This is a genomic window from Acidovorax sp. Q11 (genome assembly GCF_054950075.1).
In genome coordinates, this window is the sequence record NZ_JBUDZG010000003.1 from 1 (window position 1) to 114,629 (window position 114,629).

Genomic DNA, 114,629 nt, shown 5'->3' on the forward strand with positions numbered 1-114,629 from the left:
CATCGCGCGCGCAGAAAGTGTCTACGACCAATGCGTGTTGGCCTTACTCCCCTGGCTTGCAGATGCAGAGCTTTGTTGCAAACTGTTCTTATTGGCAGCGGATGTTACTGGGGTTGACGCTGTAAACATGTGACAAATGGTTTCGCTCGGTCCGGACTGCTGGCGCATAAACCCTCGCGGAACACGCGATTCCCTACTCAGTAAGTCCTGGACGGCACCCATGCGAAAATTTCCGGTTGTTCCCCACTCTCACAACCATGCATTCCCTTCGCCTGCTCTGCCGTACTGCGGCTTTCCAACTGACTTTGTGCCTGGCCGCCTTGGCGCTATTGCTTTTCAGCGGATTGGCTCCTGTCCACGCGGCGCCGCCCTTGGTCTACAGCAAGGACGGCGTGAGCTTCGAGCACCCCGTGGGTTGGAAAGTGACCGAAGACGTGGTCGCTCAGGACGAAACCCGGATGCGCAGTATCGATCTGGAGGGGCCGAACGAGGCGGTTGTGACCTTGATGTTCAGCCCGTTTTTTTCGGGCCAGGACATTGAGAAGTTTGCAGCCGCAGCTGCGCGCAACCGCGCGGATACCGCCCGGGCCAACACTGCGCAGCAGGCCCGCATGGGCCCGGTGACGGCCACTCCCATTACCCGCCAGGTGGCGGGCAAAGAGAACAAAGGGGTTTCGCAGCGCTTTGTAGTCAGCATGCTGGGCCAGAACCTGCCGCATGAAGCGCGCTTCTTCAAGGCCGCTCTGGATGGAACCACTGCAATCCTCATGACTCAGGTGGCAGATGAAGATGCCAAGGCGGCCGAGCCAGGTTTTGCCATGGCGCTGAGCACCCTGCGTTACCAGGCGGGCAAGCGCTGAAGCAACCTGCGCGCAATACACGCGTACCCCATCATGCTGATGGGGCAACCTGTTTTTCGCTGCCAGGCCTCGGGGTGGAGGCGTTTTGATGCACGGACTCAAAGGCCTGGTGTGTGCTCAAGAACACCCGCCCCTGCAAGCTTTGGCCCAAAGCTGTTTTCTGCAGGCGATCCAGCACAGGACCTTTGACTTCCGAGAGCAATAGTGCAATGCCGCGCCGCGCGAGGCTGCTCTCCAGGTCAGTCAGCACCCCCAGCGCAGTGGCGTCGATCTGATTGATGGCCGAGCACACCAGCAGCACGTAGCGGGCGCGGGGCTGGGCGGCGACCAGGCTCTCTATGGTGTCCTGCAGAATCTCCGAGTTCGCAAAGTACAGGCTTTCATCCACGCGCACCGCAATCAGGTCAGGCTCGGTCGCCACAGCGTGGCGCGCGATGTTGCGGAAATGTTCGGTGCCGGGCACACGCCCTACCACCGCGATGTGCGGGTGGCTGCTGCGCCAGACCAGCGTGCCCAGCGACAGGCCCACCCCCAGCAGGATGCCCACTTCCACACCCCAGACCATCACACCGCCTGCAGTGGCCAGCAGTGACCAGGCATCGGCCTTGTCATAGCGCCACGCTTCGCGCAGGGTCTGAACATCGATCAGCGACACCACCGCCACGATGATGGTGGCAGCCAGCACTGCATGGGGCAGGTAGTAGAACAGGCCAGTGAACGCCGCAATGACAACCGCCATGAGCATGGCAGACACCACGCCCGCCAGGGGGGTGTTGGCCCCGGCCGAGAAGTTGACCACCGAGCGCGCAAAACCGCCGGTGACGGGGAAACCACCCGACAAGGCGCTGGCCACGTTGGCGGCGCCCAGGCCCAGCAGCTCGCGATTGGGCTGTATGCGCTGCTGGCGCTTGAGCGCCAGCGATTGCGCTACCGACACACTTTCAACAAACCCAACCAGGGAGATGAGCAGCGCAGGCAGCCACAGCTGGCCAATGGCCGACGCTGCAACGGGAGGGAAGGCCAGCATGGGCAACCCCTGCGGCACCGCACCCACAATGCTGACGCCAGCGGATTCGTCCCAGCGCAGCACCGCCACCAGCGCCGTGGTGACCAGCACTGCCAGCATGGGGGCAAGCTTGGAAGCAAGTTCTGCCAACTTGGCATCTACCCCCGCACGCACCATCCAAGGTGCAAGGAACTTGCGCGCCAGCAGCAAAAACAACACGCTCCCGGCGCCAACGCCTAAAGTCACGCCGTTGGTTTGAGGCACCGCATGCGCCAGCTGCAGCACCGTGTCCAGCACGTTGCCGCCCCCTGCTTTCACGCCCATCAGGTGCTTGAGCTGGCCCACCGCAATCAGGATGGCCGAGCCCGAGATAAAACCGCTGATGACCGGATGGCTGAGAAAGTGAGCGAGAAACCCCAATCTCAGCAGGCCAAACAGCAGCAACATGCCCCCCGACAAAAGGGACAGAAGCATGGCCAGTCCCACATACTGCGCAGAACCCGCTGCTGCCAACGGCTGCAACGCGCTGGCCGTCATGAGCGAGGCGACCGCCACGGGCCCCACCGCCAGCGTCATGCTCGATCCCAACAGCGCATAAGCCACGATGGGCAGGATGCTGGCGTACAGGCCAACTTCAGGGGGTAGCCCCGCCAACAGCGCGTAGGCCAGGCTCTGCGGAATGAGCATCACCGTGACGATGACACCCGCCACCAGGTCCCCCGAGAGCCAGGACCGCTGGTAGTTGCGCATCCAGCTGGGCATGAATTGCATGCAATGGCCTTTAGTTTTCTCTCGTTTTTCTGAGGTGCAGAGGCTCTCAGCCCAATTGCTGGGCTAGGCCAAACAGCTGGGCAGACCGTGCACCCGATCGGCAAAAGGCCAGCATGGGACGTGGGGCCGCAGCCAGCACGTTGTGCAGGGCCTGCACCTGCTCGGGGGTGATCGCACCGCTCACCACCGGCAGATACACATAGTGCAAACCGGCGGCGCGGGCGGCCTCCTCCAGCGCCTGGCTGGTGGGCTGGGCGTCTCCGCCCTCCCCGTCTGGCCGGTTGTTGATGAGCGTCTTGAACCCCTGGGCAGACACCCAGGCGAAGTCTTCAGCCTGCAACTGGGGTGACACCGCAAAGTCGGGTGTCAAGGCAATGATCTGCATGCCCATGTCAAAGTGCTCCTGCTTGCTGTTTGGGAGTGCGCCGCACGCGGCCTTCGGCCATTTCAAACAGCCACATGCCCGCCAGCATGGCCAGCACAAACACAATGGCCTTGGGCTGCCCGGCCCCGGCCGACACAATGGCCGGACCAGGGCAGAAGCCCGCCAAGCCCCAGCCAGCACCAAACACCAGGCTGCCGACCACCAGGCGGCGATCAATGTCGCGGGACGTGGGAAGGTGCATGGCGCCCCCCAGAAAGCTGGTCGTGCGCTTCTTGGCAAAGGCAAACGCGAACAGGCCAACGGCAATCGCACCACCCATAACAAAAGCCAGCGAAGGGTCCCACAGCCCTGCCAGGTCCAGAAAGCCCAGCACCTTGCCGGGGTCGGTCATGCCCGACACGATGAGACCCAGGCCAAACACCAGGCCCACCACAAATTCAGAAATTCGGCTTTTCACCAAGGTTTTTTTCATGTCCATGCTCCGTAGGTTTTGTGGCATCAGCCCAGCACATGCCGGACAAGAAACACGGTGACGAAGCCCGCGCCCATGAAGGCCAGAGTGGCAACGAGCGAACGGGGCGACAGGCGCGAGAGCCCACACACGCCGTGGCCGCTGGTACAGCCCGATCCATAGCGTGTGCCCAGGCCCACGAGCAGGCCGGCGGCGACCACTGCGCCCCAACCGGCGTCAATGCGCGGCGCCGCTGCACCGGCAAACAGCCAATACACGCCAGGGGCCACCAACATGCCCAGCACAAAGGCCAGGCGCCAGCCTGTATCCCCTGCCCGGGGCCGTAACAAGCCGCCCACGATGCCGCTGATGCCCAGAATGCGGCCATTGAGCAGCACAAACAGCGCCGACGCCAAGCCCAGCAGAGCACCACCGGCCAAGGCGCCCCAGGGTGTGAAATGGGTCCAGTCGATCAGCATTTCTGATCCTCCTTGGCGGTGCCTTGTGCAGGCCCGCAAAACTGTTCAAACAACACATTCATCACCGCCAGCGCCTGCGGGCTGGCGATCTGGTAGTAAATGTTCTTGCCTTCGCGGCGGGTGTTCACCAGGCCTTCCTCGCGCAGCACCCCCAGCTGTTGGGACAAGGTGGGCTGGGAGATGCCAACCAGCTCCTCCAGCTCGCCCACTCTCTTTTCGCCCTGGCTGAGCTGGCACAGCAGCAGCAGCCGGTCGGGGTTGGAGAGCACCTTCATGAGGCGGCAGGCGCTGTCGGCCGAGCGGCGCAAGGTTTCCAGTTCGATGGGTATTTCGGTGAGCATGGGCGTGCGCTCCTTTTCAATTTCGTTATCGATATTCTATTGACTAACAATCTATTAGTCAATAAACTATCTTCATCGAAATTAAAAACTGAGGAAAGAAGCGATGAAACCCCAGATACAGGCCTTCTTTGACGACGCCACCTGGACGGTGAGCTATGTCGTCTATGACCAGCCCGGCGGCCATTGCGCCCTGGTGGATTCGGTGTTGGACTACGACCCCAAGTCCGGCCGCACCCGCACGCATTCCGCCGAACGCCTCATCGAGTTCGTACAGACCCACGGCCTGACGGTGGAATGGATCCTGGAGACCCATGCGCATGCCGATCACCTGTCGGCCGCACACTACCTGCGCAACAAGCTGGGAGGACGCATCGCCATTGGCGCCGCCATCACCCAGGTGCAGGATGTGTTCAAGGCCGTGTTCCACCTGGAGCCCGAGTTCCGCCCGGATGGCCGCCAGTTCGATCACCTGCTGCACGACAACGAGGTGTTTCGCATCGGCCAGCTGGAGGCCAAGGCGCTTGCCGTGCCCGGCCACACCCCTGCCTGCATGGCTTACCAGGTGGGCGATGCAGTGTTTGTGGGCGACACCCTGTTCATGCCCGATGTGGGCACGGCACGCTGTGACTTCCCTGGGGGCGACGCGCACCACCTTTACCAGTCGGTGCGCAAACTGCTGAGCTTGCCGCCCGAGACGCGGCTCTTCATGTGCCACGACTACCCGCCTGCCGGTCGCGCCACCGCCTGGCAGACCACCGTGGCCGACCAGCGCGCCCACAACATCCACGTGCACGATGGCGTGAGCGAAGACGCCTTTGTCGCCTTGCGCACCCGGCGCGATGCCACGCTGGAGATGCCCACGCTGATCCTGCCCTCAGTGCAGGTCAATATCCGCGCCGGTGCCATGCCTCCAGCCGAAGACAACGGCGTGGCCTATCTCAAGATTCCGGTCAACGCGCTGTGACCCAACCCATGTCCCGAAACCACCACGCACCAAAGGAAGCACCATGAACACCAACGTTGGAACCCTCGATCGTGTGCTGCGCGTCGCCGCAGGCCTTGTCCTGATTGCCCTTGCAGCCACCGGCATTGTCGGATGGTGGGGCTGGCTGGGCGCTGTGCCCCTGGCCACCGGCCTGTTCCGTTTTTGCCCCGCCTACACCCTGCTGGGCATCAACACCTGCCCCATGAAGAAGTAAGCCAACCCCACGCGCGGCACAGCCGCAGGCAAGCACCCAAAGCACCACAAGGAACAAGGAATGAGCACTTTTGACCACGCTGGCCTGATCCAGGGCATCAACGAAAGCCTGGCCACCTTCCGCAAGGCCCAGCCCGATACCATGCGGGGCTTCGCACAGCTGGCGCAGGCCTCCATGGCCGAAGGTGCGCTGAGCAGCAAACACAAAGAATTGATTGCCCTGGCCATCGGCGTCACCCAGCGCTGCTCGGGCTGCATTGGTTTTCATGTCAAGGCACTGCAAAAACTGGGCACCACCCGCACCGAGCTGGAGGAAATGCTGGCCGTGTGTGTCTACATGGGCGGAGGCCCGGCGCTGATGTACACCGCAGAAGCATTGACGGCCTGGGACACCCTGGCGGCGGGCAACGCCTGATCCCTTGCCAGCGAGGGGGCTGCGCCCTCGCCTTCTCTGACAGTGGAAGACGCACCGCCCGCAACCAGTGGGCAAATAAATCTGGCACAACACAGCGTCTTCCAGTACCGTGCAGCCACAGGCTCATGGCCGGTCTTTGCGCAGGCCAACCCCGCGCCACGGCGTAGTACGTGTGCGACACACCGCCCACACCGAAACAGCGACCGGCTGTTATAAATCGGTTTACATTTTGTGCGTCTATCCATGAGACTGTTGCAAAAAAAGGGGGGATCGCCATGCATGCAGGTCTTTTGAAGACACGCCGGGGTGTTGTCAGGCTCATGGGCATTGTCTTTGGCGCAATGGCGCTGTTTGGCACTGCTGCGCAGGCCCTGGACAAAGCCACCGGTCCGGTGGTGCTGACCATCGAAGGCGCCATCACCCACACCAACCAGGGCCAGCAGGCGCAGTTCGACATGAAGATGCTGGAGAAGCTGCCCCAGCACAGCTTCTCTACCCAGACCCCCTGGTACCCCAACGCCGTCACCTTCACCGGCCCCTTGTTGCGCGACGTGCTCACCGCTGTGGGGGCCAAGGGCACAAAGATCACGGCCGTGGCCCTGAACGACTACAAGACCGAGATTCCACTTGAAGACGCCACCCGCCACGACGTGATCGTGGCCCGGCTCATGAACAACCGGCCCATGCCCGTGCGTGAAAAAGGCCCGCTGTTCATCGTCTACCCCTTCGACACCAAGGCCGAGCTGCGCAGCGAGCTGTACTACAACCGTGCGGCCTGGCAGCTCAACGCCTTGCGCATCAGGTAGCCTGCAGCCCGGCCAGGCCCCGCACACCCCACGCATGCTGCGCAGCAAACACATCCTGCGGCTCATCATTGCAGGCCTGGTGCTGGCCTATGTGGCCATTGCGGCCGTGCAGTACCACCAGTACCGCAGCGTCGAAGCCGTCATGCGGCGTGGCGATGTAAATGCGCTGTGGTCCTTTCTGCAGCTCAATGTCGAATACGAAAAGTTCGACCACGCGCTGCACCAGTTCGAACTGGACCCGAAAAGCATTTCCATGGAACGGCTGGAGCTGCGCTACGACCTGTTCCTGAGCCGCTTCAGCGCGCTGGAGAGCGGCACCGCTCGCACGCTGATGCAGGAAGAGCCTATCTACGGCCAGGCCCTGGCCGCCTTGCAGAAGTTTGTGGCGGCGGGCGACAGCCACTTTGGCGCCAGTGTGGACCCAGCCTCCAGCCAGCAACAGATGCGGCTGTTGCGCGCCGAACTGGGCACCCTGCGCGACACCGTCCAGGAACTGTCGCTGAACGCCTCGCGGGTATCGGCCCTGCTGGGCGACTCGCGCAATGCCGAAGTCAAGCGCCAGACCCTGCTGACCACCGGCCTCACGGCCTTCCAGGCAGTACTCACCTTCCTGCTGGCCTTTGCCATGGCGCGCCAATTCCTCAAGCGCGAAAAGGCCAAGTCCCTGGCCATGGCGGCGCAGGCCGAGCTGGTGGAGGCCCTGAAGCGCAACGAAGAGGCGCTGGAGGCCCGCGTGGCCCAGCGCACGGCCGAGTTGCAGAAGCTCAATGTGGCGCTGCGCGAGCATGAGGAAGAGCTGGAAATCGCCCGGGCCAAGGCCGAGGACGCCTCGCAGATGAAGTCGGACTTCCTGGCCAACATGAGCCACGAGATCCGCACGCCCATGAACGCCGTGATCGGCATGAGCCACCTGGCGCTGGGCACCGACCTCTCGCCCCGCCAGCGCGACTATGTGGAAAAGATCCAGCGCTCGGGCCAGCACCTGCTGGGCCTGATCAATGACATCCTCGATTTCAGCAAGATCGAGGCAGGCAAGCTCGAAGTGGAGGTGGTGGACTTCGAACTGCGCGGCGTGCTCGACAACGTGGCCAACCTGATCAGCAGCAAGTCGGCCAGCAAGGGCCTGGAGCTGCTGTTCGACGTAGACCCGGCCCTGCCCGACAACCTGCGCGGCGACCCCCTGCGCCTGGGGCAGATCCTTGTCAACTACGCCAACAACGCTGTCAAGTTCACCGACGCGGGCGAGATCATCGTGCGGGTCAGCGAAGCCTCGCGCGACGCCGAAGGCATCCTCATGCGGTTTGAGGTGCAGGACACCGGCATCGGCCTCACCGAAGAACAGCAGTCGCGCCTGTTCCGCTCGTTCGAGCAGGCCGACACCTCCACCACGCGCAAATACGGCGGCACCGGCCTGGGCCTGGCCATCTCCAAAAAGCTTGCAGACCTGATGGGCGGTGAGGTGGGCGTGCAAAGCGCACCGGGCCAGGGCAGCACCTTCTGGTTCACGGCCCGGCTGGGCCTGGGCACGGCCCCGCAGCGCCCGCTGTTGCCCGAGCCCGACCTGCGCGGGCGGCATGTGCTGGTGGTGGACGACAGCGAACAGGCGCGGCAGATTCTGGGCGGGTTGCTGGGCAGCATGAGTTTTGCCGTCACCACGGCCAGTTCAGGCGAAGAGGCCGTGGCCAAGGCAAGCGCCGCCGATGCAGCCGGGCACCCCTGCGAAATTGCTTTTCTGGACTGGAAAATGCCCGGCATGGACGGCTTTGCCACCCACCGCGCGCTGGCGCTGCTGCCCCACCCGCCCCATTCGGTCATCGTCACCGCCGCTGGCCGCGACGATGTGCAGAAAGAGCTGGAAAACGCGGGCATTGGGCTCATGCTGACCAAGCCCGTCAGCCCCTCGCAGCTGTTTGACACCGCCATCCGCGCCCTGGGCGGCCATTCCCTGTCGGCCGAGGCCCGCCGGGTCCATGGCCCGCGCAGCGCCCCCAACCTGGCCACCATCCAGGGGGCCCGGGTGCTGCTGGTGGACGACAACGACCTGAACCAGCAGGTGGGCGCCGAACTGCTTGCTGGCGCCGGGCTGGTCGTGGACGTGGCCGACAACGGCCAGATCGCGCTCGACATGCTGGCGCGTGCGCCCTACGACATCGTGCTCATGGACATGCAGATGCCGGTGATGGACGGGCTCACCGCCACGCGCCAGCTGCGCCAGAACCCCGCCTGGGCCCAACTGCCGGTGCTGGCCATGACCGCCAACGCCATGAGCCGCGACCGGGACCTGTGCCTTGCTGCTGGCATGAACGGCCACCTGGCCAAGCCCATCGACCCCGACGAGCTGTTTGCCAGCCTGCTGCAATGGATTGCGCCACGTGCTCCAGCATCTGCCCCCCCTGGTGAGACAGCACTATCAGCCGCACAGCCTCCTGAAGTCGCTGATGCCCATGACCCATTGCGCCGCATCGAGGGCCTGGACATGGCCGCCGGCCTGCGCCGCGTGCTCGACAAACGCCCGGCCTACGAAAGCCTGCTGCGCAAGTTTGTGGTCGGCCAGGCGGGCGCCGTGCAGGCCACGCGCGCCGCAATGGCGGCCGGGCAGCACGACGAGGCGCTGCGCGCCATGCACACCCTCAAGGGCACGGCGGGCACCATTGGCGCAGCCCCGCTGGCCAAACTGGCCGCAGCCGTGGAAGAAGCCATTGGCCAGAAAGCGCCAGCGACGACCATCGACACATTGCTGAACCCCGTGGACGCTGCCTGCCAGGCTTTGGTGGCCGCGCTGCGCGCCGCCCTGCCCCCCGAAGACGAAGCTGGTGCGGCCTCGGCCGCTGGTGTGCCCCAGGCGCCCATCGATGCCGCCGCCGCGCAGCAGTTGCTGGCCCAGCTCGATGCCCTGCTGGTAGACGACGACTCTGACGCCATCGAACTGTTCAAAGAATCCACGCCCGCCCTGAAGGCACTGCTGGGCCCGGCCTATGCCGGGGTGAAGCGGGCGCTTGACGGCTACGACTTTGTGGAAGCGCTGGCCGCACTGCGCGCCACCCGCATCCACGGCAACCACAACAAGGAGGACCCGGTTCATGAATAGCCCGATAGAGCTGAGCGGCAAATGCACGGTGCTGGTGGTGGATGACACCCCCGACATCCTCTCGCTGATGAGCGACCTGCTGCGCACGGATTACAAGGTCAAGCTGGCGCCCAGCGGTGAACGCGCGCTGCAGATCGTGGCAGGCGAGAGCAAGCCCGACCTGATCCTGCTCGACATCATGATGCCGGACATGGACGGCTACGAGGTGCTGCGCCGCCTGCAATTCAACCCCGATACCGAAGACATCCCGGTGATCTTCCTCACCGCCATGAGCGCAGCCGAAGACGAAAGCATCGGCCTTGAGCTGGGAGCGGTGGACTACATCACCAAGCCCGTCAATCCCGCCATCGTGATGGCCCGGGTGCGCAACCATCTGCAGCTCAAACGCGCCCGCGACTTTCTGGCCCGCCACAACCATGTGCTTGAAGAAGAAGTGGCCAGCCGCACCCGGGCCCTGGCCGAGCTGCAAGACGCCACCATCCGTGCCATGGCCTCGCTGGCCGAAACGCGCGACAACGAAACCGGCAACCACATCCGGCGCACTCAGCACTACGTGGAAGCGTTGGCCCGCCACCTGCAAAACCACCCGCGCTTCAAGGAAGAGCTGACCGACACCAACATCGAGACGATCTTCAAGTCCGCCCCGTTGCACGACATCGGAAAGGTGGGCATTCCGGACCGCATCCTGCTCAAGCCAGGCAAGCTCACGCCCGAAGAGTTCGAGATCATGAAGACCCACACCACGCTGGGCCGCGAAGCCATCGTGGCCGCCGAGAGCGACACCACGCAGGACAACCCCTTCTTCCGCTATGCCATGGAGATCACCTACAGCCACCAGGAAAAATGGGATGGCTCGGGCTACCCTGAAGGCCTGATGGACAACAACATTCCGCTGTCGGCACGCCTTATGGCCGTGGCCGATGTGTACGACGCGCTGATCTCCGAGCGCGTGTACAAGGCAGCTTTCTCCCATGAGAAGGCGGTAGAAATCATCCGCGACGGCAGGGGTAGCCATTTCGACCCCGACATGGTGGACGCTTTCCTCGTGTTGTCTGAAGAGTTTCGCCGCATTGCCCAGCGTTTTGCCGATGGCGAACCGGCCATGCTTGCGCAGATCGACCGCCTGGCCGCCAACGTACCTGCCGAGCGCATCGAACTCTGAGCAAACCCCAAAACGCACCCATGCAGGCCTCACAAACCACCGTCTTGCTGGCTGAAAGCGCCGGTGCCATGCGCCAGGCCCTGGCCAGCCAGCTCGAAGCAGCCGGTTTCGCCCGCGTGTTGCAGGCCAAGGATGGCCAGCGCGCACTGCAGATCCTGCGCTCCGAGCCCGTACAGGTGGTGCTGGCCGATATTGACATGCCGGTGCACAACGGCCTGGAGGTGCTCGAAGCCATGCGAGCCGAGCCACGCCTGGCCAGCCTGCCCTTTCTGCTCATGTCCGGCAGGATGGACCGCGCATCGGCCGCCAAGGCCATCCAGCTGGGCATTGACGATCTGCTGATCAAGCCCTTCACCACCCGCCGGTTGCTGGAGCGCATGCAGCGCGTGCTCACGCGCGGGGCCACCGCACTTGCCGCCGAGGCCGCCCCGGACGGCGACGGCAGCGCCGAGCGCGCCACCCTGCTGGTGGTGGACGACACGCCCGACAACCTGCAGCTTATGGCGGGCCTGTTCCGCGACCGCTTCAAGGTCAAGGTGGCGCAAAGTGGCGAGAAGGCGCTCAGCATCTGCCAGTCCGACGCGCCGCCCGATGTCATCCTGCTCGACGTGATGATGCCCGGCATGGACGGGTTTGAGGTGGCGCGCCGCCTGCGCGAGCACCACACCTCCGAGTACACGCCCATCATCTTCGTGACCGCCATCACCGATGAGATGGCCCGCCACAAGGGCCTAAGCCTGGGTGCCATCGACTACGTGTTCAAGCCCATCGACCCCGAACTGCTCAAGCTGCGCGTGGGCAACCTCATGGTCTATGTGGAGCACCGCAAGCAGCTGCAGAAGGACTTCGACCTGCTGCGCGAAAACGCCCAGCTGCGCACCGAAGTGCAGCGCCTGCGCGGCGATCTGCTGCGCCTGCAGGTGCCAGCGGGCGCATAACAGCGCCGCGCGCACAGCCGCCCTCCTCCACTACTCACCGATGGCGCCCGAAAGCGCCATCCCGATGCGGTGCGCCGTGCTTCAGGCGTGGTGGTGGGCCTGCTCTGCCTCGCTCGTGGTCGTGCGGTGGCCGTTCAGCCCCAGCTTGGCCAGCAGCTGCACGTCGGCATCCACATCGGGGTTGCCGGTCACCAGCAGCTTGTCGCCGTAGAAGATCGAATTGGCCCCGGCCATGAAGCACAGCGCCTGCACTGCCTCGCCCATTTGCTGGCGCCCGGCCGACAGGCGCACGCGCGCCTTGGGCATGGTGATGCGGGCCACGGCAATCACGCGCACAAAGTCGAACGGGTCGATGGGGTCGCTGTCGGCCAGCGGCGTGCCGGGCACGCGCACCAAGCTGTTGATGGGCACGGACTCGGGGTACGGCTGCAGGTTGGCCAGTTGCGCAATCAGGCCAGCGCGGTGGACGGGCGCCTCGCCCATGCCCACAATGCCGCCGCAGCACACGCTGATGCCCGCACTGCGCACGTTTTGCAGCGTGTCCAGCCGGTCCTGGTAGGCGCGGGTGCTCACCACATCGGTGTAGTACTCCGGGGCCGTGTCCAGGTTGTGGTTGTAGTAATCCAGGCCCGCGTCCTTCAGCGCCTGCGCCTGGTGCGATTCGAGCATGCCCAGCGTGGCGCAGGTCTGCAGGCCCAGGCCCTTCACGGCGCCGATCAGGGCGCTGACTTTCTCAATATCGCGGTCCTTGGGGGCGCGCCAGGCGGCGCCCATGCAAAAGCGGGTGGCGCCCGCATCCTTGGCGGCCTGGGCGGCACGCACCACGTCATCCACTTCCATCAGCTTTTCTGCCTTCACGCCCGTGTCGAACTCTGCCGCCTGTGGGCAATAGCCGCAGTTTTCGGGGCAGCCGCCGGTCTTGACCGACAGCAGTGTGGCCAGCTCGATGTCGCCCACAGGCCAGTGCTGGCGGTGCACGGTTTGCGCCTCAAACAGCAGGTCCATCAAGGGCTTGTCGAGCAGCGTCTGGATCGCTTCGACCGACCAGGGGCCTTGGGCCACGGGGGCTGGGGTGCGGCGGTGCAACTGAACCGGTTGCACGGAGGAAGGTGTGGGCTGCACGGTGGAGGCAGCGGTAGGAGCCAGGGTGGCGGACATCGGGTGGGTTCCTTCAATCTAGGCGTTGGCCCTGCGGCGGCGGGTTGCCAGCGATAGGCCAGGGGTTGCTTACTCGGTCATCGTTCCTTCGGCGCGCACCACCCGGTTCATGGGATTGGGGCTGTATGCGCAGCGGCTGGGACGGATTCTGGAGGAGAAAACGGCACAAACGCGCACTGCAGGGTCACAAAAAGTGCCAACAAAAAGACGCGTGCAACAGCGGGTAATTGCAATGTTTTTTGAGCGCAGAAGCCAACGTTTTGCGGCCATTTGCAAGCCGTTGTACAGGGGCGCAAAACCGGCCCGCCCCCGGCAGCGGCAACATGGGTCTATCTGCAGCCATCTGCCTTGCAACAGCCGCCGCGCCCGCTGGAAGATGAGCGACGATGAAGCAGGCTTGGGCCCCGTTGGCAGCCCGCGTCCCGGCAAAACCTCAGCGCAGCGCCGCAATCACGTCTGCAGGTGCCTGCACCAGCTCGATCAACACCCCTTCGCCCGCAATCGGAAACTCGTCGTTGCTTTTGGGGTGCAAAAAGGTGATGTCGTACCCCGCCGCGCCCTTGCGGATGCCACCGGGCGCAAAACGCACGCCTTTTGCTGTCAACCACTCCACCGCCTTGGGCAGGTCGTCGATCCACAGGCCGATGTGGTTGAGCGGCGTGGTGTGCACGGCCGGCTTTTTGTCGATGTCCAGCGGCTGCATGATGTCCACCTCGACCTTGAACGCGCCCTGGCCCATGGCCAGGATGTCTTCATCGACGTTCTCGCGCTCACTCTGGAAGGTGCCGGTCTGCGTGAGGCCCAGCATGTCCACCCACAGGGTCTTCATGCGCTGCTTGTCGGTGCCACCAATGGCGACCTGCTGGATGCCCAGGACCTTGAACGGGCGTTGGGGATGGGTCATGATTACTCCTAATTTAATAGCTATCAGCGCTTACTGGATGCGCGGAGAAGGCCAAAAAATATTCAAAAAAAGGGGCACAAGGCCCCCGGGAATGGATCGCTGACGGGATAGCCAGGCCGATCACTGGAATTCCAGAATGATCTGGTCCACCGCCAGCGACTCGCCCTTGCCCGCCGTGATCTTGCCCACCACGCCGTCCTGTGCGGCAAAGAGGATGTTCTCCATCTTCATGGCCTCGATCACCGCCAGCTTTTCACCGGCCTGCACCTTCTGGCCGGGCTGCACCGCCACATCGACCAGCAGGCCGGGCATGGGCGAGAGCAGGAACTTGGACAGGTCCGGCGGTGCCTTGAACGGCATCAGCTTGTGCAGCTTGGCGCCCAGCGGCGACAGCACCAGCGTGTCGATCTGCGTGCCGTTGTGTGCAATGCGCAGCGCCAGCGGGTTCTTGCCCACGCCCCGCTCCACCTGGGCCGTGAAGCCCTGGCCGTTGCAGGAGCCCTGCACCCGGATCTGCCCCAGCGTGGCATTGCTACTGATCTGATAGCTGTTACCGCCCACCAGGATCGCGCTGGAGCCCGATTTGTCTTCAAAGTCGGACACCGTCACCTCGTGGTGCTGGTTCTGGCCTTCGGCGCCCAGCGCGACCACCACAAACTGCTCGCCCACCTTCACCTCGTGGCCCGCCAGCTGGCCGCTGATGCCGGAGGCGCGTGCACGGTAGCGTCGATTCATGAACGCGGCCAGCGCCACCAGGAACAGCGGGTCGGCGTGCGGCACGTCTTCGGCGTGGAAGCCCTTGCCGTAGTTTTCGGCGATGAAGCCGGTGTTGAAGTCGCCCGTCACGAACTTGGGGTGCGCCAGCAGCGCGGCCTGGAACGGGATGTTGCTGCTGATACCGCGAATCACAAAGCCGTTCAGCGCCGCGCGCATCTTGGCAATGGCATCCTTGCGGTCCGTGCCGTGCACGATGAGCTTGGCGATCATCGAGTCGTAGTACATGGGGATCTCGCCGCCCTCGTACACGCCCGTGTCCACCCGCACGCCCAATTTTTTGGTCGTATCGGACTGGAACATCGACTCCTCCGGCGGCTGAAAGCGCACTAGGCGGCCGGTGGACGGCAGGAAGTTGCGGAACGGGTCCTCGGCGTTGATGCGGCACTCAATGGCCCAGCCGTCGCGCTTCACATCGGCTTGCGTGAGGGGCAGCTTCTCGCCCGCCGCCACGCGGATCATCAGCTCCACCAGGTCCAGGCCGGTGATGCATTCCGTCACCGGGTGCTCCACCTGCAGGCGGGTGTTCATCTCCAAAAAGTAGAAATCCTGGTCCTTGCCGACCACAAACTCCACCGTGCCCGCGCTTTGGTACTTGACGGCCTTGGCCAGTTGCACCGCCTGCTCGCCCATGGCCTTGCGGGTGGCGTCGCTGATGAAGGGCGACGGCGCCTCTTCGATCACCTTCTGGTGGCGGCGCTGGATGGAGCACTCGCGCTCGTTCAGGTAGATCACGTTGCCGTGGCTATCGCCCAGCACCTGGATCTCGATGTGGCGCGGCTCCTGCACAAACTTCTCGATGAAGATGCGGTCGTCACCAAAGCTGTTGCGGGCCTCGTTCTGGCAGCTGGCAAAGCCTTCAAACGCTTCCTTGTCGTTGAACGCCACGCGCAAGCCCTTGCCGCCGCCACCGGCCGAGGCCTTGATCATCACGGGGTAGCCAATGCCCTTGGCGATCTCCACCGCCTGCTCGGGGCCCGCGATGGCGTCGTTGTAGCCAGGGATGGTGTTGACCTTGGCCTCGTTGGCCAGCTTCTTGGACGCGATCTTGTCGCCCATCGCCGCAATCGAGTGCGCCTTGGGGCCGATGAACGCAATGCCCTCGTCCTCGCAGCGTTTGGCGAAGGCTTCGTTCTCGGAGAGGAAGCCATAGCCGGGGTGCACGGCCTGCGCTCCGGTCTGTTTGCAGGCGGCAATGATCTTGTCGGCCAGCAGGTACGACTCGCGGCTGGGCGCGGCGCCAATGTGCACGGCCTCGTCAGCCAGTTTCACGTGGCGAGCTTCCCTGTCAGCGTCGGAGTAGACGGCGACGGTGGCGATGCCCATTTTCTTGGCCGTTGCAATCACCCTACACGCAATCTCGCCCCGGTTCGCAATCAGGATTTTGGTGAACATTCTCTTAACTCCTTAGGCTATGGGGTTGCGTGTAGCAGCCCGCTGCGCGGTCTGAGGCAGGCAATTTGTCGAAACGTCCGCTGCGCGGCCGTATTCGCCACGGTTGGCGATCAGGATTTTGGTGAACATAACAAGTTCCTCGAAACGGAATTCAAAAACCAGTGATGTGGGCTGCGGGGCAGCGTTCGCGCAGGCAGTCCACAAACCGTTGTTTCTCACGCGGCGACACAAGCACACTGCGAGCAGTGCCGTACTGAACACGAATGCGGTCCAGCGACAGCGCGGGCGATGACAGCCAGCTGCGAGACGGCGAGACCTCCCGCACCTCGCTCAAGGCGATACGCCAGCGAAACGGGCCGCTGCGGATGCGCAGCTCCTCGCCCGTCACGGTGTAGTTCGTAGCCAGCAGCAGCCAGATCGGTAGCACCAGCGTCACCAGGACGACGCCGGCCAGCACTGCCATCTCAGCGGTGGACGTGGAGAACAGCACCATCGGGGCCGCAATGCTCAAGCACGTGAAACCCGCAGCCACGGCAATGCCCGAGATCCAGGCATCCACCTTGGACACAAAGAATGCGCGTGGCACTGGCAACACGAAAGTCATGGCGCTTTCGCTCTGCGATCAGAGAGGAATGTTCCCGTGCTTGCGCCACGGGTTTTCCAGCTTCTTATCGCGCAGCATCACCAGCGACCGGCAAATGCGCTTGCGCGTCTCATGCGGCAGGATCACATCGTCAATAAACCCCCGTGCCCCCGCCACAAACGGGTTGGCAAAGCGTTCCTTGTATTCGGCCTCACGCGCGGCCAGCTTCACCGGGTCGTTCTTGTCTTCGCGGAAGATGATTTCCACCGCGCCCTTGGCGCCCATCACCGCGATCTCGGCGTTGGGCCAGGCCAGGTTCACGTCGCCGCGCAGGTGCTTGGAGCTCATCACGTCGTACGCACCGCCGTAGGCCTTGCGGGTGATGACGGTGATCTTGGGCACGGTGCACTCGGCATATGCGTACAGCAGCTTGGCTCCGTGTTTGATGATGCCGCCGTACTCCTGGCTGGTGCCGGGCATGAAGCCGGGCACGTCCACAAACGTGACCACCGGGATGTTGAACGCGTCGCAGAAGCGCACAAAACGCGCGGCCTTGATGGAACTCTTGATGTCCAGGCAGCCCGCCAGCACCAGCGGCTGGTTGGCCACGATGCCCACGGTCTGGCCTTCCATGCGGGCAAAGCCGATGAGGATGTTCTTGGCGTATTCGGGCTGCAGCTCGAAGAAATCCCCGTCGTCCACCGTCTTGAGGATCAGCTCCTTCATGTCGTAGGGCTTGTTGGGGTTCTCGGGCACCAGGGTGTCCAGGCTCAGGTCCATGCGGTCGGCCGGGTCGTTGCTGGGACGAACAGGAGCCTTCTCACGGTTATTGAGCGGCAGGTAGTTGTACAGGCGGCGCAGCATCATCAGCGCCTCCACGTCGTTCTCAAACGCCATGTCGGCCACACCGCTCTTGGTGGTGTGGGTCACGGCGCCGCCCAGTTCCTCGGCGGTGACTTCTTCGTGCGTCACGGTCTTCACGACCTCGGGGCCGGTGACGAACATGTACGAGCTGTCTTTCACCATGAAGATGAAGTCCGTCATGGCGGGCGAGTACACGGCGCCACCGGCGCTCGGGCCCATGATCATGCTGATCTGCGGAATCACGCCGCTGGCCAGCACGTTCTTCTGGAACACATCGGCATAGCCGCCGAGGGACGCCACGCCTTCCTGGATGCGGGCGCCGCCCGAGTCGTTGAGGCCGATGACCGGTGCGCCGACCTTCATGGCCTGGTCCATCACCTTGCAGATCTTCTCGGCATGGGTTTCGCTGAGTGCGCCGCCGAACACCGTGAAGTCCTGGCTGAACACGAACACCAGGCGGCCGTTGATCATGCCGTAGCCCGTCACCACACCGTCGCCGGGGATCTTGTTGTCCTCCATGCCAAAGTCGGTGCAGCGGTGCTCGACAAACATGTCCCATTCCTCGAACGTACCGTCGTCCAGCAGCAGCTCAATGCGCTCGCGCGCCGTGAGCTTGCCCTTGGCGTGCTGCGCATCAATGCGCTTTTGCCCGCCGCCCAGGCGTGCCAGCGCACGCTTTTTCTCCAGTTGATCCAGGATGTCTTGCATGGTCGTCCTTTGGTGAATGGGTTGGTGTCTACTATTTATTTGATAGCTGCTTGCGCTGAATGGGTGTGCGCTAGCAGTAGATTTCTTGCTGCAGTCGATGCCGCAATACGCCCGGCGGCCACATCGGCCTGCATCTGAGGCAGCAGCTCGCGCACCTGCAGGTGCTGGCGAAACGCGAGCTTGAGCCCTGCGTCGATGCGCTCCCACATCCACGCCAGCGCCTGCTTCTCGCGCCGCGTGGCTAGGCGGCCGTTGGCGGTTTGCAGCTGGCGGAACTGCGTGACGGCAGCCCAGAAGCTGCCCACGCCCTGCCCCAGCAGCGCGCTGATTTGCACTACTTTCGGGTGCCACAGCGTTTCGTCGTGGTGCGCGTTTTCCGGGTTGCCGTGCTGACTCAAGAGGCGCAGGCTCGATGTGATCTGCGCCTCGGCCCGTGTTGCGGCGTTCTTGTCGATGTCGGCCTTGTTGATGACCACCAGGTCCGCTATCTCCATCACGCCCTTCTTGATGGCCTGCAGGTCGTCGCCCGCGTTGGGCAGCTGCATGAGCACAAACATGTCCGTCATGCCTGCCACCGCAATCTCGCTCTGGCCCACGCCCACGGTTTCGACGATGACCACGTCGTAACCCGCCGCCTCGCAGACCAGCATGGCCTCGCGGGTCTTCTCTGCGACTCCGCCCAGCGTGCCGCTCGACGGGCTGGGGCGGATGTAGGCTTTTTCGTGCACCGACAGGTGTTCCATGCGCGTCTTGTCGCCCAGGATGGATCCGCCCGAGACGGTGCTGGAGGGGTCGATGGTGAGCACGGCCACGCGGTGGCTCTGGCCGATCAGGTAAAGGCCCAAGGCTTCGATGAAGGTGGATTTGCCCACGCCGGGTACACCGCTGATGCCGAGGCGGAAGGACTTTCCGGTGTGGGGGAGCAGTTGGGTGAGCAGCTCATCGGCCTGCGCGCGATGGTCTGCGCGTGTCGATTCGAGCAGTGTGATGGCTTTGGACATGGCACGGCGTTGAAGGGGGCCGGGTTGGCCCACCACTCCTTGGTAGAGGTTCATGGTGCAACCTCCGCCGTGCGTGCATCGAACCCCGGGCTCCAGCGGTACTCCAGATCGAACTCCTGCTCTTCCACCAGCCGGAAGCCATGGCGCAAGTAAAAGCGGTTGGCGTCGCTGCCGCGCAGCGCACCCAGCGTGATGTCCTGGCCCGCAGCCCGACCCTGTGCCTTGACCCATTCCAGCGCCCAGGCGCCCACACCCTGCCCCTGAGAAGCCGGGTGGATGTAGAGGTGATGCAAGCGCAGGCTGTTTGATCCTGCGTGCGGAATGAGCGTGAGGTAGCCCACACGCTCGCCACTGATGAGGATGTGCCGCATGCACGCAGGCTCGAACGCGCAGCGCAAGCGCTCCCGCACGCGCACCGGGTCAAAACGGCCCAGGCGCTCCAGGCTTTCGCGCAGGGCTTCGGCGCGAAGATCGGCCATGGGCTCGAAGTCCCCGGCGGCGACGCTGCCCAAGCTCAACATGGACGACTCCACCAGACTCACGCAGCCACAGCCTTGCGAATCTGTTCCAGCACATCCTTGGCGCTGGCCGGAATCGGTGTTCCAGGGCCATACACGCCCTTCACGCCCGCTTCGTACAGGTGCTCATAGTCCTGCGCCGGGATCACCCCGCCCACAAACACGATGATGTCGTCGGCGCCCTGGTCCTTGAGCGACTGGATGATGGCGGGCACCAGCGTCTTGTGGCCTGCGGCCAGGGTGCTTACGCCCACCGCGTGCACGTCGTTTTCAATCGCCTGGCGCGCGCACTCCTCGGGGGTCTGGAACAGCGGGCCCATGTCCACGTCAAAGCCCAAGTCGGCAAATGCAGTGGCCACCACCTTGGCGCCCCGGTCGTGCCCATCCTGGCCCAGCTTGGCAATCATCACCCGCGGGCGGCGGCCTTGTTCTTCGGCAAAGGCGTTGATTTCGGTCTTGAGTTTGTCCCAGCCTTCGGCCGAGTCATAGGCTGCTGCGTACACACCGGTCACCTTTTGTGTATCGGCGCGGTGGCGCCCAAAAACCTTCTCCAGAGCGTCCGACACCTCGCCCACCGTGGCGCGCAGGCGCACGGCTTTGATCGACAGGTCCAGCAGGTTGCCTTCGCCGCTTTCTGCTGCAGAAGTGAGAGCATCCAAGGCTTGCTGGACGCGCGCAGAGTCGCGTTTTTCTCGAATATTCTTGAGGCGCTCAATCTGGCCGTCGCGCACCTTCATGTTGTCGATCTGCAGGATGTCGACCGGGTCTTCCTTGGCCAGTTTGTATTTGTTGACGCCCACGATCACATCCTTGCCGCTGTCGATGCGCGCCTGCTTTTCAGCCGCAGCGGCCTCGATCTTGAGCTTGGCCCAGCCGCTGTCCACGGCCTGGGTCATGCCGCCCATGGCCTCGACCTCTTCAATGATCTTCCAGGCGGCATCCATCATGTCTTGCGTCAGCTTCTCCATCATGTAGCTGCCGGCCCAGGGGTCAATCACGTTGGTGATGTGGGTCTCTTCCTGGATGATGAGCTGCGTGTTGCGCGCGATCCGGGCGGAAAACTCGGTGGGCAGCGCGATGGCTTCGTCCAGCGCGTTGGTGTGCAGGGATTGCGTGCCGCCAAACACGGCCGCCATGGCCTCGATGGTGGTGCGCACCACGTTGTTGTACGGGTCTTGCTCGGTGAGCGACCAGCCCGAGGTCTGGCAATGTGTGCGCAGCATCAGGCTCTTGGGGTTCTTGGCGCCAGTCTCCTTCATGATGCGACACCACAGCAGACGCGCCGCGCGCATCTTGGCGACTTCGAGGTAGAAGTTCATGCCGATGGCCCAGAAGAAGCTCAGACGTCCGGCGAACTCGTCCACGTCCAGGCCCGAGGCCATGGCGGTCTTCACGTATTCCTTGCCATCAGCCAGCGTGAAAGCGAGTTCGAGCGCCTGGTTGGCCCCGGCTTCCTGCATGTGGTACCCCGAGATCGAGATCGAGTTGAACTTGGGCATGTTCTTGGCCGTGTAGCCAATGATGTCGCCGATGATGCGCATCGAGGGCTTGGGCGGGTAGATGTAGGTGTTGCGCACCATGAACTCTTTCAGAATGTCGTTCTGAATGGTTCCGCTGAGCTTGTCTTGCGAGACGCCCTGCTCTTCAGCCGCCACCACATAGCCTGCCAGCACGGGCAGCACCGCGCCGTTCATGGTCATCGACACGCTGACCTTGTCGAGCGGGATCTGGTCGAACAGGATCTTCATGTCCTCGACCGAATCGATCGCCACCCCCGCCTTGCCTACATCGCCGGTCACGCGGGGGTGGTCGCTGTCATAACCCCGGTGGGTGGCCAGGTCAAAAGCCACCGACACACCCTGCCCACCTGCAGCCAGGGCCTTGCGGTAGAACGCGTTGGACTCTTCCGCAGTCGAAAAGCCAGCGTATTGGCGAATCGTCCAGGGCCGCACCGCGTACATCGTGGCCTGGGGGCCGCGCAGGTAGGGCTCGAAACCAGGCAAGGTGTTGGCGTACGGCAGGCTGGCCGTGTCTTCGGCTGTGTACAGCGGCTTGACGGTGATGCCGTCGGGCGTCACCCAGTTCAGCGCGCTCACATCGCCACCCGGCGCGGACTTGGCGGCAGCCTTGGCCCAGGCCTCCAGCGATGCGGCTGTGAACTCAGGGGCGTTGTTGGTGGGTTTGTCACTCATGGCGAAAGCTACTCCGAAGATGGCATGGGGGCGTCCAACACAGCGCACAGGCGGTAACCGCACGGGTGCTGTGATGTGGCGGCGAGTTTACATCATTCATAATTATTGATTCAAAATATTCCTCGCAGCTTACAATCCGCCCATGTCTGCCCTCACCCTCACGCCCCGCGCCCTGTACGAAGAAGTCGCCGAGCAATTGCGCCAGCGCATCTTCCGCCGCGAGCTGGAGCCCGGCAGCTGGATTGACGAATTGAAGATTGCCGAAGAATTCGGCATCAGCCGCACCCCCCTGCGCGAGGCGCTCAAGGTGCTGGCCGCCGAAGGCCTGGTCACGATGAAGGTGCGCCGTGGCGCCTATGTGACGGAGATGAGCGAAAAAGACCTGCGCGACGTGTACCACCTGCTCAGCCTGCTGGAGAGCGACGCCGCAGGCGTGGTGGCCGAACGCGCAACCGACACGCAGCTAAAGACGCTGCAAGACTTGCACGCCGAGCTGGAAGCCGCCGTGGCTGATCGCGAAAAATTCTTCGCCGTCAACGAACGCTTTCACATGTGCTTGCTGGAGATGGCCGACAACCGCTGGCGCAGCCAGATGGTGGCCGACCTGCGCAAGGTCATGAAGCTCAACCGGCACAACTCGTTGTTCAAGCAGGGGCGCATCGAAGATTCGCTGGGCGAACACCGCGCCATCCTGGCCGCCATGGTGGCGCGCGATGCCAAGGGCACGGTGAAGGCCATGCAGGCGCATTTTGCGCAGGGGCTGGAAGCGGCGACCTGATTCTCAGTACCGGATCAGGCCGCTAGCCCGACGCCAGATCCCGTGGAACTCGACTCCATCGCCCTCTCAGAAGCGATCTCAACCCGGTTGCGCCCGGCCGCCTTGGCCGCATAAAGCGCCTCATCCGCGCGGCGCAGCAAGCTGTCGAAGTGGGTGTCGTCGGTACGAAGCACCGCCAGGCCGATCGACACCGTCAACGGCAACACCAGGTCACCCGCCGTGAACGGCGTCTGGGCGACTGCCTGGCGCAACCGCTCGCCAGCGGCCTGAGCGTCATGCAGCTGCAGGTTGTCGAACAGCACCACAAACTCCTCCCCACCTTGCCGTGCTGGCAACTCGGCCCCCCGACAGGCCGACTGCAGCCGCCCTGCCACATGCTTGAGGGCCACATCGCCCATCTCGTGGCCATGCTCGTCGTTGATGCGTTTGAAGTGGTCAATGTCCACAATCGCCAGTCCAAAACCACCGGACGCCGCGCTGGTGCGGGCCTGCTCGAAACGCTTCAGCCCCATCTCCACCAGCGTGCGGCGGTTAGGCAGGCCGGTCAGGTAGTCGGTGGAGGCCGCGCGCTCCCACTGTCGGCGGATGCGCTCAGAGCACATCAACAAGAACGCGGTGGTGCCGATCACGGGCAAAGTGGCGGCCACCATGGGGGTGGCAATGTTCATCCAGGCGCCCGCCCCCAGCACATTAAAGGCCGGATTCACCCCGATCACCACAAAATAGCCCGCGCGAAACAGCACAAACAAGGCGACGGCTGTGAACAGGCCCGCCATCACGCGCCGACTGCGGGCACCGTCGCGGCGCTCCTGTGAAACCAGCACCACAATGCAGGCCACCATCAGCACCGACCAGACCACCGACACCGTCAGGATGCGCCCCCCGACATCGGCCGCGCCCAGGGTCAGCCAGAAGACGGCCGCTGTACCCAGCACCGCAGGCACCATGACCCACAGCTGGTCTTTGAGTCCGTAGAACTGCCGCAAAGCGCGCAGATACCCGGTAAACCCGAACATCACAAGCGCATTGGCCAGGGCCAAGGTATAGGCAGGCGGGTTGAGCCCCTGCGCGGCAAACAGGATGGAGCCCCCTGCAAACAGCAGCGTGGCAATGCGCCAGCTGGCCGCAGCAGGCCGCATGGGCAAAGGCAGATCCTTGTGCATCAGCCCAAGAACGCCACCGTTTGCCAGCATCATGAGTGTGGCAATGAAAAAGATGGTGACGGGGTCCATGGGTGTTGCAGGTGCGGCGTTCGCGTGGCTGTGGAATGGCGCCCATTGTGCCCACGGTGCCCATGGCGCCGGCAGCCTTCGGCGAGCCATGTGGCAGCCACCCGAAGTGCCCGCCTCGGCATTCCATCTTTCGGAATGCACCATTTCTCACAAAGCAGGCCACCGGATGGCGCCCCAGGCACCTGCGCTGGCTATGATCCTCGGGTTTGCCCTGATCCGGGCCACATTCTCCCGGCAACGCGCTCCAGAACGAGCGCGCGCCCGACTGAAAGCCCCGCTGCGGGCCCCTTTCGCCAGCCAGATGACCTCCGCCACGACCCCCACCCGAATTTCCGACGTTCAGACACTGCCCCAACTGCTGGCTTTCCGGGTGGGTCAGACGCCCCAGGCCGAGGCCTTCCGCGCCTACGACACGGCCAGCCAGTCCTGGCAAAGCCTGAACTGGGCGCAGGCTGCAGATCGCATCGCTACCTGGACCCAGGCTCTGGCGGCCCTGCAGCTGCCCCCGGCCGCCCGCGTGGCCATCCTGCTACCCAACGGCCTGCACGCCATGTGCGCCGACCAGGCCACACTGGCCACGGGCTGCGTGCCGGTGCCCCTGCACGCCATCGACAACCCCGGCAGCATTGCCTACATCCTGGCGGACTGCGAGGCCTCGATGCTCATCGTGGGCCAGGCCGAGCAGTGGGAAAAGATCCGCGCCGTGGGCACGCCGTTCCCGGCCCTGCGGGCGGTGGTGATCACCGATGACGACACTTCAACCTTCGCGCCCACCGCCGCTTCGGTCGATGGCCCCGCCGTGGGCTCGCTGGCGCAGTGGCTGGCGGGGGCCGGGGCAGCAGCGGCCCCCACACCTCCGGGGGCAGACGACCTGGCGGCCATCGTCTACACCTCGGGCACCACGGGCAAGCCCAAGGGCGTGATGCTCACGCACCGCAACGTGGTCAGCGATGTGAAGGCGGTGCTCGACCGCATCGCCCCCACAGTGGACGACGTGTTCCTGTCGTTCCTGCCGCTGTCGCACACGTTCGAGCGCACAGGCGGCTACTACCTGCCGATTGCGGCGGGCAGCTGCGTGGCCTATGCGCGCTCGGTGGCGCAACTGGCCGAGGACCTGAAGACCGTGCGACCCACCGTGCTGGTGTCTGTGCCCCGCATTTACGAGCGCATCCACGCCAAGCTGCTCGAAAAACTCTCGCCCACGCCCTGGAAGATGCAGCTGTATGAGGCCGCGCAAAACAAGGGGTGGGCCCGCTTTTGTGCCGCCCAAGGCCTGCCCGCCCCGGCAGCCAGCGAAGGCCAGGCCGCAGGCTGGATGGCCGCCCTGCCCTGGCCCCTGCTGCAGGCGCTGGTGGCCAAGCCTTTGCTGGCCCAGTTTGGCGGCCGTGTGCGGGTGGCGGTGAGCGGCGGCGCGCCGCTGTCGCCCACCATTGCCAAGTGTTTTCTGGGCCTGGGCCTGCCGCTCGTGCAGGGCTACGGCATGACCGAGACTGCGCCTGTGGTGTCGGTGAACTCGCTGGACGACAACGATCCTGCCTGCGTGGGCAAGGCCCTGCCCGGTGTAGAGGTGCGCATTGGCGAAAACCGCGAACTGCAGGTGCGCGGCCCCATCGTGATGAAGGGCTACTGGAAGCGGCCGGAAGACACCGCGCGCATCCTGAGCCCCGACGGCTGGCTGGGCACCGGCGACCAGGCCGAGATCGTGAACGGCCGTATCTACATCAAGGGCCGCATCAAGGAGATCATCGTCACCTCCACCGGCGAAAAGGTGCCCCCGGGCGACCTGGAACTGGCCATGCTGGCCGACCCGCTGCTGGAGCAGACTTTTGTGGTGGGCGAGAACCGCCCCTTCATCGCTTGCGTGGCCGTGCTCAAGGCCGATGAGTGGCAGCGCCTGGCGGCCGACCTGGGCCTGCCTGCGCAGGATGCGGCTAGCCTGAACCACCCCAGCGTGCACCGCGCGGTGCTGGCGCGCATCGAGAAGAACACCGCCAGCTTCGCCCGCTATGCCGTGCCACGCGCCGTGCACTGCACCCTGGGGCCGTGGACCATTGAAAACACCTTCATGACGCCCACGCTCAAACTCAAGCGCAACAACCTGATGGCGCACTTTGCGGACGCGATCGAGGGGATGTACCAGAAGCCGGGCGGGCGCTGAGCGTCTGGCAGCACCGCGTCAGGCCAGCAGCACTCCTGCAGCGGTTTTGAGACGAAAAATGCCCCATGGCCGTAGGAATTGCAGTTTTTGAATTCATATGGCTAATCGGCTTCATGCGATTTTTTCCAGCGCCTGCGCCCCCTCCCCCGCATACGCCACCCCAAACCGGTTCGCCAGAAAATCCGCCAGCCGCACCGCCTCCTGCCCCACAAAACCCTGCTGCGGCAGCTGCCCTTGGGCCACAAGGTCGAGTGCCGTGCAGATGCCCGCCGCCGTGGTGAGCTGGATCGCGCTGAGCCGGTGCCCTGCCAGCTCGGTGCCCACGATGCGGGCCGAGTACGACTCCTGCACCAGCCGCCCGCCGCGTTGGCCTGCTGCGGTGGCAAAGATCACGATCACGTCCTGGTCGGTGGTGGGGATGGCGCTCTCCAGGATGTCCTTGAGCAGGTCGCGCCGGTCGCGCAGGCGCAGGTCGTTGAGCAGCAGTTTCAGGATGGCGTTGTGCCCCGGGTAGCGGATGGACTGGTAGTCCACCTGCCGCGCCCGGCCCGCCAGCGTCTCGGTGAGCGTGCCCAGGCCGCCCGAGGTGTTGAAGGCTTCGTATTCCACACCATCGAGCGCAAAGGTCTCCAGCCCTTCCAGCGCTGGCACCGTGGTGCGCACGCGGTCCACAATGGCCTCGCAGGGGTTGCAGTATTCGTTGATGAGGCCTTCGGTGCTCCAGGTCAGGTTGTAGCGCAGGGCACCCTGGGGGTAGCGGGGCAGCGCGCCCACGCGCATGCGCAGGGTGTGCAGGGTGTCGAAACGCCGGGCCAGGTCGTTGCCCACGATGCCGATGAAACCCGGCGCCAGCCCACACTGGGGCATGAGCACGCTGCGGGCGTTGGTGGCCAGTGCGCGGATGGCCTGGGTGCTGGCCACGTCTTCTGTCAGGTCGAAGTAGTGCACGCCTGCTGCAGCACACAAGGTCGCCACGGGGACTGCGCGATGGAACGGCAGCGCATTGAGCACAGCAAAACGTCCGCCGATGGCGGCTTGCAGGCTGGTGTCGTCGCCCACCAGGCGGGTCGCCACGCCCAAAGCCGCCACCTCGGCCAGGCGGGCCGGGTCGCGGTCGGCCACCAGGATCTCGTAGTCACCGGCCTGCTGCAACAAGAGCGCCATGGCAAAGCCAATGTGGCCGGCACCCAGGATGGTGATGGCGTGGCGTGTGGAAGTGGCGGTCATGGCAGTGCTCCTGGTGTGTGCTGGCGGCCGGGCCGCAGCGGTGGTGAAAGATGCCTTGATGCTAGGCAAGGGCACTGTCAATGTGTAGCTACCAGAGCGTCGAAAAATTGCTTCAGTAACGTCATAGCGGCGAATATCATGGCCGCTATGACTTTTAAGCCCACCACCTCCACCTCCGCGCCCACGCTGGACGCCACCGACCGCCAGTTGCTGAGCCTGCTGCAGGCCAACGCGCGCGAAGGCACGGCGCAGCTCGCCCGCAAGCTGGGGCTGGCGCGCACCACCGTGGTGGCACGCATTGCGCGGCTGGAGCGTTCGGGCGTGGTGGCGGGTTACGGTGTGCGGCTGGGGGCGCGGCTTGATGCCACTACGGTGCGGGCCTGGTGCAGCATCAGCGTGCTGCCCAAGGCCGCGCCCGCTGTGCTGCGTGCGCTGGAGGCGATGGCCGAGGTCGAAGAAGTGTCGGCCGTGAGCGGGCCGTTTGACTACCTGGTGTTCTTGCGCTGCACAAGCCACGAGCAGCTCGACACCCTGCTTGACCGCGTGGGCCAGCTCGACGGGGTGCACCAGACGCAGACCAGCATCGTGCTCAGCCGCAAGATCGACCGTCGCAGCGTGGGTGCTTTACTACTATTTTGATAGCTTAAAACGCATACTGGATGAGCGAAAAATCCATTTTTTACTGGAATTTTCCGGCTCAGGCCTCAAACTGCGTCGGGTTCTTGCCCTGGATGGGCGCATAAAACGCCTTGATGGCCGCCATGTCGCGCTCCACGTCGCCCGTGGGCTCGAACACCGGGCCCAGGCCGCCGACCTTGCGGCCGTAGTCCACAAAGGCCAGCACGATGGGCACGCCCGCCTGCTGGGCGATGAAATAAAAGCCTGTCTTCCAATGCCGCGTTTTGCCGCGCGTGCCCTCGGGCGGCACGATGAGCTGCATGGGGCCTTCTGCATCCCGCATGGCCTGGGCCGAGCTGGCGACCAGGTTGTTGGCCTGGCTTCGGTCCACCGGGATGCCGCCCAGCCAGCGCATCACCCCGCCAAACGGCGCCTTGAACAGGCTGTGTTTGCCCATCCAATACACCCGCAGGCGCAGCGAGAACGCCAGCATCAATGTGTACGGCAGGTCCCAGTTGCTGGTGTGGGGCGCGGCGATCAGCACGCTTTTGGCGGCATGGGCGGGCAAGGCGCCTTCGACCTTCCAGCCGGTGATGCGCAGGGTGAAGCGGGAAAAAGCGCGCAGGAGCGTGTTGACAACCGGCGTGTCAAAAATGGTGTGGTGCATGGGAGGGCGGGTGACGAAACAAGGCCCACAGGCGGGGCCCAGGCGCTGCGCCGGGCGCCGCGCAGGCATCAAAAGCGCCGCAATTGTCGCCGATGGCCCCCATGCCCCGCCTTGATGCAAGGCAATGCGCACCCGGGGCAGTGGCCATTCAGGGGAATGAAAACTCTCATTTTGATAGCACCTTGGGCACAACAGATTTGCGGTAGAGACCGATTTGGAGCAAAGCCACACGCTGGCGCCGGACGGGAGCGCAATGGGATAATCGCGGCCAATCCGACCTCAGCGGCCTCGCTGCGGACCTCTACAGCCCCTCCCCGCCTTCCGTTTTTTTCCCGTGGAACCCACCCTGAGCCCCTGGCGCATGTCCATCGCCCCCATGATGGACTGGACCGACCGCCACTGCCGTTACTTTCACCGGCTGCTGACCCGCCAGACCCTGCTGTACACCGAGATGGTGAACGCGGGCGCCATCATCCATGGCGGCACCGAGCGGCACCTGCGCTTCAACGCCGAAGAACACCCCGTGGCCTTGCAGCTGGGCGGCAACGAGCCCGACAAGCTGGCCCAGGCCGCGCGGCTGGGTGAGCAATGGGGCTATGACGAGATCAACCTCAACTGCGGCTGCCCCAGCGACCGGGTGCAACGCGGCGCCTTTGGCGCGAGCCTCATGAAAGCGCCCCAGCTGGTGGCCGACTGCGTGAAGGCCATGAGGGACGTGGTCAGCGTGCCCGTCACCGTCAAGCACCGCATCGGCATCGACAAGGTGGAGGATTACGGCTTTGTGCGCGACTTCATCGGCACCGTGGCCGAGGCGGGCTGCACGGTCTTCATCGTGCACGCGCGCAACGCCTGGCTGCAGGGCCTCTCCCCAAAGGAAAACCGCGACGTCCCGCCCCTGCGCTACGAGGTGGTGCACCGCCTCAAGGCCGAGTTTCCGCAGTTCACGATTGCCATCAACGGCGGCATCCAGACCGATGACGTGGTGCTGGAGCAGCTCGACCACCTGGACGGCGTGATGATTGGCCGCGAGGCGTACCACAACCCCTGGTGGCTGGCCCGCTGGGACCAGCTCTACTACAGCGACGCCCCCTGCCCCCTGACCCGCGAAGAGGTCGAGCTGGCCATGGTCGAGTACATGGAGCGCGAGGCCGCACAGCATGGCACGCCCTGGCCCCACATCGCCCGCCACATGCTGGGCCTGCGCCACAGCCTGCCCGGCGCCCGCATCTGGCGCCAGGTGTGGAGCAACCATTTGCTCAAGGACAGGCCCGCACGCGCGGTGCATGCGCTGGCGATGGAGACCTATGGCACCTTTGCCTATGGGCACCCGGCCGAGCCAGGCGCCGAGGCCGGATAGAGGCAGGCGCAGCCTGCGGCGCTACACCTGCCGCGCCAGCCAAACCGCCAGCGGCTCGGGCCGGCCGAACAGGTAGCCCTGCAGGCATTCGCACTGGTTCTGTACCAGAAAATCAGCCTGAGCGCGGGTTTCCACGCCTTCGGCCACCACGCGCAGGTTCAGATGGCTGGCCACCGAGAGGATGGACTGCACGATGGCGGTGTCGCTCGGGTCGTCGGGCGTGTCCTGCACAAAACTCTTGTCGATCTTGAGTTCAAACAGCGGCAGGCGCTTGAGGTACGCCAGGCTGGAATAGCCCGTGCCGAAGTCGTCGATGGAGAACCGCACGCCCAGGCCCACGATTTCGGTCATGCGGGCGATGGTGTCGTCCAGGTCTTCGATGAGCAGGCTTTCCGTCACCTCCAGGATCAGGTTGCCGGGATGGGCCCCGGTGTGGGCCAGCACATGGCGCACGCGCTCGACAAAATCATCCTGCCGAAACTGCCGCTGGCTCACGTTGACCGACAGCGACAGCTCCCGCCCCGCCGCCTGCAGGCGCGCCAGGGTTTCGCAGGCCTGCTGGATCATCCAGTCGCCCATGCGCAGGATGAGGCCCGAGGCCTCGGCAATGGGGATGACGCGGCTGGGTGGCACGTTGCCGCGCACAGGGTGGGTCCAGCGCATCAGCAGCTCTCCGCCCACCACAGTGCCCGTGGCGTCCACCTGGCTTTGCACAAAGGCGGCCAGTTGCCCTTCGGCCTGGGCCTTTTTCAGGTCCTGCTCCAGCGCCAGACGCTCCTGCACGTCGGCCTGCATGGCGGCTTCATAAAAGCGGATGCGGTTGCGGCCCAGGTCCTTGGCGCGGTACATGGCGGTGTCGGCCTCGCGCAGCAGGTCTTCCACACCCTCGCCGCGCTTGGGGAACAGCGTGATGCCGATGCTGCCCGTGGTGCTGTAGAGGTGGGTGGCAATGGTGTAGGGCGCCTCCAGCACCGCACGGATCTCCTCGGCCACCAGCAGGGCCGCGCGCCCGGCCGAATCCATGTCGGAGGCCACGTTGTGCACCAGCACCACAAACTCGTCGCCGCCCAGCCGGGCCACGGTGTCGCCCGGGCGCAGCTGCTGCGTAATGCGCTGGGCCACCTGCATCAGCAGCGCATCGCCCACGGTGTGGCCGCGCGCGTCGTTGATTTGCTTGAAGTTGTCGAGGTCAATATAGAGCACCGCTCCCACCTGCGCGGCGTTGAGGGCGCGGTGCAGGGCATGCTCCATGCGGTCGAGCAGCATGCGTCGGTTGGGCAGGCCAGTAAGGCCGTCGAAGTACGCCAGCTGGTGCGAGCGCGCCTCGGCCCGCTTGCGCTCGGTGATGTCGCGCGACAGGGCGATGAACCGGGCTTCGTCGCCGGGCATGGCGGCGTCCTTGCGGGCGATGGACAGCTCGAACCAGTGGGTGGTGCCGCCCAGCTCCAGCCGGTACTGGTGGCCTGCCGAGTATCCCGTGTGGTGTGCGGCCTCCAGCGCGGCATGGCAGCCCGCCGCGGCTTCGGGCGGCACCACTTCGCTCATCAAACGCCCCAGAAACATCTCGGGCGGCAAGGCCAACAGGTCTGACCGCGCCGAGCGGTAGTGGTAAATACGGCCGTCCAGCCCCAGTTCGAACAGCAGGTCGGGGATGGCGTTGAGCGTGCTTTCCAGGTCATCGCGCGTGGCGCGCAGCTCGGCGGTCATGCCATGCGCCAGCGCCACGGCACGCTCGCGCCCGGTGGCCAGCAGCCAGGTCAACCAGGATAAAAGCAGGCCCAGGGTCACGCCCACCGCTGCAATCATGTAGTGGCTGTCCTCCCGATGGCGCAGGGAAAAGCTGGGCGTGGGCTGCATCTGCAGCGTCCACATGCGCCCGCCAATTTGCAGTGTGCGTAGCGCCTGACGCGCGGGCGCAACCCCCTGTCGCCCCCGGGGGCCATCGGCGCCTTATCAACCGATGGCCCGTAAAGACGCAGCCCGCCCAGTTTGGCCACGCCGTCGTAGAGGGTGATCTCAATGTCCGGGTCCAGCTCACGCCCCATTCCGGCGATGACGTCGCCCGCCCGGAACGGGGCCGAAACCCAGCCGACCAGCCCCACCCGGCGCGCCAGCTGCGTGCTTGTGTCTGCCTGCGGGGCGTAAATGGGCAGGTACATCACCACCCCGGGCTGCGCGGCCGTTGTGGAGGTGTCGTTTTGCAACAGGGTGAGCGGTGCGCTGAGCGCCAGCTCACCACTGTCCCTAGCCCGCTCCAGCGCCTCGCGCGCGGCTGGAATGGTCAGAGTGTCAAATCCCAGCGCGCGCACGTTGTCGCCCCGCAGCGGCTCGATGTGCGTGATGGGGGCATATGCAGTGCGCACCCCAGCGGGGAGGACGCTGTAGTGGGGAAACCCGCGCCGACGCATGTCGGCAATGTGCAGGTCCAGTTGTGGCTCAAACAGGTGAAGTATCAAAGACACCCCCTGCAGGCCGGGCCGGGTCTCCTGCAGCTGCAGGGCCTCCACGTAGGTCTTGAACTCCTCTCGGTCGATCCGCTCGGAGCCCTCGAAGTACCCTTTCACGCCGCGCAGCACCACTTCATACGTGGCCATCCGGTCTTTGAGGTTGTAGGCCACCTGGTCGGCCGCGACCTCAAAATTCAGAGCGTTCTTGGCCTGGACATTGTCTTCCTCGCCCTGCCAGTAGAGATAGGACAGACCCAGTGCAAACATGCCCACCAGCGGAGGCAGAACCAGGGGCACCCAGCGCCGCCTTGTGGTGGCGTTGGCGCTGGACATATCCTCCTGCACGCCTGCGGCGGTGGTATCGTCGTCGGCAGAGACTGGAGGGTGAGAGAGGGGCATGGAAAGGCACCAAGGCGTGCACCATTATGGGCCTGTGTTCAGCGCCGCCAAGTGCAGTTTGGCAGCTTGTGCAAGCGCTGCGCCGCCAGGCTTTCCCCTGTTTTTTGCCCGGTCCTGCGCCAGCAACTCGGCATTCCTCGGTGGTTTGTTTTCAATTCGGCGCGTTCTGCGCACTCCACACATGGCATCACTTGACTTTGACCTGGAAGAATCACAGTTCCGCACTTACTACGCGCAGCAGGCCACGGCGCTGCGGGACGCGTGCACGGCCATCACCAGCCTGGTGGCAGCTGCGGTGGCGCAGGCAGGGGGCATCGACATCGCCAAGGTGGAAGGCCGCGTGAAGGATGCCGATGAGTGCATCCGCAAATTTGTGCGCAAGTACCGCCCGGCGCTGGAAGAAAGCAACACGCCCTATGACATCCAGAGCTACATCTCCGACCTGATCGGGGTGCGGGTGGTGTGCCTGTATGGGGACGAGTTGGAGAAGGTGGCGCAGATCATGCGTGCCCGTTTTGCGGTGATTGACGTCACGGACAAGGTCGCGGCCGTGGAGAGCACCGAGGCATCGTTTGGCTACAAGGGCCTGCACCTGGACCTGCGCCTGGGCGCCGCAGAGCGCAACCTGCCGGAACATGCGGCCTACGCCCACTGGGCGTTCGAGCTGCAGGTGCGCACCATCATCCAGGACTCCTGGAGCGTGCTGGACCACAAGATCAAGTACAAGAAATCCATCCCGCAGCAGCTCAAGCGGCGCATCAATGTGTTGTCAGCCCTGTTCGAGCTGGCCGACCGGGAGTTCCTCCAGATCCGCGACGCCACGGCGGCCGAGCTGCTGCAAGCTCCCGACGAGACCGCGGACCCCGCGCCGGATACCCCCGCCGACGCGTTGGCCCCGCACAAGGCGGCGGGTGGCAGCAGCGAGCTGAACGCCTTCACCTTCCTCAAGATCGCCACCCATTTCTTCAAGGACTTCGAGTTCGAGCCCTCCAAGGTCGATGGGTTTGTGGACGACATCCAGGCCTGGTCGCCGCGCATGACACGCGCACGCTTCAACACCCTGATGCGCGAAACCATCGGCGTGGTCAAGCGCTACAAGCAGCACTTCGAGGAGCAGAACCCCCAGGGCAGTTTCAACCCTTATACGGTGATACGGCACTGCCTGTACCTGAGCAACAAGACCGCGTTCCGCCCGGCGCTGCGCAATTCGGCGCGCGAGGCGTTCGAGGCCTGGCTGATCGACAACGCCGACCCCCGGCCGCATTGACCAGTTTGGGGAGGCGCCACAGGCCGGGCAGCCGGAGGCCCTGCATGTCGCATAGGCGACTTGGCATTGGTGGTTTTACTCCATGCGCTTGTTACCAAGTGCTGCTATATTGCACTGCAACAAATCGGAGTTTCGCCCCATGCTGTATCACATTTACGAAACCCAGCGCTCCCTGATGGAGCCCTTTACAGACTTTGCGCAGGCGGCTTCCAAGTTGTTCAGCAACCCGGTGTCGCCCTTGAGCCAGACCTCGGCAGCCCAGCGCATGGCAGCGGGTTACGACCTGCTCTACCGCCTGGGCAAGGATTACGAGAAGCCCGCGTTCGACATCCACACCGTGGACGTGAACGGCATCGGTGTCGCCATCCATGAGCGCATCGAAGTCAACAAGCCTTTTTGCGAGCTGCGCCGCTTCAAGCGCTTTTCGGACGATCCCGCCACGCTTACCAAGCTCAAGGGCCAGCCTGTGGTGCTGATCGTGGCGCCCCTGTCGGGCCACTATGCCACCTTGCTGCGCGACACCGTGCGCACCATGCTCAAGGACCACAAGGTCTACATCACCGACTGGAAAAACGCCCGCCTGGTGCCACTGTCCGAGGGGGAATTCCACCTCGACGACTACGTGAACTATGTGCAGGAGTTCATCCGCCACCTGCAGGGCCAGTACGGCAACTGCCATGTGATCAGCGTGTGCCAGCCCACCGTGCCAGTGCTGGCTGCCGTGTCGCTGATGGCCAGCCGGGGCGAGAAGACGCCGCTGACCATGACCATGATGGGTGGCCCCATCGACGCCCGCAAGTCACCCACCTCGGTGAACAACCTGGCCACGAACCGCAGCTACGAGTGGTTCGAGAACAACGTCATCTACCGCGTGCCCGACAAGTTCCCTGGCGCTGGCCGCCGCGTGTACCCGGGCTTCCTGCAATACACGGGTTTTGTTGCGATGAACCCCGATCGTCACGCAAACAGCCACTACGACTATTTCAAGGACCTGATCAAGGGCGACGACGCCAGCGCCGAAGCCCACCGCAAGTTCTACGACGAGTACAACGCTGTGCTGGACATGGACGCGGACTACTACCTGGAAACCATCCAGACCGTGTTCCAGGACTACAAGCTGGTCAACGGCACCTGGGATGTGCGCTCGCCCACCGGCAAGATCGAGCGTGTGCGCCCGCAGGACATCACCACCACCGCCCTCTTCACTGTGGAAGGAGAGCTGGACGACATCTCCGGCTCTGGCCAGACCGAAGCGGCCCACGACCTGTGCAGCGGCATCGTGCGCAAGGAACAGCGCCACCTGGAAGCCAAGGGCGCAGGCCACTACGGCATCTTCAGCGGCCGCCGCTGGCGCGATCTGGTGTACCCCAAGGTGCGCGCGTTCATTCTGGAACACGAACTGCCCCGCGCCCAGGCGGCTCCATTGGCTGCCGCACCCGTGGCAAAGGCAGCGACGCCTGCTGCGGCGGTTGCAGCGCCCTCCGTCAAACCCAAGGCCGCCCCTCAGCCCAAGCCCGCAGCAAAGGCGGCTCAGGCAGCCAAGGCAGCCCCTTCGGCCCCGCGTGCCCGCACAGCAGCGACCGCCAAAACCACCGCGCCCGCCACCACCGTGGCCACACGCTGGGTCAAGACAGAGGGTGCTATACAGCCGACCGGTGCAGCAGAGCAGGCGCCCGCCGACCTCGGCGCGGCCAAGGCCACGGCGGTCACGGCAGCCCCTGCGCGCAGCGCCAGCCGCAGCAGCAAGGCGCGCAAGGCTTGATCCGCCAGCCGGAAGCCCTGCCCGCCTACGCTGCCCCGATGGACCTTGCAGCGCGGATTGACGCCGAGCTGCCCCAGACGCAGTGCACACGCTGCGGCTACCCCGACTGCGCCACCTATGCGCAGGCCATAGCCAGCGGCGAGGCCGCCATCAACCAGTGCCCACCCGGTGGCGCCGAGGGTGTGGCGCGCCTGGCGGCCATCACGGGCCTGGCCGCATTGCCATTGAGTACAGAACATGGGGTGGAAAGCCCACGCTCCCTGGCTCTTATTGACGAAGCCTGGTGCATCGGCTGCACGCTGTGCATCAAGGCCTGCCCCACAGACGCCATCGTCGGCTCCAACAAGCGGATGCACACCGTCATCGAGCCTTATTGCACCGGGTGCGAGCTGTGCATCCCCGCCTGCCCGGTAGACTGCATCCAGCTGGAGACTGTCAGCGGCACGGCCACCGGCTGGGCCGCATGGTCCGCCCCGCTGGCCCAGCAGGCACGGGCGCGCTACCAGCAGCATCGCCAGCGGATGCCTTTGGAAGATGCGGAAGAAGAACCTGCAGAGGCGACGGCCGAGTCTGCCCCTGACTCCGCCAGCCCCCCCACAGGTACCGCCGACGCCCGCAAGGCCGCCATTGCAGCCGCCATGGAGCGCGCGCGGCAGCGCAGGGAACAAAACCCGCGCTGAACCGGGCCCCCTCGCCCATGCCACGGGGACAAGAGAAAAATCACCCCGTCAACGGGCCGCCAGCGACTTGTAGACCCCGCAGCCCACGTACAAATCCCCCACGCGGCTCACATAGGACATCTTGGTCTGCACCGCCCCCGTGGCCGGGTTGTTGATGTCGTACTCGACCCAGCCCGGCGCCCTATCGGCCTGGGCCACGATGTCGCTCACCAGCCGGTCGCCCGCAATGCCGGGGATGTCCTGCACCCGGGTGCCCACCTTGGCGGGGTTGCCCCCAAACGCCCGGTAGGTGCCGGCGCTGTCCAGCACAAACACGTACATGTCCCGGTCATGGTACGGCTGGTTCTTGTCCGTCAGGCTGCGCAGGAACTGGTCGTGCGAAGTGGTTTTGAACAGGGCCACGGCCTTCTGTACCAAGGCCACCGCTTCATCGGCCGTGCCCTGCTGCAGCCGGAACGCCGCCACGGCCCGCGACAGGGTGGAGGCGCGCTGCTCCAGCGCCTCGGCCTGCGCCACCGCATGGCCCACCATCTGCGCGTTGTGCTGGGTGATCTGGTCCAGCTGCTGCACGGCCGAGCTCACCTCGCTCAGCCCCGTGCTCTGCTCTGCACTGGAGCCCGAAATTTCCGTCATGCTGGCGGCCACGCTGCGAATGCCACCCGCCATGTTGGCAATTCCGTCCCCGGCCGAGCGGATCAGCCCGGCACTGGCCTCGACCTGGCTCACCGAGGCGCCGATCAGCTCCCGAATCTCGCGTGCTGCATCGCCCGAGCGTTTGGCCAGGGTGCGCACCTCGCCCGCCACCACGGCAAAGCCTCTGCCTTGTTCACCCGCCCGAGCGGCCTCCACGGCCGCATTCAGCGCGAGGATGTTGGTCTGAAAGGCAATGCTGTCGATGACGCCAATGATTTCGGTCATGCGGCGGGCGCCCTGCTGGATGGCCTCCACCGACTGCACCGCCCGGGCCATGGCCTCGGCCCCCGCGTCGGCCGCCTTGCGTACATCGGCCGCCCGCGCATCGGCGCTGCGGGCGGTCTGGGCGTTGTTCTGCACGGCCGACGAGAGTTGCTCGACACTGGCGGCGGTCTGCTCCAGGTTGGCGGCCTGCTGCTCGGTGCGGTCGGCCAGCGAGCGGTTGCCTTGTGCCAGGCTCTGGCCTGCATGGGCGACCAGGGCTGCATTGCTGCGGATGTCGGCCACCATGGACGACAGGGTGAGCACCATCTGGTCCAGCGACTGCGCCATGGCCCCTATTTCGTCCTGACCGTACACACCGGCACGGGTACTGAGATCGCCTCGGGTGGTCTTCTCCATGGCGCGGGACAGGCCCTCCAGGTCGGACGACAGGCTCAGGTACAGCGCCAACAACCCATACAGCAAGGCCACCGCGCCCACGGCCCCGCCCCAACCCGGCGCAGCAGCGGTGGCTACCAGCACCACCGCCATCAACACCCCCAGCGTCACCAGTTTGCCGGGCAGGTGCCATCTGCGCATCCACCAGAGTCCGGGGCGCAGTGGTAGAAATCCAGACATCTTGTCTCCTGTTATGGTTCTTTCCAGCGGCGGATGCTATGTCCCCGCTCTTACGTCGGATTGACACAGGGGCCTTGAGGCGACAGCCGTGCATCCGATCCGGCGCCTGACGGCCCGGCCACACCTGGCGCACAGGCCTTTGCACAGTGGCCATCGCCCATAATGTCGCACCATGAATCCCCTGCTCTCCCACCTCCAGCCCTACCCGTTCGAGCGGCTGCGGCAACTCTTTGCGGGGGTCACGCCCCCGGCGGCCTACAGCCCCATCAGCCTGGGCATGGGTGAGCCGCGCCATCCTACACCGCAGTTCATCAAGGATGCACTTAGTAACAACCTGGAAGGACTGGCCAGCTACCCCGCCACGGCAGGCGAACCCCGGCTGCGCGAGGCCTTCACGCGCTGGCTGAACCAGCGCTATGCACTCAGCCTGGATGCGGGCACCCAGGTCCTGCCCGTCAACGGTTCGCGCGAAGCGCTGTTTGCATTCGCCCAGACCATCATCGATCCATCCCAAGGCCAGCCGCTGGTGGTCTGCCCCAATCCGTTCTACCAAATCTACGAAGGCGCAGCACTGCTGGCGGGCGCCCAGCCCTACTACGCGCCCAGCGACCCGGCGCGCAACTTTGCGGTGAACTGGGACACGGTGCCCGAGTCGGTATGGGAGCGCACGCAGCTGCTGTTTGTGTGCTCGCCCGGCAACCCCACCGGCGCTGTGATGCCCCTGAGCGAATGGCAAAAACTCTTCGCGCTGAGCGACCGCTACGGCTTCGTGATCGCTTCGGACGAGTGCTACAGCGAGATCTACTTCCGCGACGAACCGCCCCTCGGTGGCCTGCAGGCCGCAGAAAAACTGGGGCGGCGCGACTTCAAGAACCTGATCTCTTTCACCAGCCTGTCCAAGCGCAGCAACGTGCCCGGCCTGCGCAGCGGCTTTGTGGCGGGCGATGCTGCACTGATCAAGTCCTTCCTGCTCTACCGCACCTACCACGGCAGCGCCATGAGCCCTATCGTCCAGGCAGCCAGCATTGCCGCCTGGGGCGACGAGCAGCATGTCGTGGAAAACCGCGCGCGCTACCGCAAGAAATTTGCCCAGGTCACCCCCCTGCTGGCAGGCGTGATGGACGTAGCCCTTCCCGACGCTGGCTTTTACCTGTGGGCCAAGGTGCCTGATGCCCTGGGGATGACCGACGCCGAGTTCGCGCGGGCCCTGCTGGCTCAATACAATGTCACGGTGCTCCCCGGCAGCTACCTGGCCCGCGAGGCCCAGGGCAGCAACCCCGGCGCCCAGCGCGTGCGCATGGCCCTGGTGGCCGAAACCGAAGAGTGCGTGGAGGCCGCGCTGCGCATCGTGCAGTTCATCCAGTCCCGCACTGCCTGATTTCTGAATCCTGATCCACAGACTGACTGACAACAACATGACCCAACAACTGCAAACCATCATCGACAACGCCTGGGACAACCGCGCCAGCCTCTCGCCCGCCGCCGCCCCCAAGGAAATCCAGGACGCCGTCGAGCATGTGATCGCCGAGCTGAACAACGGCACGCTGCGCGTGGCCACGCGCGAAGGCGTGGGCCAATGGACCGTGCACCAGTGGATCAAGAAGGCCGTGCTGCTGTCCTTCCGCCTGAAGGACAACGAAGTCGTGAAGGCTGGTGACCTGGGCTTTTACGACAAGGTGCAGACCAAGTTTGCCCACCTGACGGAAGAAGAAATGAAAGCCACCGGCGTGCGCGTGGTGCCACCCGCCGTGGCCCGCCGTGGCAGCTTCATCGCCAAGGGCGCGATCCTGATGCCGTCGTACGTGAACATCGGCGCCTATGTCGGCGAAGGCACCATGGTCGATACCTGGGCCACCGTGGGCTCGTGTGCACAGATCGGCGCCAACGTGCACCTCTCGGGTGGCGTGGGCATCGGCGGCGTGCTGGAGCCGCTGCAGGCCGGCCCCACCATCATTGAAGACAACTGCTTCATCGGTGCCCGCTCCGAGGTGGTTGAAGGCGTGGTGGTCGAAGAGAACTCCGTGCTGGGCATGGGCGTGTACCTGGGCCAGAGCACCCCCATCTTCAACCGCGCCACCGGCGAGATCAGCTACGGCCGCGTGCCCTCGGGCTCGGTGGTGGTGAGCGGCAACCTGCCCAAGACGGCCGCCAACGGCACGCCCTACAGCATGTACGCCGCCATCATTGTCAAGCAGGTCGATGCGCAAACACGCTCCAAGACCAGCATCAACGACCTGCTGCGCGACTGATTGACGGGGACCTGCGGACGGCCCGGGCCGTTCGCCCCACCGACAGAGACCGACAACAAGAGGGACACACCATGAGCACAATGGAACGAATTCTTCGCCTGATGGCTGAGAAAAAGGCCTCCGACGTCTATCTGTCGGCCAACGCACCGGCGCTGATCAAGATCAACGGCGAGTGCGTGCCCATCAACAACCAGATCCTGCCGCCCGATGCGCCCCGCAACCTGCTTTCCGAAGTGGTCCCCCCGGACCGCATCGAAGAGCTGGAAGAAACCGGCGAACTGAACATGGGCGTGCCGCTCAGCGGCGTGGGGCGCTTTCGTATCAGCGCCATGCGCCAGCGGGGCAGCTATGCGGTGGTGATCCGCTTCATCTCGCAGCAGATCCCCGAGTTCGACACCCTGGGCCTGCCGCCTGTGATGCGCGAGCTCATCATGGAAAAACGCGGCCTGATCCTCATGGTGGGCGCCACCGGCTCAGGCAAGAGCACGTCGCTGGCGTCCATGATCGACACCCGCAACGAGGCCATGACCGGCCACATCCTCACCATCGAGGACCCGGTCGAATACCAGTTCAAGAACAAGAAATCCATCGTCAACCAGCGTGAGATCGGCAGCGACACGCAATCGCTGCAAACCGCGCTGAAAAATGCGCTGCGCCAGGCGCCCGATGTGATCCTGATCGGCGAAATCCGCGACCGTGAAACCATGTCCGCCGCCATTGCCTATGCCCAGTCGGGCCACCTGTGCCTGGCCACGCTGCACGGCAACAACAGCTACCACGCGCTCAACCGGATCCTGAGCTTCTACCCCGTGGAAGTGCGCCCCACCATGCTGGGTGACCTGGCCTCGGCCATGAAAGCCATCATTTCGCAGCGCCTGGTGCGCACCAGCGACGGCAGCCGTGCCCCGGCGGTGGAGGTCATGCTCAACACCAAGCTGGTGTCCGACCTGATCGAAAAAGGCGATTTCTCGGGCGTGAAGGAAGCCATGGAAAAATCCATGGCCGAGGGCTCGCAAACCTTCGAGGAAGCCCTGGCCCACCTAATCATGGACGCCAAGATCGACCGCAAGGAAGGCATGGCCTACGCCGACTCGCCCACCAACCTCATGTGGCGTCTGCAAAACGACTTTTCCCTGGCCGCCAACGCCGCCAAGGCCCAGAAGGAAGCGCGCGACACACCCGATGACGCGCCTTCGTTCACCGAAATCGTGCTGGACGTCAAACCAGCGGCATGAAATGTCTCCCCCCTGAGTCGCCTGCGGCGCCTCCCCCCTGGGGGACGACGCCCTCGATGCGGGGCGGCCCTTGCTAGGCGTCTCTCACCTAGGCCGCACTGATGCTGACGCATCGCTCTCTAATCACCGCTGACTGCACGGCCCCATCCCACCGAATCCCCAATGCCCCGTACCCTGCACCTCGCCGAACAGCTCATTGCCCTGCCCTCCATCACCCCGGAGGATGCGGGCTGCCTCGACCTGCTGGCCGCGCGGCTGGCCCCGCTCGGGTTTGAGTGCGAGCGCCTGGACAGCGGCCCGGCTGACTTCCGGGTCAGCAATTTGTGGGCAAAAAGGCCTCTACCGCGCGACCAGCTTGCCCAAACAGCTATCAAAACCGTAGTATTTGCAGGCCACACCGATGTGGTGCCCACCGGCCCGCTGGCGCAGTGGGGCAGCGACCCCTTCGTACCCACGCACAAGGACGGCAAGCTCTACGGCCGTGGCGCCAGCGACATGAAGACCTCGATCGCTGCCTTTGTGGTGGCCGTGGAGGAGTTCCTGGCCGCCACGCCCGAACCCCTGGTCCAGCTCGCCTTTTTGCTCACCAGCGATGAAGAAGGCCCCTCGGTGGACGGCACCAAGGTGGTGGTCGAACAGCTCAAGGCACGCGGCGAGCCGCTGCACTACTGCATCGTGGGCGAGCCCACCTCGGTCGAAAAGACCGGTGACATGATCAAGAACGGACGGCGCGGCACCCTGAGCGGCAAGCTCAGCGTGCGTGGCATCCAGGGCCACATCGCCTACCCGCAACTGGCGCGCAACCCCATCCACCAGGCCCTGCCCGCCCTGACCGAGCTGGCAGCCACCGTGTGGGACCACGGCAACGCCTTCTTCCCGCCCACGAGCTGGCAGATCAGCAACATGCACGGCGGCACCGGCGCCACCAACGTGATCCCGGGCGAGGTCGTGATCGACTTCAACTTCCGCTTCTCCACCGAATCCACCGCCGAAGCCCTGCAGCAGCGCGTACACGCCGTGCTGGACCGCCACGGCCTGGAATACGACCTGCGCTGGACGCTGGGCGGCCAGCCCTTCCTGACCACCCCGGGCGAGCTGGTCACCGCCGTGCAGCAGGCCATCACCGCCGAGACGGGCATCACCACCGAACTTTCCACCACCGGCGGTACCAGCGACGGCCGCTTCATTGCGCAGATCTGCCCGCAGGTCATCGAACTCGGCCCACCCAACGCCAGCATCCACAAGATCGACGAGCATGTGGTCGTGGCCGACATCGAGCCACTCAAGAACATCTACCGCCGCACACTGGAAAACCTGCACGCACAGGCCTTGGCAGCGATCGCGGTGGCCGCATGAGCACGCCCGAAACTCCACGCCCCGCCGTCACGGGCGACACCGTAGGCGCCCTGGTCGAGTCCGGAGCCGAGTGCCTGCGCGCGGCCGGAGTGTCCTTCGGCCACGGCACCACCAACGCCCATGACGAAGCCGCCTGGCTGGTGCTGTGGCGCCTGGGCCTGCCGCTGGACAGCGATCTCTCAGACGCGCTAGATTCGATAAAAAATCAGCCCGTCCCGACCGACCAGATTGCCTTGGTTGCTACACTTTTTGAAGAACGAATCAGCACCCGCAAACCTGCCGCCTACCTCACGCGCGAGGCCTGGCTGCAAGGCGTGCCCTTCTACGTGGACGAACGCGCCATCGTGCCGCGCAGCTTCATCGCCGAGCTGCTGGCCGACGGCAGCGTGGACGGATTCCTGAGCGAAAACACCCGCCAGGTGCTGGACCTGTGCACCGGCAACGGCAGCCTGGCCGTGCTGGCCGCCATGGCCTGGCCCGAAGTGCAAGTGACCGGCGCCGACATCTCGCCCGACGCCCTGGCCGTGGCCCGCATCAACGTGGAAAAACATGGCCTGCAGGACCGCATCCAGCTGCAGCTCTCCGATGGCCTGACCGCCCTGCCCGGCCCCTGGGACCTGATCCTGTGCAACCCGCCCTATGTCAACGCCGCCAGCATGGCCGCCCTGCCCAGCGAATACCGCGCCGAGCCGGAACTGGCCCTGGCCGGTGGCACCGACGGCATGGACTTCGTGCGCCAGCTGTTTGCCGCCGCACCTGCCTGCATGACAGAAGACGCCGTGATCATTCTGGAGATCGGCAACGAGCGCGCGTACTTCGAAGCGGCGTTCCCCCAACTGCCCGTTTTCTGGCTCGATACCAGTGCGGGAGAAGACCAGGTTTTGCTGGTCACTCGACAGGCCCTGGCCGCCCAAGCCCGCCTCACGGCACAATAGAGGGTTGCGCGCCGCCGCCTTGTGCATCGGTTCACCGATTTGCACTCGCGCTGGCCCCCTGATTTTTCATGCCACCCGCCTTGTGCGGGTGCGTCTTTTTCTGAGTTCCGGATGATCACCCTCAAGAACGTTACCCTGCGACGCGGCACCAAGGTCGTGCTCGGCAGCGTGTCCACCACCATCAATCCCGGCGAGAACGTCGGCCTGGTGGGCCGCAATGGCGCGGGCAAGTCCAGTCTGTTTGCCCTGCTCAGCGGCAAGCTGCACGAGGACGGGGGCGACTTCTACATCCCCACGAGCTGGCGCATGGCCGAGGTTGCGCAGAACATGCCCGAAACGGATCAGTCGGCCACCGACTTCGTGCTGGAGGGAGACACTCGCCTGACTGAAGTCCAGCAGCAGCTGGCCGAAGCCGAGGCCAGCGACGACGGCATGGCCATTGCCCATGCCTATTCGGACCTGCACGACGCAGGCGCGCACGACGCCGTGGCGCGTGCCCAGGCGCTGATTCTGGGGCTGGGCTTCCGCGTAAGCGAGCTGGATCAGCCGGTGGACAGCTTTTCGGGCGGCTGGCGCATGCGCCTGCAGCTGGCGCGCGCGCTGATGTGCCCCAGCGATCTGCTGCTGCTGGACGAGCCCACCAACCACTTGGATTTGGACGCCCTGGTCTGGCTCGAAGCATGGCTCAAGCGCTACGCGGGCACCATGATCGTGATCAGCCACGACCGCGAGTTCCTCGACGCCATCACCAACGTCACCCTGCAGATCCAGCAAGGCGAACTGAACCGCTACGGCGGCAACTACAGCAAGTTCGAAGAACTGCGCGCCCAGCAACTGGAACTGCAACAGGCCAGTTTTGCCAAGCAGCAGGAGAAGATGGCCCACCTGCAAAAGTTCATCGACCGCTTCAAGGCCAAGGCCAGCAAGGCCAAGCAGGCGCAAAGCCGGGTCAAGCAGCTCGAACGCATGGAGAAAATCGGGCCGGTGCTGGCCGAGGCCGACTTCACGTTCGAGTTCAAGGAACCGGCCAACCTGCCCAACCCGATGCTGGCCATCAGTGATGCATCGTTTGGCTATGTGGACGACGAAGGCGTGCCCACCACTATCCTCAAGGGCGTGAACCGCTCGGTGCTGGCGGGGCAGCGCATCGGCATCCTGGGCGCCAACGGTCAGGGCAAGTCCACGCTTGTCAAGACCATCGCCCGCACCATGAAGGCCCTGGGCGGCAGCATCACCGAAGGCAAGGGGCTGAACATCGGCTACTTTGCCCAGCAGGAACTGGACGTGCTGCGCCCCAGTGAGAACCCGCTGGAGCACATGATCCGCCTGGCCAAGGAGCTGGGGGCAGAGGCCAGGCAGCCCAGCCGCGAGCAGGACCTGCGCAGTTACCTGGGCAGCTTCAACTTCACGGGCGACATGGTCAAGCAGGCCGTGGGCACCATGAGCGGCGGCGAAAAAGCCCGCCTGGTGCTGGCCATGATCGTCTGGCAGCGCCCCAACCTGCTGCTGCTAGACGAACCCACCAACCACCTGGACCTGGCCACCCGCGAGGCCCTGGCCATGGCGCTCAACGACTTCGACGGCACCGTCATGCTGGTCAGCCACGACCGTGCGTTGCTGCGCTCGGTCTGCGAGGACTTCTGGATGGTGGGCCGGGGTGTGGTGGGGCCGTTCGATGGCGACCTGGACGACTACCAGCGTTACCTGCTCGAAGAGTCCAAGCGCCTGCGCGAAGAAGCACGGCTGGCCGATCAGGCACAGGTGGCGGGGGCGAACACCACAGCCGCCACACCCTCACCCGCCGCTGCTCCATCAGCCCCTGTCGCCGCCCCAGCCTCAACGCCTGCGGCCCCTGTATCCCCCGCAACCCGGGACGGCCGCGAACAGCGCAAGATCGACGCCCAGACACGCCAGCAGCTGGCCGAAAAAACGCGCCCGCTCAAAAAGGAGCTGGAGCAGATCGACAAGCGCCTTGCGGCACTGTCTGCCGAACGGGCCAGCCTGGAGCAGAAACTGACCGAACCCCTGCCCCCCGCCGAGATTGCCGAATGCGGCCGACGCCTGAAAGTGGGGAACGACGAAACGGCTCAGCTGGAAGAGCGCTGGCTGGAAATTTCTTCAGCGCTGGAGGAAATTTCGGCGGCCACCGCCACCTGAGGATGTAAATTCCTGTAAACAATCAACCGCTTTTTTGGCTTTATCCGTACTACGGCAAATCATTTATTGCTATAAAATTTGAAGCAAATTGATTGTAAACATTCGGGCACTTGCGGTTGCATTTTTTTGCGAAACGCTGTCAACGGACTGTGAATGGGCCGCGTTGTTGGTACATCACAGGAGTTTTCCAGCATGAACACCACCGCAATCTTGTCCGCTTGGCCCGAAGACGAACGCGATCGCAAGCGCGCCCCGACCCGCTTCTGAACGAAGGCGCGGCAGCCCGTTTCCCCATTCGCAGCCCACACAATGACCGCCATGTCATCAAAGCAAAAACCATGCCACAGCATGATGGACGCATTGACTTCATGGCCCATTGCTTGAGTCCACCGAAGAAAGGTCTGCAGGCAGCCCCTTCCCCTCTGCTCCTCCCAATAAAAAACCCCGCAATGCGGGGTTTTTTACTTTCCCGAGGGCCCACAGGCCCCAGAGATCAGCCCATGTGCAGGCCGCCGTTGACCGAGAAGTCGGCGCCCGTGGCATAGCCGCCTTCTTCCGAAGCCAGCCATGCAATGATCGACGCGATCTCGCTGGGTTCGCCCAGGCGCTTGACCGGCACGGTGGCGACGATCTTTTCCAGCACGTCGGGGCGGATCGCCTTGACCATGTCGGTGCCGATGTAGCCCGGGCTCACGGTGTTGACCGTCACGCCCTTGGTGGCCAGCTCCTGCGCCAGGGCCATCGAGAAGCCATGCATGCCCGCCTTGGCGGCAGAGTAATTGGTCTGGCCCGCCTGGCCCTTCTCGCCGTTCACCGAGCTGATGTTGACGATGCGGCCCCAGCCCTTTTCCACCATGTCTGCCACCACCTGCTTGGTGACGTTGAACATGCTGTTGAGGTTGGTTTCGATCACCGCATCCCAGTCTTCGCGCGACATCTTCAGGAACATGCGGTCGCGGGTGATGCCGGCGTTGTTCACCAGCACGTCGATGGTGCCATGCTCGGCCTTGGTCTTGCCGAAGGCCTCCACCGTGGAGTCCCAATCGCCCACATTGCCCACCGACGCGTAGAAGGTGAAGCCCTGGGCTTTCTGCTCTGCCAGCCACTTGGCGTGATCACGGGTAGGGCCACAGCCGGCGATGACCTTGAAGCCCTCCTTGTGCAGTCGTTGGCAGATGGCGGTTCCGATACCACCCATGCCACCGGTGACATACGCGACTTTCTGGCTCATGTGATTTCTCCTTGTTAGTGATTTGCCCAGCACCCACTCTACCGAAGAAAACAGGCCTTGCCGTGAAGGAAAACACTGAAGCCCTTTCCTTTTTGGCATATCGGCATGCGTCACACATCTGACACAACGCGGGCCCTAGTCCCAGTCACATTTTTGGTGCACGGCGCATGCTCGTGCCCGCCTGATGCACATCAAGGGGGCACAGCAACGATCAGAAACAAAAAAGCCGCGTTGCAACAACGCGGCTTGTCACTCCGGCCATGCCCAGAGCGTCCACACCGAATGGCGAGACGCCCAGCGGCGCGGCGGCGGCGACCGTCAACCCATCAGCGCTCCAGCGCCAAGGACACACCCATGCCACCGCCGATGCACAGCGCGGCCAGGCCCTTCTTGGCATCGCGGCGCTGCATCTCGTGCAGCAGCGTCACCAGGATGCGGCAGCCGGATGCGCCGATGGGATGGCCGATGGCAATGGCGCCACCGTTCACATTGACCTTGGCAGGGTCGATGGCGAGTTCCTTGTTCACGGCACAGGCTTGCGCTGCAAAGGCTTCATTCAGCTCGAACAGGTCCACATCGGCCGCGTTCCAGCCTGCACGCTGCAGGGCCTTGCGCGACGCGGGCACGGGGCCCATGCCCATGGTGGCGGGGTCCAGGCCGCTGGTGCCAAATGCAGCGATGCGGGCCAGGGGCGTGAGGCCCAGGGCCGCGGCCTTCTTGGCGCTCATCACCACCACTGCGGCGGCGCCGTCGTTCAGGCCCGAGGCGTTGCCCGCCGTCACGCTGCCCGCCTTGTCAAACGCGGGGCGAAGGCCTGCCAGCGCTTCGGCGTTGGTCTTGCGGTTGAGGTACTCGTCGGCGTTGAAGAGGATGGGGTCGCCCTTCTTCTGCGCCAGGCTCACACCCACGATTTCATCGGCAAACTTGCCCGCATCCTGCGCGGCGGCTGCCTTTTGCTGGCTGCCCAGGGCCAGGGCATCCTGCATGTCGCGGGTGATGCCATAGGCCTTGGCCACGTTCTCGGCCGTGATACCCATGTGGTACTGGTTGTACACATCCCACAGGCCATCGACGATCATGGAATCGACCATCTTCCAGTCGCCCATGCGCTGGCCGTCACGCGAGCCGTTGAGCACGTGGGGCGCTAGGCTCATGTTCTCCTGGCCGCCAGCCACCACGATGTCGCTGTCGCCCCAGGCCACGGCCTGGGCAGCAAGCATCACGGCCTTCAGGCCCGAGCCGCACACGGCGTTGATGGTGAGGGCCGGGGTTTCCTTGGCCACACCGGCCTTCATCGAGGCCTGGCGTGCGGGGTTCTGCCCCACGCCGGCCGTCAGCACCTGGCCCATGATGACTTCGCCGATCTGGTCGGACGACAGGCCCGCGCGGGCAATGGCTTCGCGGATCACGATGGCGCCCAGTTCGCTCGCGGGCGTCTTGGCCAGCGCGCCACCAAACTTGCCCACAGCGGTGCGGGCGGCCGAAACGATGACGATGTCTTCCATGGAATGTCCTTGTGGTTGGAGGTTGTTGCTGGGTAATTTTCGGGGTGCAGAAAGCCAGGGCGGGTCAGGACTTTTGCGTATCAGGATTTCTGCTTAACGTAGCGACCCGGAGCGGGCTCCAAGGCCTTGAACTTGGTGCCCTTGCCATAGCCCTTGGGCGCTGCGATCTGCTTGCCCGCATGGCCCTTGAGCCAGTCCGACCAGTCGGTCCACCAGCTGCCAGGGTGTTCAGTGGCACCTGGGAGCCATTGGTCCAGGGTGGCGGGGAACTTGCCATCGGCACGTATCCAGTGGCTGCGCTTGCCCTTGGCGGGGGGGTTGATCACGCCCGCAATGTGCCCCGAGGCGCCCATCACAAAACGCTTCTTGCCGGGCAGCACCTGGGTGGAGGCATAGGCTGCCGTGGCGGGCACGATGTGGTCTTCGCGCGAGCCGTAGATGTACACGGGCAGGTCCACCTGGCCCAGGTCCATCTTCTCGCCGCACACCGTGAGCTTGCCAGGCTTGATGAGGCTGTTTTCGAGGTAGAAGTTGCGCAGGTACCAGGCGTAGAACGGGCCCGGCAGGTTGGTGCTGTCGCTGTTCCAGTAAAGCAGGTCAAACGGAGGCGGGGTTTCGCCCTTGAGGTAGTTGCCCACCACGTAGTTCCACACCAGGTCGTTGGGACGCAGGAAGCTGAAGGTCGAGGCCAGGTCCTGCCCCTTCATCAGGCCGCCGTTGCCCATCTGCATCTCGCGGAACTTCACGAACGCCTCGTCGATGAACACATCGAGAATGCCGGTGTCGGAGAAATCAATCAGTGTGGTGAGGAAGGTGGCGCTGGCCACGGGCTCATCGCCGCGCGCTGCCAGCACGGCCAACGCATTGCTGAGGATGGTGCCCCCCACGCAGAAACCCAGAGCATTAATCTGCTCGGCCCCCGTGATGTTTTGCACCACGTCGATGGCGGCCATGGCGCCGTCTTCCACATAATCGTCCCAGGTCTTGTGGGCGAGGCTGTCGTCAGGGTTGCGCCAGCTGACCACAAAGGTCCGGTGGCCTTGCTCCACGGCGTAGCGGATCAGAGAGTTCTCGGGCTGCAGGTCGAGGATGTAGAACTTGTTGATGCACGGCGGCACGAGCAGGAAGGGCCGCTCGTACACCTTGGCGGTGAGCGGCTTGTATTCGAGCAACTGGAACAACTCGTTCTCAAACACCACCGCGCCTTCGGTAGTGGCCACGTTGCGCCCCACCTCGAACAGGCTTTCGTCGGTCATCGACACATGGCCTTGCGTGATGTCATGCAGCAGGTTCTGCATGCCCTTGGCAATGCTCTCGCCCTTGGTCTCGATGGCTTTCTTCTGGGCCTCGGCGTTGAAGGCCAGGAAGTTGCTGGGTGCCATGGCGGCCATCCACTGCTCCACACCAAAGCGGATGCGGGCCTTGGTCTTTTCGTCGGCCTCCACTGCGTCGGCCAGGCCCATGAGGGTGCGGGCATTGAGCAGGTATGCGGCGGCCGAGAACGCGGCCACCGGGTTGCTGGCCCAGCCCTCGCCAGCAAAGCGTTTGTCCTTGACTTCGGGCGCCCCCTGCAGGCCCTGGGCCCACAGCTCCTGGGCTTCTTTCAGGTATTGCTGCTGCAAGGCCTGCAGCTTGGGTTGCGAAAGCTGCAGCGCCGGGGCCGCAGGCATTTGCGCGCCCAGGTCCATCTTCTGAAACGATTGCAGCGCCTGCGACCAACTTTGCCCGAAAATCTGTTGGAACTGCTGGGCGCTCTCAGCCCAGGGTGATTCAGAATTCATGCTCTTTCCTCAATGGTTGATCGCTCGCAGCGGCAGAAGACCTTGGCGATCTCCCCCTCGGGTTCATTGTTGCCGACCCATTGGCGCATGGCAACGGATCCGGCACTTGCAGTGAACACAATTCAATGTACCTCATCGTCATCGCCTGGACCTACGTCACCCTCATGATGGCCGTGGCCGAAGCCACCAGCCCCACGGGCACGCTGCTCGGCGCCATCATCACCTTTGTGCTGTATGGCGTTCTGCCCATGGGCATTCTGGTCTACATCCTGGGCACACCGTCGCGCAAGCGGGCCATCAAGGCGCGCGAAGCCGCCGAGCAGGCCGCCTACGATGCGGAGCAGGCAGCAGCAACCGCATCAGCCACGCCAGATGCAGGCGGCGAACCGCCCGCTGGCGCCGAGCACGGCATCGTCGCGGCGGTGCGAAAAGAACCGTGAGGCGTTGGTCACAGTGCACCAGGGCACCGTGCTGTCATTGCCATAGATCTGGGTGATGCCCAGGGCCCGCAGCCGCAAGCGGGCCAAGCCTGCCAGATCGCACAGGTATTTGCCTGGGGCGTCCGCACGGGCCACAAAGCAGTCTTGCGCGGCAGCATCTGCGTCGCAGAACGCCTCGCGCACCTCGGGCCCCACTTCAAACGCCTGGGGGCCGATGCAAGGGCCCAACCAGGCCAGTGTGTCCGCAGCCACCGCAGGCGCAGCAGTGTTTGCTTCACTTTCAATAGCTACCGAGGCAATAGGGGCGCGCGCAAGGGCCTTAAAACGCTCAAAAGTGGACTCCAGTACCCCTTGCCCGCCCTCTCCCGCCAACCCGCGCCAGCCTGCATGGGCGGCAGCCACCACCTTGCCACTGCGGTGGGCCAGCAGCACCGGCAGGCAGTCGGCCACCATGATGGTGCAGACGGCACCCGGGGCCGTGGCCACGCAGGCATCGGCCTCGGTGCCATCGGGCGTGGCGGCATCCAGATGGACCACGCCGTCACCGTGCACCTGGTTCAGGAACACAACCCGGGCCATTGGAGTTTGCGTCTGCAGCGCGACTTGCAATGTCTCCCGGTTGGCTCGCACCGCAGCCGGGTCGTCGCCCACATGGGTGCCCAGGTTCAGGCTGTCGTAGGGCGGCAGACTGCTGCCCCCCGTGCGCGTGGTGCACAGCGCCCACACGCCGGGCGGCGCGGGCCAGTCGGGAACCAGCCAGTCGGCGCCCGCAGGCACTGGGGCGGCCATCAGGCCTCGAAGTCCGGGCAGGCCGAGGGCTGCGCCTGCTGAAACGCTGGCAGCGCCATGCAGGCCTCAAACGCCCCCATCGTCAGCGGCAAGCCGTCCAGATTCACATTAAAGCGCTTGCCATTGAAGATTTGCGGGACCAGGCAGCAATCGGCCAGGGTGGGCACGTCGCCCCAGCACAGCACCGACGGGGCCAGGCCCTGGGCGGCACGCTCCTGCGCCAGCAGCGCGAGCTGCCGCTCGAAGGCCTCCAGCCCGCTGCGCACCCAGTGGTGGTACCAGGCGTTCTTGGCGTCTTCGTCCACCTTCAGGTCCCGCGCCAGGTACTTGAGCACACGCAGGTTGTTGAGCGGATGGATCTCGCAGGCCACCATCTGCGCCAGTGCCCGCACATGGGCGCGGGCCATTGGTGTGGCGGGCAGCAGGGCGGGCGCGGGGTGGGTTTCGTCCAGGTATTCGATGATGGCCATCGACTGCGACAGCGCCGTGCCCCCGTCCGTTACCAGCGTGGGCACCAGCGCATCGCCAATGCGGCTGGCGTACTCCGGCGCCTTGTGCTCGCCCTTGACGAGGTGCACGGGCAGATAGTCGTAGGCCAGGCCCTTGATCTGAAGTGCGATGCGCACACGGAACGAGGCAGAGGAGCGGAAGTAGTTGTAGAGCTGCATGTGGAAACCCGTCGATGAATCGATGAACCGGTGGAGGTGCCGGGGAATGCTGCTGCGGCGGCGCCCCGGCGGCCGAGAGCAGAGGTCAGGCGCCTGAGGTGCCCGCCGGGTCCTGGTGGTTGTAGACGACCTTGGACAGGATGGACATCAGATCCACGCGCTCCTGCGCGTTGAGCGGTGCCATCAGGCGCTCCTGCACACGCTGGGCGGCATCGCGCATCTGCAGGGCGGCCACCTCGCCCTCGGGGGTGATCCACAAGAGCTTGCGGCGGCGGTCGCGAGTGTCGGGCTCGCGGCGGATCCAGCCGCGCTTTTCCAGCCGCCCGATGACCGAGCCCGAGGTCGCCGCATCAAACGCCACCCGCGCAGCCAGGGTGACCTGGTCTTCGCCCGGCTGAGCCAGCAGCTCGTGCAAGATGGCGAACTGCACCGGCGTCACGTCAAACCCGGCGGTTTCTTCCATGAAAAGCGCCACGGTCCGCTGGTGGGCGCGGCGCACAAGGTGGCCCGGCGTGTTGTGGAAATCGAAGCTCTTTGCCATGGGCGCGAGTGTAGCGCCCCACAGCAGGCGGCCCCCAGCCATGGCACACTGCCACGGGGTGCGCACCACCCCACCCGGCCAACACCCATGGCTCGCGCACAAACCGGTGACAGCGACCTGCTGCACCGCAGGTTGGCGCAGGCCCCACCCCATGAAAGACCGACAGACATGAGCTACGTGTTTACCCCCGCCCCCGTGGCCAGCGTGCCCGTGGTGGGCAGCGGCGACCGCTTTCCCGTGCACCGCATCTACTGCGTGGGCCGCAACTACGAAGAACACGCGAAGGAGATGGGTTTCACCGGCCGCGAACCACCCTTCTTCTTCATGAAGCCCGCCGATGCCATCGTGGTGGTCAACACCGGTGAAACCGGCCAGTTGCCCTACCCCAGCCTCACCGCCAACCTGCACCACGAGATCGAACTGGTGGTGGCCATTGGCAAGGGTGGCAAGAACATCAAGGCCGCCGATGCGTTCGCGCACATCTACGGCTATGCCGTGGGCCTGGACATGACACGCCGCGACCTGCAGAACGACATGAAAAAACAGGGCCGCCCCTGGTGCATCGGCAAGGGCTTTGATGCCAGCGCGCCCATTGGCCCCATCACCCCGGCTGCCCAAGCGGGCGACGTGGCCAAGGCGGCCATCTGGCTGCAGGTCAACGGAGCGGACAAGCAGCGCAGCAGTGTGGCGCAGCTGATCTGGAACATTGCCGAAACCATCGAACACCTTTCGGCCGCGTGGGAGCTGCAGCCCGGCGACCTGATCTACACCGGTACCCCCGAAGGCGTGGGCGCCGTGGTGCGCGGCGATGTGCTGGAGGGTGGTGTCGAAGGCCTGGGCACGCTGCGGCTGAGCGTGGTGTAGACCCGTCTGGAAGCAACCTGCGCTCCCGCCGGGGGCGCCTCCAGGCTCCAAACACTCATTTTTTGATAGCTATCAGCGCTTACCCAGCGGGCGCAGAGGCCATTTTTGGATCAAAATCCCCGCATGACTTTCCGTAGCCCCATCAAACACTGCCGCGCCTGCGGCACCGCCGTGGTCTACCGGCTGCCGGACGACGGCGACACCAAACAGCGTGCGGTGTGCCCCGCCTGCAACACAGTGCACTACGAAAACCCGCTGAACGTGGTGGGCACCGTGCCCGCGCTGCCCGATGGGCGCATCCTGCTGTGCAAGCGCAACATCGAGCCACGCTGGGGCAAGTGGACGTTGCCTGCGGGCTTCATGGAGCTGGACGAAACCACGGCCCAGGGCGCCGCACGCGAGACGGACGAAGAAGCGGGCGCACAGATCGAGATCGGCCCGCTGTTCAGCCTACTCAACGTGCGCCGCGTGGGCCAGGTGCATCTGTTCTACCGCGCCACACTGCTCAGCGACCAGTTCAACCCCGGGTACGAAACCATCGAGGCGCGGCTGTTTGCAGAAGACGAAGTGCCGTGGGACGAGATTGCCTTTCGCACCGTCAAGGAAACGCTGGAGGCTTACTTCGCAGACCGCAAGGCCGGGGCCTTTGGCCTCCACGTGATCGATATCGAGTAGCAGCGCGCGCCGCAGGCTTTCTGAATCCGTTGGCGCTGGCGTCCGCCGCTACCTGCCAACGTTACACGCAGTCTTCAGCCGCCCACCCGCTCCTCCGCAGGCACAGGCGGGGCCACATTGCCCGGAACACCTGGCGACCCCCCAGGCATGGACGGCTGGTTGGGATCGCTGCGGAACAGCCCCCGCAGCCAGTCGCGCATGGTGTCCAGCGAACTGTCGGGCGGCGGCGCCGTGCGGGTGTCGAACTCATCCACAAACCTTGCATTGCCATCGATCACCTTGCTGCGGATGGCCTGCTGCATGAACTCGCCCACCATGGGCAGCGCGCTGCGGGCGCCCTGCCCCCAGTGGTCGCTGCGCAGGGTGATGCGGCCGTCGTTGAAGCCTGCCCAGGCGCCCACCACCACGCGCGGGTTCATCAGGATGAACCAGCCGTCGGTGTTGTCCTGGGTGGTGCCCGTCTTGCCCGCTACATCGGCCTGGATGCCGTAGCGGCTGCGGATGGCGGTGGCTGTGCCATGGTCGATGGCGCCCCGCATGGTGTTGCGCAGGGTTTGCGCTGCGCGGGCATCGAACACCGCCTCGGGGGCGGAGGGGGCAAACGTCTCCAGCACCTTGCCGTGGCGGTCTTCGATGCGGGTGATGAGCACCGGCTCCACATAGCGCCCCAGGTTGGCGATGGAGCTGTAGGCCGACACCATCTCCTTGAGTGTGACCGGGCTGGTGCCCAGCGCGAGCGAGGGTACCTCTTCGAGCTTGGACTGGCGCACGCCCAGGGCCCGCGCCACCTCGGCCACACGGGCAGGGCCCACCTGGTGCATGACCTGGGCCGTGATGGTGTTCTTGGAGCGTGCCAGGCCATCGGCCAGCGTCATGGGTTCGTCGCTGGCCGGGCCGCCGTCGGTGGGCCGCCACACGCGGCCGCCACCCAGGGGGATCTCCACCGCTGAGTCCATGAGCGTGTCGTCGGGCGACGCGCCCTGCGCAAAGGCAGCGCCGTACACAAAGGGCTTGAAGGTAGAACCCGGCTGGCGCCGCGCCGCCTGCACATGGTCGAACGGGTCTTGCGCAAAGTCGCGGCTGCCCACCCAGGCCAGCACATGGCCGGTGACAGGGTCTTGCGCCAGAAAACCGGCCTGCACGCGTGTCTTCTCGGCGCGCAGTTTTTGCAGGAAGGCGGTGTCATCCAGCAGCGCCTGCAATGCCTCTTCGGGGGCCTGGCCCTTGTCCACGGCGTTGCGGTACTCGGCGCTTTCGCGCACCAGCGTCTGCACCAGCTCGCTCTTCGGGCCCCAGCCATTGCGCTGCGACCAGGCGGTATCGGCCACGCCCTGCAGCTGGCGCCCCTGGCGCGCCACGGCCTGGTTGGCGATGGCCTGCAGGCGCGAGTCGATGGTGGTGCGGATCACCAGGCCATCGGCATACAGGTTGTAGCCATGGCTGTCGGCCCACTCGATGAGCTGCTTGCGCAACTGCATTGCGAAGTGCGGTGCCGGGCCCATCACCTCGGTCTGGCGCTCGAAGTTGACGCGCAGCGGGCGTTTTTGCAGGGCCTCAAGCTGTTTCGCTTCCAGCTTGCCGCGCTTGACCATTTGCGACAGCACCGTGTTGCGCCGCGCCTGCGCGCGCTCGGGGTTGAGCACGGGGTTGTAGTAGGCCGTGCCCTTGAGCATGCCAATCAGCGTGGCGCTTTCAAGCACATTGAGCTTGTCGGCCGACTTGTCGAAATACGTGCGTGCGGCCATCTCGATGCCGTAGGCGTTGTACAGAAACGGCACGGTGTTGAGGTAAGTCTCCAGGATCTCGTCCTTGGTGTAGGACGCCTCGATCTTCAGGGCCGTGATCGCCTCCTTGAGCTTGCGCGTGAGCGCCTGCGGGAACACGCGCGAGCGGCCGATCTCGTCTGGAAACAGGTTGCGCGCCAGCTGCTGCGTGAGGGTGGAGCCGCCCTGCGGATCGCCGCGCAGCGTGTGCACCACCGACGATGCCGTGCGCTTCCAGTCCAGCCCGAAGTGGTCGTAAAAGCGGTGGTCTTCGGTGGCGATGAGGGCATTCACCACATTGGGCGAAATCTCGTTCAGTTCCACCCATTCGCGGTTGGCCCAGCGGTATTCGGCCAGCAGCTTGCCGTCTACCGACATGAGCTGCGCGGGCAGCTCGCTTTTGGCTTTGCGGATATCACTGATGGAGGGGGTGAACGGGATCAGCACCAGCGTGTAGGCCAGCACGGCGGCAGGCAGTGCCAACACGCCCCACAGCAGCGCGCGGCGCAGCGGGCGGGGCATCCAGGCAAACAGGCCGGCCAGCCAGCAGAACAGGCCCGCAGCGCGGGCCTGGAGAGAAAGCAGCAAGGTGCGCATCAAAAACCCAGAGAAAAAAGAGCGCAAAAAGAGCGCGTCAGGTGCCCGCACCCGACAACAAGGCCAGCATGCCCGCTTCGTCCAGCACCGGCACGCCCAGCTCTTCGGCCTTGGCCAGCTTGCTACCGGCCTCTTCGCCCGCGACCACGTAGCTGGTCTTCTTGCTGACCGAACCAGCCACCTTGGCGCCAGCGGCCTCCAGCATGTCCTTGGCCGCATCGCGGCTGAGCGTGGGCAAGGTGCCTGTCAGCACCACGGTCTTGCCCGCCAGGATCTGCGGGGCACGCTCGGCCACCGGGCCTTCGGGCCAGGTCACGCCGCAGGCGCGCAGTTGCTCGACCACCTCGCGGTTGTGCGGCTGCTGAAAGAAGGTGTGCAGGCTCTGCGCCACCACGGGGCCCACATCGTTCACCTCCAGCAACTGCTCCACGCTGGCATCCATGATGGCGTCCAGCGTGCCAAAGTGCCGCGCCAGGTCCTTGGCCGTGGCCTCGCCCACATGGCGCAGCCCCAGGCCGAACAGAAAACGTGGCAAGGTGGTCTGCTTGGATTTTTCGAGTGCAGCCAGCACGTTCTGGGCCGATTTCTCGGCCATGCGCTCCAGCGCGATGAGCGAGGTCAGGCCCAGCCGGTACAGGTCGGGCAACGTGCGGATCACGTTGGCATCCACCAGCTGGTCCACCAGCTTGTCGCCCAGGCCCTCGATGTCCATGGCGCGGCGCGCGGCAAAGTGCAGGATGGCTTCCTTGCGCTGCGCGGCGCAGAACAGACCGCCCGTGCAGCGGTGGTTGGCTTCGCCTTTTTCGCGCACCACATCGCTGCCGCACACAGGGCAGGCCGTGGGCATGCGGAAATTCTTCACATACCCCGTCCGCTGTCCGGGGATGACGCCCACCACCTCAGGAATCACATCGCCCGCACGGCGCACGATGACGGTGTCGCCCGCGCGCACGCCCTTCTTGCGGATCTCGAACAGGTTGTGCAGCGTGGCATTGGTGACGGTGACACCGCCCACAAACACCGGTGCCAGGCGCGCCACCGGCGTGATCTTGCCCGTGCGCCCCACCTGCACATCGATGCCTTCAATCTTGGTGGCCATCTCCTGCGCGGGGTACTTGTGCGCCACGGCCCAGCGCGGCTCGCGGGTCTTGAAGCCCAGGTCGCGCTGCAGCTGCAGGGAGTTGACCTTGTAGACGACGCCGTCAATGTCGTACGGCAGCGCATCGCGGCTAGCACCCACCTGCTGGTGAAATGCTACCAATTCAGTAGCGCCCACCGCAATTTTTACCTGCGTTGCGACCGGAAACCCCCAGGACTTCAGCGTCTGAAGCATCTCGTAGTGCGTGCGGAACACCGGCCCGCCATCGCCGGGCGGCGTGATGGCGCCCAGGCCGTAGGCAAAAAAGCTCAAGGGGCGCTGGGCGGTGATGTTGGAGTCCAGCTGGCGCACCGCCCCTGCGGCCGCGTTGCGCGGGTTCACAAAGGTCTTGCCGCCCTGCTCCCGCTGGCGCTCGTTCAGCGCATCGAAGTCGGCGCGGCGCATGTAGACCTCGCCACGTACTTCGAGCAGCGGCGGTACACCGCCAGGCAGCGTGAGGGGTATCTGCCGGATCGTGCGGATGTTGTGCGTCACGTCCTCGCCCACCTCACCATCACCGCGCGTAGCGGCTTGCACCAGACGGCCGTTTTCATAGCGCAGGCTCATGGCCAGGCCGTCGAACTTGGGCTCGGCCACGTATTCGATGGCGGGGTCAGCGTCAGCCAGGCCCAGCTCGCGCCGCACGCGCGCATCAAACGCCTGGGCACCCGTCGCTTCGGTGTCGGTCTCGGTGTGGATGCTGAGCATGGGCACCGTGTGGCGCACGGGCGCCAGGCCTTCCATCACCGCGCCAATCACGCGCTGCGTGGGCGAGTCGGGGGTGACCAGGTCAGGGTGCGCGGCCTCCAGCGCCTGCAACTCGCGGAACACGCGGTCGTATTCGGCGTCGGGCACGGTGGGCTCGTCCAGCACGTAGTACTGGTGTGCCCAGTGGTTGAGCTGGTCACGCAGTGCTTTCATTTTGATAGCTGTCTGCGCTTGCTCAACGGGCGCTGGGGTAGAAAAAAGGTCAAAATTCTCGGACATGGCCGCTGCGGTCTTTCTGGGATCTGCCCAACGGCTTCAAAGTTCGTCACCGGGGATCTGACCACCCACAGCGGGCGCATCTTTGATCTCAAGGCGCACACGTGCAGGCATGTGCTTGCGCACAAACTCTACAACCCGCTCATCGTGTCTCCCATACGTCGTCGTGAAGCGGATGGCATCGCCATGGCGCCGCTCGAACACGAACTTGCGCCTGATGAAATCGCCGTGCAAGGTCAGCGCCTTGACCTCGCGCAACACAATCTCTTGCTGCCGAGGCACCCACCGTGACGACAAGGAGAAGAGCGCGGTGCCGTCATGAATGCGTACCAGCGGGTGGCCTGCGGGACCGAACTTGCGCCGCTCTGCCCATTGGCGCCAGCCCAAGAAACCCGCCAGCCCCAGGTAAACCGCGCCCATTGCGTACATCTGCCCAAAAGCCACAACACCCACACCGGCGGCCGCCAGCACCGAGGACTTGAACAGCTCCAGCGTCTGCAGCCCTGGGCGATACAGCCCCTGGTCACGCTCCACCAAGGGCGGGAGAAAAAATGCACGCCAGTTCAAACGGCCTCCACCTTGCTATGGGGTGTGCTCAACTGAACAACCGCCGCGCGAGCACCGACCCCGCCGACAGATCCCGTCCATCGAGCTGGTCATACAGCAGCTCCAGGTCCGCAGCGATCGGGTCCATGGCCATGGCGGGCAGCGGCGTGCCGTTCTGGTCGCACAGCACGCCGTCCATAGCCTGGCACAGGGCGGCGGCCACGTCGCGCAGGCGGGCAAAGGGCTGTTCGGTGCGGTGGACCTGGGCAACATCCAGGCTCAGCGTGATGTCGCGAATCGCGGACTGGTCCGGGTCTTCGGCCAGGGCAGCCTGGGTGTCGTAGCCCAGGGTGAGCAAGGGCGGCAGGCCCTGGGTGCTGGCGGGCAGCACCAGGCGGCCAGGCATGGCGCCGGGCACAAAGCCCAGGCGGGCAGCGTTCTGTTGCACGTAGCCAGGGCTCCAGGCGGCCTGGCGGGCGCGCAGCATGAACATGAGCTGGGCGTCGTGGTCGCTGGCGAACTGGTCCAGCTCGCGGGCGCGGGCCACTTCCTGCAGCATGTCGGGGAAGTCGGGGGCGGCGTTGATGGTGTCGGCAAAGGCCTGGGCCTTGACCACGAACTCGGAGAACTCGATCTCGTTGAGCGCGCCCATGCGGTTGGCGAGCTGCACGCCCGCCTGGAACGACTGGTAGCGCTGGCCGGGGGCCGGGGTTTCCCACTGCTGGGTGGCTTCGTTCAGGCCTTCGATGGCAAAGGGCTTGCTGCCTGCACGGCGGGTGGGTGGCAGCGCGGCCAGGGCTGCGTCGCCGGACACGACGTGCTCAGGCTGCAGCGAGGCGATCACATCGATAAGCGGGTCCAGCCCGGGGCGGCGCTCCGAGGAGAACGGAGGTACGGGCAGTTGCAGCGCATCGCCCTCGTCCACAGCGTGGGTGGAGGGGTCTGGGCCCCGGTCCAGACCATGAAACTCGCCGCTGGGCACCGCTGCAGCGGCATCAAAACCGGGCTCCTGGCGCAGCGCAGGTTCTGCCGCGTGTTCACTGTCCTGCGGCAAGGCGCGCTTGGGCGCGTTGCGGCGCGAGGTCCAGGTGTTGTAGGCCACGATCAGGGCCAGCACCAGGCCACCGATGATGGCGAGACTCAGTTGCAATGTGCTCATGTTTGAATCAATGGGTTCAAGCGTCCACCATCGTCAGGGCCGACTCCATGTCCACCGCCACGATGCGCGACACGCCCTGCTCCTGCATGGTCACGCCGATCAGTTGCTCGGCCATTTCCATCGCAATCTTGTTGTGGCTGATGAACAGGAACTGCGTGCCCTTGCTCATGCTGGACACCAGCTTGGCATAACGTTCGGTGTTGGCGTCGTCCAGCGGCGCATCCACCTCGTCCAGCAGGCAGAACGGCGCGGGATTGAGCTGGAAGATGGCGAACACCAGCGCGATGGCCGTGAGGGCCTTTTCGCCCCCCGACAACAGGTGAATGGTCTGGTTCTTCTTGCCGGGCGGCTGCGCCATCACCTGCACGCCGGAGTCGAGAATTTCGTCGCCCGTGATGATGAGCTTGGCCTGGCCGCCCCCGAACAGCTCGGGGAACATGCGGCCAAAGTGCGCGTTCACGGTGTCGAAGGTTCCGGAGAGCAACTGGCGCGTTTCGCCGTCGATCTTGCGGATCGCGTCTTCCAGCGTGTTCATGGCCTCGGTCAGGTCGGCGGTCTGCGCATCGAGGAAGATCTTGCGCTCGCTGGCGAGCTTCAGTTCATCCAACGCAGCCAAGTTGACCGCGCCCAGGGCTGCGATCTCGCGGTGCAGGCGGTCGATTTCGCCTTGCAGTCCGCCCATGCGCACATTGCCGTCGGTGATCGACTGGGCCACGGCTTCGAGGTCGGCTTGTGCGTCGGCCAGCAGGGTGGTGTACTGCTCCAGGCCCAGGCGCGCGGCCTGTTCCTTGAGCTGGAACTCGGTGATGCGCGCGCGCAGCGGGTCGAGCGCGCGTTCGAGCTGCATGCGGCGTTCATCGCTGGCGCGCAGCTTGGTGGTGAGGTCGTCGTATTCGCTGCGCTGGGCACCAAGGGCCTTTTCGCGCTCCATCTTCAGCTCCAGCGCTGCCTGGAGCCCACCTTGCGCGGCGGCGTCAGACAGGCGGGCGAGTTCGTCACGCGCACGCTGCTCCTCGTCGGCCAGGGCCTTGGCCTGCTGGGTGGCGGTTTCGATGGAGCGATTGAGTTCGGCGCGGCGCGCCTCCAGGCTGCGCTGCGAGAACGTGGCTTCTTGCGCCTGGCGCTCCAGCGCGCGCTGCTGTTCGCGGCAGGCGGTGAGCCTGCGCTCCGCCTCGATGACCTTGTCGCCCAGCTGGGCCTCGCGCTCCTGGCTGTCGGCCAGTTGCATGTCCAGCTCTTCAAAGCGGGCCTCGGCGGCGACTCGGCGTTCCTGCAGGTCGGCCAGCTGGGCCTCGACCTCGGCCAGGTCGCCGTCGATCTGCTGGCTGCGCGCGCGGGTTTGTTCAGCGAGCTGGGTCAGGCGCAGGGTTTCAACCTGCAGCTCGTGGGCGCGGCTCTGGGTTTCAGTGGCTTCGCGGCGGGCGGCCACCAAGCGCTGGGAGGCATCGGCATACGCGGCCTCGGCGCGGACCAGGGCGGTGCGCGATTCTTCGGCGATGAGCGCTTGCGCGCGCAGCTCTTTTTCGAGGTGCTCGATCTCCTGCGCGCGGGCCAGCATGCCCGACTGCTCGGAGTCCTGCGCATAAAAGCTCACGCTGTGGGCGCTGACCGCATGGCCGGTAGGAACAAACACCATCTCCCCAGGTTGCAGCGTGCTGCGGCGGGCCAGAGCGTCGTCCAGGGTGGGCGCGGTGTAGCAGCCTTGCAGCCAGTCCACCAACACGGCCCGCAGGCCCGCGTCGTTCAAGCGCAGCAGGTCGGACAGGCGGGCGTGGGGGGACGATGTTTCGGGGTGGCCCGCCGCAGGGGCGCTGTAGAAAGCCAGGCGTGCGGGCGGCGCATCGTTGCCGCCGGAGCCGAGGAAGCCGCGCACCATGTCCAGGCGCCCTACTTCCAGCGCAGCCAGGCGCTCGCGCAGGGCAGCTTCCAGCGCGTTTTCCCAGCCGGGCTCGATGTGGATGCGGCTCCACAGGCCTTGCAGGCCGTCGAGGCCATGTTTGGCGAGCCAGGGGCGCAGCTTGCCGTCGGTCTTGACCTTTTCCTGCAGCGCCTTGAGCGCCTCCATGCGGGCCGACAGCTCGGCCTGGCGGGCGCTCTCGCTGTTCACGGCCTGCTGGCGCGCGCGGCGGTCGTCGTCCAGTTGGGGCACAGACTCCTGCAACTCGTGCAGGCGGGCTGCGGTGGTTTCGGCAATCTCTTGCGCTTCTTCGAGTTGCTCGCGCAGGTTGTCGAGGCGGGCTTCGTCGGGTGCGGCCAGCGCGTTGCGGTCGGTGCGCAGGCGCTCAAAGCGGGCGTCGAGCTGGCGGCTTTGCTCGTCAAAACTGCGCTGCTCGGCGGCCAGCACGCCGATCTGCTGCTGCACCTGCACCACGCTGCTGCGCTGCTCTGCCGTGCGGCTTTGGGCCTGGCGCAGGGCTTCTTCCAGATCAGGCATTTGCATGGCCTGCTCTTCCACCTGGGCAGCGAGCAGTTCGGCGCGCTCTTCGGCGTCCACACCCGCGCCAGCCAGGTTTTCCAGCTCGATGTCGGCCTCTTCCTTGCGGGCCTGCCACTGGGCGATCTGCTCGGCCAGCTGCACCAGGCGCTGTTCCACACGCTGGCGGCCTTCCACCACGTAGCGGATCTCGGCTTCGAGCTTGCCGACTTCGGCCGTGGCCTCGTACAGCTTGCCCTGGGCCTGGTTGACCTGGTCGCCCGCAGCGTAGTGGGCCTGGCGGATGGTTTCAAGGTCGGACTCAACCGCGCGCAGGTCGGCCATGCGCGATTCGAGGTCGTTCACAGCCTGCAGGCCATCCAGGCGCACCTTGTTCTGCTGCTCCTCCGCCTCGGCCCGCTTCAAGAACCACAGCTGGTGCTGCTTGAGTGTGGCGTCGGAGTTGAGCGCGTTGTATTTGGCAGCCACCTCGGCCTGTTTTTCGAGCTTTTCGAGGTTGGCGTTCAGCTCGCGCAGGATGTCTTCGACCCGCGTGAGGTTCTCGCGCGTGTCCGACAGACGGTTTTCGGTCTCGCGGCGACGCTCCTTGTACTTGGAGACGCCTGCAGCCTCTTCGAGGAACAGGCGCAGTTCCTCAGGGCGGCTTTCGATGATGCGGCTGATGGTGCCCTGGCCGATGATGGCGTAGGCGCGTGGGCCCAGGCCGGTGCCCAGGAACACGTCCTGCACGTCGCGGCGGCGAACGGGCTGGTTGTTCAGAAAATAGCTGCTGGTGCCGTCACGCGTGAGCACGCGGCGCACGGCCACCTCGCCGTATTGGCCCCACTGGCCGCCTGCGCGGTGGTCGGAGTTGTCGAACACCAGCTCCACGCTGGCACGGCTGGCCTGCTTGCGGGTGGTGGTGCCGCTGAAGATCACGTCCTGCATGGACTCGCCACGCAGCTCGCTGGCCTTGCTCTCGCCCAGCACCCAGCGCACCGCGTCCATGATGTTGGACTTGCCGCAGCCGTTCGGGCCCACCACGCCCACCAGTTGGCCGGGCAGCATGAAGTTGGTGGGTTCAGCGAACGACTTGAAACCGGAAAGCTTGATGGAGGTAAGACGCACGGGTCAGGGGGCGGGCAAAAATGGGAGAAGCGGGGATGGGAAGCTGCGCCGGACGGGCGTTCCGGCGGGGAACTCGCTGGCGGCAGCCACGGCGGAATGATACCGCGCCGCCTGCGTGCCCCCCTGCTCTGGCGGCTTGGGGCGGCTCCCTAAGCTGTGTATTGCGGAAACATTTGGTTAAAACAGGCCTTCCCGCGCATCCAGCATGACTCTACAGCTATCAATTTTGAACAACCCAACCCAGCTGGATCACCCGGCAAACAGCGCCTGGAAAGCCCCTGCCCCGCCCGGCGTTCAGGCCTGGGGCGGCAACCCGTCTACCGCATTGGTGCGGCGCACCAGGGCCTCGAACTCGGCCGCGGGCAGCGGGGGGCTCAGCAGGTAGCCCTGCCAGGCATGGCAGTTGTGCCGCTCCAGAAACTCGCGCTGCGCCTCGGTTTCCACCCCTTCGGCGATCACGCGCAGGCCCAGGCTGGTGCCCAGGGCCACCACGGTGCGGGCAATGGCAGCGTCGTTGGGGTCGGTGAGCACGTCGCGCACGAAGCTCTGGTCGATCTTGAGCTGGTCGAGCGGCAGGCGCTTGAGGTAGCTCAGTGACGAGTACCCGGTGCCAAAGTCGTCAAGCGAAAAGCCCACACCGTAGCCCTTGAGCTGGCCCATCTTGTCGATGGTGTCTTCCACATCTTCCAGCAGCAGGCCTTCGGTCATCTCCAGCTTGAGCTGGCGGCCATCGACCCCGGCACCGGCCAGGGCGGCGAGCACCTGAGCCACAAAGCCGCTCTGGTGGAACTGGCGCGGGCTCACGTTGACGGCCAGGCTCAGGGGCGCCAGTGCGGGCTGCAGCGCCCACGACGCCAAGCACTGGCAGGCGGTCTTCAGCACCCATTCGCCCAGCGGCAGGATGAGCCCAGTCTCCTCGGCCAGCGGGATGAAATGGGCGGGCGACACAAACCCGTCACGCGGGTGGCGCCAGCGCAGCAGGGCCTCGGCGCCGATGATGCGGCCATGGTCGATCTGAGGCTGGTAGTACAGCTCGAACTGCCCCTGGGCCAGGCCCGTGCGCATGTCCAGCTCCAGCGCGGCCCGCGCGCTCACGGCGGCCTGCATTCTGGGGTCGTAGAAGCGCAGGGTGTCACGGCCCGCGTCCTTGGCCTGGTAGAGCGCCAGGTCTGCGCGCTTGAGCAGCTCGTCCGCCGTCTCGCGCATGCCGCTGAACACCGCCACGCCCATGCTCAGCGAGCTGTGGTGCGTGTCGCCATCGAGCAGGTAGGGCTCGCGCAGCACGGCCAGGATGCGCTGGCCCACCTCTTCGCCGCGTGCCGCCGCCTCTTCGGGGCTGGCGCCCAGGTCTTCCAGCACCACCACAAACTCGTCGCCGCCCTGGCGGGCCACGGTGTCGTCTTCATGCACGCAGCCGCGCAGGCGGTGCGCCACCTGCAACAGCAGGGTGTCGCCCCGGTCGTGGCCCCGGGTTTCATTGAGGGTCTTGAAGTTGTCCAGGTCCAGCATCAAAAGCGCACCGCTGCGGTGGTGGCGCGCGCTGGTGGCCAGTGCCTGCTGCAGCCGGTCCATCAGCAGGCGCCGGTTGGGCAGGCGGGTGAGCGGGTCGTAGTACGCCAGGGTGTTGATCTCTTCCTCGGCCGCCTTGTGCTGGCTCAGGTCCTGCATGGTGATGAGGCGCCCGCCATCGACAAAGATGCCGGAGATCTCAACCGGCTTGAGCTTGCCGTCGGCGCACCGGATGGTGTATTCGGCGGCGGGGATCACGCCCTGGTTTTTGGCCTCGATCAGCTTTTGCCGGGTGGCATCGCGCTCCACCGCGTCCGGGTAGGCGCGCTGCCACCAGGTGTCCACATCGGGGACTTCTTCCTGTGTGTAGCCGCAGATCTGCACGTAGCGCTCGTTGCGGAAGCTGATGAGGCCATCGTCCTGCACCAGGCACAGGCCCATGGGCAGGCGCTCCAGGATGCTGCGCAGGCGCTGCTCGTTGGCGCGCAGGGTTTCTTCCATGCGCTTGCGGGAGGTGATGTCCTGCACCACGGCAATGTGGTGGCCGGTGAACCACATCGACGACACAGTGAGGTCGCCCCAGACCACATGCCCGTCCTTGTGGATGTAGCGTTTTTCGGTCCGGTACTCGGGCAGTTCGCCGCTCTTGAGGCGCCGCACCTGAGCCATGTCGGCGGCCAGGTCGTCGGGGTGGGTGAGGCTCTGGAAGGTCTTGCCCACCAGCTCCTGCACACTGTAGCCCAGGATGTCGGCATGCCGCTGGTTGGCGCGCAGGAACTGTCCGGTGTCGGAATCCACCTGCGCCACCCCTACGGTGGCCTGGTTGAACAGGGCACCAAACCGCTCTTCGCTTTCGCGCCGCGCGTCGTCCGAGACCTGGGCGCGCACCAGCGCCAGGGTGCGCTGGCGCACCAGCAGCCCCACCGTGGACGCGGCCAGCAGCGACACCAGCACACCAGCCAGCCCCGCCAGCAGCGGCAGCCGTGCCTCTTGCGGCGCCAGGAACGAGCGCGTGGGATAAAAGGTCAGCTGCCAGCGCCGGTCGTGCGCCACCAGGTCGCGCACCAGTGGCCGCGCGCCGGGCAGGCCGGGCGATGTCTGCTCCAGCAGCGGGCGCACCTTGGTGTCGCGGGCGTCCGTGCGCACCGGGCCCTGGTCGGTCATGGCCACGGCGATGCCGTTCAGAAAGCCCTGGCTGCCGAGGCCCTGCACCAAGTCGTACACCCGCAGGGTAGAGGCCACGGCCCCCACAAACCGCTGCTCGGCAGTGCCCGCCGTGGGGTCGAACACCGGCACGCGGATCACGATGCCCTGGCGGTATTTTTCTTCCTGGATCAGGTCGAACGGCGCCGACACCACGGTCTGGCCGCTGTCGCGGCTGTAGCGCATGGCCGCCAGATTGGTGGGCTGGGCGCTGATGTCCAGGCCCAGCACCCCTTCGTTGCCCACCATGGGCCAGAGGTACTCGGCCACAAAGTATTCGGCACGCTCACCCGGCGGGTGGATGCGGAAGTTGGGGAAGCCATCGGGCGAGAGCGAGGTGTCCACCCGCACGCGGGCCTCGTAGGCTTCGCGTTCCGGGCCTGGCACCCAGCGGGTGAACGACAGGTTGCGCACCCCCGGGTAACGTTGGCCCACTTCCATCTCGCTGGCGGCGCGCTCGAAGTCCAGCCGCGACAGATGGGGGTTGGCGGTGAACAGGCCCCGCAGGCCGTTGACCACCTCAGTGTGCCCGGTGATGCGCTGGCCCAGCGCATCGGAAAAAGCCCGCGCCTCCTGCACAAACCGCGCTTCGTCAATTTGTGCCATCGAATCCGCCTGGTGTGCTCCCAGCCACAGGCTGAGGCACAGCCCCAGCACGGCCACGCCCAGGCCAGACCACCAGTGCCTGTAGCGGCCCGGCGCAAGCGGGCCGGCCGGGAGGGGGGAACTCGGGGGGAGAGTCAGACGAATGCCTCAGCCGGGGAGCAGGTTGGTGGGAAGCCAGCCAGGCAACAAGTCGGCCAGCCAGAGCGGGATGGACGCAGGATAGCGGCAAACCCGGCCCAGCGGCACCAACATTTTGTTACCGCGCAACATTCAATGAAAAAATGCCGTCTCCGCAACACTGTCATGCTTTGCAAGCTATGAAATGATGAGCGCATTTCATGACCGGTGGGTCGCAGCCACCGGATATGGGGCAAAACGGCTGTGGTTCTCATTCACATCCAGCGCCCGCCCAATGGGCGGGAAGGCGCGCTGCGGGCAGGCGTCCCGCTCGCACACCTTGCAACCCATGCCGATGGGCACGGCCGCATCGGGGTTGGCGAGATGGAGCCCGCGTGAGTACACCAGTTGCGGCGCATGCCGGATATCGCAGCCCAGCGCCACCGAGAACTCCTTGCCCGGCACGCCCCACCCGCCCCCGCTGCGCGACACGGTGCGCGCCACCCACAGGTAGGCGCGGCCATCGGGCATGCGTGCCACCTGCGGCACGATGCGGCCCGGCTGTGCGAAGGCCTCGTACACATTCCACAGCGGGCAGGAGCCACCGATCTTGCTGAAGTGAAAGTGTGTGGCCGACTGCCGCTTGCTGATGTTGCCCGCGCGGTCCACCCGGATGAAGAAGAACGGCACGCCGCGCGCACTGGGCCGCTGCAGCGTGGACAGGCGGTGGCACACGGTCTCGAAGCCCACACCAAACTGCTGGCCCAGTCGGTCGATGTCGTAGTGCGCCGCTTCGGCCGCCCGCAGAAAGGCCGTGTAGGGCAACACCAGCGCCCCCGCAAAGTAGTTGGCCAGACCAATGCGCGCCAGCGCCCGGGCCTGGTCGCTGGACAACCCGGCGCTGTCGGCCAAGCGCTGCAGCTCGGCGCCCTGCTCCAGAAACGCCAGCTGCGTCGCCATCTGAAACGCGCGCTGCCCGCGCTCCAGCCCCGCCGCCAGCTGCAGCAGCCCGGCCTCGGCCTGGAACACGCGCTGCGCCTGCCCCGGCAGGTCGGCCACATCCACCACCCTCACGCCGTGGGCGGCCAGCAGGCGTTGGGCCAGCGCCTCATCGGCCCGGCCGGGCAGCAGGCCCCATTCAGCGGCACAGCGTTCGGCAGCATCGTCCAGCTCGGCAATGTGGTTCTGGCGCGCAAAGAAGAAGTCACGCACTTCTTCATAGGCCATGGGTGGGTGCGGGGCCAACACGCCCTCGCCGCTGCGGTCGTTGCCCAGGGCCGCCAGCCGCTCCAGCGCCTGGCGGTGCCGCTGGTGCAGCGCCAGCAGCGTGCGCGCCACGGCGGGCATGCCTGCGGCCAGCTCGCGGATCTCGGCCAGGGACACGGCATCGCCAGCGCCGTCTCCGGCCAGGCCCGCAGGCAGGTCCGCCAGCACCTCGCGCAGGCCGGTGATGAGGCGCGCCTCGTCGTCATCCGAAAAGCGCTGCACATCTACACCGAACACGGCATTGATCTTGAGCAGCACGGGCACCGTGAGCGGGCGCTGGTTTTGCTCCAGCTGGTTGAGGTAGCTGGCCGACAGGTCCAGCGCCCGGGCCAGCGCCACCTGGGTCATGCCGCGCTCTTCGCGCAGGCGGCGCAAGCGCACACCCATGAAGGTTTTTTTCATTCCATCTTTCTCAGTGGTGCTTGGCAGCACCTTCAATATCATCCGCAATATTTGCAAACTGACTTATTTTTATTCGCAATCATTCACCAATTCAGGACTTACAGAGGGATGTCATTGTGCGTAAATTGCGAAGCATGACAACCCCTCAAGGCACCGTCGAGCTGACGGAAATCGTCTTCCCCGCCGAAGCCAACCACTACGGCACGCTGTTTGGCGGCAACGCCCTGCAGCTCATGGCCAAGGCGGCGTTTCTGGCAGCGCGCGGCGCCGCACAGCGCGATGTGGTGATGGCGGGCGTGACCGACGTGCGTTTTCTGGCCCCCGTGCCCGTGGGCCACGTGCTCACGCTGCGCGCCTGGGTCACCCGCGTCGGCCGCAGCTCGCTCACCGTGTGCGTGACCGGTCTGGCCGCCACGCTGGGCTCGCCCCAGGACGAAGTGCTGAAGGGGATTTTTGAAATGGTGGCGGTGGATGGCAAAGGCCGCCCCGCTGCCATCACCAACACATATGTAAACCAGGAGACCGCATGACTACCACCGTTGAAACCCCGGGCTTCAAGCCCAAGAAGTCCGTCGCGCTCTCGGGCGTGACGGCGGGCAACACCGCCCTCTGCACAGTAGGCCGCACGGGCAACGACCTGCACTACCGGGGCTACGACATCCTCGACATTGCCGAGGTCTGCGAGTTTGAAGAAATCGCCCACCTACTGGTACACGGCAAGCTGCCCACGCGCGCTGAACTGCGTGCCTACAAGTCCAAGCTCAAGGCCCTGCGCGGCCTGCCGATGAGTGTGAAGCAGGCGCTGGAGCAACTGCCCGCCGCCAGCCACCCCATGGACGTGATGCGCACGGGCGTCTCGGCCCTGGGCTGTGCGCTGCCTGAAAAGGACGACCACAACCTGCCGGGTGCGCGCGACATTGCCGATCGGTTGATGGCATCACTCGGTTCGATGCTGCTCTACTGGCACCACTGGGCCAGCTCGGGCCGCCGCATCGAGGTGGAGACCGATGACGACTCCATCGGCGCGCACTTCTTGCACCTGCTGCACGGCTCCAAGCCCAGCGCGGCGTGGGAACGCGCCATGCACACCTCGCTGAACCTGTATGCCGAGCATGAGTTCAACGCCAGCACCTTCACCGCCCGCGTGGTGGCAGGCACGGGCAGCGACATGTATTCGGCCATCACCGGCGCCATCGGCGCGCTGCGGGGCCCCAAGCATGGCGGCGCGAACGAGGTGGCTTTCGAGATCCAGAAACGCTACGACAGCCCGGACGAAGCCGAGGCCGACATCCGCCGCCGCGTGGAGGCCAAGGAGGTGGTCATTGGCTTCGGCCACCCGGTCTACACCGTGAGCGACCCGCGCAATGTGGTCATCAAAGGCGTTGCGCACAACTTGTCGCAAGAGGCTGGCAGCACCAAGATGTACGACATTGCCGAGCGGCTGGAGACCGTGATGTGGGAGGTGAAAAAGATGTTCCCCAACCTCGACTGGTTCAGCGCCGTGAGCTACCACATGATGGGTGTGCCTACCGCCATGTTCACTCCGCTGTTCGTCATCGCACGCACCAGCGGCTGGGCGGCGCACATCATCGAGCAGCGGCAGGACAACAAAATCATCCGGCCGAGTGCGAACTACACCGGGCCCGAAGACCTGGCGTTCGTACCAATCCAGGACCGCAAGTAAAACCAAACGGCCGAAGCCCCCTGCCCCACGCTCATGAACACTCTGTATCGCAAGAAGCTGCCCGGCACGCAGCTCGACTACTTTGATGCCCGAGAGGCCGTCGAAGCCCTGCAACCGGGCGCCTGGGCCACCCTGCCCTACACCGCCCGGGTCCACGCCGAAAACATCGTGCGCCGCGCCGACCCGGCCACCATCAACGACTGCCTGCGCCAGCTCGTCGAGCGGCGCAGCGACCGCGACTTCCCCTGGTACCCGGCGCGCGTGGTGTGCCACGACATCCTGGGTCAGACGGCGCTGGTGGATCTGGCGGGCCTGCGCGATGCGATTGCCAAGGAGGGCGGCGACCCGGCCCAGGTGAACCCCGTGGTGCCAGTGCAGCTCATCGTGGACCATTCCCTGGCCGTGGAGTGTGGCGGGTTCGACCCCGATGCCTTCGCCAAGAACCGCACCATCGAAGACCGCCGCAACGAAGACCGCTTCCACTTCATCGAGTGGACCAAAAAAGCCTTTGCCAATGTGGATGTGATCCCGGCGGGGAACGGGATCATGCACCAGATCAATCTGGAAAAAATGTCACCCGTGGTCCAAGCCGACCGGGGGGTGGCCTACCCCGACACCTGCGTGGGCACCGACAGCCACACCCCCCATGTGGATGCGCTGGGCGTGATCGCCATCGGCGTGGGCGGCCTGGAGGCCGAGAACGTGATGTTGGGGCGTGCATCGATGATGCGGCTGCCCGAAATCGTGGGCGTGCAACTGACCGGCCAGCGCCAGGACGGCATCACCGCCACCGATGTGGTGCTGGCGCTCACCGAGTTTCTGCGCAAGGCCAAGGTGGTGGGTGCGTACCTGGAGTTCTTTGGCGACGGTGCAAGCAAGCTCACGATTGGCGACCGCGCCACCATCTCGAACATGGCGCCCGAATACGGCGCCACGGCGGCCCTGTTCAGCATCGACGAACAGACGCTGGAGTATCTGACGCTGACGGGCCGCGAGGCGGAACAAGTGAAGCTGGTCGCGACCTATGCCAAGGCGGCGGGATTGTGGTCAGACACCCTCCAGGACGCTGTCTATGCGCGCAACCTGGTGTTCGACCTGTCGAGCGTGGTGCGCAACCTGGCCGGCCCCTCCAACCCCCACGCGCGTGTTGCCACGTCCGACCTGGCGGCCCAAGGCATCGCGGGCCCCTGGGCCATGCCCGCACCGCAGGACGGCACGATGCCCGATGGCGCCGTGGTCATTGCCGCCATCACCAGCTGCACCAACACCAGCAACCCGCGCAACGTGATCGCCGCCGCGCTGCTGGCGCGCAACGCCAACCGGCTGGGTCTCACGCGCAAGCCCTGGGTCAAGACCTCGCTGGCGCCCGGCTCCAAGGCGGTGGAGCTGTATCTGAAGGAAGCGGGCTTGCTGGCCGACCTGGAAAAGCTCGGCTTTGGCATCGTGGCCTTTGCCTGCACCACGTGCAACGGGATGAGTGGCGCGCTGGACCGTGCCATCCAGCAGGAGATCATTGACCGCGACCTCTACGCCACCGCCGTGCTCTCGGGCAACCGCAATTTCGACGGGCGCATCCACCCCTATGCCAAGCAGGCGTTTCTGGCCTCGCCCCCGCTGGTCGTGGCCTATGCAATTGCGGGCACGGTGCGTTTTGACATCGAAAAGGATGTGCTAGCGGTGGTGGACGGCCAGGCGATTCGCCTCAAAGACCTGTGGCCCAGCGATGCAGAAATCGACGCCGTGGTGAAGGTTGCCGTCAAACCCGCACAGTATCGCGCCGTGTACGAACCCATGTTCGCCATCCGGCCGGGCGATGGCGAGCGCGTCTCGCCGCAGTACGGCTGGCGAACACAGTCCACCTACATCCGCCGCCCGCCCTACTGGGACACCGAGGGCATCGGCGCGCTGGCCGCCCACCCGCGCACGTTGAAAGGCATGCGCCCACTGGCCATCCTGCCCGACAACATCACCACTGACCACCTCTCGCCGTCGAACGCAATCTTGCGGAACAGCGCAGCGGGCGAATACCTGGCCCACATGGGCGTGCCCGAGGAGGACTTCAACTCCTACGCCACGCACCGGGGCGACCACCTCACGGCCATGCGCGCCACGTTTGCCAACCCGCAGCTCGTCAACGAGATGGCCGTGGTGGATGGCCAAGTGAAAAAAGGCTCGCTCGCCCGCGTGGAGCCCGAAGGCCAAGTCATGCGCATGTGGGAGGCCATGGAAACCTATCTGAACCGCCGCCAGCCGCTCATCATCATTGCCGGTGCCGACTACGGCCAGGGGTCCAGCCGCGACTGGGCCGCCAAGGGCGTGCGGCTTGCCGGGGTGGAGGTGGTGGTGGCCGAGGGCTTTGAGCGCATCCACCGCACCAACCTGATTGGCATGGGGGTGTTGCCGCTGGAGTTTGAGGCGGGGGTCAACCGCATCACGCTGGGGCTGGATGGGACGGAGGTGTATGGCGTGGAGGGTGATCTGATGCCCGGTGCGACGGTGATGCTTGTTGTTCAACACAAGCTGGGTGAGGTGGTGAGAGTGCCCATGCGCTGTCGGCTGGACACTGCAGAGGAGGTTTCGGTGTACGCGGCGGGTGGTGTGCTGCAGCGTTTTGCGCAGGATTTTTTGGCGGCGCGGGCTGGGGTCGCCCCCTCTCCCCAACCCCTCTCCCGCGAGGGGAGAGGGGCTCGCGCACGATGACAATCGCTGCTATTTATCTTGCTCCCCTCGCCCCTTGTGGGAGAGGGGCCGGGGGAGAGGGGGCCTACCCATGGACCAACGCCAATTCACCAAAACCCTGCGCCAGAACATGACCGACGCCGAACAGCTGCTCTGGAGGCACCTGCGCGCCCACCGCATGGACGGCCAGAAGTTCCGCCGCCAACAACCCATCGGCCCCTATATCGTGGACTTTGTGCATTTCGGCCTGCGGCTGATCGTGGAAGCCGATGGCGGGCAGCATGTGGATTCGGAGCACGACGCTGCCCGCGACACCTGGCTGCACAGCCAGGGCTTCACCCTGCTGCGGTTTTGGAACAACGACATCCTGCACAACACGGATGCGGTGCTGGAAAGCATCTGGAATGCTGTGCGTGCGGGCACCCCCTCTCCCCCGGCCCCTCTCCCACAAGGGGCGAGGGGAGGAACACCATGAACAACCATCCTTCTCAAATCAAAATCCCTGCCACTTACATGCGTGGCGGCACCAGTAAAGGCGTGTTCTTCCAACTGCAGGACTTGCCCGCCCCCGCCCAACAACCCGGCCCCGCCCGCGACGCCCTGCTGCTGCGCGTACTGGGCAGCCCTGATCCGTACGGCAAGCAGATCGACGGCATGGGCAATGCGTCGTCGAGCACCAGCAAGGCCGTGATTCTGTCGCGCAGCACGCGGCCGGGCCACGACGTGGACTACCTGTTTGGCCAGGTATCCATCGACCAGCCCTTCGTGGACTGGAGCGGCAACTGCGGCAACCTGTCGGCCGCTGTGGGGCCGTGCGCCATTCACATGGGGCTGATCGATGCGGCGCGGATTCCGCAGGACGGCACCATCCCCATCCGCATCTGGCAGGCCAACATCGGCAAGACCATCGTGGCGCATGTGCCCATCAGCAACGGTCAGGTGCAGGAGACGGGCGACTTCGAGCTGGACGGCGTGACCTTTGCCGCCGCCGAGGTGGCGCTGGAGTTCATGGACCCGGCGGACGATGGCGATGATGGGGGAGCCATCTCGGCAGCGCCGGGCCGCCCCAAGCTGGCGAGGGCCCCCTCGGGGGGCAGCGAACCACACGCAGTGGGGAGCGTGGGGGCGTTGTTCCCGACGGGCAACGTGGTGGACACCTTGGAGGTGCCCGGGGTCGGCAGCTTCGCCGCCACGCTGATCAACGCGGGCATCCCCACCATCTTTCTCAATGCGCAAGAGCTGGGTTACACCGGCACCGAGCTGCAGCAGGCCATCAACGGCGATGCGGCGGCACTGGCGCGCTTCGAGACGATCCGTGCATACGGCGCCCTGCGCATGGGACTGATCCAGCACGTGAGCGAGGCCGCCACGCGCCAGCACACGCCCAAGATCGCGTTTGTCGCGCCACCGGCCAGCTACACGGCCTCCAGCGGCAAAGCCATTGACGCCAAAGACATCGACCTGCTAGTGCGCGCGCTCTCCATGGGCCAGCTGCACCACGCCATGATGGGCACGGCGGCCGTGGCCATTGGCACGGCCGCAGCCATCCCCGGCACGCTGGTCAACCTGGCAGCGGGCGGGGGCGTGCGCAGCAGCGTGCGGTTTGGCCACCCCTCGGGCACCCTGCGTGTGGGGGCCGAGGCAGTCCAGACCGACGGCCAGTGGACAGTGACCAAGGCCCTCATGAGCCGCAGCGCCCGCATCCTGATGGAAGGCTGGGTGCGTGTGCCCGGCGGTACTTTTTGATTTTTCTGGCCTCTTCCGCCCGTCCATCAAGACTTCATAGCTACAAAAACAATAGCAAATCAAATCCTTACAATTCATGAACACCAAACAACAACTCAAGGCCCTGGCCCACGCCCGCCGGGGTGTCATCGTGCCCGGCGCGTTCAACGCGCTTTCCGCCCGTGTCGTAGCCGACCAGGGCTTTGAAGCCATCTACATCACCGGCGCAGGCGTCACCAACATGTGGTTCGGCCTGCCCGACCAGGCCTTCATGGGCCTCACCGACATTGCAGACCACACTGCCCGCATCCGCGATGCGGTGGAGTTACCGCTCATCGTGGATGCCGACACGGGCTTTGGCAACGCACTCAACACCTACCACGCGGTGCGAACGCTGGAGCGCGCAGGTGCCGACTGCATCCAGCTCGAAGACCAGGTCAGCCCCAAGCGCTGCGGGCATTTCAACGGCAAGGAGGTGATCAGCACCGACGAGATGCTGGGCAAGATCAAAGCCGCCGTGGACGCTCGCCGCGAGGCAGGCACCCTCATCCTGGCACGCACGGATGCCTGCGCCACCCAGGGCTTTGAAGCGGCAGTGGAGCGCGCCCAGCGCTTTCAGGAGGCGGGTGCAGACATTCTGTTTGTGGAGGCCGTTACCACGCTGGAAGAGATCCGCGCCCTGCCCCAGCGTCTGGCCGCGCCCCAGCTGATGAACATGGTGATCGGCGGCAAGACGCCCATCACCAGTGCCGAAGAACTGGCCGGGCTGGGCTATGGCCTGGTGCTGTACGCCAACGCGGCGCTGCAGGGCGCGGTGGCTGGCATGCAAAAGGCACTGACCGTGCTGCGCGAGCAGCAACGCATCGACGAAGACCCGGCCCTGGTAGCGCCGTTTGCCGAGCGCCAGCGCCTGGTGCGCAAAACCGAGTGGGATGCGCTCGAAACCAAATACACCTGAAGGAGCCTTGTGTGTTTATGCACACAGCGCCGCACAAAGGCATTGGGCGCGGCACAATGGTCGCTCCATGCACTCTGCGCGCGCTGCCCAATGCACAGCATTCCTTCCCTGAACGTGGTGGACCTGATGCTCGATGCCGTCTGCCTCGTCAATGTGGACAGCTCCATCGTTTTTGTCAGCCCCGCATTCGAGCGCATTTTTGGCTACCACCCCAAAGAAGTGGTGGGCAAGCGCATGCTGGACATCGTGCACCCCGATGACCTTGCCATCACCCAGCGCCAGGCCAAGAGCGTGACCGAGGGCAACCTGCAGCTGCAGTTTGAGAACCGCTACCTACGCAAAGACGGCACCATTGCCCATATCCGCTGGACGGCGCGCTGGCTGCCCGAACAGCAGGTGCGGCTGGCCGTGGCGCACGACATCACCGAGCGCCGCCTCACCGAATCCATGCAGGCCGTGATCTACGCGATCTCCGAGGCCGCCCACACCACGCAGAACCTGCAGGCGCTGTTCCAGCACATCCACCAGATCATCGGGCGGCTGCTGCCCGCCACCAACTTTGCGGTGGCGCTGTACGACGCGCAGGCCGATTCGCTGAGTTTTCCCTACCACGTCAACGAATCACTGCCCGCCCCGCCCCCCATGGCGCTGGCGCAGGATGCGCTGTGTGCCGAGGTCATCCACAACGGCTGCACCTTGCTGCTGACCCCCGAGAACCGCACAGCCCATCCGCCACCCGCCCCGCAGCAGCGCCCGCCGCTGTACTGGCTGGGCGTGCCCCTGCAAACCCAGAAAGGCGCGATTGGCGCGCTGGTGCTGCAAAGCTACACCGAACAGGGCCGCTACACCGACAAGGACAAGGACCTGCTGCAGTTCGTCTCTACCCAGGTGGCCGCAGCCATCGAACGCAAGCAGATGCACGAGCGCCTGGAGCACATGGCGCAGTACGACCAGCTCACGCACCTGCCCAACCGCCAGCTGTTTCTGGACCGCCTCAAGACCGCCCTGGCCCGTGCACGGCGCGACCAGCGTCTGCTGTCGCTGCTGTTCATCGACCTGGACCGGTTCAAGGAGGTCAACGACACCCTGGGCCACGCCATGGGCGACCTGTTGCTGCAGCGGGTGGCGCAGCGTTTGCTTGAATGTGTGCGCGGCTCCGACACCGTGGCCCGCCTGGGGGGCGACGAATTTGTGGTGCTGCTCGAAAGTGGCCTGGCCCGCGACCACGCCACCACAGTGGCCGACAAGATCCTGTCGGCCTTTACGCAGCCGTTTGACCTGGAAGGCATTCGCCTGAACATCCAGCCCAGCATTGGCGTGGCCATCTACCCCGAACACGGGGGTGAAGAACACCACCTGCTCGGCCACGCCGACGAGGCCATGTACCAGTCGAAGAAAAGCGGCGGCAACCAGGTGCGTGTGGCACAGCAGGCAGAAACCCAGCCCCTCTGACCCAAGCCCTCCGGCAGGCAGGGCCAAGCCCCCGTGCGGCGGGTGTTCGCTGCACAATCCGGGCCGCAGCAAGCCCGGCGGCCCGCCCGCCCCTCCCCACAAGATTCAACCCCATGCTCTACAACGCCCTCAAGCTCGCCCATGTCCTGTCCATCATCGTGTGGATCGGTGGCATGGTGTTTGCCCATTTCTTTCTGCGCCCTGCGGCGCAGTCGCTGGAGCCGCCGCAGCGCCTGCGGTTGATGCACGATGTGCTGCAGCGTTTTCTGGGCGCCGTCACCGTGGCGGTGGTCATCGTGCTCGTCAGCGGGCTGTGGATGATCGGCAACGTCGCCCGGCAGGCCGCCCAGTCGGGCGGAAGCTTTGCCATGCCGCTGGACTGGACCATCATGGCCACGCTGGGCATCGTGATGATGGCCATCTTCGGCCATATCCGTTTTGCGCTCTTTCGCCGCCTGCAACGGGCGGTGGCCGCGTCCGACTGGCCCGCAGGCGGCCAGGCCATGGCAGCGATCCGCCAGTGGGTGGCGGTGAACCTGGGCCTGGGCGTGGCCATTGTGGTCATCACCCTGCTGCTGTAACCCACGGCAACGCATTGCGCAGGCCGCTGGCCACAGTGCACCTACTTCAGGCGCGGGCAAGCCGCTGCTGACACACCCTGGTCCTGCGGCTCCTCTACCATCGGGTAACGAGGAGCCCTGCTACGTGTTCAAGTATTTCGAAAGTCGCCTTCCCCCCTATCCCCCCGCCGAACCCCATCTGCCCCCGAAGGACTTCATGGCCTTTGTGTGGGACTGCACCCGTGGCCTGCGCGGCTACGTGGTGGCCATGGCGGCGTTGTCAGCAGCCATTGCCGTGTTCGAGGCCCTGCTGTTTGCGGTGCTCGGCCACGTGGTGGATTGGTTGTCTACCGTGGCGCCCCATGCGCTGTGGGCAGAGCACAAAGGGGCGATCCTGGGCATCGTCGCGCTGCTGATGGGCACGCTGGTGCTGGTCTCCTGGCAAACCAGCCTCAAGCACCAGGTGCTGGCCATCAACTTTCCGCTGCGCCTGCGCTGGAACTTCCACCGCCTGATGCTGGGCCAGAGCATGGCCTTCTATGCCGACGAGTTCGCGGGCCGTATCACCACCAAGATCATGCAGACCGCGCTGGCCGTGCGCGACATGATCTTCACCACCACCGATGTGGTGATCGGCATGGGCATCTACCTGGTCACCATCCTCGTGTTGCTGGCGGGGTTCGATGCGCGGCTGATTGTGCCGTTTGCGCTCTGGATCGTGGCCTATGGCCTGGCCTGCTGGTACTTTGTGCCGCGCCTGGGCAAGGTGGGCAAGGCGCAGGCCGACGCGCGCTCGGTGATGACCGGGCGCATCACCGATGCCTACACCAACATCGCCACCGTCAAGCTGTTTTCGCACACGCGGCGCGAGTCCGAGTTTGCGCGGGCGGCCATGGATGCCTTCAAGCTCACGGGCTATGCACAGATGCGGCTGGTTAGCCTCTTCGAGATCGTGAACCAGGCACTGGTGGTGGCGATGATCCTGGGCGCCTGCGGCACGGCGCTGTGGCTCTGGACGCTGGGCGAGGTGGGCGCGGGCGCCGTGGCCGCCGTCATCGCCATGACGCTGCGCGTGTCGGGCCACGCCCACTGGGTGATGTGGGAGATGACCACGCTGTTCGAGAGCGTGGGCACCATCCAGGACGGCATCAACACCCTGACCAAGCCGCGCACCGTGGTCGATGCACCCGATACACAGCCGCTGCAGGTGACGCACGGCGAGGTGCGCTTCGACAACGTGAGCTTTGCCTACGAGAACCAGGGGGCTGCCTCCGGCAAGGGCCGCCCGGTCATCGATGCGCTGCAGCTCACCATCCGCCCGGGCGAAAAGATCGGTCTCATCGGCCGCTCAGGCGCGGGCAAGTCCACCCTTGTGAACCTGCTGCTGCGCTTTCACGACGTGCACGCGGGCCGCGTGCTCATCGACGGGCAGGACATTGCCCATGTCACACAAGACAGCCTGCGCCGCAACATCGGCATGGTCACGCAAGACACCTCGCTGCTGCACCGCTCCATGCGCGACAACATCCTCTATGGCCGCCCCGATGCGACCGAAGAGGACATGCATATCGCCGCCCGCCGCGCCGAGGCCGCCGAATTCATCGAAACCCTGAGCGACCTGCACGGCCGCACCGGCTACGACGCCCAGGTGGGCGAACGCGGCGTGAAGCTCTCGGGCGGCCAGCGCCAGCGCGTGGCCATTGCGCGCGTGATGCTCAAGGACGCGCCCATCCTGCTGCTGGACGAAGCCACCAGCGCGCTCGACTCCGAGGTCGAGGCCGCCATCCAGCAAAGCCTGGACAGCCTGATGGAAGGCAAGACCGTGATCGCCATTGCGCACCGGCTGTCCACCATCGCAGCCATGGACCGGCTCATCGTGCTGGACGCTGGCCGCATCGTGGAGGAAGGCACCCATGTGCAGTTGCTGGCGCTGGGGGGCGTGTATGCGCGGCTGTGGGGCCACCAGAGCGGCGGGTTCCTGGGCGAGTCGGACGAAGACTAAGGGTCTGTTTGCGATCTCGCAGGGGATCGCGTTGGAGCGCCATCGTGATGGACGTGGACGCTTCGGATGCGCTGCATGGCCTCATGCCCATGCAAGCTGCCGGGGCGCCAAAGCTTCGAGTTCATCCGCCCGATTTCGCTCCAAGCCTGCGGGCAGTGGTCTTTGCGGGTAGTCTGCGGCGTTGCGGCGCTTGTGGATAGCCGGGCTATCCACTGCACACCGCGCCTGGCACCCTATCCCGCAAAGACCGCTGTGCGCCCCCGGGGAGATCGTAAACAGGCTCCAAGCCACCTGGGTACATATTCCGGATGCACCTGAACACTGAGTTCGTTTCGACCAGACCACTCCGCCGGCACCGCTCACAGGCCGCCCCCCCCTTTTCAGGTGCTCTTCTACGGCAGAATTCGGCCAAAGGCCGTCCTTCGCATCGATGCCACAACTCTGACCGTTGAGCAGCCAAGCGGCCCCTCCGGTTTAGTCAGCTTGCAGCCAATCGGCAAGCGATCTTGCCGGTTCTCTGAGATCCGTCACAGTAAGCCCTTATCCGCTGCCAATGCCGAGCCGCAATAGGACGATAAGATCATCGTGACGTTCATCATCGCAACAAGAATTGACCCAATGCAAACCTCGAATCTGACACTTTCTGGCGGTTGCGCAGGGACCGCCCCCGTCACTGCGTCGACGGCTGCTGCGGCCTGGCGCAGATCGGCGCAAGTCTTGATCACGACGTTCTTTGCCTGCGTCTTGCCCGATCCGGTCATCGCGGATCAGGTACCTACAGCGCCACAAGCTGCCGCCCCCTCAACCGCTGCAGAGTTGCGGTCGATCTACGAAGACTATCGGAGGAACTACGTCGCTTTTCGCTTGCTCGAGGCGAAACAGGATCTCGAACGCTACATTTTCTCGGCCGAGCAAGCGAACGACGCAGGCTCTCAATCCAGCGGAAGGATGCTGCTCGCAGATTTGTTGAACCGCCAAGGCAATATAGAGGGGGCGCTCGTCCAGGCAGAGCTAGCGTTAAAGTTTGCACGCAAGTCCGACAGCGCCTTGGTGGAAGCCAACGCCTGGCAAGTGATCGGAGACATACGCGAAAGCAAGGGTGACCTCAAGGCTGCCACCACCGCGCGGGAGCAAGCACTGGTCTTGGCCAAGCGAGCCGGCGACCAGCGTGGAGTGGCCGACTTGTACAGTGCTTTGGCTCAGCGCGACAAACTCGAAGGTCGGTCCAAAGATGCGGAAGAGCGCTACTTGGAAGCGGCAAAAACGTACCGTGAACTCGGCGACGCTACTGGAGAAAGCACTGCACTGCGTCAACTTGCGGACATCTCGATCGCGCGAGGCCAATATGTCAAAGGACGGGAACAGGCCGAACGCGCCCTGAGCGTGGCGATTGCGGGGAAGGATCGTCAGGCCGAGGCGCATGCTCTTCGCGAACTCGGGTGGCTCGCTGCAGTTGAACGCAAGATCCCGGAAGCCTACACTCGATACGCCGAGGCGCTGGCAATCTATCTGAACATCGGCGATGCGCAGGGCGAGGCAAACGTCTACTACAGCTGGGGCGAAATTTCCCGCGTCTATACGCAGTCTGGTGAGGGCCGCGAGAGGTACGAGAAGGCGCTTGCAATCTATCAGAGGCTTGGCGATCGCCAGGGGCAGGCGAACGCGCTCAAGGGTGTTGCAGAGTTGAACCGGCTGCTTGGCTTGTCAGGGCCGGCGCGGAAGCAGTACGAACAGGCAGCTGAACTCTTTCACTCGTTGCGAAGTACACAGGGCGAAGCTGATTCGTACCTGGGCATTGGGGAACTGGAGCAAACCCAGAACCACTACCCAGCGGCGCGTGCTAGCTACGACCGTGCGTTGAAGATCTACCAGGATCGAGATCAACCGGCGGGGCAGGCCCGAGTCCTGCGGTCGATCGCACGACTCGAGGGATCGCGGAACAATCTTCCGGCAGTCGATCACTCCCTCGCCGAGGCTAAGCGCCTGTCTCAGCAGTCAGGGGATCTTACTGGCATTGCCAGTGCGCTGGTCCTGTACGGGCACCTTTACAAGATGCAGGGAAAGGTGGATCAAGCCCGCAAGAGCTACGACGAGGCGCGCGCTGCATACGCCAGCGCGGGCCAGGAATTGGGGGAAGCGCAAGCCCTGCGTTACACCGGCCTGCTGTTAGCCGACGCCAGCGATCTCAAGTCTGCACAAGCAGCCTTCGAATCCGCGCTGCCCATCATGAATCGCAATGGTGACCGACTTGGGGAAGCAAACCTCAAGCGCAGCCTTGCAGGCATCTACGCCAAGCAGGGGCGCGTCGCAGAGGCAAAAGGAATGCTCCTTGAAGCCATTCGAGTAATGCGCATCGCCGGAGCTAGTCGCTCAGAAGCTTCGACTCTCAGTGATCTGGCCAAGTTGCAGTTCGACGAAGACAATCCGAGAGTCGCACGAGAAACGCTGCTAAACGCCTTGCAGATAGCGGAAGGCGCCAAGGACGAAGGCCAGATTGCCGTAGCCAACGAGCTGCTTGGGCGAATTGCTGTGAATACAGGCGACAGATCCGAGGCTCGAGGTCGCTTGCAACGAGCGATGAAGATCTACTCGAACATGGGTCGAGAAGGTGCGGCAAGCGGCATTAGGGAGGTTCTTGTTGAGCAAGGCATGCTCTAGTGCGAACTTGAAGACGAAAAGTGCCTATCGCAAGCCATACTGCGCAGAGTCAGCTTTCGAGGAGACCGGTCGTTGAGTGGTTCGCCAGCGAAGGGCAGCTCTCAGTCTGAGCTGTCGCTCGCGCCGGCATTCCGAATGACAGCAGATGGTCGCTTGCGACCGCTGACGGAGGGTACCTGCTGTAGGCGTTCATGACGCCGGACTGACCGGTCGTCATCACCGGACTACGCACCTGGGTGACAGCCTGTCGCCCAGGCGGCTGTGCAGCGGGTGCGGTGTCCTTACGGTGGAGGTTTTCAACGACCGGATGGAAGCCCACCCATGATCAAAGTCACTGCCGTTTACCGCTGGCGCGAAGGCGCCTCCTTCAACCACGACTACTACCACAGCGAGCACATGCGCATCGCCCGCGCGGCGCTGCAGCCCCTGGGCCTGGTGCGACTGGAGAGCGACCGCGTGCTCTACCCAGGCGAGCCGCGCCCGGGCCAGGTCGTGGCGCTGACCAATGCCTTCTTCAGCGACCTGAAACAGGCCCAGACTGCGGCCAAGCAGACCATGGCCGAACTGGCGGCCGACATCCCCAACTACACCAACATCCAGCCGGAGTCTTACTTCGCGCAAATGCTGCCGCACCAAGTGCAGGGCGTTTAACGCCGCCCTTTTTGCGCAAATGCGGAACCGGGTGGCCGCAGCCACCCGGATTTAGTTGATAATTCATTCTCATTAAAAGCCACCCCACAGCAAACCTCCATGGAACGATTCACCCGGCAACGCACAGCGATCTATGCCGTGGTCGCTGGCGCGCAACGTCCGCTGTCGCCGCAGGAGATCCTGGAGACCGCCCAGGTGTCGGTGGAGGGGCTGGGTCTGGCCACGGTCTACCGCAACCTCAAAGCGCTGCTGGAAGATGGCGCCATCGAAGTGGTGCAACTGCCCGGCGAGAGCCCACGCTACGAGCCCGCAGGCCAGTCGCACCACCACCACTTCCAGTGCACACAGTGTGCGCGTGTGTTTGATGTGCATGCCTGCCCGGGCGACTTGAAGGGGCTGGCGCCACAAGGGTTCCAGGTGCAGCGCCATGAACTGACGCTCTACGGCCTGTGTGCGGATTGCGCGCAGGCAGCATGAGCGCGAGGGCCGTCGCATTGCCCCGCCCCCAGGCGGGGCTACCCCAGTGGCAGGCCACCGCGCTGCTGTGCGCGTGGTGCGCCTTGTGCATTTTGTTTGCGCAGACACTTGGGCTGGTGCATGGCATTGCACACGGCCCGATCCACGGGGATGTTGGCACGCAGATCACACAGGCTGTGGCGGCCCACGCTGAGCAGTCCCACCATGCCCCTGGCAATGCGCAGGTCGCGCCGGATGCGTTGGAAGCCCTCTTCCCCCAGCACGAAGACGCCGAAGACTGTCGCTTGCTCGACGCCCTGGGCCAGCAGCCGGGCGCCGCAATGGCCTGGCCTGTGCACCCGCCTGCAGTGCCCCCGTGCATGCAACGGCTGAGGCGCCTGGAAGGCGCGTTTGTGGCTCGCTGGGCCACGCTGTTTGACGCGCGCGGGCCGCCCTTGTCTCACTGAACCCCTCGGTAAACCACCTGCGACCGGCAGGCATGCGCAAGCGCGCATGTACCCCTGCGCCCATGCACCCCTATCGGGCCGCATCGATCTATTCAGTGAGAAAAAACCATGAAACATTCATCCCTTCAGGGCGGCCTGGCGCTGTCCCTCGTTTTGGCATTGGCCGCCTGCGGCGGCGGCAGTGGCGGCAGCAGTGAAGCCCCGCACCAGGACACCCGCATCGACACCGCAGGCCGCTTGGCCGTGGCCGAAGACGCCGCCACCGCGCTGCGCATCTTTGACCTGGACAGCAGCGCCGTGGTGGCTAACATCCCCCTGGCCAACCCGCCGTCTGCCGTGTATGCCAGCCCCGGTCGGCGCTATGCGCTGGCCTTCCAGCGGCCGCAGGACATGGTGCAGATCGCCGATGCCGGCCTCTGGCAGGAAGACCATGGCGACCACCTGCACGACTACAAGGCCGCGCCCAAGCTGCTGAGTTTCCGCATCACCGGCCCGCAGCCCACCCACTACGATGACCGCGCGGGCCAGGCCAGCATCTTCATGGATGGCCGCGCGCCGTCGGCCGTGGCCTCGGCCACCGTCTTCCAGGATGCCGACCTGGGCGCTGGCCGCGTGGGCGCAAGCATCAACTTTGCACAGCCCATGCATGGTTTTGCCGAGCCTAATGGCAACTTCCTGGTCGCCACCTACCGAGCGCCCGACGCCACAGGCCCCACCCAGGTCGAGGTCTACGGCCGCCAGGGTGCGCAGTTCACGCTGGTGCGGCGCCTGGACGCGCAGTGCCCCAGCATGCACGGCAGCTTTACCAGCGGCGGCACCACCGTGAGCGGCTGCGCCGACGGCGTGCTGGCCGTGTCGCCCCAGGCCACGGGCGCGGCCGCCGCCACCAAGATCGCCACCCCCACGGGCGTGGGCACCATTGCGGGCCACCCCAAGCTGGGCGCGCGTTTCATTGGCATTGGCAATGCAGGCACGCCCTCCACCACGCGCTTCTACGACATCGACACGGCAGCAGGCACAGCCACCCCGGTGGCCATCACCGGCTGGGCCGACGGGCGCCTGCGCCGCGCGCACGGGTTTGACCGTGCGGGACGCACCTTCTTTGTGCTGGACGACACCGGCGCCCTGCATGCGCTGGAGCGGGGGGCCACAGGCTGGGTGGTCAAAAAATCCATCACGGGTGCCATCCCCACCATGCCCACGACGGCACCGTTCCCGGCATTTGCGGCCAACGAGGCGCGCGATGAGATCTACCTCTCCGACCCTGGCGCGCGCCAGCTGGTGGCCGTCAACACCACCACCCTCGAAGTGGCGCGCCGCACCGCGCTGGACTTTCGCCCCACCTACCTTGCCTGGCTGGGGATCGCGCGCTAAGAACGGCTAACAAAGCCCTTCTGGCGTCGTTGCCCCGTCTTGTCGTACTCCTCGTACTGCCTGCGACGCGGCGTCTGCTTTGTTGCGTGGCTTGCCCATAGATGACTATGGGCTGCGCCCCGCTTCGCGCATCCATCCGCATTGCGGGGTCAGCGCGTGGGGGTATTGATTGATGACACGCCCTAGCGTGCGCGAAAGGCCTTGAACAGCAGCCCCAGGCACACCGCCATGCCCAGCATCGGGATGGCGGAAAGCAGTGCCACTACGGCGCGTGCCAGGGGCGACCAGTCAAAGTCGCGCGCCGTGCGCCAGGCGCCGAAGGCCGCCACCAGGCCCAGGGCGAGCATGCCCATGCGGAAACTCGCGCCGGGCTTGAAGAAGGCGATGAGTAGCACAACGTTGGCCACGCCCACCACCAGGGCCAGGTGGCCCAGGTGCAGCGAGAAGCCCGAGCGGCTGCCCGCGCCCTGGCGGCCTGCGTGTTCTGCCTCGTCGTCCTCGTCTTCCTCGCGTGTACTGCGCGCACGGCTGGGCGCCGGCCCCGGCACGGGTGGCGCGGGCCGGGGGGCCTGCGGCGCCGCACCACCGGCGCGGCCCCAGTCCGATGCCGACAACCCGGCAGCGGCAACCGAGGCTGCAACCGCTGCCACCGCAGTGGGCGCAGCGCCCCCTGGCGCCGCCACGGCGGCCCCCAGCCCGCGCTGCTGCAGCACCGCCCGCAGGCGCCCAGGTTCGCGCAAGGCAGCCACCAGGGCGCGCACGGGGCTCTGTTCGTTGGGTGCAATGCGCAGGTCCGCCACCTGCATGGTGGTGCCGCGCGTGTTGGCCAGCATGAACAGCGCCTTGGCCACCTGCACATCCTTGGGGCCGCCCTTGCCACTCTCCACGAACGTGCCCAGGTTGTAGGTGGCGTCAGCATGGCCTTCTTCGGCAGCCTGGGCGTACCAGGCGCGCGCCTGGGCCAAATTGACAGGCCCGCCATAGCGGCCATGCTCGTCGCTGGTGCCAAGGTGGAAGGCGGCGTGTGGGTCGCCCTCGCGCGCGTACCAGCCAGGCAGGTCGCGCAGGGGGTTGCCCGTCCACACCACCGGCGCTGCCGCAGCCGACGCGTGCGAGGCTGGCGCCAGGGGCGCGAGGCTCAGGCCGCCGGGCGATTCCGCCTCTTCCTGCGCCTGCTGCTTTTTCTGCGCCCGCAGCCGTTGCTCCTGCGCGGCTGCGTTCCACTTCGCGGCCTCCTGCATGTCCACCGGCCCGCCCCAGCCCCGCTCGAACATCAGGGCCAGCAGACGCTTGGCGGGCTCGTGGTCCCATTCGGCGGCACGCTGGCACCAATAGCGGGCGTTTTCGAAGTTGGGCTGCTCCCAGCCGATCACGACATCCAGCGCGTGCAGGAAAGCCGCGACCTCATGCCCCTGTGCTGCGGCGGGCTCCAGGGCGTCGGTGGCTTCGATGCGCTTGCGCGAGTACAGCGCCAGTTGCTGGCTGCGGGCCACGGCGTCGTCCACCGCCTTGCGGTCGTTGTCGATGATCTGCAGCAGTGGTTCGCCCGGCGCTGACTTCAGGCGCGCCATCAGCACCTGGATGCGTGCCTTGGCCTCGTCGGGAAAACGCTGGAAGAACGCCTGGGCATCCTTGCGGGTCTCTGCGTCGTGGGCGCCCATGAGCTGTAGCGCTGCGGCCAGATCGAAGTGCCTGCGCTGGCCCATGGTGCCAAAACGCAAGGCACGGCCCAGGGCATAGAGGGCGTGGGGGTTGCCGCGCGCAGCCCAGTGGCGGTATTCAGCCCAGGCGGTGGCGTCGTCGCCCGCCTTGCGGGCGCGCGCCGCACGCTGCACGGGCAGATCGGGCTCTTCGGGCGCATCGCCGTTGGCCAGGTAGTGCACGCCGCTTTGTGGGTCGTACAGGTTCAGGCCCAGGCGCACTGCCTGCTCCCAGCCATCGTCAAACGGAGCGCCCCAATCCGAAGCGCGGGTGTTGATGCCCACGCCCCAGGTCGGGTCGGTCATTTCAGGGCCACCAAGGTAGATGTCCCAGAACCCGGGAGAGCGCTGCTCGACGGCCTGGGCCCAGGCCGCGAACTTGGGGTTCATCGGCACCTGGGGGCCCGCCTCCGCACGCTCGTACTGCGCGTCCGCCTCGGCCTTGGTGGTGGGCCAGGGCCAATCGGCGGGCTTTTCCCAGATCTGGATGGTGTAGCTCACAGGTCCCTCCTCGGATGCCGCCGGTTGTGCGGCGTGTTGTGGTGTTGTCTTTCGTCAAGCGCGAGCGAATTCTAGGAGCGGCCCCCCGCCACGCTCCAGAGGCGCACCCCACCAGTTTGTCCAGTGACGCACCCGCACCACACCCGGATGTTGGCACGCAGTTTTGGGTAAAAATGGGCCTCTGCGCGCGTCCATCAAGCCCAAATAGCTCCTATTTTTATAGCAAACCTATGTCCCAGCCGCCACGCCCTGCCCTCGCTCTCGCCATGCCTGTGCCCACCGGCGATCAGCTCAAGGCCGCCCGCACTGCCGCCGGGCTGAGCCAGGCCCAGGCGGCCGAACTCATGGGCTACCCGCTGCAGACCGGCAGCCGGGGCGGCGTGCAGTCGCGCACCTGGCAGGCGCTGGAGAGCATGAGCGACGAGCGCAACATGCAGGGGCCGGTGTTTGCAATGTTTCTGCTGCTGACGGGGCAGCACCCCGATTTCCACTTGGAACGCAACAAGCGGCCAGACAGCGCGCACGGCCCAGAAGCGGCAGACGGCAAGGGAACTGCCTCTTCCAAATAGTCGCCCCGCCGCGCACCGCCCGTGGCCCGAGAGACTGGCGCGGCCCAGGCCAGTGCCCCCGCGCAAGGGCCGCCAAGCCGCGCATGCGGCGCTTCGCTTGCGTGCGCTGGGGGCGTCCCCCTCCCGCGCAGCGAGAGAGGGGGAAGGCGCGAAGCGACTCAGGGGGTGCCCCCCTTCTTCAATCTACCTTGATGTTTGCCGCCTTGATCACCTGGGCCCACTTCTCCACCTCGGCCTTCTGGAAAGCGGCGATCTGCGTGGTGTTGAGGTCGGCGGGCTCCATGCCAAAGCCCTTCAGGCGGGTCTGCATGTCGGGCTGGGCCAGGATCTTGCGAATCTCGTCGTACAGGCGCGAGACGATGGGCGCGGGCGTGGCGGCGGGCACAAAGATGGCCTGCCACGACTGCACCTGGAAGTCGGCCAGGCCGTTCACCCCAGACTCGGCCACGGTGGGCACGTCGGGCATCGAGGCCAGGCGCTTGGGCGAGGTGACGGCAATGGCGCGCAGCTTGCCGCTCTGGATGTGCGGGGCAGCCACCACGGTGGTGTCGAACATCATGTCCACCTGGCCGCTGATCACGTCCTGGATGGCTGGGCCGCTGCCCTTGTAGGGGATATGGGTGAACTTCACGCCCGACTTGTAGGCCAGCAGCTCCACCGCCAGGTGCTGCGAGCTTCCGGTGCCTGCCGACGCCGACGACAAACCGCCGTCCTTGCCCTTGGCCGCAGCCAGCACGTCCTTGAGGGTTTTGTGCGGGCTGCTGGCGGCCACCACCAGCACCACGGGGTTGGTGCCGATCAGCGTCACGGGGCTGAAGGACTTGATGGGGTCATAACCCAGCTTGGGATACAGGCTGATGTTGATGGCGTGCGAGCTGACGGTGCCGCCCAGCAGGGTGTAGCCATCGAGCGCCGCGCGCGCTGCGGCCTCCGAGCCCACGCTGCCTGCCGCACCGCCCTTGTTCTCCACCACCACCGTGGTGCCCAGCACGGGTCCCAGTTGCTGGCCGATGAGTCGGCCCAGTGTGTCGGTGGTGCCGCCTGCGGCAAAGGGCACCACGTAGCTGATGGTCTTGCCCGTAGGCCAGGTGCCCTGGGCGGCGGCGGGCAGGCCGATGAAGCCCACGGCAGCGGCGAGGGCCGCCGTGTGGATGAGGTGTCTGCGTTGCATGGTCAAAAGTCTCCTGGTGTGTCAAAGGTGAATGAGGGCTGATGGACGGGGCCGCTCTGGCGCGGCGGCTGGCGTCCAGCAAGGGTCAAGGCAAATCAACAATCTCGACCCAGTTGGGGTTCTTGCCTGCAGGCACGCGCGTGGCGGTGCCAGGGATTCCGGTGGCGGGGTCGATGGGGTGCAGCGCAATGTGGTGCGACTCCTGCCCTGCCGCGATCAGAAAGCGGCCTGACGGGTCCACGGCAAAGCCGCGCGGGGTTTTTTCGGTAGGCACCTGGCCCAGCGGCTGCAGCTGGCCGGTGGCGGCATCCACGCGGAAGCTACTGAGCGTGCTGGAGGTGCGCTCGGACGCATACAGCGTACGACCGTCGGGCGACAGGTGAATGTCGGCCGCCCAGGGCTTGCCGGTAAAGCCTGCGGGCAGCGTGGTGGTGCGCTGCACGGCACGCAGCGTGCCACGCTCCTTGTCGTAGGCCATCACATGCACCGAGGCGTCCAGCTCGTTCAGCAAATACAGGCTGCGCTGGGCCTTGTCCCATACAAAGTGGCGCGGGCCCGACTTTTCAGGGGTCACCGTGGTCAGCGCGGGCTCGTGTGCCGTGAGCTTGCCGGTCTCGGCGTCAAAGCGCCAGGCCGAGAGGTTGTCGCCCCCCAGGCTGGTGGCCAGCACATGGCGGTTGGCCGCATCGGCGTGGATGGCGTGCGCGTGGGGCGCCGTGGGGATGAGCTGCTGCACCGCACCCACCGCCCCATCCTTGCCAATGCTGTTGACCGTGATCTTGTGGCCGGGGTACGAGGCCGCAAACAGCCAGCGGCCCGTGGCATCGGTGTCGATGTTGGCCATGCTGTCGGCCAGCGGGGCCTCGCCCAGCTTGCGCAGCTTGCCGCTGGCCGGGTCGATGGCCAGGCTCACCACCCGAAACGGCTGCGAGCGCAGGGCCACATACAGCACCTTCTTGTCCGGGCTCACGGCCATGGGCATGGCCATGCCCCCGAGCGCGGTGGTGTCCACCGGCTTCAAGGCGCCCGCGCTGCGGTCCAGCTCGAACACCGACACATCCTGGCTGTCGGCGTTGGACACATAGACCCAGGTGGCCGCCCCAACCCCGGGCGCAGCCAGGGCCAGCGCAAGGGCGGCCAAAGGCGCCAGGCGCCCAAGAGGCGCAAGAGGCGTAAAAGGCCCGGCTGGGCGGCGGGTGTGAAGTGCAGCGGTCATGCGGTTTTCCTTCTTCTGGTGGTGCGCAGCCTGCGGGCCGGGGGCCGCAGATATGCGATGTCTCGGTGCTGGGGTGCCTTCTTCGGGGCGGGTCCGGTGGCCCCGCAGCCCATGGAAACCAAGGTGCTCATCCCGGGGTTGGCGCGGTTTTGTTATATGTCGTCATACAACATGGGTCGCATTGTGAACCCAACCCAGTCCATCTCACCAAAGGGATTACCCGCAGTTTTTGTGAGCGAATGACGCCCTGTTTGAGAGGCGTTTCACGGTCAAAATCGGTCCAAACGATCAGTGTTTACCCTGATTTTTTGGCCCATATGCCTGCTTTGTGATGGAGTGGCTTGTGTTTTTTTCGACCAAGTTGTACGATGACTAACAACAACCTGACAACCCGGAGACATTCCATGACCCTGAACCGCCGCGCCGTCCTTCTGGCCTGCACCGCCGCACTCGCAGCCGCCTCTGCCACCGCCCAGACCGCCGACTGGCCCGCCAAGACCCTGCGCATCGTGGTGCCCTACCCGCCCGGCGGAAGCTCGGACATCATTGCGCGCTCCATCAGCCAGGTGCTGTCCGAGTCGCTCAAACAAACCGTCATCGTCGAAAACAAGCCCGGCGCCAACGGCAACCTGGGCGCCGACTTTGTGGCCAAGGCCGAACCCGATGGCTACACCATGCTGCTGTGCGACGTGGGCGCGCTGGCCATCAGCCCCTCGGTCTACACCAAGCTGTCGTTCGACCCCTCCAAGGACCTGCGCGGCGTGACCATGCTGGCCTACTCACCCCACCTGCTGGTGGTGCATCCTTCGGTGCCGGTGAGCAACCTCAAGGAGCTGGTCGCCTATTCGAAGAAGAACGACCTGAACTTTGCCGTGACAGCCACCGGCAGCGCCCCCCACCTGGCCGGCGTGGCGCTGGAGCGCGCCAGCGGCGCGCGCTGGCAGTACATCCCCTACAAGGGCGGCGTCACCGCCATCCAGGACACCGTGGCAGGCCAGACCCAGGTGCTGATGAACGGCATGCTGGCCACCCTGCCCCAGGTGCAGAACGGCAAGCTCAAGGTACTGGGCGTGTCCAAGTCCACCCGCATGCCACTCATCGGCAACGTGCCCACCATCGCCGAACAGGGCGTGACGGGCTACGAATCCGGCACCTGGCAAGGGGTGCTGCTGCCACGCGGCACGCCCGAGGCCGTGGTGCAAAAGCTCAACAAGGCCCTCATCACCGCCATCCGCTCGCCCGAGATCCGCTCGCGCCTCGCAGGCCAGGGCGCCGAAGTCGTGACCATGACCCCCGCCGAGCAAGACCAGTTCTTTGCCAAGGAACGCGCACGCTGGGCCAGCGTGGTGACGGCCGCCAACATCAAGCTGGACTGAGCCCCTGCTCCCGCATCCCCATTTCCTCTTACCGCCCCGCACTGACATGACCCCTCAAGACCTCAAAACCATCATGGGCTCCGGCCTGCTGTCCTTCCCGATCACGGACTTCGACGAGCAAGGCAACTTCCGCCCCAAGACCTACATCGAGCGCCTGGAGTGGCTCGCCCCCTACGGCGCCAGCGCCCTGTTTGCCGCCGGTGGCACGGGGGAGTACTTCTCCCTGTCGGGCCCCGAGTACAGCCAGGTCATCAAGACGGCCGTGGACACCTGCCGGGGCAAGGTGCCGATCATTGCCGGTGCCGGTGGCCCCACCCGCACGGCCATTGCCCATGCCCAGGAGGCTGAGCGCCTGGGCGCACACGGCATCCTGCTGCTGCCCCACTACCTGACCGAAGCCGGCCAGGAGGGCCTGATCGAGCATGTGGCCCAGGTCTGTAACAGCGTGAAGTTCGGCGTGATCGTCTACAACCGCGACCGCACCAAGCTCACGGCCGACTCCCTGGCCATCCTGGCCGAGCGCTGCCCCAACCTGATCGGCTTCAAGGACGGGGTGGGCAACATCGAGACCATGTCCTCGATCTTCATGAAGATGGGCGACCGCTTCTCGTACCTGGGCGGCCTGCCCACGGCCGAGGTGTATGCAGCCGCCTACAAGGCGCTGGGCACGCCGGTGTATTCGTCGGCGGTGTTCAACTTCATTCCCAAGACGGCGATGGAGTTCTACAAGGCGGTGGCGGCCGACGACATCGCCACGCAGCACAAACTGCTCAAGGAGTTCTTCATGCCGTATCTGGCCATCCGCAACCGGGTGGAAGGCTATGGCGTGTCCATCATCAAGGCGGGTGCGCGCATCGTGGGCCATGACGGTGGGCCGGTGCGGGCGCCGCTGACGGACCTCAAGCCCCATGAGGTGGAAGAGCTGGCTGCGCTGATCAAGAAGCTCGGCCCGCAGTAAGCCCGCCCGGCCAACACCTTTGCAAGAAACCACCACGCGCCTGGCCGTGCACGGGCGTGTGGTGTTGCTTTGGCACGCCCTTCTCGTCCACAAAACCACCACAACGGAGACAGACAAGATGTTCAGGAAATTCCTTCTCGCCACCGCCGCTGCGATCGCCGTGGCCACCCTGGCGGGCTGCGCCGCCAGCGCGCCAACGGCTTCGCACTCTGCATCGGCCGAACAGGCCGTGGCCGCCGCCGCCGAGCGCCTGCGCCTGGCCATGATCGACCCCACTCCGGCCGCCCTGGCCCCGCTGGTGGCCGACGACCTGAGCTACGGCCACTCCGGCGGCCGTGTGGACACCAAGGACAGCTTCATCGGCGACCTGGTGGCAGGTAAGTCGGACTTCGTGACCATCGCCATCACCGACCAGACCATCAAGGTGGTGGGGCACACCGCCCTGGTGCGCCACACCCTCACGGCCGACACGAACGACTCGGGCAAGCCCGGCAAGGTGCAGATCAAGATCCTGGGCGTGTGGCAGCAGCAAGGCGGCCAGTGGAAGCTGCTGGCCCGCCAGGCCGTTCGCGTAAACACCTGATGCCCCCTGAGCCGCTTCGCGCCATCCCCCTCAAGGGGACGCCGCCTCTGCGGCGGGGCGGCCCTTGCACGGCGGCGCTGGCGGAGCCGCGCCCGTCTCCGTCGCACGGCGACAAGCGACACTGCGGCTCAAGTCCACCTTCTCAACATTCCAGGTTGCCCTCCATCCAATGACCACCAACGCCCAGCCCCGCATCCTGCAAATCGGCCGCCTGCCCTTGCCAGCCCTCGAAACCGAACTGGCCGCGCGCTACAGCGTGGCCTGCCTGGCGGACCAGGCCGACCCGCAGGGTTTTCTGGCGGCGCACGGTGCGGAGTTTTCGGGCGTGGTCACCACGGCGTCCATCGGGCTCCAGGGCGAGGTGATCGCAGCCCTGCCCCATCTGCAGGTCATCAGCAGCTTTGGCGTGGGCTTTGACGCGCTCGACATCGGCGCCGCCACTGCCCGGGGTGTGCAGGTGGGCTACACGCCCGGCGTGCTCAACGACTGTGTGGCCGACATGGCGTTTGCGCTGATGCTGGAAGTGTCGCGTGGCATTGCTGCCAGCGACCGGTTTGTGCGCCAGGGCCAATGGCCCAAGGCGCGGTTTGCGCTGGGCACGCGGGTGTCGGGCAAACGCCTGGGCATCGTGGGCATGGGCCGCATCGGCCAGGCCGTGGCCGAGCGCGCGGCGGGCTTCCGCATGGAGGTGGGCTACCACAACCGCCGCCCGGCCGAGGGCTGCGCGCTACCCTACTTCGAGTCGCTGACCGCACTGGCCGAGTGGGCCGACTACCTGGTGCTGACGGTGGCGGGCGGCGCGGGCACGCGCCACCTGGTCAACCGCGATGTGCTCGACGCCCTGGGCCCGCAGGGCTACCTCATCAACGTGGCGCGTGGCAGCGTGGTGGATGAGGCGGCGCTCATCGACGCCCTGGCCGAGCGCCGCATCGCCGGTGCGGGCCTGGACGTGTTCGACAACGAACCCCATGTGCCCCCCGCCCTGATGGCGCTGGACAACGTGGTGCTCACCCCCCACACCGCCAGTGCCACGCACGAAACCCGCCGTGCGATGGCGGACCTGGTGCTGGAGAACCTGCATGCGTTCTATACCTCGGGTGCCGTGCGGGTGCCGGTGCCAGGCACGGTGGCTGGCTGATCGTTGGTTTTTCAAGCTTTTTAGGCCGTTTGCGCGCGTCCATCATGCCCAATTAGCTATCAAATAAATAGCACCAAGCTCTACACCCGGGCGCCCCTGCCTCACACCCGCCCCGCAAACACCTCCGGCCCCAGGCGGGGCTTGCGCGCCTTGCGCTCGAACAGCCACATGCCATACAGCGGCAGTGCCTCGGCCAGTTGCAGCGGCACCACCTGCTCTGCCGCAGCCCCCAGCAGCGCGGGGTGTGGCAGCACGGCCAGCAGGTCAGAGCCCACCACCAGGTTCAGCAAGCTGGCAAAGTCCGGGCAGCGCACAGCCATGCGCGGCGCGGGCATGCGCCGCACGCGGTGCGCCTCGGTCAGCACGTCCACCGGGCCGCTCACGCTCGGGCCCACACAGCCCCAGGCGGCGCTTTGCAAATCGGCCAGTGACCGGGCCTGCGCCAGCGGGTGGCTGCGCCGTGCATAAATTTGCGGCTGCAGCTCGTACAAGCGCCACTGCACCACATCCGGGTGGGCAAACTGGCGCGGCCGGGGCGCAATCACGGCGTCGAAACTGCCATGCAGCAGGCCCGTCAGCAGGCTCCCCTCGTCGGTGGTGGTCATCTCCAGTGAACGCTGGGGCTGCGGCAGGCACCAGGCCTCGTACAGCAGCGGCCCACAGACCAGCGCGGCGGACGCCGTGAGCCCCACGCGCAACACCTTGCGGTTGGCGGCGCCCACGCGGGTCAGCGGCAAGGCGTTGATGCGCAGCGCCAGCGGCGCGCCTTCGGCCACCACACGCCGGGCCAGGTCGGTGGGCACATAACGGCGCCCGTGGCGCACCAGCAGGGGCGCGTCGAACTGCGCCTGCAGCGCCTTCATGCCCTGGCTGATGGCGGGCTGCGACACCCCACAGGCCTGCGCCGCGCGCGCAAACGAGCCCTGGTCGATGACGGATTGGAGGTAGTGCAGGTAGCGCAGATACATAAGCAGCTTTTATGTATGAGGCGCCATTGTCTCTTGCCGCAGCCGCCGGGCGCGGCGAAGCTCTGGGCTTCTGTCTCCACCACGCTCCTGCCCATGACCACGCCACTCGACACCGCCCGCACCTACCTCGCCCACCTGCACGCCAGCCACACCGACGGGTTGATTGCCTGCTTTGAAGACGATGGCGTGGTGCATTCGCCCTTCCTGGGCACCATGCGCGCGAGCGACTTTTTCAAGAAGCTCGCCCAGGCCTCCAGCGGCAGCGTGATCACCGTGCTGGATCTGTTCGTGTCCGCCCAGCCAGACAACGGCGGCGCCGTGCGGGTCGCCGCCTACTTCCGCTACGACTGGACCTTGAACGATGGCCGCGAGGTGACGTTCACCTGCGTGGATGTGTTCACCTTCGACGCGGGCAGCACCCGCATCCGCGACATGAACATCGTCTACGACACCCACCCGCTGCGCGAAGAAGTGGGCGACAAGTACGCGCCCGATCCGGTCACAACAACTCCACGCCCTTGAGCGTGACAAAGCTCGTCTCGCGCGTCACCTGCACGAAATCCTGCAGATACGGCTTGCCCGACAGGCTGGGCAGGCAGGCGGCGTGCAGCTCGCCGCGCAGGCCTTTGTCGCCGGGCCCTACCGCAATGGGCCGCGCCGTCACATAACCCCGGTCCAGGTAGCTCTGCACCGCCCACAGCGGCAGCGCCGCCACGCCGCGCCCGCTGGCCACCAATTGCAGCATGGCCACCGTCAGCTCGGTGGTGCGGCGCGGGGGGCGCACGCCGGCGGGCTCCAGCACCTGGCGGATCAAATCGAGCATTTCGTCGGGCACGGGGTAGGTGATGATGGTCTGGTCGGCAAAGTCCTGCGCCACCAGATGCGGCTTGACCACCAGCGGGTGCGTGTTGGCCAGCAGCGCGCGGATTTCAAAGCCAAACAGCGCGTGGTAGTCCACGCCCGCCTCGTCTGCATCCACCTCGGACACGATGGCCACATCGGCCCGGCCCTGGTGCAGCAGGCCCACGGGGTCGGCATGGAAGCCGCTCACGATGTCCAGCTCCACCTCGGGCCAGCGGGTGCGAAACGCATCCATGGCGGGCATCAGCCAGTCAAAACAGGTGTGGCATTCCACCGCAATGCGCATCTGCCCGCCCTGCCCCAGCACCAGGCGGGCAATGTCGCGCTCGGCCCCTTCCACCTGCGGCAGCATGGCATCGGCCAGCGCCAGCAGGCGTTCGCCCACGGCGGTGAACTGCGGCGGCACCGATTTGCGCTCAAACAGCGGCTGGCCGTAGCGGTCTTCCAGCAGCTTGATCTGGTGCGACAGCGCCGACTGCGTGAGGTTGAGCAGCTGCGCAGCCCGCACCAGGCTGCCGCTGTCGCGCAAGGCCACCAGCGTGCGCAGGTGGCGCACTTCCAGGATCGACTGATTCATTATTAATTTTCAAGTTGATCGACTAAAACTTTCGTTTGAATAATAAACAAGCCCGCGAGACCATCGGTGCCTTCATTGCATTGCTCCATTCAGAAGAAGGAAATCACCATGTCGCTCGCTGCTCCAACCACCCGCCGCCCTGCGCGCACGCACACCCTGGGCTTTCCGCGCATGGGGGCGCAGCGCGCGCTGAAATTCGCGCTCGAATCCTTCTGGCGCGGCGACAGCACCGAGGCCGAGCTGCAGACCACCGCCGCCCAGCTGCGCCAGCAACACTGGCAGGCGCAGGCCGATGCGGGCCTGGGATTTGTGACCGTGGGCGACTTTGCTCTGTACGACCACGTGGCCAACCACATCCAGCTGCTGGGCTGCGAGCCTGCGCGTTTTGACTTTGACGCCCAAGCGCCCGAGCTGGCGCGCTACTTTGCTATGGCCCGGGGCGTGTCGGCCCAAGCTGAAAACCACCAAGGCTGCAGCGCCGGTTGCACAGCCCAGCACCACACCACCGGCCAACCCGCGCTGGAGATGACCAAGTGGTTTGACACCAACTACCACTACCTCGTGCCCGAGTTCAGCGCCCACACGCAGTTCCACCTGGCCAGCGAGCGCCTGTTTGCCGAGGTGGCCGAGGCCCAGGCGCTGGGCCACCGCGTCAAGGCCGTGCTGCTGGGGCCGCTGAGCTTTTTGTGGCTGGGCAAATCCAAAACGGCGGGCTTCGACCGATTCAGCCTGCTGGAGTCCCTGCTGCCCGTGTACGAAGCCGTGCTGGCACGCCTGAAGGCCCAGGGCGTGGAATGGGTGCAGATCGACGAACCCATCCTGGGCCTGGACCTGCCCGACGTGTGGCGCCACGCCTTTGAGCCCAGCTACTGGCAACTCGCCCGCAGCGCGCCCAAGCTGCTACTGGCCACCTACTTCTCGCCCCTGGCCGAGAACCTGCGCCTGGCCTGCCAGCTGCCCGTGGCCGGCCTGCATGTGGACGCCGTGCGCGCCCCTGACGAACTGGTGGGCGTGGCCGACTGGTTGCCGTCGCACAAAGTGCTGTCGGTGGGCATCGTGGACGGCCGCAACATCTGGCGCACCGACCTGGATGCGGCGCTGCAAAAGCTGCGGCCCGTGGCCGACAAGCACCAGGGCGAGTTGTGGCTGGCACCTTCGTGCTCGCTGCTGCATGTGCCGTTCAGCTTAGAGGCCGAAACACAGCTGGACGCCGAGGTGAAGTCGTGGCTGGCGTTTGCGGTGGAAAAACTCGATGAGCTGCGCGTGCTTGCCACCGCCTTGTCGCAAGGCGAAGCGGCGGTAGACGACGAACTGCACGCCGCCCGCACCGCCCTGGCCGCCCGCCGCGCCAGCCCGCGCGTGCACCGCGCCACCGTGGCGGCCCGCATTGCCGCGGCCGCGCCAGGGGCCGATCAGCGCGCCAACGCCTTCCCTGCCCGGCAAAAGGCCCAGCGCGCACGGCTCAAGCTGCCGCTGCTGCCCACCACCACCATCGGCTCGTTCCCGCAGACGGCCGAGATCCGCGCCGCACGCGCCGCCTTCAAGCGCGGGGCGCTCGATGCAGCCCACTACCAACAAAAGATGCAAGAGGAAATTGCCCTGGCCGTGCGCAAGCAGGAAGCCTTGGGGCTGGACGTGCTCGTGCACGGCGAAGCCGAGCGCAACGACATGGTCGAATACTTTGGCGAGCAGCTCGACGGCTTTGCCTTCACCGCCAACGGCTGGGTGCAAAGCTATGGCTCGCGCTGCGTGAAGCCGCCCATCATCTACGGCGATGTGGCCCGCCCCACGCCCATGACCGTGGCCTGGACCCAGTACGCGCAGAGCCTCACCGCCAAACCCATGAAAGGCATGCTCACCGGGCCCATCACCATCCTGCAATGGAGCTTTGTGCGCGACGACCAGCCGCGCGCCACCACGGCCGACCAGATCGCCTGGGCGATCCGCGACGAGGTGTGCGACCTGGAAGCCGCAGGCATTGCCATCATCCAGATCGACGAGCCCGCCATCCGCGAGGGCCTGCCGCTGCGCCGCGCGGGGTGGAAGAGCTACCTGGAGCGCGCCACCCGCGCCTTCCGCATCAGTGCCAGCGGCGTGCGCAACGACACGCAGATCCACACCCACATGTGCTACAGCGAGTTCAACGACATCCTGCCCGCCATCGCGTCCATGGACGCGGATGTGATCACCATCGAGACCAGCCGGTCGGACATGGAGCTGCTGCAGGGCTTTGGCGACTTCAAGTACCCGAACGAAATCGGCCCCGGCGTGTACGACATCCACTCGCCCCGCGTGCCCAGCGTGCAGGATATGACCACACTGCTCGAAAAAGCCGCCGAGGTGGTGCCCGTGGAGCACCTGTGGGTGAACCCCGACTGCGGCCTCAAGACCCGGGGCTGGCCCGAGACCGAGGCCGCCCTGCGCCACATGGTGCAGGCAGCGCAGGAAGTGCGCGAGCGGTTGTTGGAGGAAGCTGCGGCCTGATACGGATTTCCGGGTTCGATCCGTCAGAAATACCCGTTCGGGCTGAGCCTGTCGAAGCCTTCTTGCGCGGCGCTTCGACAGGCTCAGCGTGAACGGTTTTCAAAATTTTGAGAGCGTGTGGATGGCGCCCCACCCAACGCCCGCACTATGCAGAAACGCCCCGCGCTTCGGCCAACTTCACCAGCACCTGCAGCGCGTGGTTCAGCGGCGTCGGCACGCCCAAGGCGGCGCCGCGCTTGACCACATAGCCATTAAGGTGGTCGATCTCGGTCGGTTTGCCCCGCGCCAGATCCTGCGCGGTGGACGAGTATTGGCCGGGCATCGTGCTGGCAATGCCGCGCACGGCCGCCTGCACATCGCCCGGAATCGTCACCCCATCGACAGCCGCCACCGCCAGGCACTCGGCCACGATGTCGGCAATCACCTGCGTCACGCCGGGCACCTGCACCAACGGGCCATAGGGCTGATGTGACAGGGCCGAGAGCGCGTTGTAGGCGCTGTTGAGCACCAGCTTGGCCCACAGCGCGCCGCGCACGTTGTCTGAAATCTGGGTAGGAATGCCCGCCGCCGTCAGTTGGCGGGCCACCGCATCGCTGCGCGGCGAAGGCGCAATCACCAGCTCGCCCCGGCCATGGTGCACCACATGCCCCGCGCCGCCCATGGCAGTGGCCACGTAGACCACGGCGGCGGCCACGGGGGTGCCGGCGTCCAGCACGGCGCGCACGCGCTCGTCGTTGTCCACGCCGTTCTGCAAGGTCAGCACCAGCGTTCCGGGGGTCAGGTGCGGGCGTATCTGGCGCGCGGCATCTTCCGTGTCGGACGACTTCACGCAGAACAGAACCACGTCTGCGCCGTGCACGGCACTGGCCTCGGTGCTGGCCGCCAGGGGCACCTGCACATCCAGCACGGCAGTCTGCAGCCGCAGGCCGTGCTTTTGCACCGCCTCCACATGCGCCTGCCGCCCGATGAGCGTGACGGCGTGGCCCGACCGAGCCAGCAAAGCGCCAAAGTAGCAACCCACGGCGCCCGCGCCCATCACGGCAAACCGCAAGCGCGCAGCAGAGGAGGAAGGTGCAGTATTCAAAGCGGTGGCGTCGGTCATGATGAGGGTAAGACGGGCTGCAAGCCGGGAGCAGGTATAGAACACAGGACATGGACCATGTGCATGGTATCGCCCTGCAAAACCATGGCGCGGTCCAAGGCGTTCTGCGAAGATTGCCATCCCCACCCTGATTGGCGCAAAATGCGCCAATCAGGAGATCGCCATGTCCGCCACTGCCTTTTCTTCCGTCAAGCTCCCCGCCCACCTGGTGGAGCAGGCCCGCCAGGCCGCGCAGCCCATGCGCCGCTCGGTGGCCAGCCAGATCGAATACTGGGCCACGCTGGGCCAGATCGTGGAACACACGGGCCTGAGCGTGCAGGAAGCCCGCAGCGCCATCGAGCAGTACGAAGCCGCCGCCGCACGCACCGCCGCCCTGGCGGCCCCCACGTCGGTGGACGCCCTCACCGCCCGCCTGCTGGCAGCCCAAACGCGCGGCACGCTCGCGCAGCGGGTGCGTGAAGTGGTGCTGGAGAACCAGGCCAAAGCCACCGCCCCTGTCGTCTGACCTTGCATGGTGCCCCCCGCCCAGCAGCCCTCCCCGCCGCCCCGCCACAACACACCACTCCGCTGGTTCCACCTTCTGGCAGGCCCGAACGGCGCGGGCAAATCCACGCTGTACCGCGCCCTGGTGCGCGAAGGCATCCTGGGTCCGCCGCTGGAGTTTGTGAACGCCGATCTGTACGAACAGGCGCACCTGCAGCACATTGCTGACCCCGAAGGCCGGTCCGAAGCGGCGCGCCACTGGGCCGATGCACGCCGCGCTGCCTTGATGAGCAAAGGCGCAGACTTCGCCAGCGAAACCGTGTTTTCGCACCCCTCCAAACTGGCGCTGATCGAAGAAGCCCAGCGCTGCGGCTACACCGTGGCTCTGTACATCGTGGCGCTGGACGACCCGGCCCGGCTGCTGGCCCGTGTGGCGCAGCGCGTGCGCGAAGGCGGGCACCCGGTGCCGCCCGAACGCATCCTGGCCCGCTACCCCCGCACCATGGACAACCTGGCCCAGGCCGTGCGGCAGGCGGATGTGTCCTATCTGTATGACGCTGCCGAGGCCACCGACACCAGCACCGGGCCGCAGCTAGTGGCCGTGTGCTCCCCCGCCCAAGTCACCCCCTTGGCCCAGCCGCTGCCCGCCTGGGCGCAGCGCCTGACCGGGCAATAGCCGATACGTCCACGCGCTACACGGGCCTGTGCGGGCGGCCCACTCTCATCTGCTACGCCGTCGGATCAATGCCAAATTGGGGCCCTGCGCACGTCTGCATTCATCTATAGCTATCCCTTTGGTAGCAATCATGACCCCGTAAAAACCCTGAGTAGATCGCGGGTGTTATCTATTTGCCAAGACAATCATTGTCTAGTCAATTAAATTCACCCTCCATGACTTCCAACACCTCCTCGCCATCGCAGCCCGGCCCGGGCTTCTACAGCCCCAACCAGCTCCAGCCCGAAAACAGCGTGGGCTACCTGATGCGCAAGGTGATGACGTCCATCCGCACCCAGGCCGATGCGCAGCTGTCCACCCACGACCTGACCTACGCCCAGTGGCTACCGCTGTTCAAGATCTCGCGCTGCCCCACCACCACCGTGGCCAGCCTGGCGCGGGACCTGGAAACCGACCCGGCCTCCATGACCCGCGCACTCGACCGACTGGAGGCCAAGGGCCTGGTGGCGCGCGAGCGCTCCACCACCGACCGCCGCGTGGTGCAACTGGCGCTCACCCCCGAGGGCGACAAGGTAGCCGCCCAGGTGCCGCCGGTGCTGGCCGACGTGCTCAACGGCCACCTGAGCGACTTCACCCACGACGAATGGCAGCTGCTGCTGCGCCTGCTGCGCCGCATGCTGGCCAATGGCGAAGCGCTGCGCCAGCAGCGCGGCGCAGACGCCGACTGAACGCGCAGCCCACACCGTTTTCCTCCACACAACACCCCAAAACCATTCTGGAGAACCCCGTGAACACCCCATCCCCCCTGCCCTCCACCCGCTCGGCCCTGGCGGCCCATTTCGCGGTATCGGCCCTGGCGCTGGCCGCTGCCCTCCTGCTGGTGGGCTGCGCCAGCCCCGGCACTGCCCACACGCCGCTGGCGCAGACCACCCCGTCGGCCGTGGGCTTGAACGCCGCCGTTACCGACACCGCCGCCCCCAGCCAGTGGTGGAAAACACTGGGCGACGAGCAGCTCAACACCCTGATCGACACCGCCCTGCAAGACAACCCCAGCCTGGCAGTGAGCCGCGCGCGGCTGGAGCAGGCCGTGGCGCTGAGCCAGGTGCGCGAGGCCGCCAACGGCCCGCAAGCCACCCTGGGCGTGGACGCTACCCGCCAGCGCTACACCGCCAACGGCCTGGTGCCCGCGCCGGTGGCAGGCAACACCTACAACAGCGGCACCGTGCAGGCCTCGCTGAGCTGGTCGCCCGACTTCTTCGGCCAGCACGCCGCCGAGCTGCAGGCCGCCCTGGGCCAGGCGCGCGCCGCCCAGGCCGATGCGGCTGCCGCCGCCAACACCCTGGCTGCCCAGGTGGGCCGCAGCTATGTGGCGCTGGCCCGGCTGGTGGCACAGCGCGACGTGGCCACGCGCGCGCTGGCGCAGCGGGAAGAACAACGCAAGCTCACCCAGGAGCGCACCGCCGCAGGCCTGGACAGCCAGGTCGAGCTGACCCAGGCCCAGGCCGCTGTGCCCGATGCTCGCACCCAGATCGAGGCGCTGGATGAACAAATCACCCTGGCCCGCCGCCAGCTGGCCGTGCTGACCGGCCAGGCACCCGACGCGCTGCCCACGGTCACGCCGCAACTCGCCGCACTGCAACCCACCGCCGTGCCCGAGGTGCTGGGCGCCGACCTGCTGGGCCGCCGCCCCGACGTGGTGGCCGCGCGCTGGCGCGTGGAGGCAGCGACGCAAGGCGTGAACAGCGCGCGCAGCGAGTTCTATCCCAACATCAACATTGGCGTCTTCATTGGCCTGAACTCGCTAGGGCTGGACCGCTTGTTCAACGGCAGCTCGCGCCAGATGGGCGTGACGCCCGCGCTGCGCCTGCCGATCTTTGACGGCGGCCGCCTGCGCGCCCAGCTGGGCGGCCGCGCTGCAGAACTGGACGCCGCCATCGCCCAGTACAACGCCGCCGTGCTCGATGCGGTCAAGGAAGCGGGCGACGCCGTGGCCTCCATCCAGTCGCTTACCCGCCAGCAGGCCTTGCAGGACGAGGCCGTGGCCAATGCTGAAAAAGCCTACCGCTTTGCACAAGAGCGCTACCGCGCGGGCCTGGGCAACTACCTGGTGGTGCTCACCACCGAAAGCCAGGTGCTGGCCCAGCGCCGCCTGGCCGTGGACCTGCGTGCTCGCCAGCTCGACACACGCCTGGTGCTGATGAAGGCCCTGGGCGGCGGCTGGACAGATGACACGGCGGTATGAAACACCCCCTGAGCCGCTTCGCGTCTTCCCCCTCTCTCGCTTCGCGGGAGGGGAACGCACCCAGTGGCCTGGCAAAGCCAGTTCCACGGGTGCACTGGCCTCGGCCGCGCCCGTTGAGTAAGTAGCTGGCAAGGCCCGACCCGATCAAAAACACATAACAACACATTCCTGAAAGACCACCGCCATGACCGCCCACAGCGAACCTCTCACCGCCAACGAAGCCAACACCGCCCGCCGCCGGGGCCTCACCCTCATTGCCGCCGCCGTTGCGCTGGTGGCCATCGGCTGGGGCGGATGGCACTGGGCCAATGGCCGCCATGTGGAGACCACCGATAACGCCTACGTGGCGGGCAACGTGGTGCAGATCACGCCGCAGATCGGAGGCACTGTGGTGTCCATCGGCGCGGATGACACCGACTATGTGAAGGCCGGGCAACTGCTGGTCAAGCTCGACCCTGCCGACGCCCGCGTGGCGCTGGAGCAGGCCGAGGCCCAGCTGGCCCAGACCGTGCGCGAAGTGCGCACCCTGTATGCCAACAACGCTACCCTGAAGGCGCAGGTCAGCCTGCGCAGCGCCGACCTGGCCCGCGCCCAGGCCGATGCCGCCCGCATGCAGGACGACGTGAACCGCCGCGCCCCGCTGATGGCCAGCGGCGCCGTGGGCAAGGAAGAGTTCCAGCACGCCACTGCCCAGCTGGCCGCTGCCAAGAGCACCGTGGCCGCCGCCCAATCGGCCGTGCTGGCCGCGCAAGAGCAACTGGCCGCCAGCCAGACGCAGACCGAGGGCACGTCCATCGAGCAGCACCCCAACGTTGCGCGTGCCTCGGCCCGCGTACGCGAGGCCTACCTGGCCGTGCAGCGCGCCCAGCTGGTCGCCCCGCTGGACGGCCATGTGGCCAAGCGCGGCGTGCAGGTGGGCCAGCGTGTGCAGGCAGGCGCCCCGCTGATGACGCTGGTGCCGCTGAACGACCTGTGGGTGGACGCGAACTTCAAGGAAAGCCAGCTCAAGACCCTGCGCATCGGCCAGCCCGCCGAGCTGGAGGCCGACGTGTACGGCACCAAGGTCGTCTACCACGGCACCGTGACGGGCCTGGGTGCGGGCACCGGCGCCGCCTTTGCGCTGCTGCCCGCGCAGAACGCCACGGGCAACTGGATCAAGGTGGTGCAGCGCGTGCCCGTGCGCATTGCACTCGACCCCAAGGAAGTGGCCGAGCACCCGCTGCGCGTGGGCCTGTCGATGGAAGTCAAGGTGGACACTGCCGACCAGAGCGGCAAGACGCTGGCCGACACACAGCGCACCACGCCCGTGGCCGCCACCGCTGTGTTCGACGAGCAGTTCAAGGCCGCAGACGACGAGGTGGCCCACATCATTGCCGCCAACCTGGGCCGCAGCGGCAAGGCTGCTGTGGCTGTGGCATCGCCCAAGGTGGGCAAGGCGCCCGCGCAAAGCCAGCAGCAACACGCTTCGGCCCCGGTGGCCTCGGCAGTGCAGTCGCCTGTGGTGCAGTAAACGGGGTGGATAGCGCATGACCGCCGCCAACCCCACTGCAGACGCAGCCGATCAGGCGCCCGCGAAGGCGACGCCCGCAGCAGCGCAACCACCGGCCCCCGCCGCCTACCCACCACTGCAAGGCACGGCCCTGCTGCTGGGCACGCTGTCGCTGTCGCTGGCCACGTTCATGAACGTGCTGGATTCGTCCATCGCCAACGTCTCCATCCCTGCCATTGCCGGTGACCTGGGTGTGAGCCCCGGCCAGGGCACCTGGGTCATCACCAGCTTTGGTGTGGCCAATGCGATCTCGGTGCCGCTCACCGGCTGGCTCACGCAGCGCTTTGGCGCGGTGCGCCTGTTCACCATGAGCGTGCTGCTGTTCGTGCTCACGTCCTGGCTGTGCGGCTTTGCCGGGTCGCTGGAGGCACTGGTGTTCTTCCGCGTGCTGCAAGGACTGGTGGCGGGGCCCATGATTCCGCTGAGCCAAACCCTGCTGCTCGCCAGCTACCCCAAAGCGCTGGCAGGCACCGCCCTGGCGCTGTGGGGCGTGACCACGCTGGTCGCACCCGTGGTCGGGCCGCTGCTGGGCGGGTGGATCACCGACAACATCTCGTGGCCGTGGATCTTCTACATCAACGTGCCCGTGGGCCTGCTGGCCGGTGCGTTGACCTGGGGCATCTACCGCCAGCGCGAGACACCCATCCGCAAACTGCCCATCGACACCGTGGGCCTCAGCCTGCTGGTGCTGTGGGTGGGCGCGCTGCAGCTCATGCTCGACAAGGGCAAGGAGCTGGACTGGTTTGCCTCGGGCGAGATCATCACCATGGCCGTGGTCGCCGTGGTGGCGTTTGCCGTCTTCCTGGTGTGGGAGCTGACCGAGAAGCACCCGGTGGTGGACTTGAAGCTCTTCAAGGGCCGCAACTTCACCTTTGGCGCGCTGGCGCTGTCGGTGGCCTACGCGCTCTTCTTTGGCAACGTGGTGCTGCTGCCGCTGTGGCTGCAGCAGTGGATGGGCTACACCGCCACCTCGGCCGGCATGGCGCTGGCGCCGGTGGGCATTTTTGCCATTTTGCTCACGCCGCTGGTCGGCAAGAAGGTGGGCCAGTGGGACCCGCGCCGCATGGCCACGGGCGCGTTCATCGTGTTCAGCACGGTGCTGTGGATGCGTTCGCAGTTCACAGTGCAGACGGACTTCATCCACATCCTGATCCCCACCCTGCTGCAGGGCGCGGCCATGGCGTTCTTCTTTATCCCGCTGACCACCCTGACCTTGGCGGGTATCGCGCCAGAGCGTATCCCGGCAGCTGCGGGCCTGAGCAACTTCGTGCGTATCACCGCTGGGGCCATGGGCACGTCGATCGCCACCACGCTGTGGGAGAGCCGCGCCGCCATGCACCATGCGCACCTGACCGAAGGGCTGGTGCAGGGCCAGGGCGTGTTTGCGCAGACGCTGGACAACCTCACCGCGTCCGGCCTCACGCAGATGCAGGCGCTGGCGCAGATCAACCGGCTCATCGACCAGCAGGCGTTCACACGCGCGGCCAATGACATCTTTCTGGGCTCGGCGGGTTTGTTCCTGCTGCTGATCGCGCTGATCTGGCTGACCAAGCGGCCTGCCAGAACGGCGGGTGGCGGTGGTGCCGCCGATGCAGGCGGCGCTCACTAGCGCAAACCAGGGCATTTTCAAGAGAAAAACCACCCTCTCCGCGCTATAGAAAACAAGAGTTTGCTATATTTTACATAGCAATTGATGACAAAAGCGGCTCCTCAGAGCCGCTTTTGTCTTGAAGGTGCGCCACATGGCCCGCAATGGGCCTAAGCAGCCCCCACCCGCTTTTCAGCGTTGGCAAACGCCGTGGCCAGCGCTGCAAACTCGCTCTGGCTCACCACCCCATCGGCAATGCCGCTGCGGTCCATCAGCTGCAGCACGGCCTGCGAAAAATCATTGCCCGGCCGGGTGATCGACGTGCTGGCCAGGCCCTGCAAAAACTCCTGGTGCGAAATCCGGCCGTCCTTGCTGGTGTCAAAACCGGCGGCAATCTGCTCCTTCTGGGCATCGTCCGCGCCAAACTGGCTGAGCAGCGCCTGAAAGTCCTGCGTAGCGACCGAGCCCCCCGCCGCAGGCAAGCCCACCAAGCCACCACCACTGCCGCCGCCGCGCTGCACGGCGCCCAGAGCCCCATCCACCTTGCCCTGCGACACCAGAATGCCCTTGCCCGCAAACCCCGCCAGCGCCTCAGCCTGGGGGCTGAGCGTGACCACGGCCGATGGCTGCGCCTGCGCTTCTTCGCTGCCACGCCGGGGCGCTGCAGACTTGGCCGCCCCGCTGGAGGCAGCATTGAAGACCAGCGAGGCTACGGATGCAAGACCGGAAAGAAGAGGTGACATCGCCTTGAACTCCTGCGTGGCGATATCCCGGTGCCGTGCCGGGAAACCTCCCGCCAGCCACCGCTTCGCCTTGTGATCGGAGCGTACGCGGCACGGCAGGCGACGGTGGCGCAATAAAACGGGGCTCCCCGGCCCACTTTGCAGGATCACCCGGGGGCGTGTGAACAAGCCCCTCAGGCTGGCGACACGTAGCCAGGCCCAAACGCCACAAAAACCCCCCTCCAACTGCCCCGCAGCCTCGCCCTGGTAGTGAAGCACCGACGCCTGCACGATGCGCCCGATGCCCTTGCGCTGCAGCATGCGCGCAAAGGGCTGCCACACTTGCGCAGACGGCGCCTGCGCCACGGCGGTGAAGGTGCCCGCCATGGGCACGAGGTAGTCCATGGTGTTGCGCTGGATGACCAGGCGGCTGCCCAGCCCCTCGGCCGACAACCGCAGGTGCAGCATGGACCACGCCGCCAGGATGGCCACGGCCGATGCACTGCCGCCAAACACCGTGTCGCGGTGGTTGATGTTGGGCGCCAGCGGCGCGCTCAGCACCACCTGGTGGGGCGATGCATCCACCACGCTCACATCCATGGCGTGGGACAAAGGGATGTGCTGGTGCAGGTAGGCCTGGAGTTCGAGAAGATTCACGGTGTGCTCCGGGGGAACCGGTGAGTTTTGGTAGGGCGATTCTGAGGGCAACCGACGGGCCTTATCCTGACCAAACCATCCACCCAGCAACTACCGCGCATCCCGGTGCACGATGTGCTGCACGCCCACAGTCTCCCGCATCAGCGCACTGCGCAGGAAGGCGGGACGCAGATCCAGACCAGCCAGTTGCTCCCGGTCAAACCACGCAAAGACAAGCTTCTGGTCGCCCTCCACACCTTCGTACGGGCCCGCCGACACGTCGAGCAACGATCCAGGCAGTGGCCGAGCGTGCAGGTACAGCCCGATCTCGTGGTACGCCACGCCTGCATAGTTGAAGAAGTTCTCCACCACAAAGGCGAGGTCCTCCAGCGCCACCGCGATGTCCAGCTCTTCCTGCAGCTCGCGGATGATGGTTTGGGCGGCGCTTTCGCCGGGTTCGATGCCGCCGCCCGGCAGAGCCCAGAAGGCATCGCGCTGCAGCCGGTGCAAGAGCACCCGGCCATCCTCACGCCGCACGATGGCGGCGGCGCGCTGGCGGACACGGGGCACCGGGTGATGGGCAGGCGCCATGGGGGGTGAAGAAGTCATATCGGGCAGGGAGGAACGGCGCGATCCTACCGAGTCCGACACAGATCACGGCGAGAGCCACACGTCCCTGAGCCAATCCACCGTCTCCTGCAGCGGGTGCCCCGTGGCAATCTCATCCATGCGGTCCAGCTTGTCCACCGCGTCCAACGCAATCGTTTCGTTCGGTTGGAAGACGATCTGCAGGCGGTGGTAGCGGTCGTCCAGCAGCTGCCGGGCCTGGTAGTCCGAGATACCGGCCACGCCGTCCATCAGCACGTTGATGAGCGGCTGCGCCCACTGCGCGTAGCCCCAGTCCAGCGTCTGGCCCTTGATGTAGGTGAGGCTCACGCCGGTGCCCAGCGACAGCATCACCACTTCATGGAGCGCGGCGCGCTCTGCGGGCTGGTTGCGGCGCGAAATGGCCTGGGCCAGCGCCACGATGCTGGGGTTGTTGGCATACACGCCGCCGTCGATATAACCGTCGGCCGAGGGGAAGTAAGTGGGCGCCGAACTGGTGTACTGGGCGATATGGGCCACCAGTTGCTCGCCGTCCGAATCCGCTCCCTTGAAATTATGAAAAATCTTGGGCTTCCAGGTGCGTTTGGCGGCCACTTCCTCGTTGTCGAGGTCAAAGGTGGGGATGGCCACCTTGCGGGTGACGTCGCGCAGTTTCAGGTCGCCAAACACCGCTTTCAGCTCTGCCTTGAGGCCCTTGCTCGAATAGTCGGCACCCACGGTTTTGCCCAGGTCGCGCAGGTTGTCCCAGATGCTGTCGTCAAAGATGAAGCCGCCGCGCTCCTTGTACACCGTGCAGATTTCCTCGGGCGTCTTGCCACAGGCCAGGCCCAGCGCCAGGATGCCGCCGGTGGAGGTGCCCGCAAACAAGTCCACGGTATTGAGCCACCCCGCAACCTGCGGGTGGGCATTGAGCCGGGCCAGCAGCCGGGCCGTGATCAGGCCGCGCAGGCCGCCGCCGTCCAGGCAGAGGATTCGGTACTTCGCCATGGGAGCACTCCTAGTGTGCGGATAGGTGGCTCGGATGCTAGGCGGCTCCCCACAGGATGCCAAGAAGATTTGTGCAGGCGATGGGCCCGCCACGGCTCTACCGCCGGTCCGGCCGCAGCCGCCCGCCCTCGCCCTGCCCCACTTCCTTCAAAAAGCTCCACACCGCCTGCATGCGCGCCAGGTGCTTGGCCTCGGCAGGCATGCTCATCCAGAAGGTGCGGGTAAAGCGCGCCTCCTGCGGCAGGACGCGGGCCAGCACCGGGTCGGTGTCGGCCAGAAAGGTAGGCAGCACGGCCAGCCCGGCACCGGCGCGCACCGCCTCGTACTGGGCCGTGATGCTGGTGCTGCGCATGGCAAACCGCTCGGGCGGATAGAGCTGGTCGAGAAACTGCAGCTCCTTGGTAAACAGCAGGTCGTCCACATAACTCACAAACGCGTGGTGGCGCAGGTCCTCGCGCGTGGCCACCAAGGGGCGGCGGGCCAGGTATTCGCGCTGGCCGTACAGGTGCAGCGTGTAGTCGGCCAGCTTGGTGACGATGACCGAGCCGCGCGTGGGCCGCTCCAGCGATATGACGATGTCCGCCTCGCGCCGCGACAGGTGCAGCATGCGCGGCAGTGCCAGCAGGTCGATGGACAGGTGCGGGTGCTTTTGCGTAAGCCGCGCCAGGTGCGGCGCCAGGATCAGCGTGCCAAACCCCTCGGTGGCTCCCACGCGCACCAGGCCCGAAGGCCCGGCCCCCGCCTGCGCCGGGGCGGCGCGCTCCACACCCAGCACGGCGGTTTCCATGGCCTCCACGGCGGGCAGCAGCTGGCGCCCGGCCTCGGTCAGCCGGTGGCCGCCCGCCTCGCGCGCAAACAGGGCGGCGCCCATCTGCTTTTCCAGCGCCTGGATGCGGCGGGCCACCGTGGTGTGCTCCACCCCCGCGCGGCGGGCAGCGGCGGCCAGGGTGCCAGAGCGGGCCAGCTCCAGGAAGTAACGCAGGTTGTCCCAATCCATGATGTGCAAATTTGCAAAACCAAAGTGCATCATTGTCTATTGCTTCAGCAATTTTGCACAGCTACGATGCGCCATTCGTCGGCAAACCGCCGCGTGCCAACCCAGGAGACAAACCCATGAATGCACCGACTTCCCAGGCCGTGCTGGCCCCCACCGTCAAACTGCTGATCGGCGGCAAGTTCGTCGAGTCCAAGACCACGCAGTGGCGCGACGTGGTGAACCCCGCCACGCAAGAAGTGCTGGCCCGCGTGCCGTTTGCCACCCCTGAAGAAATCGACGCCGCCGTGGCGTCTGCCCAGGAAGCCTTCAAGACCTGGAAGAAGACCGCCATCGGTGCCCGCGCCCGCATCTTCCTCAAGTACCAGCAGCTGATCCGCGAAAACATGGCCGAGCTGGCCGCCATCCTGACGGCAGAACAAGGCAAGACCCTGCCCGACGCCGAAGGTGATGTGTTCCGTGGCCTGGAAGTGGTCGAACACGCGGCCAGCATCGGCAACCTGCAACTGGGCGAGCTGGCCAACAACGTGGCCGGTGGCGTGGACACCTACACGCTGATGCAGCCCTTGGGCGTGTGCGCAGGCATCACCCCCTTCAACTTCCCCGCCATGATCCCGCTGTGGATGTTCCCCATGGCCATTGCCACGGGCAACACCTTCGTGCTCAAGCCCTCCGAGCAAGACCCCATGGTGACCATGCGCCTGGTGGAGCTGGCGCTCGAAGCCGGCATCCCCCCTGGCGTGCTCAACGTGATCCACGGTGGCGAAGCCGCTGTGAACGCGATCTGCGACCACAAGGACATCAAGGCGATCAGCTTCGTGGGCTCCACCAAGGTGGGCACCCATGTCTACAACCGCGCCAGCCTCAACGGCAAGCGCGTGCAATGCATGATGGGCGCCAAGAACCACGCCATCGTGATGCCTGACGCCAACAAGGAACAGACCCTGAACGCCCTGGCCGGTGCTGCGTTCGGTGCCGCTGGCCAGCGCTGCATGGCGCTGTCGGTGGTGGTGCTGGTGGGCGAAGCGCAAAAGTGGATCCCCGAGCTGGTGGCCAAGGCCAAGACCCTGAAGGTGAGCGCCGGTGTGGAAAAAGGCACGGACGTGGGCCCCGTGGTGTCCTGCGCCGCCAAGGACCGCGTGCAGAGCCTGATCGAGCGCGGCATTGCCGACGGCGCCACGCTGGAGCTGGACGGCCGCAACCCGCAAGTGGCTGGCTACGAAAAGGGCAACTTCGTGGGCCCCACGGTGTTCAGCGGCGTCAAGCCCGGCATGAGCATCTACGACCAGGAAATCTTTGGCCCCGTGCTGTGCCTGTCGGCCGCTGCCGACATTGACGAAGCCATTTCCTTCATCAACGACAACCCCAACGGCAACGGCACCGCCATCTTCACCCAGTCGGGCGCTGCAGCCCGCAAGTTCCAGGAAGAGATCGACGTGGGCCAGGTCGGCATCAACGTGCCAATCCCCGTGCCCGTGCCCCTGTTCTCGTTCTCGGGCTCGCGTGCCTCCAAGCTGGGCGACCTGGGCCCCTACGGCAAGCAGGTCGTGCTGTTCTACACGCAGACCAAGACGGTGACGGCGCGCTGGTTTGACGACAGCACCATCTCGCATGGTGTGAACACGACGATTAGTTTGAAGTAACCCCCTGAGCGGCTTCGCCGCATCCCCCTTTCTCTGCTTCGCTTTGCGATGCGGAAGGGGGACGCCACCGGCGCGGCGGGGCGGCCCTTGCGCGGTGGCACTGGCTTGGGCCGCGCCGGTTTCGGCGGTAGCGTGCGGTGGTAAAAGCGGGGCATGCAAATTGATCTGACAACGATGCGGGGATGGGCCATGGTCTTCGGTGCTGCTTGCGCGATGCTGATGGGTGCCGATGCCCACGCACAGGCCGGTGCTGCCTGCAAACCCGGCGGCACGGTGGAAGAAACCAACGCATGCGCCGTGCAAGCCTTCCAGGCGGCAGACACCGAGATCGCCATCCTCTACGGCGACGTGATGCGCGCCCTGTCGGCCCACGAACGGCCCCAGCTGCGGCAGGAGCACACCGCCTGGCAGCGCGAGCGCACCACCCGCTGCAAGCAGGCGCAGCGCAGCAACGAATCGCAACCCCAGTGGCCGCGCCTGTACCACGAGTGCCTGACGGCCGAAACCCAGGCGCGCCGCAAAGGCCTGATGCGCTGGCTCACGCTGGACCACCCTTCCGCCAAGCCCTGAGCAAGGCCCCCAGAACAACAAGAACCGACGACGAGACAGAACACCATGGACTTTGAACTCACCGAAGAACAACGCGCCTTTGCCCAGACGGCCCGCGACTTTGCACAAGCTGAGTTCGCACCCCACGCGGCCCACTGGGACGAGGAAGGCATCTTCCCGAAAGAAGCCATCGCCAAGGCGGGCGAGCTGGGCTTTTGTGGCCTGTACGCGCCCGAAGCCGCCGGTGGCCTCGCCCTGCCCCGCCTGGACGCCACGCTGGTCTTTGAAGAAATGGCAGCGGTGGACCCCAGCACCACCGCCTTCATCACCATCCACAACATGGCCACCTGGATGCTGGGCACCTGGGCCACGCCCGCTGTGCGCGACCACTGGGGCCCGCTGCTCACCACGGGTGAAAAGCTCGCCAGCTACTGCCTGACCGAGCCCGGCGCGGGCTCCGACGCCGCATCGCTCAAGACCCGGGCCGAGCTGGTGGGCAACGAATACGTCATCAACGGCGCCAAGGCCTTCATCAGCGGCGCAGGCAGCACCGACGTGCTGGTGCTCATGGCACGCACCGGCGATGCGCAATCCGGCGCCAGCGGCATCAGCGCCTTTGCCGTGCCCGCCGATGCGCCCGGCATCAGCTACGGCAAGAAGGAGCAGAAGATGGGCTGGAACAGCCAGCCCACGCGCACCATCAGC

Annotated in this window: 97 protein-coding genes (1 of these 97 running past the window's edge); 54 read left to right on the top strand and 43 right to left on the bottom strand. The window is 65.6% G+C overall.

What is annotated here, in order from left to right:
• Positions 1-257: 257 nt before the first annotated feature.
• On the top strand, positions 258-860 hold the full coding sequence (locus tag ACYZGB_RS03740) for a hypothetical protein (protein WP_462386855.1): 603 nt from the start codon (positions 258-260) through the stop codon (positions 858-860).
• Between the two features lie 31 nt (positions 861-891).
• Here ACYZGB_RS03740 and ACYZGB_RS03745 read toward each other — a convergent pair whose 3' ends face one another.
• From ACYZGB_RS03745 to ACYZGB_RS03765, 5 genes are read right to left on the bottom strand one after another with little or no spacing between them, the layout of a single operon-like run.
• The gene (locus tag ACYZGB_RS03745; RefSeq protein ID WP_462386856.1) at positions 892-2,637 is read right to left on the bottom strand and encodes a SulP family inorganic anion transporter; all 1,746 of its coding nucleotides are present in this window, start codon (positions 2,635-2,637) and stop codon (positions 892-894) included.
• A gap of 46 nt (positions 2,638-2,683) precedes the next feature.
• Positions 2,684-3,028: a protein tyrosine phosphatase family protein gene (locus ACYZGB_RS03750; protein ID WP_462386857.1), complete on the bottom strand. Its 345-nt coding sequence runs from the start codon at positions 3,026-3,028 to the stop codon at positions 2,684-2,686.
• A 1-nt stretch (position 3,029) separates the two neighbouring features.
• The gene (locus ACYZGB_RS03755) at positions 3,030-3,494 is read right to left on the bottom strand and encodes a DUF6691 family protein (RefSeq protein ID WP_462386858.1); all 465 of its coding nucleotides are present in this window, start codon (positions 3,492-3,494) and stop codon (positions 3,030-3,032) included.
• Between the two features lie 26 nt (positions 3,495-3,520).
• On the bottom strand, positions 3,521-3,952 hold the full coding sequence (locus ACYZGB_RS03760; protein WP_462386859.1) for a YeeE/YedE family protein: 432 nt from the start codon (positions 3,950-3,952) through the stop codon (positions 3,521-3,523).
• Complete coding sequence (locus ACYZGB_RS03765; protein ID WP_462386860.1) at positions 3,946-4,293, bottom strand: ArsR/SmtB family transcription factor; 348 nt, start codon at positions 4,291-4,293, stop codon at positions 3,946-3,948. Before ACYZGB_RS03765 ends, ACYZGB_RS03760 begins: the two co-directional genes overlap by 7 nt.
• 103 nt (positions 4,294-4,396) lie before the next feature.
• Here ACYZGB_RS03765 and ACYZGB_RS03770 point away from each other — a divergent pair, with 103 nt between their 5' ends.
• The 7 genes from ACYZGB_RS03770 to ACYZGB_RS03800 all read left to right on the top strand — a co-directional run bounded on the left by ACYZGB_RS03770 (position 4,397) and on the right by ACYZGB_RS03800 (position 11,900).
• On the top strand, positions 4,397-5,257 hold the full coding sequence (locus ACYZGB_RS03770; protein ID WP_462386861.1) for an MBL fold metallo-hydrolase: 861 nt from the start codon (positions 4,397-4,399) through the stop codon (positions 5,255-5,257).
• 43 nt (positions 5,258-5,300) lie between these two features.
• Entirely contained in the window at positions 5,301-5,492 is a 192-nt protein-coding gene (locus ACYZGB_RS03775; protein WP_462386862.1) for a YgaP family membrane protein, read from the top strand.
• Between the two features lie 60 nt (positions 5,493-5,552).
• On the top strand, positions 5,553-5,906 hold the full coding sequence (locus tag ACYZGB_RS03780) for a carboxymuconolactone decarboxylase family protein (RefSeq protein ID WP_462386863.1): 354 nt from the start codon (positions 5,553-5,555) through the stop codon (positions 5,904-5,906).
• Positions 5,907-6,226: 320 nt separating this feature from the next.
• Positions 6,227-6,712, top strand: a complete 486-nt coding sequence (locus ACYZGB_RS03785) for a putative pterin-binding protein (RefSeq protein ID WP_462386864.1) — start codon at positions 6,227-6,229, stop codon at positions 6,710-6,712.
• Positions 6,713-6,746: 34 nt separating this feature from the next.
• A complete protein-coding gene (locus ACYZGB_RS03790; protein ID WP_462386865.1) occupies positions 6,747-9,800 on the top strand; it encodes a response regulator in 3,054 nt (1,017 codons plus the stop codon).
• On the top strand, positions 9,793-10,962 hold the full coding sequence (locus tag ACYZGB_RS03795; protein WP_462386866.1) for a response regulator: 1,170 nt from the start codon (positions 9,793-9,795) through the stop codon (positions 10,960-10,962). Before ACYZGB_RS03790 ends, ACYZGB_RS03795 begins: the two co-directional genes overlap by 8 nt.
• 20 nt (positions 10,963-10,982) lie before the next feature.
• Entirely contained in the window at positions 10,983-11,900 is a 918-nt protein-coding gene (locus ACYZGB_RS03800) for a response regulator (protein WP_462386867.1), read from the top strand.
• 81 nt (positions 11,901-11,981) lie between these two features.
• On the opposite strand, the gene bioB is transcribed toward ACYZGB_RS03800, so the two are convergent.
• The 8 genes from bioB to scpA form a co-directional block, all read right to left on the bottom strand.
• Positions 11,982-13,058 (bottom strand): biotin synthase BioB, encoded by a 1,077-nt coding sequence (bioB, locus tag ACYZGB_RS03805; RefSeq protein WP_462386868.1) that lies wholly within the window; start codon positions 13,056-13,058, stop codon positions 11,982-11,984.
• A 433-nt stretch (positions 13,059-13,491) separates the two neighbouring features.
• Positions 13,492-13,962, bottom strand: coding sequence for a VOC family protein (locus tag ACYZGB_RS03810; protein WP_462386869.1), 471 nt, complete (start codon positions 13,960-13,962; stop codon positions 13,492-13,494).
• Between the two features lie 120 nt (positions 13,963-14,082).
• On the bottom strand, positions 14,083-16,131 hold the full coding sequence (locus ACYZGB_RS03815) for an acetyl-CoA carboxylase biotin carboxylase subunit (protein ID WP_462386870.1): 2,049 nt from the start codon (positions 16,129-16,131) through the stop codon (positions 14,083-14,085).
• A 151-nt stretch (positions 16,132-16,282) separates the two neighbouring features.
• Complete coding sequence (locus ACYZGB_RS03820) at positions 16,283-16,735, bottom strand: PH domain-containing protein (RefSeq protein ID WP_462386871.1); 453 nt, start codon at positions 16,733-16,735, stop codon at positions 16,283-16,285.
• 18 nt (positions 16,736-16,753) lie between these two features.
• Positions 16,754-18,286 carry an acyl-CoA carboxylase subunit beta gene (locus ACYZGB_RS03825; protein ID WP_462386872.1) on the bottom strand — a complete coding sequence of 511 codons (1,533 nt, stop codon included), beginning with the start codon at positions 18,284-18,286 and terminating at the stop codon, positions 16,754-16,756.
• 35 nt (positions 18,287-18,321) lie between these two features.
• A complete protein-coding gene (gene meaB, locus ACYZGB_RS03830; protein ID WP_462386873.1) occupies positions 18,322-19,341 on the bottom strand; it encodes a methylmalonyl Co-A mutase-associated GTPase MeaB in 1,020 nt (339 codons plus the stop codon).
• Positions 19,338-19,808 carry a GNAT family N-acetyltransferase gene (locus ACYZGB_RS03835; protein WP_462386874.1) on the bottom strand — a complete coding sequence of 157 codons (471 nt, stop codon included), beginning with the start codon at positions 19,806-19,808 and terminating at the stop codon, positions 19,338-19,340. The genes meaB and ACYZGB_RS03835 overlap by 4 nt, the downstream gene beginning before the upstream one ends.
• 17 nt (positions 19,809-19,825) lie before the next feature.
• Complete coding sequence (gene scpA, locus ACYZGB_RS03840) at positions 19,826-21,997, bottom strand: methylmalonyl-CoA mutase (protein ID WP_462386875.1); 2,172 nt, start codon at positions 21,995-21,997, stop codon at positions 19,826-19,828.
• Between the two features lie 142 nt (positions 21,998-22,139).
• Between scpA and ACYZGB_RS03845 the strand changes: the two genes are divergently transcribed.
• Positions 22,140-22,775 (top strand): GntR family transcriptional regulator, encoded by a 636-nt coding sequence (locus ACYZGB_RS03845; RefSeq protein WP_462386877.1) that lies wholly within the window; start codon positions 22,140-22,142, stop codon positions 22,773-22,775.
• A gap of 14 nt (positions 22,776-22,789) precedes the next feature.
• Here ACYZGB_RS03845 and ACYZGB_RS03850 read toward each other — a convergent pair whose 3' ends face one another.
• On the bottom strand, positions 22,790-24,007 hold the full coding sequence (locus ACYZGB_RS03850; protein WP_462386879.1) for a GGDEF domain-containing protein: 1,218 nt from the start codon (positions 24,005-24,007) through the stop codon (positions 22,790-22,792).
• A 301-nt stretch (positions 24,008-24,308) separates the two neighbouring features.
• On the opposite strand from ACYZGB_RS03850, the gene ACYZGB_RS03855 reads away from it, so the two are divergent.
• Complete coding sequence (locus ACYZGB_RS03855; RefSeq protein ID WP_462386880.1) at positions 24,309-26,165, top strand: AMP-dependent synthetase/ligase; 1,857 nt, start codon at positions 24,309-24,311, stop codon at positions 26,163-26,165.
• A gap of 111 nt (positions 26,166-26,276) precedes the next feature.
• Here ACYZGB_RS03855 and ACYZGB_RS03860 read toward each other — a convergent pair whose 3' ends face one another.
• Positions 26,277-27,392 (bottom strand): saccharopine dehydrogenase family protein, encoded by a 1,116-nt coding sequence (locus tag ACYZGB_RS03860; protein WP_462386881.1) that lies wholly within the window; start codon positions 27,390-27,392, stop codon positions 26,277-26,279.
• 147 nt (positions 27,393-27,539) lie between these two features.
• On the opposite strand from ACYZGB_RS03860, the gene ACYZGB_RS03865 reads away from it, so the two are divergent.
• Positions 27,540-28,031: an Lrp/AsnC family transcriptional regulator gene (locus ACYZGB_RS03865; protein WP_462386882.1), complete on the top strand. Its 492-nt coding sequence runs from the start codon at positions 27,540-27,542 to the stop codon at positions 28,029-28,031.
• A gap of 58 nt (positions 28,032-28,089) precedes the next feature.
• Here the strand turns inward: ACYZGB_RS03865 and ACYZGB_RS03870 are convergent, their stop codons facing one another.
• A complete protein-coding gene (locus ACYZGB_RS03870; RefSeq protein WP_462386883.1) occupies positions 28,090-28,677 on the bottom strand; it encodes a lysophospholipid acyltransferase family protein in 588 nt (195 codons plus the stop codon).
• A 334-nt stretch (positions 28,678-29,011) separates the two neighbouring features.
• Between ACYZGB_RS03870 and dusA the strand changes: the two genes are divergently transcribed.
• Positions 29,012-30,034 (top strand): tRNA dihydrouridine(20/20a) synthase DusA, encoded by a 1,023-nt coding sequence (gene dusA / locus ACYZGB_RS03875; RefSeq protein WP_462386884.1) that lies wholly within the window; start codon positions 29,012-29,014, stop codon positions 30,032-30,034.
• A gap of 21 nt (positions 30,035-30,055) precedes the next feature.
• Here the strand turns inward: dusA and ACYZGB_RS03880 are convergent, their stop codons facing one another.
• Positions 30,056-31,891 carry a putative bifunctional diguanylate cyclase/phosphodiesterase gene (locus tag ACYZGB_RS03880; RefSeq protein ID WP_462386885.1) on the bottom strand — a complete coding sequence of 612 codons (1,836 nt, stop codon included), beginning with the start codon at positions 31,889-31,891 and terminating at the stop codon, positions 30,056-30,058.
• Positions 31,837-32,880 carry a CHASE domain-containing protein gene (locus ACYZGB_RS03885; RefSeq protein ID WP_462386886.1) on the bottom strand — a complete coding sequence of 348 codons (1,044 nt, stop codon included), beginning with the start codon at positions 32,878-32,880 and terminating at the stop codon, positions 31,837-31,839. Before ACYZGB_RS03885 ends, ACYZGB_RS03880 begins: the two co-directional genes overlap by 55 nt.
• A 181-nt stretch (positions 32,881-33,061) precedes the next feature.
• Here ACYZGB_RS03885 and ACYZGB_RS03890 point away from each other — a divergent pair, with 181 nt between their 5' ends.
• The 3 genes from ACYZGB_RS03890 (at position 33,062) to rsxB (ending at position 36,589) form a co-directional block, all read left to right on the top strand.
• Complete coding sequence (locus tag ACYZGB_RS03890; protein WP_462386887.1) at positions 33,062-34,147, top strand: GTP pyrophosphokinase; 1,086 nt, start codon at positions 33,062-33,064, stop codon at positions 34,145-34,147.
• A 139-nt stretch (positions 34,148-34,286) separates the two neighbouring features.
• Complete coding sequence (locus ACYZGB_RS03895; protein WP_462386888.1) at positions 34,287-35,909, top strand: polyhydroxyalkanoate depolymerase; 1,623 nt, start codon at positions 34,287-34,289, stop codon at positions 35,907-35,909.
• Positions 35,910-35,947: 38 nt separating this feature from the next.
• Positions 35,948-36,589, top strand: a complete 642-nt coding sequence (rsxB, locus tag ACYZGB_RS03900; RefSeq protein ID WP_462387080.1) for an electron transport complex subunit RsxB — start codon at positions 35,948-35,950, stop codon at positions 36,587-36,589.
• Between the two features lie 48 nt (positions 36,590-36,637).
• On the opposite strand, the gene ACYZGB_RS03905 is transcribed toward rsxB, so the two are convergent.
• Positions 36,638-38,122, bottom strand: coding sequence for a methyl-accepting chemotaxis protein (locus ACYZGB_RS03905; RefSeq protein WP_462386889.1), 1,485 nt, complete (start codon positions 38,120-38,122; stop codon positions 36,638-36,640).
• Between the two features lie 172 nt (positions 38,123-38,294).
• On the opposite strand from ACYZGB_RS03905, the gene dapC reads away from it, so the two are divergent.
• The 6 genes from dapC (at position 38,295) to ACYZGB_RS03935 (ending at position 46,054) form a co-directional block, all read left to right on the top strand.
• Positions 38,295-39,500: a succinyldiaminopimelate transaminase gene (dapC, locus tag ACYZGB_RS03910; RefSeq protein WP_462386890.1), complete on the top strand. Its 1,206-nt coding sequence runs from the start codon at positions 38,295-38,297 to the stop codon at positions 39,498-39,500.
• 37 nt (positions 39,501-39,537) lie between these two features.
• Positions 39,538-40,371, top strand: coding sequence for a 2,3,4,5-tetrahydropyridine-2,6-dicarboxylate N-succinyltransferase (gene dapD, locus ACYZGB_RS03915; RefSeq protein ID WP_462386891.1), 834 nt, complete (start codon positions 39,538-39,540; stop codon positions 40,369-40,371).
• Between the two features lie 71 nt (positions 40,372-40,442).
• Positions 40,443-41,606 carry a PilT/PilU family type 4a pilus ATPase gene (locus tag ACYZGB_RS03920; protein ID WP_462386893.1) on the top strand — a complete coding sequence of 388 codons (1,164 nt, stop codon included), beginning with the start codon at positions 40,443-40,445 and terminating at the stop codon, positions 41,604-41,606.
• 162 nt (positions 41,607-41,768) lie between these two features.
• Positions 41,769-42,962, top strand: a complete 1,194-nt coding sequence (dapE, locus tag ACYZGB_RS03925) for a succinyl-diaminopimelate desuccinylase (RefSeq protein ID WP_462386894.1) — start codon at positions 41,769-41,771, stop codon at positions 42,960-42,962.
• Positions 42,959-43,897, top strand: coding sequence for a 50S ribosomal protein L3 N(5)-glutamine methyltransferase (gene prmB, locus ACYZGB_RS03930; protein WP_462386895.1), 939 nt, complete (start codon positions 42,959-42,961; stop codon positions 43,895-43,897). Before dapE ends, prmB begins: the two co-directional genes overlap by 4 nt.
• Before the next feature lie 111 nt (positions 43,898-44,008).
• The gene (locus ACYZGB_RS03935; RefSeq protein WP_462386896.1) at positions 44,009-46,054 is read left to right on the top strand and encodes an ABC-F family ATP-binding cassette domain-containing protein; all 2,046 of its coding nucleotides are present in this window, start codon (positions 44,009-44,011) and stop codon (positions 46,052-46,054) included.
• A 59-nt stretch (positions 46,055-46,113) separates the two neighbouring features.
• Here the strand turns inward: ACYZGB_RS03935 and ACYZGB_RS03940 are convergent, their stop codons facing one another.
• The 4 genes from ACYZGB_RS03940 to ACYZGB_RS03955 form a co-directional block, all read right to left on the bottom strand.
• Complete coding sequence (locus tag ACYZGB_RS03940; protein WP_462386897.1) at positions 46,114-46,431, bottom strand: hypothetical protein; 318 nt, start codon at positions 46,429-46,431, stop codon at positions 46,114-46,116.
• Positions 46,432-46,547: 116 nt separating this feature from the next.
• The gene (gene phbB, locus ACYZGB_RS03945) at positions 46,548-47,285 is read right to left on the bottom strand and encodes an acetoacetyl-CoA reductase (protein ID WP_462386899.1); all 738 of its coding nucleotides are present in this window, start codon (positions 47,283-47,285) and stop codon (positions 46,548-46,550) included.
• 326 nt (positions 47,286-47,611) lie between these two features.
• Entirely contained in the window at positions 47,612-48,790 is a 1,179-nt protein-coding gene (locus ACYZGB_RS03950; RefSeq protein ID WP_462386901.1) for an acetyl-CoA C-acetyltransferase, read from the bottom strand.
• 80 nt (positions 48,791-48,870) lie between these two features.
• A complete protein-coding gene (locus tag ACYZGB_RS03955; RefSeq protein WP_462386903.1) occupies positions 48,871-50,571 on the bottom strand; it encodes a PHA/PHB synthase family protein in 1,701 nt (566 codons plus the stop codon).
• A 125-nt stretch (positions 50,572-50,696) separates the two neighbouring features.
• Here ACYZGB_RS03955 and ACYZGB_RS03960 point away from each other — a divergent pair, with 125 nt between their 5' ends.
• A complete protein-coding gene (locus ACYZGB_RS03960) occupies positions 50,697-51,011 on the top strand; it encodes a hypothetical protein (RefSeq protein ID WP_462386905.1) in 315 nt (104 codons plus the stop codon).
• Here ACYZGB_RS03960 and ACYZGB_RS03965 read toward each other — a convergent pair.
• The 3 genes from ACYZGB_RS03965 to ACYZGB_RS03975 all read right to left on the bottom strand — a co-directional run bounded on the left by ACYZGB_RS03965 (position 50,931) and on the right by ACYZGB_RS03975 (position 53,009).
• Positions 50,931-51,800: a purine nucleoside phosphorylase YfiH/LACC1 family protein gene (locus tag ACYZGB_RS03965; RefSeq protein WP_462386907.1), complete on the bottom strand. Its 870-nt coding sequence runs from the start codon at positions 51,798-51,800 to the stop codon at positions 50,931-50,933. The two genes, ACYZGB_RS03960 and ACYZGB_RS03965, sit on opposite strands and share 81 nt — an antisense overlap.
• On the bottom strand, positions 51,800-52,468 hold the full coding sequence (maiA, locus tag ACYZGB_RS03970; protein WP_462386909.1) for a maleylacetoacetate isomerase: 669 nt from the start codon (positions 52,466-52,468) through the stop codon (positions 51,800-51,802). The genes ACYZGB_RS03965 and maiA overlap by 1 nt, the downstream gene beginning before the upstream one ends.
• Positions 52,469-52,553: 85 nt before the next feature.
• Entirely contained in the window at positions 52,554-53,009 is a 456-nt protein-coding gene (locus tag ACYZGB_RS03975) for a MarR family winged helix-turn-helix transcriptional regulator (RefSeq protein WP_063460880.1), read from the bottom strand.
• Positions 53,010-53,177: 168 nt separating this feature from the next.
• On the opposite strand from ACYZGB_RS03975, the gene ACYZGB_RS03980 reads away from it, so the two are divergent.
• Positions 53,178-53,873 (top strand): fumarylacetoacetate hydrolase family protein, encoded by a 696-nt coding sequence (locus tag ACYZGB_RS03980; protein WP_462386912.1) that lies wholly within the window; start codon positions 53,178-53,180, stop codon positions 53,871-53,873.
• A 123-nt stretch (positions 53,874-53,996) separates the two neighbouring features.
• Complete coding sequence (locus tag ACYZGB_RS03985) at positions 53,997-54,548, top strand: NUDIX hydrolase (protein WP_094291158.1); 552 nt, start codon at positions 53,997-53,999, stop codon at positions 54,546-54,548.
• 74 nt (positions 54,549-54,622) lie between these two features.
• Here the strand turns inward: ACYZGB_RS03985 and ACYZGB_RS03990 are convergent, their stop codons facing one another.
• From ACYZGB_RS03990 to ACYZGB_RS04020, 7 genes are all read right to left on the bottom strand, one after another.
• On the bottom strand, positions 54,623-56,908 hold the full coding sequence (locus ACYZGB_RS03990; protein WP_462386914.1) for a penicillin-binding protein 1A: 2,286 nt from the start codon (positions 56,906-56,908) through the stop codon (positions 54,623-54,625).
• A gap of 37 nt (positions 56,909-56,945) precedes the next feature.
• Positions 56,946-59,033 carry an NAD-dependent DNA ligase LigA gene (ligA, locus tag ACYZGB_RS03995; RefSeq protein ID WP_462386916.1) on the bottom strand — a complete coding sequence of 696 codons (2,088 nt, stop codon included), beginning with the start codon at positions 59,031-59,033 and terminating at the stop codon, positions 56,946-56,948.
• 36 nt (positions 59,034-59,069) lie between these two features.
• Positions 59,070-59,567: a hypothetical protein gene (locus tag ACYZGB_RS04000; protein ID WP_462386918.1), complete on the bottom strand. Its 498-nt coding sequence runs from the start codon at positions 59,565-59,567 to the stop codon at positions 59,070-59,072.
• A 58-nt stretch (positions 59,568-59,625) separates the two neighbouring features.
• Positions 59,626-60,735, bottom strand: coding sequence for a cell division protein FtsZ (locus ACYZGB_RS04005; RefSeq protein ID WP_462386920.1), 1,110 nt, complete (start codon positions 60,733-60,735; stop codon positions 59,626-59,628).
• A gap of 16 nt (positions 60,736-60,751) precedes the next feature.
• Positions 60,752-64,276 (bottom strand): chromosome segregation protein SMC, encoded by a 3,525-nt coding sequence (gene smc, locus ACYZGB_RS04010; protein WP_462386922.1) that lies wholly within the window; start codon positions 64,274-64,276, stop codon positions 60,752-60,754.
• A gap of 294 nt (positions 64,277-64,570) precedes the next feature.
• Complete coding sequence (locus ACYZGB_RS04015; protein ID WP_462386924.1) at positions 64,571-67,594, bottom strand: bifunctional diguanylate cyclase/phosphodiesterase; 3,024 nt, start codon at positions 67,592-67,594, stop codon at positions 64,571-64,573.
• Between the two features lie 336 nt (positions 67,595-67,930).
• Positions 67,931-69,379, bottom strand: a complete 1,449-nt coding sequence (locus ACYZGB_RS04020) for a short-chain fatty acyl-CoA regulator family protein (RefSeq protein WP_462386926.1) — start codon at positions 69,377-69,379, stop codon at positions 67,931-67,933.
• Between the two features lie 134 nt (positions 69,380-69,513).
• Here ACYZGB_RS04020 and ACYZGB_RS04025 point away from each other — a divergent pair, with 134 nt between their 5' ends.
• The 14 genes from ACYZGB_RS04025 to ACYZGB_RS04090 all read left to right on the top strand — a co-directional run bounded on the left by ACYZGB_RS04025 (position 69,514) and on the right by ACYZGB_RS04090 (position 86,045).
• Positions 69,514-69,909: an acyl-CoA thioesterase gene (locus tag ACYZGB_RS04025; RefSeq protein WP_218301151.1), complete on the top strand. Its 396-nt coding sequence runs from the start codon at positions 69,514-69,516 to the stop codon at positions 69,907-69,909.
• Positions 69,906-71,063 (top strand): bifunctional 2-methylcitrate synthase/citrate synthase, encoded by a 1,158-nt coding sequence (gene prpC / locus ACYZGB_RS04030; protein WP_462386929.1) that lies wholly within the window; start codon positions 69,906-69,908, stop codon positions 71,061-71,063. The genes ACYZGB_RS04025 and prpC overlap by 4 nt, the downstream gene beginning before the upstream one ends.
• A 33-nt stretch (positions 71,064-71,096) precedes the next feature.
• The gene (gene acnD / locus ACYZGB_RS04035; RefSeq protein WP_462386931.1) at positions 71,097-73,763 is read left to right on the top strand and encodes a Fe/S-dependent 2-methylisocitrate dehydratase AcnD; all 2,667 of its coding nucleotides are present in this window, start codon (positions 71,097-71,099) and stop codon (positions 73,761-73,763) included.
• Positions 73,764-73,833: 70 nt separating this feature from the next.
• Complete coding sequence (locus ACYZGB_RS04040) at positions 73,834-74,217, top strand: endonuclease domain-containing protein (protein ID WP_462386933.1); 384 nt, start codon at positions 73,834-73,836, stop codon at positions 74,215-74,217.
• Positions 74,214-75,488 (top strand): PrpF domain-containing protein, encoded by a 1,275-nt coding sequence (locus tag ACYZGB_RS04045; protein WP_462386935.1) that lies wholly within the window; start codon positions 74,214-74,216, stop codon positions 75,486-75,488. The genes ACYZGB_RS04040 and ACYZGB_RS04045 overlap by 4 nt, the downstream gene beginning before the upstream one ends.
• 76 nt (positions 75,489-75,564) lie before the next feature.
• Positions 75,565-76,425: an isocitrate lyase/PEP mutase family protein gene (locus ACYZGB_RS04050; protein WP_462386936.1), complete on the top strand. Its 861-nt coding sequence runs from the start codon at positions 75,565-75,567 to the stop codon at positions 76,423-76,425.
• Between the two features lie 90 nt (positions 76,426-76,515).
• A complete protein-coding gene (locus ACYZGB_RS04055) occupies positions 76,516-77,877 on the top strand; it encodes a sensor domain-containing protein (protein ID WP_462386937.1) in 1,362 nt (453 codons plus the stop codon).
• Between the two features lie 113 nt (positions 77,878-77,990).
• A complete protein-coding gene (locus tag ACYZGB_RS04060; protein WP_462386938.1) occupies positions 77,991-78,458 on the top strand; it encodes a CopD family protein in 468 nt (155 codons plus the stop codon).
• Between the two features lie 124 nt (positions 78,459-78,582).
• Positions 78,583-80,439 carry an ABC transporter ATP-binding protein gene (locus ACYZGB_RS04065; RefSeq protein WP_462386939.1) on the top strand — a complete coding sequence of 619 codons (1,857 nt, stop codon included), beginning with the start codon at positions 78,583-78,585 and terminating at the stop codon, positions 80,437-80,439.
• Between the two features lie 585 nt (positions 80,440-81,024).
• The gene (locus ACYZGB_RS04070) at positions 81,025-83,097 is read left to right on the top strand and encodes a tetratricopeptide repeat protein (protein ID WP_462386940.1); all 2,073 of its coding nucleotides are present in this window, start codon (positions 81,025-81,027) and stop codon (positions 83,095-83,097) included.
• A gap of 321 nt (positions 83,098-83,418) precedes the next feature.
• Positions 83,419-83,748 (top strand): EthD family reductase, encoded by a 330-nt coding sequence (locus ACYZGB_RS04075; protein WP_462386941.1) that lies wholly within the window; start codon positions 83,419-83,421, stop codon positions 83,746-83,748.
• Positions 83,749-83,847: 99 nt separating this feature from the next.
• Entirely contained in the window at positions 83,848-84,225 is a 378-nt protein-coding gene (locus ACYZGB_RS04080) for a Fur family transcriptional regulator (RefSeq protein WP_063460338.1), read from the top strand.
• Positions 84,226-84,242: 17 nt separating this feature from the next.
• Entirely contained in the window at positions 84,243-84,671 is a 429-nt protein-coding gene (locus ACYZGB_RS04085; protein ID WP_462386942.1) for a hypothetical protein, read from the top strand.
• Between the two features lie 108 nt (positions 84,672-84,779).
• Positions 84,780-86,045 carry a hypothetical protein gene (locus tag ACYZGB_RS04090; protein ID WP_462386943.1) on the top strand — a complete coding sequence of 422 codons (1,266 nt, stop codon included), beginning with the start codon at positions 84,780-84,782 and terminating at the stop codon, positions 86,043-86,045.
• A gap of 182 nt (positions 86,046-86,227) precedes the next feature.
• Here the strand turns inward: ACYZGB_RS04090 and ACYZGB_RS04095 are convergent, their stop codons facing one another.
• Positions 86,228-88,246 (bottom strand): tetratricopeptide repeat protein, encoded by a 2,019-nt coding sequence (locus ACYZGB_RS04095; RefSeq protein ID WP_462386944.1) that lies wholly within the window; start codon positions 88,244-88,246, stop codon positions 86,228-86,230.
• A gap of 266 nt (positions 88,247-88,512) precedes the next feature.
• Between ACYZGB_RS04095 and ACYZGB_RS04100 the strand changes: the two genes are divergently transcribed.
• Complete coding sequence (locus ACYZGB_RS04100; protein WP_462386945.1) at positions 88,513-88,815, top strand: helix-turn-helix domain-containing protein; 303 nt, start codon at positions 88,513-88,515, stop codon at positions 88,813-88,815.
• A gap of 178 nt (positions 88,816-88,993) precedes the next feature.
• On the opposite strand, the gene ACYZGB_RS04105 is transcribed toward ACYZGB_RS04100, so the two are convergent.
• Both ACYZGB_RS04105 and ACYZGB_RS04110 read right to left on the bottom strand, forming a co-directional pair.
• Positions 88,994-89,986: a Bug family tripartite tricarboxylate transporter substrate binding protein gene (locus ACYZGB_RS04105; RefSeq protein ID WP_462386946.1), complete on the bottom strand. Its 993-nt coding sequence runs from the start codon at positions 89,984-89,986 to the stop codon at positions 88,994-88,996.
• Positions 89,987-90,071: 85 nt separating this feature from the next.
• On the bottom strand, positions 90,072-91,202 hold the full coding sequence (locus ACYZGB_RS04110; RefSeq protein ID WP_462386947.1) for a lactonase family protein: 1,131 nt from the start codon (positions 91,200-91,202) through the stop codon (positions 90,072-90,074).
• Positions 91,203-91,606: 404 nt separating this feature from the next.
• On the opposite strand from ACYZGB_RS04110, the gene ACYZGB_RS04115 reads away from it, so the two are divergent.
• From ACYZGB_RS04115 to ACYZGB_RS04130, 4 genes are all read left to right on the top strand, one after another.
• Positions 91,607-92,578 (top strand): Bug family tripartite tricarboxylate transporter substrate binding protein, encoded by a 972-nt coding sequence (locus ACYZGB_RS04115; RefSeq protein ID WP_409888269.1) that lies wholly within the window; start codon positions 91,607-91,609, stop codon positions 92,576-92,578.
• Between the two features lie 46 nt (positions 92,579-92,624).
• Entirely contained in the window at positions 92,625-93,536 is a 912-nt protein-coding gene (kdgD, locus tag ACYZGB_RS04120; protein WP_462386948.1) for a 5-dehydro-4-deoxyglucarate dehydratase, read from the top strand.
• 118 nt (positions 93,537-93,654) lie between these two features.
• On the top strand, positions 93,655-94,119 hold the full coding sequence (locus ACYZGB_RS04125; RefSeq protein ID WP_409888285.1) for a nuclear transport factor 2 family protein: 465 nt from the start codon (positions 93,655-93,657) through the stop codon (positions 94,117-94,119).
• A 169-nt stretch (positions 94,120-94,288) separates the two neighbouring features.
• Entirely contained in the window at positions 94,289-95,257 is a 969-nt protein-coding gene (locus ACYZGB_RS04130; protein WP_462386949.1) for a 2-hydroxyacid dehydrogenase, read from the top strand.
• 101 nt (positions 95,258-95,358) lie between these two features.
• On the opposite strand, the gene ACYZGB_RS04135 is transcribed toward ACYZGB_RS04130, so the two are convergent.
• Positions 95,359-96,225 (bottom strand): LysR family transcriptional regulator, encoded by an 867-nt coding sequence (locus tag ACYZGB_RS04135; protein WP_462386950.1) that lies wholly within the window; start codon positions 96,223-96,225, stop codon positions 95,359-95,361.
• A gap of 93 nt (positions 96,226-96,318) precedes the next feature.
• On the opposite strand from ACYZGB_RS04135, the gene ACYZGB_RS04140 reads away from it, so the two are divergent.
• Positions 96,319-96,747, top strand: a complete 429-nt coding sequence (locus ACYZGB_RS04140) for a nuclear transport factor 2 family protein (protein WP_462386951.1) — start codon at positions 96,319-96,321, stop codon at positions 96,745-96,747.
• On the opposite strand, the gene ACYZGB_RS04145 is transcribed toward ACYZGB_RS04140, so the two are convergent.
• A complete protein-coding gene (locus tag ACYZGB_RS04145; protein ID WP_462386952.1) occupies positions 96,725-97,663 on the bottom strand; it encodes a LysR family transcriptional regulator in 939 nt (312 codons plus the stop codon). The genes ACYZGB_RS04140 and ACYZGB_RS04145 overlap by 23 nt on opposite strands.
• 108 nt (positions 97,664-97,771) lie before the next feature.
• On the opposite strand from ACYZGB_RS04145, the gene metE reads away from it, so the two are divergent.
• Entirely contained in the window at positions 97,772-100,147 is a 2,376-nt protein-coding gene (gene metE / locus ACYZGB_RS04150) for a 5-methyltetrahydropteroyltriglutamate--homocysteine S-methyltransferase (RefSeq protein ID WP_462386953.1), read from the top strand.
• 145 nt (positions 100,148-100,292) lie between these two features.
• Here metE and ACYZGB_RS04155 read toward each other — a convergent pair whose 3' ends face one another.
• A complete protein-coding gene (locus ACYZGB_RS04155; RefSeq protein ID WP_462386954.1) occupies positions 100,293-101,249 on the bottom strand; it encodes a ketopantoate reductase family protein in 957 nt (318 codons plus the stop codon).
• 163 nt (positions 101,250-101,412) lie between these two features.
• Here ACYZGB_RS04155 and ACYZGB_RS04160 point away from each other — a divergent pair, with 163 nt between their 5' ends.
• From ACYZGB_RS04160 to ACYZGB_RS04185, 6 genes are all read left to right on the top strand, one after another.
• Complete coding sequence (locus ACYZGB_RS04160; RefSeq protein WP_462386955.1) at positions 101,413-101,754, top strand: TA system antitoxin ParD family protein; 342 nt, start codon at positions 101,413-101,415, stop codon at positions 101,752-101,754.
• A 6-nt stretch (positions 101,755-101,760) separates the two neighbouring features.
• Positions 101,761-102,408 carry a zeta toxin family protein gene (locus ACYZGB_RS04165; protein WP_462386956.1) on the top strand — a complete coding sequence of 216 codons (648 nt, stop codon included), beginning with the start codon at positions 101,761-101,763 and terminating at the stop codon, positions 102,406-102,408.
• 215 nt (positions 102,409-102,623) lie between these two features.
• A complete protein-coding gene (locus ACYZGB_RS04170; protein WP_462386957.1) occupies positions 102,624-103,136 on the top strand; it encodes a MarR family winged helix-turn-helix transcriptional regulator in 513 nt (170 codons plus the stop codon).
• A 59-nt stretch (positions 103,137-103,195) separates the two neighbouring features.
• Positions 103,196-104,650 carry an efflux transporter outer membrane subunit gene (locus ACYZGB_RS04175; protein ID WP_462386958.1) on the top strand — a complete coding sequence of 485 codons (1,455 nt, stop codon included), beginning with the start codon at positions 103,196-103,198 and terminating at the stop codon, positions 104,648-104,650.
• Positions 104,651-104,834: 184 nt separating this feature from the next.
• Complete coding sequence (locus ACYZGB_RS04180; protein ID WP_176886069.1) at positions 104,835-106,160, top strand: HlyD family efflux transporter periplasmic adaptor subunit; 1,326 nt, start codon at positions 104,835-104,837, stop codon at positions 106,158-106,160.
• A gap of 16 nt (positions 106,161-106,176) precedes the next feature.
• Positions 106,177-107,808 (top strand): DHA2 family efflux MFS transporter permease subunit, encoded by a 1,632-nt coding sequence (locus tag ACYZGB_RS04185; protein ID WP_462386959.1) that lies wholly within the window; start codon positions 106,177-106,179, stop codon positions 107,806-107,808.
• 149 nt (positions 107,809-107,957) lie between these two features.
• Here the strand turns inward: ACYZGB_RS04185 and ACYZGB_RS04190 are convergent, their stop codons facing one another.
• The 4 genes from ACYZGB_RS04190 to ACYZGB_RS04205 all read right to left on the bottom strand — a co-directional run bounded on the left by ACYZGB_RS04190 (position 107,958) and on the right by ACYZGB_RS04205 (position 111,735).
• Positions 107,958-109,166, bottom strand: a complete 1,209-nt coding sequence (locus ACYZGB_RS04190) for a YiiD C-terminal domain-containing protein (RefSeq protein ID WP_462386960.1) — start codon at positions 109,164-109,166, stop codon at positions 107,958-107,960.
• A gap of 90 nt (positions 109,167-109,256) precedes the next feature.
• Positions 109,257-109,754: an NUDIX hydrolase gene (locus tag ACYZGB_RS04195; protein ID WP_462386961.1), complete on the bottom strand. Its 498-nt coding sequence runs from the start codon at positions 109,752-109,754 to the stop codon at positions 109,257-109,259.
• Between the two features lie 45 nt (positions 109,755-109,799).
• Positions 109,800-110,738: a patatin-like phospholipase family protein gene (locus ACYZGB_RS04200; protein ID WP_462386963.1), complete on the bottom strand. Its 939-nt coding sequence runs from the start codon at positions 110,736-110,738 to the stop codon at positions 109,800-109,802.
• Between the two features lie 97 nt (positions 110,739-110,835).
• Positions 110,836-111,735 (bottom strand): LysR family transcriptional regulator, encoded by a 900-nt coding sequence (locus ACYZGB_RS04205; protein ID WP_462386964.1) that lies wholly within the window; start codon positions 111,733-111,735, stop codon positions 110,836-110,838.
• Positions 111,736-111,851: 116 nt separating this feature from the next.
• Between ACYZGB_RS04205 and ACYZGB_RS04210 the strand changes: the two genes are divergently transcribed.
• The 3 genes from ACYZGB_RS04210 to ACYZGB_RS04220 form a co-directional block, all read left to right on the top strand.
• Entirely contained in the window at positions 111,852-113,375 is a 1,524-nt protein-coding gene (locus ACYZGB_RS04210; RefSeq protein ID WP_462386965.1) for a CoA-acylating methylmalonate-semialdehyde dehydrogenase, read from the top strand.
• Positions 113,376-113,528: 153 nt separating this feature from the next.
• On the top strand, positions 113,529-113,945 hold the full coding sequence (locus ACYZGB_RS04215; protein WP_462386966.1) for a lysozyme inhibitor LprI family protein: 417 nt from the start codon (positions 113,529-113,531) through the stop codon (positions 113,943-113,945).
• Positions 113,946-113,990: 45 nt separating this feature from the next.
• Positions 113,991-114,629 carry the 5' portion of an acyl-CoA dehydrogenase family protein gene (locus ACYZGB_RS04220; protein ID WP_462386967.1) on the top strand. It continues 528 nt past the right edge of the window, so the window shows 639 of its 1,167 coding nt (coding positions 1-639); the start codon lies at positions 113,991-113,993; its stop codon lies beyond the right edge, outside the window.

Excerpts from the sequence above, each read along its gene's own strand:
- meaB (WP_462386873.1), bottom strand. The coding sequence starts at position 19,341 with ATGAACCTCTACCAAGGAGTGGTGGGCCAACCCGGCCCCCTTCAACGC.
- ACYZGB_RS04160 (WP_462386955.1), top strand. The coding sequence starts at position 101,413 with ATGTCCGCCACTGCCTTTTCTTCCGTCAAGCTCCCCGCCCACCTGGTG.
- ACYZGB_RS04215 (WP_462386966.1), top strand. The coding sequence starts at position 113,529 with ATGCAAATTGATCTGACAACGATGCGGGGATGGGCCATGGTCTTCGGT.
- ACYZGB_RS04180 (WP_176886069.1), top strand. The coding sequence starts at position 104,835 with ATGACCGCCCACAGCGAACCTCTCACCGCCAACGAAGCCAACACCGCC.
- ACYZGB_RS04055 (WP_462386937.1), top strand. The coding sequence starts at position 76,516 with ATGCACAGCATTCCTTCCCTGAACGTGGTGGACCTGATGCTCGATGCC.
- ACYZGB_RS03810 (WP_462386869.1), bottom strand. The coding sequence starts at position 13,962 with ATGACCCATCCCCAACGCCCGTTCAAGGTCCTGGGCATCCAGCAGGTC.
- ACYZGB_RS03920 (WP_462386893.1), top strand. The coding sequence starts at position 40,443 with ATGAGCACAATGGAACGAATTCTTCGCCTGATGGCTGAGAAAAAGGCC.
- ACYZGB_RS03815 (WP_462386870.1), bottom strand. The coding sequence starts at position 16,131 with ATGTTCACCAAAATCCTGATTGCGAACCGGGGCGAGATTGCGTGTAGG.
- ACYZGB_RS04105 (WP_462386946.1), bottom strand. The coding sequence starts at position 89,986 with ATGCAACGCAGACACCTCATCCACACGGCGGCCCTCGCCGCTGCCGTG.
- ACYZGB_RS03835 (WP_462386874.1), bottom strand. The coding sequence starts at position 19,808 with ATGTTGAGCTTGGGCAGCGTCGCCGCCGGGGACTTCGAGCCCATGGCC.
- ACYZGB_RS03845 (WP_462386877.1), top strand. The coding sequence starts at position 22,140 with ATGTCTGCCCTCACCCTCACGCCCCGCGCCCTGTACGAAGAAGTCGCC.
- ACYZGB_RS04005 (WP_462386920.1), bottom strand. The coding sequence starts at position 60,735 with ATGAGCACATTGCAACTGAGTCTCGCCATCATCGGTGGCCTGGTGCTG.
- ACYZGB_RS04115 (WP_409888269.1), top strand. The coding sequence starts at position 91,607 with ATGACCCTGAACCGCCGCGCCGTCCTTCTGGCCTGCACCGCCGCACTC.
- ACYZGB_RS03740 (WP_462386855.1), top strand. The coding sequence starts at position 258 with ATGCATTCCCTTCGCCTGCTCTGCCGTACTGCGGCTTTCCAACTGACT.
- rsxB (WP_462387080.1), top strand. The coding sequence starts at position 35,948 with ATGGACCTTGCAGCGCGGATTGACGCCGAGCTGCCCCAGACGCAGTGC.
- ACYZGB_RS04040 (WP_462386933.1), top strand. The coding sequence starts at position 73,834 with ATGGACCAACGCCAATTCACCAAAACCCTGCGCCAGAACATGACCGAC.
- ACYZGB_RS03940 (WP_462386897.1), bottom strand. The coding sequence starts at position 46,431 with ATGGGCCATGAAGTCAATGCGTCCATCATGCTGTGGCATGGTTTTTGC.
- dapE (WP_462386894.1), top strand. The coding sequence starts at position 41,769 with ATGCCCCGTACCCTGCACCTCGCCGAACAGCTCATTGCCCTGCCCTCC.
- ACYZGB_RS03955 (WP_462386903.1), bottom strand. The coding sequence starts at position 50,571 with ATGAATTCTGAATCACCCTGGGCTGAGAGCGCCCAGCAGTTCCAACAG.
- ACYZGB_RS04170 (WP_462386957.1), top strand. The coding sequence starts at position 102,624 with ATGACTTCCAACACCTCCTCGCCATCGCAGCCCGGCCCGGGCTTCTAC.
- ACYZGB_RS03860 (WP_462386881.1), bottom strand. The coding sequence starts at position 27,392 with ATGACCGCCACTTCCACACGCCACGCCATCACCATCCTGGGTGCCGGC.
- ACYZGB_RS04165 (WP_462386956.1), top strand. The coding sequence starts at position 101,761 with ATGGTGCCCCCCGCCCAGCAGCCCTCCCCGCCGCCCCGCCACAACACA.
- dapC (WP_462386890.1), top strand. The coding sequence starts at position 38,295 with ATGAATCCCCTGCTCTCCCACCTCCAGCCCTACCCGTTCGAGCGGCTG.
- ACYZGB_RS04050 (WP_462386936.1), top strand. The coding sequence starts at position 75,565 with ATGAACACCAAACAACAACTCAAGGCCCTGGCCCACGCCCGCCGGGGT.
- ACYZGB_RS03960 (WP_462386905.1), top strand. The coding sequence starts at position 50,697 with ATGTACCTCATCGTCATCGCCTGGACCTACGTCACCCTCATGATGGCC.
- ACYZGB_RS04060 (WP_462386938.1), top strand. The coding sequence starts at position 77,991 with ATGCTCTACAACGCCCTCAAGCTCGCCCATGTCCTGTCCATCATCGTG.
- ACYZGB_RS03965 (WP_462386907.1), bottom strand. The coding sequence starts at position 51,800 with ATGGCCGCCCCAGTGCCTGCGGGCGCCGACTGGCTGGTTCCCGACTGG.
- ACYZGB_RS04145 (WP_462386952.1), bottom strand. The coding sequence starts at position 97,663 with ATGAATCAGTCGATCCTGGAAGTGCGCCACCTGCGCACGCTGGTGGCC.
- ACYZGB_RS03770 (WP_462386861.1), top strand. The coding sequence starts at position 4,397 with ATGAAACCCCAGATACAGGCCTTCTTTGACGACGCCACCTGGACGGTG.
- ACYZGB_RS04205 (WP_462386964.1), bottom strand. The coding sequence starts at position 111,735 with ATGGATTGGGACAACCTGCGTTACTTCCTGGAGCTGGCCCGCTCTGGC.
- ACYZGB_RS04185 (WP_462386959.1), top strand. The coding sequence starts at position 106,177 with ATGACCGCCGCCAACCCCACTGCAGACGCAGCCGATCAGGCGCCCGCG.
- ACYZGB_RS04195 (WP_462386961.1), bottom strand. The coding sequence starts at position 109,754 with ATGACTTCTTCACCCCCCATGGCGCCTGCCCATCACCCGGTGCCCCGT.
- ACYZGB_RS04130 (WP_462386949.1), top strand. The coding sequence starts at position 94,289 with ATGACCACCAACGCCCAGCCCCGCATCCTGCAAATCGGCCGCCTGCCC.
- ACYZGB_RS04125 (WP_409888285.1), top strand. The coding sequence starts at position 93,655 with ATGTTCAGGAAATTCCTTCTCGCCACCGCCGCTGCGATCGCCGTGGCC.
- ACYZGB_RS03750 (WP_462386857.1), bottom strand. The coding sequence starts at position 3,028 with ATGGGCATGCAGATCATTGCCTTGACACCCGACTTTGCGGTGTCACCC.
- acnD (WP_462386931.1), top strand. The coding sequence starts at position 71,097 with ATGAACACTCTGTATCGCAAGAAGCTGCCCGGCACGCAGCTCGACTAC.
- ACYZGB_RS03790 (WP_462386865.1), top strand. The coding sequence starts at position 6,747 with ATGCTGCGCAGCAAACACATCCTGCGGCTCATCATTGCAGGCCTGGTG.
- ACYZGB_RS03850 (WP_462386879.1), bottom strand. The coding sequence starts at position 24,007 with ATGGACCCCGTCACCATCTTTTTCATTGCCACACTCATGATGCTGGCA.
- ACYZGB_RS04080 (WP_063460338.1), top strand. The coding sequence starts at position 83,848 with ATGGAACGATTCACCCGGCAACGCACAGCGATCTATGCCGTGGTCGCT.
- ACYZGB_RS03885 (WP_462386886.1), bottom strand. The coding sequence starts at position 32,880 with ATGCCCCTCTCTCACCCTCCAGTCTCTGCCGACGACGATACCACCGCC.
- ACYZGB_RS03865 (WP_462386882.1), top strand. The coding sequence starts at position 27,540 with ATGACTTTTAAGCCCACCACCTCCACCTCCGCGCCCACGCTGGACGCC.
- ACYZGB_RS03775 (WP_462386862.1), top strand. The coding sequence starts at position 5,301 with ATGAACACCAACGTTGGAACCCTCGATCGTGTGCTGCGCGTCGCCGCA.
- ACYZGB_RS03990 (WP_462386914.1), bottom strand. The coding sequence starts at position 56,908 with ATGCGCACCTTGCTGCTTTCTCTCCAGGCCCGCGCTGCGGGCCTGTTC.
- kdgD (WP_462386948.1), top strand. The coding sequence starts at position 92,625 with ATGACCCCTCAAGACCTCAAAACCATCATGGGCTCCGGCCTGCTGTCC.
- scpA (WP_462386875.1), bottom strand. The coding sequence starts at position 21,997 with ATGAGTGACAAACCCACCAACAACGCCCCTGAGTTCACAGCCGCATCG.
- ACYZGB_RS03780 (WP_462386863.1), top strand. The coding sequence starts at position 5,553 with ATGAGCACTTTTGACCACGCTGGCCTGATCCAGGGCATCAACGAAAGC.
- ACYZGB_RS04110 (WP_462386947.1), bottom strand. The coding sequence starts at position 91,202 with ATGACCGCTGCACTTCACACCCGCCGCCCAGCCGGGCCTTTTACGCCT.
- ACYZGB_RS04025 (WP_218301151.1), top strand. The coding sequence starts at position 69,514 with ATGACAACCCCTCAAGGCACCGTCGAGCTGACGGAAATCGTCTTCCCC.
- ACYZGB_RS03820 (WP_462386871.1), bottom strand. The coding sequence starts at position 16,735 with ATGACTTTCGTGTTGCCAGTGCCACGCGCATTCTTTGTGTCCAAGGTG.
- prmB (WP_462386895.1), top strand. The coding sequence starts at position 42,959 with ATGAGCACGCCCGAAACTCCACGCCCCGCCGTCACGGGCGACACCGTA.
- ACYZGB_RS03825 (WP_462386872.1), bottom strand. The coding sequence starts at position 18,286 with ATGCAAGACATCCTGGATCAACTGGAGAAAAAGCGTGCGCTGGCACGC.
- ligA (WP_462386916.1), bottom strand. The coding sequence starts at position 59,033 with ATGTCCGAGAATTTTGACCTTTTTTCTACCCCAGCGCCCGTTGAGCAA.
- ACYZGB_RS03975 (WP_063460880.1), bottom strand. The coding sequence starts at position 53,009 with ATGGCAAAGAGCTTCGATTTCCACAACACGCCGGGCCACCTTGTGCGC.
- ACYZGB_RS04210 (WP_462386965.1), top strand. The coding sequence starts at position 111,852 with ATGAATGCACCGACTTCCCAGGCCGTGCTGGCCCCCACCGTCAAACTG.
- ACYZGB_RS04075 (WP_462386941.1), top strand. The coding sequence starts at position 83,419 with ATGATCAAAGTCACTGCCGTTTACCGCTGGCGCGAAGGCGCCTCCTTC.
- ACYZGB_RS03745 (WP_462386856.1), bottom strand. The coding sequence starts at position 2,637 with ATGCAATTCATGCCCAGCTGGATGCGCAACTACCAGCGGTCCTGGCTC.
- ACYZGB_RS04045 (WP_462386935.1), top strand. The coding sequence starts at position 74,214 with ATGAACAACCATCCTTCTCAAATCAAAATCCCTGCCACTTACATGCGT.
- ACYZGB_RS03800 (WP_462386867.1), top strand. The coding sequence starts at position 10,983 with ATGCAGGCCTCACAAACCACCGTCTTGCTGGCTGAAAGCGCCGGTGCC.
- ACYZGB_RS03950 (WP_462386901.1), bottom strand. The coding sequence starts at position 48,790 with ATGGAAGACATCGTCATCGTTTCGGCCGCCCGCACCGCTGTGGGCAAG.
- maiA (WP_462386909.1), bottom strand. The coding sequence starts at position 52,468 with ATGCAGCTCTACAACTACTTCCGCTCCTCTGCCTCGTTCCGTGTGCGC.
- ACYZGB_RS03890 (WP_462386887.1), top strand. The coding sequence starts at position 33,062 with ATGGCATCACTTGACTTTGACCTGGAAGAATCACAGTTCCGCACTTAC.
- metE (WP_462386953.1), top strand. The coding sequence starts at position 97,772 with ATGTCGCTCGCTGCTCCAACCACCCGCCGCCCTGCGCGCACGCACACC.
- ACYZGB_RS03985 (WP_094291158.1), top strand. The coding sequence starts at position 53,997 with ATGACTTTCCGTAGCCCCATCAAACACTGCCGCGCCTGCGGCACCGCC.
- ACYZGB_RS03980 (WP_462386912.1), top strand. The coding sequence starts at position 53,178 with ATGAGCTACGTGTTTACCCCCGCCCCCGTGGCCAGCGTGCCCGTGGTG.
- ACYZGB_RS03895 (WP_462386888.1), top strand. The coding sequence starts at position 34,287 with ATGCTGTATCACATTTACGAAACCCAGCGCTCCCTGATGGAGCCCTTT.
- ACYZGB_RS03905 (WP_462386889.1), bottom strand. The coding sequence starts at position 38,122 with ATGTCTGGATTTCTACCACTGCGCCCCGGACTCTGGTGGATGCGCAGA.
- ACYZGB_RS04135 (WP_462386950.1), bottom strand. The coding sequence starts at position 96,225 with ATGTATCTGCGCTACCTGCACTACCTCCAATCCGTCATCGACCAGGGC.
- ACYZGB_RS03880 (WP_462386885.1), bottom strand. The coding sequence starts at position 31,891 with ATGCAGCCCACGCCCAGCTTTTCCCTGCGCCATCGGGAGGACAGCCAC.
- ACYZGB_RS04020 (WP_462386926.1), bottom strand. The coding sequence starts at position 69,379 with ATGAAAAAAACCTTCATGGGTGTGCGCTTGCGCCGCCTGCGCGAAGAG.
- dapD (WP_462386891.1), top strand. The coding sequence starts at position 39,538 with ATGACCCAACAACTGCAAACCATCATCGACAACGCCTGGGACAACCGC.
- ACYZGB_RS03795 (WP_462386866.1), top strand. The coding sequence starts at position 9,793 with ATGAATAGCCCGATAGAGCTGAGCGGCAAATGCACGGTGCTGGTGGTG.
- prpC (WP_462386929.1), top strand. The coding sequence starts at position 69,906 with ATGACTACCACCGTTGAAACCCCGGGCTTCAAGCCCAAGAAGTCCGTC.
- bioB (WP_462386868.1), bottom strand. The coding sequence starts at position 13,058 with ATGTCCGCCACCCTGGCTCCTACCGCTGCCTCCACCGTGCAGCCCACA.
- ACYZGB_RS04015 (WP_462386924.1), bottom strand. The coding sequence starts at position 67,594 with ATGGCACAAATTGACGAAGCGCGGTTTGTGCAGGAGGCGCGGGCTTTT.
- ACYZGB_RS03935 (WP_462386896.1), top strand. The coding sequence starts at position 44,009 with ATGATCACCCTCAAGAACGTTACCCTGCGACGCGGCACCAAGGTCGTG.
- ACYZGB_RS03755 (WP_462386858.1), bottom strand. The coding sequence starts at position 3,494 with ATGAAAAAAACCTTGGTGAAAAGCCGAATTTCTGAATTTGTGGTGGGC.
- phbB (WP_462386899.1), bottom strand. The coding sequence starts at position 47,285 with ATGAGCCAGAAAGTCGCGTATGTCACCGGTGGCATGGGTGGTATCGGA.
- ACYZGB_RS04200 (WP_462386963.1), bottom strand. The coding sequence starts at position 110,738 with ATGGCGAAGTACCGAATCCTCTGCCTGGACGGCGGCGGCCTGCGCGGC.
- ACYZGB_RS03855 (WP_462386880.1), top strand. The coding sequence starts at position 24,309 with ATGACCTCCGCCACGACCCCCACCCGAATTTCCGACGTTCAGACACTG.
- ACYZGB_RS04090 (WP_462386943.1), top strand. The coding sequence starts at position 84,780 with ATGAAACATTCATCCCTTCAGGGCGGCCTGGCGCTGTCCCTCGTTTTG.
- ACYZGB_RS03870 (WP_462386883.1), bottom strand. The coding sequence starts at position 28,677 with ATGCACCACACCATTTTTGACACGCCGGTTGTCAACACGCTCCTGCGC.
- ACYZGB_RS04140 (WP_462386951.1), top strand. The coding sequence starts at position 96,319 with ATGACCACGCCACTCGACACCGCCCGCACCTACCTCGCCCACCTGCAC.
- ACYZGB_RS03765 (WP_462386860.1), bottom strand. The coding sequence starts at position 4,293 with ATGCTCACCGAAATACCCATCGAACTGGAAACCTTGCGCCGCTCGGCC.
- ACYZGB_RS03760 (WP_462386859.1), bottom strand. The coding sequence starts at position 3,952 with ATGCTGATCGACTGGACCCATTTCACACCCTGGGGCGCCTTGGCCGGT.
- ACYZGB_RS03785 (WP_462386864.1), top strand. The coding sequence starts at position 6,227 with ATGGGCATTGTCTTTGGCGCAATGGCGCTGTTTGGCACTGCTGCGCAG.
- ACYZGB_RS04155 (WP_462386954.1), bottom strand. The coding sequence starts at position 101,249 with ATGACCGACGCCACCGCTTTGAATACTGCACCTTCCTCCTCTGCTGCG.
- ACYZGB_RS04100 (WP_462386945.1), top strand. The coding sequence starts at position 88,513 with ATGCCTGTGCCCACCGGCGATCAGCTCAAGGCCGCCCGCACTGCCGCC.